Annotated in this window: 101 protein-coding genes, 1 pseudogene and 1 riboswitch (1 of these 103 cut by a window edge); of the genes and pseudogenes, 42 read left to right on the top strand and 60 right to left on the bottom strand. The window is 61.6% G+C overall.

Annotation, left to right across the window (positions count from 1 at the left end; all coding sequences use genetic code 11):
* Together QEP12_RS04780 and QEP12_RS04775 are read left to right on the top strand one after the other, a co-directional pair.
* On the top strand, positions 1-35 hold the final stretch of the coding sequence (locus tag QEP12_RS04780) for an IclR family transcriptional regulator (protein ID WP_284213530.1). Its footprint begins 766 nt before the window's first position; only the last 35 of its 801 coding nucleotides appear in the window; its start codon lies off the left edge, out of view; it ends in the stop codon at positions 33-35.
* A gap of 118 nt (positions 36-153) precedes the next feature.
* The gene (locus QEP12_RS04775; RefSeq protein WP_284213529.1) at positions 154-927 is read left to right on the top strand and encodes an SDR family oxidoreductase; all 774 of its coding nucleotides are present in this window, start codon (positions 154-156) and stop codon (positions 925-927) included.
* 176 nt (positions 928-1103) lie between these two features.
* On the opposite strand, the gene QEP12_RS04770 is transcribed toward QEP12_RS04775, so the two are convergent.
* From QEP12_RS04770 to QEP12_RS04750, 5 genes are read right to left on the bottom strand one after another with little or no spacing between them, the layout of a single operon-like run.
* On the bottom strand, positions 1104-2273 hold the full coding sequence (locus QEP12_RS04770; RefSeq protein WP_284213528.1) for an ABC transporter substrate-binding protein: 1170 nt from the start codon (positions 2271-2273) through the stop codon (positions 1104-1106).
* 45 nt (positions 2274-2318) lie between these two features.
* Positions 2319-3026 carry an ABC transporter ATP-binding protein gene (locus QEP12_RS04765; RefSeq protein ID WP_284213527.1) on the bottom strand — a complete coding sequence of 236 codons (708 nt, stop codon included), beginning with the start codon at positions 3024-3026 and terminating at the stop codon, positions 2319-2321.
* Positions 3013-3777 (bottom strand): ABC transporter ATP-binding protein, encoded by a 765-nt coding sequence (locus QEP12_RS04760; protein WP_284213526.1) that lies wholly within the window; start codon positions 3775-3777, stop codon positions 3013-3015. The genes QEP12_RS04765 and QEP12_RS04760 overlap by 14 nt, the downstream gene beginning before the upstream one ends.
* Positions 3764-4738: a branched-chain amino acid ABC transporter permease gene (locus QEP12_RS04755; protein WP_284213525.1), complete on the bottom strand. Its 975-nt coding sequence runs from the start codon at positions 4736-4738 to the stop codon at positions 3764-3766. Before QEP12_RS04755 ends, QEP12_RS04760 begins: the two co-directional genes overlap by 14 nt.
* 1 nt (position 4739) lies before the next feature.
* On the bottom strand, positions 4740-5603 hold the full coding sequence (locus tag QEP12_RS04750; protein WP_284213524.1) for a branched-chain amino acid ABC transporter permease: 864 nt from the start codon (positions 5601-5603) through the stop codon (positions 4740-4742).
* Between the two features lie 294 nt (positions 5604-5897).
* Between QEP12_RS04750 and QEP12_RS04745 the strand changes: the two genes are divergently transcribed.
* The gene (locus tag QEP12_RS04745; protein ID WP_174862148.1) at positions 5898-6230 is read left to right on the top strand and encodes a YqcC family protein; all 333 of its coding nucleotides are present in this window, start codon (positions 5898-5900) and stop codon (positions 6228-6230) included.
* A 49-nt stretch (positions 6231-6279) separates the two neighbouring features.
* Here QEP12_RS04745 and QEP12_RS04740 read toward each other — a convergent pair whose 3' ends face one another.
* The gene (locus QEP12_RS04740) at positions 6280-7275 is read right to left on the bottom strand and encodes a YihY/virulence factor BrkB family protein (protein ID WP_284213523.1); all 996 of its coding nucleotides are present in this window, start codon (positions 7273-7275) and stop codon (positions 6280-6282) included.
* A gap of 313 nt (positions 7276-7588) precedes the next feature.
* Between QEP12_RS04740 and scpC (QEP12_RS04735) the strand changes: the two genes are divergently transcribed.
* Complete coding sequence (gene scpC / locus QEP12_RS04735) at positions 7589-9151, top strand: succinyl-CoA:acetate CoA-transferase ScpC (RefSeq protein ID WP_284213522.1); 1563 nt, start codon at positions 7589-7591, stop codon at positions 9149-9151.
* A gap of 109 nt (positions 9152-9260) precedes the next feature.
* Here scpC (QEP12_RS04735) and QEP12_RS04730 read toward each other — a convergent pair whose 3' ends face one another.
* Positions 9261-9953: an LrgB family protein gene (locus QEP12_RS04730; protein WP_219163446.1), complete on the bottom strand. Its 693-nt coding sequence runs from the start codon at positions 9951-9953 to the stop codon at positions 9261-9263.
* Positions 9954-9956: 3 nt separating this feature from the next.
* Positions 9957-10400, bottom strand: coding sequence for a CidA/LrgA family protein (locus tag QEP12_RS04725; RefSeq protein WP_174862146.1), 444 nt, complete (start codon positions 10398-10400; stop codon positions 9957-9959).
* Between the two features lie 77 nt (positions 10401-10477).
* Here QEP12_RS04725 and QEP12_RS04720 point away from each other — a divergent pair, with 77 nt between their 5' ends.
* Positions 10478-11401 (top strand): LysR family transcriptional regulator, encoded by a 924-nt coding sequence (locus tag QEP12_RS04720; protein ID WP_174862145.1) that lies wholly within the window; start codon positions 10478-10480, stop codon positions 11399-11401.
* 113 nt (positions 11402-11514) lie between these two features.
* On the opposite strand, the gene QEP12_RS04715 is transcribed toward QEP12_RS04720, so the two are convergent.
* Positions 11515-12465, bottom strand: a complete 951-nt coding sequence (locus QEP12_RS04715; RefSeq protein WP_284213521.1) for a fumarylacetoacetate hydrolase family protein — start codon at positions 12463-12465, stop codon at positions 11515-11517.
* A gap of 339 nt (positions 12466-12804) precedes the next feature.
* On the opposite strand from QEP12_RS04715, the gene QEP12_RS04710 reads away from it, so the two are divergent.
* Positions 12805-14112, top strand: a complete 1308-nt coding sequence (locus QEP12_RS04710) for a Glu/Leu/Phe/Val family dehydrogenase (RefSeq protein WP_284213520.1) — start codon at positions 12805-12807, stop codon at positions 14110-14112.
* 60 nt (positions 14113-14172) lie between these two features.
* On the opposite strand, the gene QEP12_RS04705 is transcribed toward QEP12_RS04710, so the two are convergent.
* From QEP12_RS04705 to QEP12_RS04675, 7 genes are all read right to left on the bottom strand, one after another.
* The gene (locus QEP12_RS04705; protein ID WP_284213519.1) at positions 14173-15033 is read right to left on the bottom strand and encodes an HpcH/HpaI aldolase/citrate lyase family protein; all 861 of its coding nucleotides are present in this window, start codon (positions 15031-15033) and stop codon (positions 14173-14175) included.
* Between the two features lie 23 nt (positions 15034-15056).
* A complete protein-coding gene (locus QEP12_RS04700) occupies positions 15057-15443 on the bottom strand; it encodes a VOC family protein (RefSeq protein ID WP_219164666.1) in 387 nt (128 codons plus the stop codon).
* A gap of 56 nt (positions 15444-15499) precedes the next feature.
* On the bottom strand, positions 15500-16429 hold the full coding sequence (locus QEP12_RS04695; RefSeq protein ID WP_257469266.1) for a tripartite tricarboxylate transporter substrate binding protein BugD: 930 nt from the start codon (positions 16427-16429) through the stop codon (positions 15500-15502).
* Positions 16430-16623: 194 nt separating this feature from the next.
* Positions 16624-17988, bottom strand: a complete 1365-nt coding sequence (locus QEP12_RS04690) for an MmgE/PrpD family protein (RefSeq protein WP_284213518.1) — start codon at positions 17986-17988, stop codon at positions 16624-16626.
* A 44-nt stretch (positions 17989-18032) separates the two neighbouring features.
* A complete protein-coding gene (locus QEP12_RS04685) occupies positions 18033-19214 on the bottom strand; it encodes a CaiB/BaiF CoA transferase family protein (RefSeq protein WP_284213517.1) in 1182 nt (393 codons plus the stop codon).
* Positions 19215-19367: 153 nt separating this feature from the next.
* Positions 19368-20534: an acyl-CoA dehydrogenase family protein gene (locus QEP12_RS04680; RefSeq protein ID WP_284213516.1), complete on the bottom strand. Its 1167-nt coding sequence runs from the start codon at positions 20532-20534 to the stop codon at positions 19368-19370.
* 74 nt (positions 20535-20608) lie between these two features.
* Positions 20609-21502, bottom strand: a complete 894-nt coding sequence (locus tag QEP12_RS04675) for an HTD2 family dehydratase (protein ID WP_284213515.1) — start codon at positions 21500-21502, stop codon at positions 20609-20611.
* 159 nt (positions 21503-21661) lie between these two features.
* On the opposite strand from QEP12_RS04675, the gene QEP12_RS04670 reads away from it, so the two are divergent.
* Entirely contained in the window at positions 21662-22555 is an 894-nt protein-coding gene (locus tag QEP12_RS04670; protein ID WP_284213514.1) for a LysR family transcriptional regulator, read from the top strand.
* A gap of 32 nt (positions 22556-22587) precedes the next feature.
* Here QEP12_RS04670 and QEP12_RS04665 read toward each other — a convergent pair whose 3' ends face one another.
* Together QEP12_RS04665 and QEP12_RS04660 are read right to left on the bottom strand one after the other, a co-directional pair.
* Complete coding sequence (locus tag QEP12_RS04665) at positions 22588-23994, bottom strand: hypothetical protein (protein ID WP_284213513.1); 1407 nt, start codon at positions 23992-23994, stop codon at positions 22588-22590.
* Between the two features lie 130 nt (positions 23995-24124).
* The gene (locus QEP12_RS04660; RefSeq protein WP_174863180.1) at positions 24125-25021 is read right to left on the bottom strand and encodes a LysR family transcriptional regulator; all 897 of its coding nucleotides are present in this window, start codon (positions 25019-25021) and stop codon (positions 24125-24127) included.
* Positions 25022-25097: 76 nt separating this feature from the next.
* On the opposite strand from QEP12_RS04660, the gene QEP12_RS04655 reads away from it, so the two are divergent.
* Together QEP12_RS04655 and metH are read left to right on the top strand one after the other, a co-directional pair.
* The gene (locus tag QEP12_RS04655) at positions 25098-25568 is read left to right on the top strand and encodes a PACE efflux transporter (RefSeq protein ID WP_284213512.1); all 471 of its coding nucleotides are present in this window, start codon (positions 25098-25100) and stop codon (positions 25566-25568) included.
* A gap of 138 nt (positions 25569-25706) precedes the next feature.
* Positions 25707-25814: riboswitch (S-adenosyl-L-homocysteine riboswitch) on the top strand.
* Positions 25815-25852: 38 nt separating this feature from the next.
* Positions 25853-28597, top strand: a complete 2745-nt coding sequence (metH, locus tag QEP12_RS04650) for a methionine synthase (RefSeq protein ID WP_284213511.1) — start codon at positions 25853-25855, stop codon at positions 28595-28597.
* A 54-nt stretch (positions 28598-28651) separates the two neighbouring features.
* Here the strand turns inward: metH and QEP12_RS04645 are convergent, their stop codons facing one another.
* The 4 genes from QEP12_RS04645 to QEP12_RS04630 form a co-directional block, all read right to left on the bottom strand.
* Complete coding sequence (locus QEP12_RS04645; RefSeq protein ID WP_284213510.1) at positions 28652-29527, bottom strand: PD-(D/E)XK nuclease domain-containing protein; 876 nt, start codon at positions 29525-29527, stop codon at positions 28652-28654.
* Positions 29528-29549: 22 nt separating this feature from the next.
* Entirely contained in the window at positions 29550-30215 is a 666-nt protein-coding gene (locus QEP12_RS04640) for a HEPN domain-containing protein (protein ID WP_284213509.1), read from the bottom strand.
* Positions 30216-30547: 332 nt separating this feature from the next.
* A complete protein-coding gene (locus QEP12_RS04635) occupies positions 30548-30940 on the bottom strand; it encodes a hypothetical protein (protein WP_284213508.1) in 393 nt (130 codons plus the stop codon).
* 186 nt (positions 30941-31126) lie between these two features.
* Positions 31127-31642: a copper resistance protein NlpE N-terminal domain-containing protein gene (locus tag QEP12_RS04630; protein ID WP_174863177.1), complete on the bottom strand. Its 516-nt coding sequence runs from the start codon at positions 31640-31642 to the stop codon at positions 31127-31129.
* A 129-nt stretch (positions 31643-31771) separates the two neighbouring features.
* Here QEP12_RS04630 and QEP12_RS04625 point away from each other — a divergent pair, with 129 nt between their 5' ends.
* Positions 31772-32833: an NAD(P)-dependent alcohol dehydrogenase gene (locus QEP12_RS04625; RefSeq protein WP_284213507.1), complete on the top strand. Its 1062-nt coding sequence runs from the start codon at positions 31772-31774 to the stop codon at positions 32831-32833.
* Positions 32834-32929: 96 nt separating this feature from the next.
* On the opposite strand, the gene QEP12_RS04620 is transcribed toward QEP12_RS04625, so the two are convergent.
* Positions 32930-34972 (bottom strand): acetate--CoA ligase family protein, encoded by a 2043-nt coding sequence (locus tag QEP12_RS04620; RefSeq protein WP_284213506.1) that lies wholly within the window; start codon positions 34970-34972, stop codon positions 32930-32932.
* 598 nt (positions 34973-35570) lie between these two features.
* Here QEP12_RS04620 and argE point away from each other — a divergent pair.
* A complete protein-coding gene (argE, locus tag QEP12_RS04615) occupies positions 35571-36737 on the top strand; it encodes an acetylornithine deacetylase (RefSeq protein WP_284213505.1) in 1167 nt (388 codons plus the stop codon).
* A gap of 129 nt (positions 36738-36866) precedes the next feature.
* On the opposite strand, the pseudogene QEP12_RS04610 reads toward argE, so the two are convergent.
* Both QEP12_RS04610 and norR read right to left on the bottom strand, forming a co-directional pair.
* Positions 36867-36992, bottom strand: a pseudogene (locus QEP12_RS04610) (homocysteine S-methyltransferase family protein); the annotation flags it as partial.
* Between the two features lie 283 nt (positions 36993-37275).
* Complete coding sequence (norR, locus tag QEP12_RS04605; protein ID WP_284213504.1) at positions 37276-38817, bottom strand: nitric oxide reductase transcriptional regulator NorR; 1542 nt, start codon at positions 38815-38817, stop codon at positions 37276-37278.
* A 162-nt stretch (positions 38818-38979) separates the two neighbouring features.
* Here norR and nirK point away from each other — a divergent pair, with 162 nt between their 5' ends.
* The 4 genes from nirK to QEP12_RS04585 all read left to right on the top strand — a co-directional run bounded on the left by nirK (position 38980) and on the right by QEP12_RS04585 (position 44004).
* Positions 38980-40419: a copper-containing nitrite reductase gene (nirK, locus tag QEP12_RS04600; protein ID WP_284213503.1), complete on the top strand. Its 1440-nt coding sequence runs from the start codon at positions 38980-38982 to the stop codon at positions 40417-40419.
* Between the two features lie 113 nt (positions 40420-40532).
* The gene (gene ytfE, locus QEP12_RS04595) at positions 40533-41210 is read left to right on the top strand and encodes an iron-sulfur cluster repair protein YtfE (protein ID WP_284213502.1); all 678 of its coding nucleotides are present in this window, start codon (positions 40533-40535) and stop codon (positions 41208-41210) included.
* Positions 41211-41232: 22 nt separating this feature from the next.
* Positions 41233-43521 (top strand): nitric-oxide reductase large subunit, encoded by a 2289-nt coding sequence (locus tag QEP12_RS04590; RefSeq protein ID WP_284213501.1) that lies wholly within the window; start codon positions 41233-41235, stop codon positions 43519-43521.
* 60 nt (positions 43522-43581) lie between these two features.
* Positions 43582-44004 carry a hemerythrin domain-containing protein gene (locus tag QEP12_RS04585; RefSeq protein ID WP_174864274.1) on the top strand — a complete coding sequence of 141 codons (423 nt, stop codon included), beginning with the start codon at positions 43582-43584 and terminating at the stop codon, positions 44002-44004.
* A gap of 244 nt (positions 44005-44248) precedes the next feature.
* Here QEP12_RS04585 and QEP12_RS04580 read toward each other — a convergent pair whose 3' ends face one another.
* The 4 genes from QEP12_RS04580 to QEP12_RS04565 form a co-directional block, all read right to left on the bottom strand.
* Positions 44249-45313, bottom strand: coding sequence for a homocysteine S-methyltransferase family protein (locus QEP12_RS04580; RefSeq protein ID WP_284213500.1), 1065 nt, complete (start codon positions 45311-45313; stop codon positions 44249-44251).
* A gap of 117 nt (positions 45314-45430) precedes the next feature.
* Positions 45431-46090: a DNA oxidative demethylase AlkB gene (gene alkB / locus QEP12_RS04575; RefSeq protein WP_284213499.1), complete on the bottom strand. Its 660-nt coding sequence runs from the start codon at positions 46088-46090 to the stop codon at positions 45431-45433.
* Complete coding sequence (gene hutG / locus QEP12_RS04570) at positions 46087-46893, bottom strand: N-formylglutamate deformylase (protein WP_284213498.1); 807 nt, start codon at positions 46891-46893, stop codon at positions 46087-46089. Before hutG ends, alkB begins: the two co-directional genes overlap by 4 nt.
* Before the next feature lie 98 nt (positions 46894-46991).
* Entirely contained in the window at positions 46992-48374 is a 1383-nt protein-coding gene (locus tag QEP12_RS04565) for an FAD-binding oxidoreductase (protein ID WP_284213497.1), read from the bottom strand.
* Between the two features lie 307 nt (positions 48375-48681).
* Here QEP12_RS04565 and QEP12_RS04560 point away from each other — a divergent pair, with 307 nt between their 5' ends.
* A complete protein-coding gene (locus QEP12_RS04560) occupies positions 48682-50550 on the top strand; it encodes a phosphoenolpyruvate carboxykinase (GTP) (RefSeq protein ID WP_284213496.1) in 1869 nt (622 codons plus the stop codon).
* Between the two features lie 190 nt (positions 50551-50740).
* Here the strand turns inward: QEP12_RS04560 and QEP12_RS04555 are convergent, their stop codons facing one another.
* A complete protein-coding gene (locus QEP12_RS04555; RefSeq protein ID WP_219163416.1) occupies positions 50741-50956 on the bottom strand; it encodes a hypothetical protein in 216 nt (71 codons plus the stop codon).
* Positions 50957-51101: 145 nt separating this feature from the next.
* Between QEP12_RS04555 and QEP12_RS04550 the strand changes: the two genes are divergently transcribed.
* The gene (locus QEP12_RS04550; protein ID WP_174863197.1) at positions 51102-52058 is read left to right on the top strand and encodes a LysR family transcriptional regulator; all 957 of its coding nucleotides are present in this window, start codon (positions 51102-51104) and stop codon (positions 52056-52058) included.
* Here the strand turns inward: QEP12_RS04550 and QEP12_RS04545 are convergent.
* On the bottom strand, positions 52023-52733 hold the full coding sequence (locus QEP12_RS04545; RefSeq protein WP_284213495.1) for a hypothetical protein: 711 nt from the start codon (positions 52731-52733) through the stop codon (positions 52023-52025). The two genes, QEP12_RS04550 and QEP12_RS04545, sit on opposite strands and share 36 nt — an antisense overlap.
* A gap of 127 nt (positions 52734-52860) precedes the next feature.
* On the opposite strand from QEP12_RS04545, the gene QEP12_RS04540 reads away from it, so the two are divergent.
* On the top strand, positions 52861-53715 hold the full coding sequence (locus QEP12_RS04540; RefSeq protein WP_284213494.1) for a metallophosphoesterase: 855 nt from the start codon (positions 52861-52863) through the stop codon (positions 53713-53715).
* A gap of 104 nt (positions 53716-53819) precedes the next feature.
* A complete protein-coding gene (locus QEP12_RS04535) occupies positions 53820-54245 on the top strand; it encodes a universal stress protein (protein WP_219163412.1) in 426 nt (141 codons plus the stop codon).
* A gap of 62 nt (positions 54246-54307) precedes the next feature.
* On the opposite strand, the gene QEP12_RS04530 is transcribed toward QEP12_RS04535, so the two are convergent.
* The 3 genes from QEP12_RS04530 to QEP12_RS04520 all read right to left on the bottom strand — a co-directional run bounded on the left by QEP12_RS04530 (position 54308) and on the right by QEP12_RS04520 (position 57780).
* Complete coding sequence (locus QEP12_RS04530; protein WP_219163411.1) at positions 54308-55555, bottom strand: ATP-binding protein; 1248 nt, start codon at positions 55553-55555, stop codon at positions 54308-54310.
* Between the two features lie 8 nt (positions 55556-55563).
* On the bottom strand, positions 55564-56292 hold the full coding sequence (locus tag QEP12_RS04525; protein WP_174863200.1) for a response regulator: 729 nt from the start codon (positions 56290-56292) through the stop codon (positions 55564-55566).
* 153 nt (positions 56293-56445) lie between these two features.
* A complete protein-coding gene (locus QEP12_RS04520) occupies positions 56446-57780 on the bottom strand; it encodes an AmpG family muropeptide MFS transporter (protein ID WP_246254263.1) in 1335 nt (444 codons plus the stop codon).
* 102 nt (positions 57781-57882) lie between these two features.
* On the opposite strand from QEP12_RS04520, the gene QEP12_RS04515 reads away from it, so the two are divergent.
* From QEP12_RS04515 to QEP12_RS04505, 3 genes are all read left to right on the top strand, one after another.
* Entirely contained in the window at positions 57883-58608 is a 726-nt protein-coding gene (locus QEP12_RS04515; RefSeq protein WP_284213493.1) for an AraC family transcriptional regulator, read from the top strand.
* A gap of 65 nt (positions 58609-58673) precedes the next feature.
* Entirely contained in the window at positions 58674-59573 is a 900-nt protein-coding gene (locus tag QEP12_RS04510) for a DMT family transporter (RefSeq protein WP_284213491.1), read from the top strand.
* 185 nt (positions 59574-59758) lie between these two features.
* Positions 59759-60532 carry a M48 family metallopeptidase gene (locus QEP12_RS04505; protein ID WP_284213595.1) on the top strand — a complete coding sequence of 258 codons (774 nt, stop codon included), beginning with the start codon at positions 59759-59761 and terminating at the stop codon, positions 60530-60532.
* A gap of 31 nt (positions 60533-60563) precedes the next feature.
* Here QEP12_RS04505 and QEP12_RS04500 read toward each other — a convergent pair whose 3' ends face one another.
* The 3 genes from QEP12_RS04500 to azu form a co-directional block, all read right to left on the bottom strand.
* Positions 60564-61511: a lactate/malate family dehydrogenase gene (locus QEP12_RS04500; RefSeq protein ID WP_284213490.1), complete on the bottom strand. Its 948-nt coding sequence runs from the start codon at positions 61509-61511 to the stop codon at positions 60564-60566.
* 199 nt (positions 61512-61710) lie between these two features.
* Positions 61711-62349 (bottom strand): MBL fold metallo-hydrolase, encoded by a 639-nt coding sequence (locus QEP12_RS04495; RefSeq protein ID WP_174863202.1) that lies wholly within the window; start codon positions 62347-62349, stop codon positions 61711-61713.
* Positions 62350-62468: 119 nt separating this feature from the next.
* Positions 62469-62933: an azurin gene (gene azu / locus QEP12_RS04490; RefSeq protein ID WP_174863203.1), complete on the bottom strand. Its 465-nt coding sequence runs from the start codon at positions 62931-62933 to the stop codon at positions 62469-62471.
* Between the two features lie 449 nt (positions 62934-63382).
* Between azu and QEP12_RS04485 the strand changes: the two genes are divergently transcribed.
* Entirely contained in the window at positions 63383-63886 is a 504-nt protein-coding gene (locus tag QEP12_RS04485; protein ID WP_246254267.1) for a flavin reductase family protein, read from the top strand.
* Positions 63887-63971: 85 nt separating this feature from the next.
* Here QEP12_RS04485 and minE read toward each other — a convergent pair whose 3' ends face one another.
* From minE to QEP12_RS04465, 4 genes are all read right to left on the bottom strand, one after another.
* Positions 63972-64235 carry a cell division topological specificity factor MinE gene (gene minE / locus QEP12_RS04480; RefSeq protein ID WP_174863204.1) on the bottom strand — a complete coding sequence of 88 codons (264 nt, stop codon included), beginning with the start codon at positions 64233-64235 and terminating at the stop codon, positions 63972-63974.
* A gap of 6 nt (positions 64236-64241) precedes the next feature.
* Positions 64242-65054 (bottom strand): septum site-determining protein MinD, encoded by an 813-nt coding sequence (gene minD / locus QEP12_RS04475; RefSeq protein WP_174863205.1) that lies wholly within the window; start codon positions 65052-65054, stop codon positions 64242-64244.
* A 67-nt stretch (positions 65055-65121) separates the two neighbouring features.
* Entirely contained in the window at positions 65122-65880 is a 759-nt protein-coding gene (gene minC / locus QEP12_RS04470; RefSeq protein ID WP_284213489.1) for a septum site-determining protein MinC, read from the bottom strand.
* A gap of 130 nt (positions 65881-66010) precedes the next feature.
* Entirely contained in the window at positions 66011-68083 is a 2073-nt protein-coding gene (locus tag QEP12_RS04465) for an acetoacetate--CoA ligase (RefSeq protein ID WP_284213488.1), read from the bottom strand.
* Between the two features lie 232 nt (positions 68084-68315).
* On the opposite strand from QEP12_RS04465, the gene ubiM reads away from it, so the two are divergent.
* The 3 genes from ubiM (at position 68316) to scpC (QEP12_RS04450) (ending at position 73043) form a co-directional block, all read left to right on the top strand.
* Positions 68316-69602: a 5-demethoxyubiquinol-8 5-hydroxylase UbiM gene (gene ubiM / locus QEP12_RS04460; RefSeq protein ID WP_431308061.1), complete on the top strand. Its 1287-nt coding sequence runs from the start codon at positions 68316-68318 to the stop codon at positions 69600-69602.
* A 245-nt stretch (positions 69603-69847) separates the two neighbouring features.
* The gene (locus QEP12_RS04455; RefSeq protein ID WP_284213487.1) at positions 69848-71140 is read left to right on the top strand and encodes a solute carrier family 23 protein; all 1293 of its coding nucleotides are present in this window, start codon (positions 69848-69850) and stop codon (positions 71138-71140) included.
* A gap of 388 nt (positions 71141-71528) precedes the next feature.
* Positions 71529-73043, top strand: a complete 1515-nt coding sequence (scpC, locus tag QEP12_RS04450; protein WP_284213486.1) for a succinyl-CoA:acetate CoA-transferase ScpC — start codon at positions 71529-71531, stop codon at positions 73041-73043.
* Positions 73044-73125: 82 nt separating this feature from the next.
* Here the strand turns inward: scpC (QEP12_RS04450) and QEP12_RS04445 are convergent, their stop codons facing one another.
* The 4 genes from QEP12_RS04445 to recQ form a co-directional block, all read right to left on the bottom strand.
* The gene (locus tag QEP12_RS04445; RefSeq protein ID WP_174863209.1) at positions 73126-73269 is read right to left on the bottom strand and encodes a hypothetical protein; all 144 of its coding nucleotides are present in this window, start codon (positions 73267-73269) and stop codon (positions 73126-73128) included.
* Positions 73270-73407: 138 nt separating this feature from the next.
* Positions 73408-74802, bottom strand: a complete 1395-nt coding sequence (locus QEP12_RS04440) for a threonine ammonia-lyase (RefSeq protein ID WP_281355024.1) — start codon at positions 74800-74802, stop codon at positions 73408-73410.
* Positions 74765-76423 carry an acyl-CoA dehydrogenase family protein gene (locus QEP12_RS04435; RefSeq protein ID WP_284213485.1) on the bottom strand — a complete coding sequence of 553 codons (1659 nt, stop codon included), beginning with the start codon at positions 76421-76423 and terminating at the stop codon, positions 74765-74767. Before QEP12_RS04435 ends, QEP12_RS04440 begins: the two co-directional genes overlap by 38 nt.
* A 65-nt stretch (positions 76424-76488) precedes the next feature.
* A complete protein-coding gene (gene recQ / locus QEP12_RS04430; RefSeq protein WP_284213484.1) occupies positions 76489-78354 on the bottom strand; it encodes a DNA helicase RecQ in 1866 nt (621 codons plus the stop codon).
* Positions 78355-78538: 184 nt separating this feature from the next.
* Here recQ and QEP12_RS04425 point away from each other — a divergent pair, with 184 nt between their 5' ends.
* On the top strand, positions 78539-79093 hold the full coding sequence (locus tag QEP12_RS04425) for an acyloxyacyl hydrolase (RefSeq protein WP_284213483.1): 555 nt from the start codon (positions 78539-78541) through the stop codon (positions 79091-79093).
* 77 nt (positions 79094-79170) lie between these two features.
* Entirely contained in the window at positions 79171-79596 is a 426-nt protein-coding gene (locus QEP12_RS04420; RefSeq protein WP_284213481.1) for a hotdog fold thioesterase, read from the top strand.
* Positions 79597-79808: 212 nt separating this feature from the next.
* Here the strand turns inward: QEP12_RS04420 and QEP12_RS04415 are convergent, their stop codons facing one another.
* Positions 79809-80378 carry a cob(I)yrinic acid a,c-diamide adenosyltransferase gene (locus QEP12_RS04415; protein ID WP_174863212.1) on the bottom strand — a complete coding sequence of 190 codons (570 nt, stop codon included), beginning with the start codon at positions 80376-80378 and terminating at the stop codon, positions 79809-79811.
* Between the two features lie 162 nt (positions 80379-80540).
* On the opposite strand from QEP12_RS04415, the gene QEP12_RS04410 reads away from it, so the two are divergent.
* Together QEP12_RS04410 and QEP12_RS04405 are read left to right on the top strand one after the other, a co-directional pair.
* Positions 80541-80870, top strand: a complete 330-nt coding sequence (locus QEP12_RS04410) for an EF-hand domain-containing protein (protein ID WP_284213480.1) — start codon at positions 80541-80543, stop codon at positions 80868-80870.
* Positions 80871-81116: 246 nt separating this feature from the next.
* On the top strand, positions 81117-82529 hold the full coding sequence (locus QEP12_RS04405; RefSeq protein WP_174863217.1) for an FAD-binding oxidoreductase: 1413 nt from the start codon (positions 81117-81119) through the stop codon (positions 82527-82529).
* Positions 82530-82653: 124 nt separating this feature from the next.
* Here the strand turns inward: QEP12_RS04405 and QEP12_RS04400 are convergent, their stop codons facing one another.
* Both QEP12_RS04400 and QEP12_RS04395 read right to left on the bottom strand, forming a co-directional pair.
* Entirely contained in the window at positions 82654-83436 is a 783-nt protein-coding gene (locus QEP12_RS04400; RefSeq protein WP_284213479.1) for a class II aldolase/adducin family protein, read from the bottom strand.
* Between the two features lie 103 nt (positions 83437-83539).
* A complete protein-coding gene (locus QEP12_RS04395; RefSeq protein ID WP_284213478.1) occupies positions 83540-84439 on the bottom strand; it encodes a LysR family transcriptional regulator in 900 nt (299 codons plus the stop codon).
* A gap of 119 nt (positions 84440-84558) precedes the next feature.
* Here QEP12_RS04395 and QEP12_RS04390 point away from each other — a divergent pair, with 119 nt between their 5' ends.
* Positions 84559-85767 carry a CaiB/BaiF CoA transferase family protein gene (locus QEP12_RS04390; RefSeq protein ID WP_284213477.1) on the top strand — a complete coding sequence of 403 codons (1209 nt, stop codon included), beginning with the start codon at positions 84559-84561 and terminating at the stop codon, positions 85765-85767.
* A 54-nt stretch (positions 85768-85821) separates the two neighbouring features.
* Positions 85822-86841 carry a Bug family tripartite tricarboxylate transporter substrate binding protein gene (locus tag QEP12_RS04385; RefSeq protein ID WP_284213476.1) on the top strand — a complete coding sequence of 340 codons (1020 nt, stop codon included), beginning with the start codon at positions 85822-85824 and terminating at the stop codon, positions 86839-86841.
* Between the two features lie 116 nt (positions 86842-86957).
* Here QEP12_RS04385 and QEP12_RS04380 read toward each other — a convergent pair whose 3' ends face one another.
* The gene (locus QEP12_RS04380; protein ID WP_431308060.1) at positions 86958-88232 is read right to left on the bottom strand and encodes an MFS transporter; all 1275 of its coding nucleotides are present in this window, start codon (positions 88230-88232) and stop codon (positions 86958-86960) included.
* A 73-nt stretch (positions 88233-88305) separates the two neighbouring features.
* On the opposite strand from QEP12_RS04380, the gene QEP12_RS04375 reads away from it, so the two are divergent.
* Positions 88306-89217, top strand: a complete 912-nt coding sequence (locus QEP12_RS04375; RefSeq protein WP_284213474.1) for an AraC family transcriptional regulator — start codon at positions 88306-88308, stop codon at positions 89215-89217.
* On the opposite strand, the gene QEP12_RS04370 is transcribed toward QEP12_RS04375, so the two are convergent.
* A complete protein-coding gene (locus QEP12_RS04370; RefSeq protein WP_246254478.1) occupies positions 89214-90083 on the bottom strand; it encodes a class I SAM-dependent methyltransferase in 870 nt (289 codons plus the stop codon). The genes QEP12_RS04375 and QEP12_RS04370 overlap by 4 nt on opposite strands.
* Positions 90084-90272: 189 nt before the next feature.
* On the opposite strand from QEP12_RS04370, the gene QEP12_RS04365 reads away from it, so the two are divergent.
* Both QEP12_RS04365 and QEP12_RS04360 read left to right on the top strand, forming a co-directional pair.
* Positions 90273-90875 (top strand): tetratricopeptide repeat protein, encoded by a 603-nt coding sequence (locus QEP12_RS04365; RefSeq protein WP_284213473.1) that lies wholly within the window; start codon positions 90273-90275, stop codon positions 90873-90875.
* Positions 90876-90937: 62 nt separating this feature from the next.
* The gene (locus tag QEP12_RS04360) at positions 90938-91765 is read left to right on the top strand and encodes a hypothetical protein (protein ID WP_174863194.1); all 828 of its coding nucleotides are present in this window, start codon (positions 90938-90940) and stop codon (positions 91763-91765) included.
* Between the two features lie 68 nt (positions 91766-91833).
* On the opposite strand, the gene QEP12_RS04355 is transcribed toward QEP12_RS04360, so the two are convergent.
* The 5 genes from QEP12_RS04355 to mnmG form a co-directional block, all read right to left on the bottom strand.
* On the bottom strand, positions 91834-92751 hold the full coding sequence (locus QEP12_RS04355) for a ParB/RepB/Spo0J family partition protein (protein ID WP_284213472.1): 918 nt from the start codon (positions 92749-92751) through the stop codon (positions 91834-91836).
* The gene (locus tag QEP12_RS04350) at positions 92741-93310 is read right to left on the bottom strand and encodes an RBBP9/YdeN family alpha/beta hydrolase (RefSeq protein ID WP_284213471.1); all 570 of its coding nucleotides are present in this window, start codon (positions 93308-93310) and stop codon (positions 92741-92743) included. The genes QEP12_RS04355 and QEP12_RS04350 overlap by 11 nt, the downstream gene beginning before the upstream one ends.
* A gap of 64 nt (positions 93311-93374) precedes the next feature.
* Positions 93375-94145, bottom strand: coding sequence for a ParA family protein (locus QEP12_RS04345; RefSeq protein WP_219163382.1), 771 nt, complete (start codon positions 94143-94145; stop codon positions 93375-93377).
* A gap of 196 nt (positions 94146-94341) precedes the next feature.
* The gene (gene rsmG / locus QEP12_RS04340) at positions 94342-95010 is read right to left on the bottom strand and encodes a 16S rRNA (guanine(527)-N(7))-methyltransferase RsmG (protein ID WP_174863192.1); all 669 of its coding nucleotides are present in this window, start codon (positions 95008-95010) and stop codon (positions 94342-94344) included.
* Complete coding sequence (mnmG, locus tag QEP12_RS04335; protein ID WP_284213470.1) at positions 95007-96971, bottom strand: tRNA uridine-5-carboxymethylaminomethyl(34) synthesis enzyme MnmG; 1965 nt, start codon at positions 96969-96971, stop codon at positions 95007-95009. The genes rsmG and mnmG overlap by 4 nt, the downstream gene beginning before the upstream one ends.
* A 272-nt stretch (positions 96972-97243) precedes the next feature.
* On the opposite strand from mnmG, the gene gstA reads away from it, so the two are divergent.
* Entirely contained in the window at positions 97244-97855 is a 612-nt protein-coding gene (gene gstA / locus QEP12_RS04330) for a glutathione transferase GstA (protein ID WP_284213469.1), read from the top strand.
* Between the two features lie 166 nt (positions 97856-98021).
* On the opposite strand, the gene QEP12_RS04325 is transcribed toward gstA, so the two are convergent.
* Positions 98022-99686, bottom strand: coding sequence for a methyl-accepting chemotaxis protein (locus QEP12_RS04325; protein ID WP_284213468.1), 1665 nt, complete (start codon positions 99684-99686; stop codon positions 98022-98024).
* A 284-nt stretch (positions 99687-99970) separates the two neighbouring features.
* On the opposite strand from QEP12_RS04325, the gene QEP12_RS04320 reads away from it, so the two are divergent.
* From QEP12_RS04320 to QEP12_RS04310, 3 genes are all read left to right on the top strand, one after another.
* Positions 99971-100168 carry a heavy-metal-associated domain-containing protein gene (locus QEP12_RS04320; protein ID WP_174863191.1) on the top strand — a complete coding sequence of 66 codons (198 nt, stop codon included), beginning with the start codon at positions 99971-99973 and terminating at the stop codon, positions 100166-100168.
* 162 nt (positions 100169-100330) lie between these two features.
* Positions 100331-101518: an acetyl-CoA C-acyltransferase family protein gene (locus QEP12_RS04315; protein ID WP_219163377.1), complete on the top strand. Its 1188-nt coding sequence runs from the start codon at positions 100331-100333 to the stop codon at positions 101516-101518.
* A gap of 276 nt (positions 101519-101794) precedes the next feature.
* Entirely contained in the window at positions 101795-102832 is a 1038-nt protein-coding gene (locus QEP12_RS04310; protein WP_284213467.1) for a sensor domain-containing diguanylate cyclase, read from the top strand.
* A gap of 99 nt (positions 102833-102931) precedes the next feature.
* Here QEP12_RS04310 and QEP12_RS04305 read toward each other — a convergent pair whose 3' ends face one another.
* Positions 102932-103942: a recombination-associated protein RdgC gene (locus QEP12_RS04305; RefSeq protein ID WP_284213466.1), complete on the bottom strand. Its 1011-nt coding sequence runs from the start codon at positions 103940-103942 to the stop codon at positions 102932-102934.
* Between the two features lie 279 nt (positions 103943-104221).
* Between QEP12_RS04305 and QEP12_RS04300 the strand changes: the two genes are divergently transcribed.
* Positions 104222-104806: a Spy/CpxP family protein refolding chaperone gene (locus QEP12_RS04300; RefSeq protein WP_284213465.1), complete on the top strand. Its 585-nt coding sequence runs from the start codon at positions 104222-104224 to the stop codon at positions 104804-104806.
* A 1463-nt stretch (positions 104807-106269) separates the two neighbouring features.
* Here QEP12_RS04300 and QEP12_RS04295 read toward each other — a convergent pair.
* The 3 genes from QEP12_RS04295 to dinG all read right to left on the bottom strand — a co-directional run bounded on the left by QEP12_RS04295 (position 106270) and on the right by dinG (position 110869).
* Positions 106270-107238, bottom strand: a complete 969-nt coding sequence (locus QEP12_RS04295) for a TIGR03915 family putative DNA repair protein (RefSeq protein ID WP_284213464.1) — start codon at positions 107236-107238, stop codon at positions 106270-106272.
* A 13-nt stretch (positions 107239-107251) separates the two neighbouring features.
* A complete protein-coding gene (locus QEP12_RS04290; RefSeq protein WP_284213463.1) occupies positions 107252-108541 on the bottom strand; it encodes a putative DNA modification/repair radical SAM protein in 1290 nt (429 codons plus the stop codon).
* A gap of 162 nt (positions 108542-108703) precedes the next feature.
* Positions 108704-110869, bottom strand: coding sequence for an ATP-dependent DNA helicase DinG (gene dinG, locus QEP12_RS04285; protein ID WP_284213462.1), 2166 nt, complete (start codon positions 110867-110869; stop codon positions 108704-108706).
* Positions 110870-111756: 887 nt separating this feature from the next.
* Between dinG and QEP12_RS04280 the strand changes: the two genes are divergently transcribed.
* Together QEP12_RS04280 and QEP12_RS04275 are read left to right on the top strand one after the other, a co-directional pair.
* Positions 111757-112605, top strand: coding sequence for an undecaprenyl-diphosphate phosphatase (locus QEP12_RS04280; protein WP_174863187.1), 849 nt, complete (start codon positions 111757-111759; stop codon positions 112603-112605).
* A 55-nt stretch (positions 112606-112660) separates the two neighbouring features.
* Positions 112661-113977 (top strand): hemolysin family protein, encoded by a 1317-nt coding sequence (locus tag QEP12_RS04275; RefSeq protein ID WP_219163368.1) that lies wholly within the window; start codon positions 112661-112663, stop codon positions 113975-113977.
* Positions 113978-114217: the final 240 nt, after the last annotated feature.

Raw genomic sequence — 114217 nt, 5'->3', positions numbered from 1 at the left:
TGCGCCGCTTGCAGCAAGCCATCTACCAAGCGTAATCCCGGTCTTTTGCAGTAGCCAAGACGACAGCGTTTTTCCCCCTGCAAACCTAGCATGTTCATCAGCGCGTTCCGCTACGCGGATCGACTGTTGCAGCACTTTCTAGGAGACACAAGCATGGGCGTGAAACAACTGTTTGACCTGAGCGGCAAGACCGCCTTGATTACCGGCGGATCGCGTGGATTGGGCCTGCAAATGGCCGAAGCCTTGGGCGAAATGGGCGCCAAGCTGGCCATTACCGCCCGCAAGGCCGACGAGCTGGCCGAGGCCAAGGCGCACCTCGAAGGCTTGGGCATGGAAGTGCACACCTTCGCCAACGATCTGCAAAATTTTGACGCGATGCCTGCCCTGGTCGATGACGTACTGGCCCAGCTGGGCACCATCGACATTCTGGTGAACAACGCCGGGGCCACCTGGGGCGAAAAGGCCGAAGACTATCCCGATGCCGCGTGGCACAAGGTGATGAATCTGAACGTCTCGGCCCCCTTCTTTCTGACGCGCGAAGTGGCCAAGCGCGTGATGATTCCCAAGGGCCAAGGCAACATCATCATCACCGCCTCGGTGGCAGCATTCAAGGGCACACCACCCGGCATGAACACCGTGGCCTACAACACCTCCAAAGCCGCAGCCGTGCACCTGGCGCGCACGCTGGCTTCGGAGTGGGGCCACTACGGCATCCGCGTGAACTCGATCTGCCCGGGCTTTTTCCCCAGCAAGCTGGCCAGCGGTTTGATCGACAAACTGGGCGACCAGCTCATCGCCCGCGCGCCGCTGCGCCGCATTGGCGGCGAAGAAGACCTGAAAGGCGCAGTGGTGTATTTGGCGTCAGACGCTTCACGCCACATGACGGGCCAGGCCCTGGTGCTCGATGGCGGAGCCAGCCTGATCTGATATCAATAAAAGTAGCAGCCAGCGCGCTTCATTCCATGGTTTCAGCTACAAAACGCATGGAAATCCTTTATTTTCAAGCGCTAGCAGCTACTTTTATAGATTAATCAGCCCCCCCCTTTCGGCCACAAAAAAGCGCACCTTGGTGCGCTTTTTTGTTGGCCTACCAAACGGTCGGCTTATTTTTTCTCGGTGCTGATCACGATGATCTTGCCGTCTTTGACCGCGCCGCCACGTTCCTTGGTCAGCGTGCCGCCGCGCTCGTTCACGCCCAGCACACCGCCGGGGTTGACTTGCGAGGACAGCGCTTTGTAGCCCGCGTCCAGCTTGGCATGGATGGCCTTCGCATCGCTGGCCGTGCCCGCCAGTTGCATGGCCTTGGCCGTCGCGTGCACGGCGGTGTAGTTCCACAGGGCTTCGGAGCCCGGCACACGGCCCTCAAACTTCTTGCCAAAGCGCTCCATAAAAGCTTTGTTATCCGGCGATGGGTCGGCCGATACGGGCAGCACGCCAATCGCACCTTCTAGCGGCTCCATGCCGCCCACCACGCGCGCCATTTCATCGAGCTTGGCCTGGTCCATGACCAGGAAGCCGCCCTTGAAACCCAGCTCCCGCGCCTGCTTGACCACCAGCGCCGTGGGCTCGGAGGCACCGCCGACAAACAGCACATCGGGCTTGGCCGCCAGCGCCTTGCTCACGCCGCTGTAAAAGTCGGTAGCGCGGTTGTAGCTCATGGGGTTTTCCGCCACCACGGTGCCACCCAGCTTTTCCCAGCCGGGCTTGAAGGCTGCCGCCCAGGCCTTGCCGTAGTCGTGGTCTGCGCCAATCATCGCCACCTTCTTGCCATAACGCTGCATCAGGTAGTTGGAAAAGGGCTCGATGTAGGTGGTGAACTCGGGCGGAATGCGCAGCGTCAGCTTGTTGCCGCGGTCGGTGATCTGCGGCACCGAGCTGTAGGCCAGCACGATGAAGTTGTTGCGCTCGTTGGTGGTCTGCAACGCAAAAATACCGCCCGAATGGGGCACCAGCACGGCCGGTGTTTTGTACTGCTGCACCAGGCGCTGGGCGTTGATGGCGGTCTCAGACGGGTTGTACTTGTCGTCCAGTGGAACGATCTCAAACTTCACCTTTTTGCCGCCCACATCCAGGTTGGCCGCGTTGAGCTCATCGGCCGCCAGCAGCATGCCATCGAGCGCATTCTTGCCGTACTGGGCCGCCCCCCCCGACAGCGGGCCGGAGTAGCCAATCTTCACCACCTCCTGCGCCATCGCGGGTGCTGCAAAAGTGGCGGCACAGGCCAAGGCCAGCCCGGTCAGCTGGCGGCGATTGAGTCGAGAAAATGCACGCATGGTTGTCTCCTTGTGTAGGTATAGGGTTGCGTGAGAAAGATGGTGTTAAGCACCGATATATGCCTTGCGGATGGAGTCATCGGCCAACAGTTCATCGGGCTTGCCTTCGCGCACGATGTGGCCGTTTTCCAGCACATAGGCGCGGTGTGCAATCTTCAGCGCTGCAAAAGCGTTTTGCTCGGCCAGCAGCACCGTGGTGCCGCTTTGGTTGATGCGCTGAATGATTTCAAACATCTGCTTGATGACCAAGGGTGCCAGGCCCAGCGAAGGCTCATCCAGCAGCAGCACTTTGGGCCGGCCCATCATGGCGCGGCCAATGGCCACCATCTGCTGCTGGCCGCCCGAGAGCGAACCCGCCGGGTCGTCTTTTTTGTCGCGCAAGATGGGGAACAGCGCAAACACCTCTTCCAGAATTTGCTGGCTGGGGCCGGCGTCTCGGCGGTGCACGTACGCCCCGAGTTCCAGGTTCTTTTGCACCGTCATTTGCGGAAACAGCTTGCGCCCTTCGGGGCACTGCACCACGCCCGATTGCACGATGGTGCTGGGCTTGCTGCCCACCAGCTCCTTGCCCTCCCAGGTGATGGAGCCACCGGCGGCTTGGTGAATGCCGCTGGCCGTCAAGAACAGCGAACTCTTGCCCGCGCCATTGGCGCCCAGCAGCACCACCAGCTCGCCCTTGTCGGCGTGCAGGCTGACCTTGTCCAGCGCCAGAAAACTGCCGTACTTCAGCGATACGTTCTCAAACTTCAGCATGCTCGCTCCCCAGGTAGGCATCGATCACCGCCGGGTTGCGGCGGATGGCGTCGGGTGTGCCTTCGGCAATTTTTTCGCCATAGCTCAGCACCAAAATTTTGTCGGCCAGGCTCATGATCATGGCCATCTTGTGCTCGATCAGCGCCACCGTCATGCCGTGCTGCACGAACTTGCGGATCAGTTGCGCCAGGCCCTCGGTTTCTTCGGGGTTGACGCCACCTGCGGGCTCATCGAGCAACAGCAACTTGGGGTCGGTGGCCAGCGCCAAGGCAAAGGCCACGCGCTTGCGCTCTTCCTGCGAGATGTCGCCCGCCAAGCGGTGGGCGATGGGCGAGAGGCCCACAAAGTCCAGCGCATCACGTGCTTTTTCGCGGCACACGCGCTCTTCTTCGCGCAGGCGGCTGGAGCCGCGCAGCACATCCCACAGCCCCGAGTGCGTGCGCAGGCGGTGGCCCACGATGAGGTTGTCCAGCACCGTGGCTTTGTCGAACAGCGAGGTGGATTGGAAGGTGCGCGCAATGCCCAGTTTGGCCACCTGATCGGGGCGCAGCGAGGTCACGTCTTGCCCGTTGAAGGTGATGGTGCCGCTGGTGGGCTTGTGCATGGAGCTGATCAGGTTAAAGAAGGTGGTTTTGCCTGCGCCATTGGGGCCAATGATGGCGTTGATCTTGCCTTCTTCAATCACCGTGCTGACGTCGTTGACGGCCGCCAGCCCGCCAAACTTCTTGGTGAGTTTTTCAATCTTGAGCATGGGGCTTGCCCTCCTTCGCATCGCGGCGTGCGCGCCACGCCAGAAAACTGCCCACAATGCCGTGGGGCAAGAAGATGACCAGCGCCACCAAAATGGGGCCGAACACGATGAAGCGGTACTCCTGCAGGAACTGCAGCGACTGCGTGAGCCACGGCATGCCAATGGCACCCAGCAGCGGCCCCAGCACCGTGCCCAAGCCACCCACGATCATGAAAATCATCATGTCGAAGGTGTGGTGCGCGCCGGCAATATCCGGCCCGATAAAGCGCACAAAACCCGCGTACAGCCCGCCCGCCATACCGGCGTAGAACACGCTGAGCATGAAGGCCAGGGTCTTGTTGCGCATGAGGTTGATGCCCAGCGCCTCCGCCAGCTCATCGCTGTTGCGAATCGCAATGAAAGTGCGGCCCAGCAGCGATTTGACGATGCGGCGCATGGCCCACACCGCCATCACCAAAAAGAACAGTGTGAGGTAGTACAGCGCCAAGGGCGATTCAAACGCCACGGAGCCAATCGGCTCGGGCGCGGGAATGCCCATGATGCCCACCGTGCCGTGCGTGAGGCTCTCCCACTTCTCGATCAGCAAAAACATGATGTAGCCCACGCACAGCGTGAAGATCGAGAAGAAATGCCCCTTCAGGCGCAGCGACACAATGCCCACAAAGTAACCAATGAAGGCGCTGACCACGCCCGCCATGGGGAAGGCGGCCCAGAAGCTCCAGCCGTGGTCCACCGTCAAGATGCCCACGGTATAAGCGCCCACGGCCATAAAGCCCGCGTGCGCCAGATTGAGCTGACCGGTGTAGCCCGTAATCAGGTTCAAGCCCAGCGTGGCAATCGCAAAGATGAATGCGGTGCTCATCACGGTGAGGTGGTAGTCATTGCCCGCCACCCACGGGAACACCAGGCTGGCAGCCAGCAGCAGCCCCCACGCCAATTTGCTATCGATAAAGCCTTTCATCTCAGCGCCCCCTCTTTGCAAACAGGCCCTCGGGGCGCATCGACAAAATCACCACCAGCAGCACAAAGGCGATGATGTCCTTGTAGTCGGTGGAGATGTAGTAAGCACCAAAGCTCTCGGCAAATCCGATGATCAGGCCACCCACAATGGCGCCGGGAATGCTGCCCATGCCGCCCAGAATAATGATCACAAAAGCCTTGGTGATCACCAAGTGCCCCATGGCCGGGTACACCAAGTTGATGGGTGCGTACAGCGTGGCCGCCACGGCCGCCAGCACCCCCGAGATGGCAAACGTCAGCATGGCGACGCGGTTGGCATCAATGCCCACAATGGATGCACCATCGCGGTTTTGCGCCATCGCGATGATGGTGGAGCCCATCACCGTGCGCGTCAGGAACAGGTGCAGCGCCACCATCAACGCAAACGCGGCGGCAATGATCAGCAAGCGCTGCGCAGGTGCGGTGATGCCCCCCAGATCAATGATGCTGGTGTAAGGCGTTTGCATGCGCTGAAAGTCTGCACCCCAGATGGCTTGGGCGGCGGCTTCCAGAAACAGCAGCACGCCAATCGCGGCAATCATGGGGTGAATGCCCGAGGCATTGCGCAGCGGATGAAACACCAAGCGTTCGCTGATCACCGCCATCACCGCCACCACACCGGCGGCGGCCAGCATGGCCAGCCAATAGTTCAAGCCCCAGGCATTCATGGCGTGGAAAGCCACAAACGCACCAATCATGTAGAACGCACCGTGCGCAAAATTGGGCACGTGCAAAATGCCGTACACCAGCGTCAGACCCAGCGCCACCAGTCCATAGATACCGCCCAATGTCAGGCCATTGAGCACTTGCTGCAGGAAAACGTCCATCACGCCCTCCCGCTGTATGAGCGGCTGTGCATGGCTGCAAAGCACGCTCCGTGGTTGTTTGGCATCCCGGTCTCCTTGTCTGTTGACGGTGCAGTTTTTCACTGCGGCGCAACCAGACTAGGGCGAGTTTTTCCAAATAACCAGCCGAGAATTCCGCTGTGCAGAACTTTTCGGGCAAACCCCGAGCAATTTTCCTCGCGCGCTGTAACGCAGTTGACGCGCGCTGCGGGGAAACCTCATCAGGGTAATAACGGTGTGCTGCCAGGGTTTGGCAGAAAGCGCAAAATTGCAGCCATGAGCGATACATCCACCCTTTTGCGTCAACAGCTGCAACAACTGGAAGCCGAACTGCGCGCGGCTTCGCTGTGGAGCGCCCAACCCCCTTCGGCAGAGGCGATGGCGTCTGCCATGCCTTTCATGTACGACACCTTGCAAATCGAAGAATGGCTGCAGTGGGTGTTTGTGCCACGCATGCATGCGCTGCTCGATGCCAATGCCGGACTGCCTGATAGCTGCAGCGTGCACCCGCTGGCCGAGCATGAATGGACCAACCGGCTGCCGCACCGCACCCATGGCGCCGCACTCCAGCTGCTGGCAGACATCGATGCCACGCTGACCAAGGCCTAAACCTCACTTTCACCGCCAGGCAGTACGCCTGCCATCTGGGCGTACCCCCTCAAATCTCAGGCCACCGCTGGCTGCCTTGAGAGCCTACGCTGCATGGCACCATCGCCCGCTCGGGAGGCAAGCCCGCCAGGCTGGCTTCGCTTCGCAACACGTTGCGGCGGTGCTGCATCTCCCACGCTTTGGCACAGCTGGCCCCCAGCAGCAAAATGGCCGAGGTGACATAGATCCATATCAGCACCACCACCAGTGAGCCTGCAGCCCCGTACGCGGACACCACCGCCGCTGTGGACAAATACCAGGCCAGCGCCTGTTTGCTCAACATGAACAAGGTGGACGACACCACTGCGCCCAGCACCAGATAACGCAACTGGGGTTTGCGGCCTGTGCCTATGCGCATGAGGCCCACAAACAGCACCGTCATCACCACCAGGGACACACCTTCGTTGACCAGACTCACCACCAGCCCGGGTGGCTCCATATTGAGCCAATTGCCTGCCAACTGGGTGAACATCTTGATGGCGGTCGACAGCACCATGGTCACCAGCATCAAAAAACCCACCACCAGCACATACGCCAATCCACGCAGTCGCAGCGTGGCCAGCTTCCACCATGCTTTTTGCGGCGGCGGTGGCTCGTCAGCACCAAACCTCCACAGTTTGTTGAGCGAATTTTGCAGTTCAACAAACACCCCCGTCGCGCCGGAAAGCAGCAAGACAAATGCAGCGATGGACGCCAAACGCCCTTGTGCAGGCGCTTGGGCGCTGGCCAATGCCCCTTGCACCACGCTGGCACCACGCTCGCCCATCACGCCCCGCACCTGATCGAGCAAGGTGCTTTCCACCACGCTGCGGTCCATCCACCAGCCCAGCAAGCCGACGATCAGCAGCACCAGCGGTGAAAGACTGAGCAGGCCGTAAAACGTCATGGCTGCGCTCATGCGCAAGCCGTCGGCATCCAGCCACAGCTTGATGGCATCCACCAAAGGTTGAAATGGGCGCAACCATCGCGCGAGGTGCTGGTTCCAGCTGGAGCGTACAAAAGCCATAACCGCCATTGTGGCGGGCACCCCCAACCTGCGGGTGTCAGCGCACGCCGCTGCACGCTATCACCCCTCCCCGTTCGCCTGCAATGCGGCAGCTGCCCAAACGCAACCGACCTTGCTGTACCTTGGTCTATGCGGACTGCTGTCCTGCTGGCACATGATTTTTTGCCTGCTGATACCCGCGTTTTCCCTGATCAAGAACTCTGGTGTGCCAGCCCCCCGCTGTGGTCAACTGCGGGTTGCCACTTAGGGCGAAACCCGCAAAAAGACCAATAAACACTGTTTGAACGACAGTCAAATCAGGGAGACGACATCCATGCAAACCACTTTCACCGCTGCATCGCCCGCGGACCGCGTGCTGTGCCCCGCACTGCTAGAACGCATCATGACGGCCGACCAGGCCGCCAGCCTGATCCAGTCCGGCATGACGCTGGGCATGAGCGGCTTCACGCCGGCCGGCGCCCCCAAAGCCGTGCCCCAGGCGCTGGCGCGTCGCATCGAAGAGCAGAACGCGCAGGGCGGCAACTTCCGCATCAGCCTGTGGACGGGGGCATCGACCTCTCCGGAGCTGGACGGTGCCCTGGCCAAGGTGCACGGCATCGAACGCCGCCTGCCCTACCAGTCCGACCCAACGGTGCGCAAGGAGATCAACGACGGCCGCATGCAGTACGTCGACATCCACCTCTCGCACGTGGCGCAGTACGTGTGGTTCGGCTTTCTGGGCCACCTGGACGTGGCGGTGATCGAGGTGGCGGGCATCCTGCCCGACGGGCGCCTGATTCCCTCGACCTCGGTGGGCAACAACAAGACCTGGCTGGAGCAGGCCGACAAGATCATCCTGGAAGTCAACAGCGCCCAGCCGGCCGAGCTGGAGGGCATGCACGACATCTACTACGGCGCCGCCGTGCCGCCCAAGCGCAAGCCGATTCCCATGGAGCACCCGTTCGACCGCATTGGCGACCCGTACCTGCACTGCGACCTGAGCAAGGTGATGGCCGTGGTGCCCACCCAGCAGCGCGACAAGCTGGCCGGCTTCACGCCGCCCGATGCCGACTCGCAGCGCATTGCCCAGCACATCATCGACTTCCTGCAGCACGAAGTGAAGGTGGGCCGCCTGCCGCCCGAGCTGCTGCCGCTGCAGTCCGGCGTGGGCAACATCGCCAACGCAGTGCTGGCCGGCCTGAACCACGGCCCCTTCGACCACCTGAACGCCTACACCGAGGTGCTGCAGGATGGCATGCTGGACATGCTGGAGTCGGGCAAGCTGGACACCGCCTCGACCACCTCGCTGGCGCTCAGCCCCGCGGCCATGGAGCGCTTTCTGGCCAACATCGATTTCTACCGCCAGCGCATCATGCTGCGCCCGCAGGAGATATCCAACCACCCCGAGCTGATACGCCGCATGGGCCTGATCTCCATGAACGCGCTGATCGAGGCCGATATGTACGGCAACGTCAACAGCACGCACGTCATGGGCTCGTCCATCATGAACGGCATCGGCGGCAGCGGCGACTTTGCGCGCAACGCCTATCTGTCCATCTTCATGACACCGTCCGTGGCCAAGAGCGGCAAGATCAGCTGCATCGTGCCCATGGTGTCCCACGTCGATCACACCGAGCACGACGTGCAGATCATCGTCACCGAACAAGGTCTGGCCGACCTGCGCGGTCTGGCTCCCGTGCAGCGCGCGCGCTTGATCATCGAGAAATGTGTGCACCCGGACTACAAGGCTGCGATGACCGACTACCTGGAACGCGCCCTGCGTGATGCCCCCGGCAAGCACACACCGCATCTGCTGGACGAGGCCTATGCCTGGCACCAGCGCTACCTGAAGACCGGCAACATGCAAGCCGCCCGACAGGTGCTGCGCGCGGCATAAGCCACATAAAAAAGTGGATGCATGCGCTCCAGGATGCATCCACCGCAACAAAAAATAGACATCAAAACAGCTTGCAACGCTTGATATACCAACGCTGCAAGCTATTCTTTTAGAAAAACACCACCCGCACCCAGGGCGCAGCCAGCACGTTCACTGCGCCGGCAATCAGCATCACCAGCGAGGCCACCACGGCCTGCACTTCGCCAAACTGGCGGGCCTTGGCCACCCCTGTGCCGTGGGCGGCACCGCCCAAGATGGCGCCGGTAGCCATCTTGCTGCGCACATGGGGCAGCACACGCAGCAGCACCTCGCCAATCAGCATGCCGGTGATACCGGTCATCACCACAAACAGGGCTGCCAAATCGGTGGGGCCTCCCAGCACGCGTTCGGCCTCGATCGCAAACGGGGTGGTGACGCTGCGTACGGCCAAACCTTTTTGCAGTTCTTCGTTCAAACCAAACCAGTCCGCAAACCACACGGTGGTGGAAATCGACACCAGACTGGCCACCACCACGCCCGTGGTGATCGACAGCCAGTGCTTGCGCAGCAGTTGGCGGTTTTCATGCAGCGGCAGGGCAAAAGCCACGGTGGTGGGGCCCAGCATCCACGCCAGCCAGCGCGTTTGGGCAATGTATTGCGGGTAGGACACGTGGGTAAGCAGCAGCAGTGCAATCAACACCAGCGGCGTAGCCAGAATAGGCATCAACAGCGGTGTCGGAAAGCGGCGGTACAGCTGCTTGTTCACGCCATAGCAAAGCACGGTCACCAACAGCGACAGCACGCCAATCATTTCGTTGGACATGGCTTACTCCTTGCGCGATGAGCGGCGGCGTGCCAGCCACAGTTCCAGCCGGTAAACGCGGTCCACGGCCCAGGCGGTCACCACCATGACGCAGGCGGTGCTGGTCACGATGACGGCCAAAATACGCAGGCCCTGGTGGGCAATCAGCTCGGGGTACTCCGTCACCACCAGCACAGCAGGCACAAAAAACAGCAGCATTTCTGCCAGCAACCAGTTGGTGCCCGCCTTGAACCACTGCGCTTTCACCAGCCCACTGAACAAGCCCACTGCCAGCAGTGCAAAACCAATCAGCCCCGCAGGCATGCTCCAGCCAAAATGCTGACGCGCCACATCCATGCTCAGCCAGATGGCACTGAGCAGCACCACCTGCAGCAAGGCTTTGAGCGATTGCTGGGTGTGGTGCAAGCCGCGCTGCACGGAAGAAGCGGTCAGAGGAAACGATGACATGGATCAAAGTCTAGGGTTTTCACTCAAATTCGTAAAATGAATAATTTCCATAAAAGCAATTCTTAAAAGGAATCCCTATGGATTTGCGTGCCTTGCGCTACTTTGTCGAAGTGGTGCGCGCCAACGGCTTTACACGGGCGGCGGAGCATCTGCATGTCACCCAGCCCACCATCAGCAAAATGGTCAAACAGCTGGAAGACGAGCTGGGCGGCCCGCTGCTGCTGCGTGAAGGGCGCGGCGTGCAACTGACCGATGCCGGGCAGGTGGTGTATGAACGCGGGCTGCAGGTGCTGGCCCAGGCCCAGCTGCTGCGCCAGGAAGTGGCCGAGGTGGATGGGATTGCGCGTGGTGAACTGAGCGTGGGCATCATGCCCACCGCCGGCCATTACATGGCGCCCGTGATTGCGCTGTTTCAGCAGCGCTACCCGGGCGTTACGCTGAATGTGCAAGAGTCTGGCGCACGCGCGCAGCGCCAGCTGATGCTGGAGGGCAAGCTGGACATGGCGCTGGGCCTGTTCAACGCCCCCGACGAGGCCTTGCACACCTACACGATTGCCCACCAGCTCACCCGCGTGGTGATGGCACGCCACCGCGTGGTCGATGAAAACGCGCCCGTACGCTGGCAGGAGCTGGCCGATCTGCCATTTTTGCTCTACACCAGCGACTTTGCGTTGCACGAAGCCGTGCTGCAGCACTGTGCCGAGGCGGGCTTCTCCCCGCGCGTGCAGCTGCAAACCCGCTACTGGGACTTTATTGGCCACCTGGTGGCCGCAGACATCGGCGTGGCCGTGATGTTTGAGCACGTGATTGCCAAATACGACGCACAACGCGTCGCCAGCCGCCCGCTGATTGGCCCCCAGATGGGCTGGGACGTGGTGCTGATGTGGCGCCCCGGCTACCGCTCCCGTGCGGCGCAAGCATGGCTTGATTGCGTGCGCGAGGTCTATCCCCAGCCCTTGTACGGTGCCACACCACCGCCAACAGCTTCTATAGAAAAATAGCCTCTAGTGCTTACCCATCAAGCGCATACAGCTATCAAAAGCATATTCACCTTCACAAAAAAACCCTGCAGTTGTGCGCAGGGGTTTTTTTCTTTGGTCGTGGAGTGCGCCGCTTAGAACTGCCAGCGCACCTCACCCAGACCCTCAAAGCACACCGTCACCAAATCACCGGCCTGCACCTGCGGGCAACCTGTCCAGGTACCAGTGGTCACCACCGTGCCCGCCGCCACGGTGCCGTAATGCTGCGTCACATGCTGCAGCCACGCGGACAACAACCAGGTTGGGTCTTGCAGGCTGTGGGTGCCGGTAAAGCCTTGCACCGCCCCGTCATTGACCTGTAGCGAGCAGCGTTGGGCTGACCAGTTGTGGGTACGCAGCGGGGCAAAGTCTTGCCATGGGCCCAGCGCCAGACCGCCGTGGCATTGGCCGTCGGCCAGCAACGTCAGTGCCGGAGCTTGGGTGCCTTCGCGCCAGCGGCTGTCTACAAACTCTATAGCGACTGCATAGGCATCGATCAAGTCGATGGCGGTTTCTGGCGTCAGTGCTGCCGCTTGGTCTGCCGTCACCGCCTGCCGAATTCGCAGCGCAATTTCACCTTCTACACCACGCAAGCTAAAGACCTGGGCTGGGGCTGCAGCCGTGGTTACATCGGTGTGCACCCCGGGTTCCGGCAGCGGCGCATGAATCAGCGCTGCCGCATCGCGAGCGGTGCCACCTGATTTCCAGTACCGGGGCACACTGCCTGCCGGCCACCATTTGCGCGCCACCGCCAAGGCGTTGTGGACTGCGCGCGCATCCGCAGCACTGGTCAGCATATAGGCCACGTCCTCGCCGCGCGCGGAGCGCTCGCCCAGCTTGTGGCACCACCACAGCGCATCGGCAATGGAATAGGTGTCTTGCGGCAAATCGGGCGCAATTTTGGGCCAGTCGGGCAGCACGTCCTCGGGGTCGTCCTGGGCCAGCAGGCTCAGGCCCAGGGGGGGCTGGTTGGCAAAAGGCGATGGCCCTCCAGTTTGGGGAGCACAAAAGCCTGTGGGGCAATCTTTTTCGGATTCAGTCGACATGGGCGCCATCATGGCAAAACTGTGCAGCTTTGTGCGTCGCAGGGAATTGGTGCCCACCGCCCAGATGCTGGATTCCTGATACCCCTTTGCGGTCTTTGGTATGCCCTCCATGCTGCAAAGACCGGGATTGATTTTTCTGCAATGGATTTATGTGCAGATTTAGCGTTCAATGGGATGCGACTTCTGTGTTTTTCGCGCATTTTGCATGGTTATGCAAAATATTTATAGCAACGCAAGCAAGCGGCCTTGGACAGCACACCACAGCCTGCGTACGCTGAAAAAAGCACGCCAAGCCTTCTGTTTTCCACGGTTTGGTTGCATTACTTTTTCGAGGTATTTATGCCTGCACATGACTCTTCCGCGCATCTGATAACCCATGCTTTGCCGTCTTATCTGAACCCCGACGACGTCGGCCCCTGGGGCACCTACCTGCAGCAGGTGGACCGCGTCACACCCTATCTGGGCTCGCTGGCCCGCTGGGTCGAGACGCTCAAACGCCCAAAGCGCATCCTGATCGTGGATGTGCCCATCGAGATGGATGACGGCTCGATCGCCCACTTTGAGGGCTACCGCGTGCAGCACAACCTCAGCCGTGGCCCCGGCAAAGGCGGCGTGCGTTTTCACCAGGACGTCACGCTGTCAGAAGTGATGGCGCTGTCAGCGTGGATGTCGATCAAGAATGCCGCCGTCAACGTGCCGTACGGCGGCGCCAAGGGCGGCATTCGCGTAGATCCGCGCAAACTCTCCAAGGGTGAGCTGGAACGCCTGACCCGTCGCTACACCAGCGAGATTGGCCTGCTGATTGGCCCCACCAAGGACATCCCCGCACCCGACGTCAACACCAACGGCCAAATCATGGCCTGGATGATGGACACCTACTCCATGAACACGGGCGCCACAGCCACCGGCGTGGTCACCGGCAAGCCCGTGGATCTGGGTGGTTCGCTGGGCCGGGTTGAGGCTACGGGCCGTGGTGTGTTCACCGTGGGCGTAGAAGCGGCCAAGCTGATCGGCCTGCGGCTGGAGGGGGCGCGAATCGCCGTACAAGGCTTTGGCAATGTGGGGGGCACGGCAGGCAAATTGTTTGCCGATGCAGGCGCCAAAGTGGTGGCGGTGCAAGACCATACGGGCAGCATCTACAACGCCCAGGGTCTGGATGCCCTTGCCTTGCAGGAACATGTGCGCACCCAGGGTGGCGTGCAAGGCTTCCCCGGTGCGGAAAGCATGGAAGCGGAGGCTTTCTGGGCCGTCGACTGCGACATCCTGATTCCCGCTGCACTGGAAGGCCAGATCAACAAGGACAACGCCCAACGCATCAAGGCCAAAATGGTGATTGAAGGTGCCAACGGCCCCACCACCCCCGAAGCCGACGACATCCTGCATGACAAGGGCGTACTGGTGCTGCCCGACGTGATCGCGAATGCAGGCGGCGTGACGGTGTCGTACTTCGAATGGGTGCAGGATTTCTCCAGCTTCTTTTGGAGCGAAGATGAAATCAATGCCCGCCTGGTGCGCATCATGCAAGAGGCGTTTGCAGGGGTCTGGAAAGTCGCGCAAGAGAACAAAGTCAGTCTGCGCACCGCAACGTTCATCGTGGCGTGCCAGCGCATCTTGCATGCCCGTGAAATGCGCGGCCTGTACCCCTAAATTCTGCGCGCGGTACCCCGCGCTCCCTGCACCACACAGCGGCCATTGGGCCGCTTTGTTTTAGGTGCGCTGCTGGGCCCAGGCGTGGCGGCGCAAGGTGCGCTGCGCCAGTTGCAACACAGGGGCATCCACCATCTTGCCGCCCACCACGCACACCCCACCTTGCGCCGTTTCAATGGCTTGCACCACGGCCTGGGCATGGGCCACCTCGGCTGCGCTGGGGGCAAAGACACCGTTGGCCAGCGGCACTTGGGCTGGGTGAATGCACAGCTTGCCGCCAAAGCCCATGCGCAGGGCACGTCGGGCATCGCCTTCCATACGCGCGGCATCTTTGGTCTCCACCGTCACGCCATCCACCGGCTGGCCCATGCCTGCCCGGCGCGAAGCCATGACCAGGGCCATGCGAATTGGCAGCAGTTCGGCCTCATCGGCATCGCATTGCATGCCGGCATCCACTTGAAAATCCAGATGGCCAAACGCCAAGCGCTGCACCTGTGGCGCACGCGCCAAGGCATCTAAGGCATCGATGCCGACGACGGTCTCCACCAATGCAACCAACGCACATGCCGCACCGGCTTGCTCCGCGATCACCGCCAACTGCGCAGGCGATTCCGACTTGGGCACGACGGCGCCCGCCATGCCTTGCGCCACCAAGCGCGCCAAGGCCTGCACATCGCCGTCAAACCAAGCGGTGCCTGGCGCGTTGATGCGAACCAGCAAGCGTGCGCGCTGGGCTGCAGACAGCGTCTGTACCGCGGCTACCAGAGCCTCGCGGGCCTGGGCTTTATCGGCAGGGGCAACCGCATCCTCCCAATCCGCAATCACCATGTCCGCCTGACTGGCCAAAGCCTTGTGCAGACGCTCGGGCTGCGTGGCAGGAACAAACAAAAACGTGCAGGCGTTGCGCAACAAATCAGACATGGCAAAAGCATTCAACCCCAAGCTCAGGCTTGCGGCAGGTATTCAGAAATTTCGATCAAATTCAGATCCGGGTCACGCACATACACGGAACGAATCGCGCCCTGTGCGCCGGTACGCAGCACAGGGCCACATTCAATCTCAACGCCATGCTGTGCCAAATGTGCCTGTACCTGCTCCAGCGGCAAGCTGGCAATCAGGCACAGATCCAGTGCACCGGGTGTGGGGTGCTGGGCCTTGGGTTCAAACTCTCGCCCTGCAAGATGCAGGTTGATTTTTTGCGCCCCAAACACGAAGGCCTTGCGGCCTTCCCCAAAGGTTTCCAGGCGCATGCCCAGCACCTGCACATAAAAGCGCACGCAGGCAGCTTCATGGCGGGTGGTCAGCACCAGATGGTCAAGGTGATCAATCATGGAAGTGGTGTTGGCAAGGTGCTGGAAACAGGTCTCCAGCACCTTGGGTAAATCCATTACTCCGCCGTCACACCGGTTTCTTTGATGACCTTGCCCCAGCGTGCCACCTCAGCCTCCAGGTGCTTGCGCAGGCCTTCTGGGGTGGCTTTTTCTGGGGAGACCAAGTCCGAGCTCAGGTCTGCAATGCGGGCCTTCACGGTGTCATCTTTCAGCGCCACATTCAGTGCCTTGTTGATCTTGTCGATCACTTCCTTGGGCGTACCCTTGGGCGCATACATGCCGTGCCAGACCTTCACGTCAAAGCCTTTGAGGCCTTGCTCATTCAGCGTCGGGATATTGGGCAGCGAGGACAGGCGCTCTGGGGTGGTCACGCCGAACACCTTGGCACGCTTGCCGTCCTTGATCACAGGCACGGTTTGCGTGGTCTGGTCGCACAGCAGATCCACCTGACCGCCCATCAAGTCATTCATGGCCGGGCCAGCGCCCTTGTACGGTACGGTGGTCAGGTTCACGCCCAGCTGGTGCATCAGCAACATGCCGCACAGCTGCGATACCGCGCCAATACCCGCGTTGGCCAGCGACACCTTGTCCTGGTTTTTCTTGACGTAGTCCTGCAGCTCCTGGAAGTTGTTCGCAGGGAAGTCCTTGCGCGACAGCAGCGTCATGGGCACATCCAGCACCTGGCCGATGTACTCAAAATCTTTGAGCGGGTCGTAAGGCAGCTTTTTGTACAGCGCTGGCGCAGTGGCCATGCCCATGTGGTGGATCAGGATGGTGTAGCCGTCGTTCTTGGACTTGGCCACGCGGGTCGGTGCAATCGTACCCCCTGCACCCACGGTGTTTTCCACCAGCACGCTCTGGCCCAGGCTTTGGCCCATGGGCACCGCCAGCAGGCGCGCCACCACGTCGGTGGGGCCACCGGCGCTGTAGGGCACCACCAAGGTGATGGGCTTGTCGGGCCAGTTGCTGGCCAGTGCACTGCCCATGCCGCAGGCAAGGACGGCACCGGCTGCGCAAGCTTGCAATGCCCAGCGGCGCGTAGAGCGATGGGATGAATGGGTCATGGTGGTCTCCTAGGTAGACATGGGACGGGCGTTTTCAGGGCGCCTCTACTCCCGGGGGAAACACATACCAATGGCCCCCGCCATCGGCATGCACATAAGGTGGGGGGAACAGCTTGTCAGGCCAGCAATCCGGTCACACGCGGCCACAGGGCCACTTGCCACAGCCGGGCCACGGCATGGCGTGCTTGCTCGGCGGGCACCTGGCTGCCATAGGCCGCCAGGCGCAAGGCCTTGTCGGTGATCTCCTGGCGGCTCAAGGTGTTGCCGGGGTCGCCCTTGGGCTCATCCACCCGGCCATGCAGCGTGCGGCCATCGCTCGTTTGTACGGTGACTTTGCCAATCCAGCGTTGGGGATAAGCCGTATCGACTTCGGTATCCAGCACCATCTGCACCTTTTCGCGCACTGCCACGGTTTCGGGCGACTGAAAGTGCGCGTCAAATTCATGGAGGCCCGCAAACCCAAAGCGGGCGGCCAGCCCCAGCACGGTGCCCATGGAGAATTTGCTCTGGTGCACGGTGCTGGGGTTCACCACGGGGCCCAGCACGTCGATGGCGCCCTGGTGCACATGGCAGGTCACTTGGGCAATGTCTGCGGGCTGCAAATTGTTTTGCTGCATCACTTGCAGCAGCGCATCGGCTGCGGGGTGGGTGTGGCGGCAAGACGCATGCCACTTAAAACTCGTCTCGGCCGTGGCCCAGCGGGTACCCAGACCCTCGGTGAGTTTGGCGGGGTTGGCATCGGTACTCATGCCCGCAGCCAGGCCCTGCGGGCCGGTGAAGATGTCTTGCGCACCGGTAAAACCATCTTTGGCCAGGTACGCGGCCATCAAGCCTGCTGCTGCGGCGTGCGCGGTGTGCAGCTGCTTGCTGTCGGCGGCGGTGCGCAAAAACTCCCACAGGCCTGCAGCCTGCGTACCTGCCGAGCCCAGCGCATGCTGCATTTGCGCGGGCGTCAGGCCCAGCAAATGGCCCACCGCTGCGGCGGCAGCCAGCGTGCCTGCGGTGCCGGTGGTGTGGAAGATGCGGTAGTGGCTGCGGCCCAAGAACTCGCCCACGCGGATGCCGACTTCATAGCCCGCCACGCAGGCGGCCATGAGTTGCGCGCCGGAGGCGCCAATGCTTTGTGCCACGGCCACCGCCGGGGGGAAAACCACCGCCGCCGGGTGGAACACCGAGCCGTTGTGCACATCGTCTTGCTCGGCCACGTGCGAAGCTGCCGCATTGGCCAGGGCCGCCATCATGGGCGAGGTGGTGGTGCGTTGACCGATCACTTCACAAGGGCCGCTGGCTGGGCCTTGCGACAGCGCAAAGCGCGTGATGCTTTGCACCGGGCGGGCACTTTGGCCCGCCAACACGGAACCAAACCAGTCCACCCACAGGTCTTCGGTTTTGCGCTGCACGGCCTCGGGCACATCGCCCCACTTCAGCGTGGCGGCGAACTGTGCCAAGGGGTGCACAGCGACTTGATTTTCTTGCTTCATTTTTGCCTCCAAGGCAGTTAGCACTTGCGCTAGCTGCTATTTATTTATGCGTTCACAGCGGCGATTTGCTCGGTGCTCCAGCCCAGCTCGGCCAGGATGCTGGCGTTGTGCTGGCCCACGGCGGGCACGGCTTCCATGCGGTAGTCAAACGCGCTGTTCACGCCGGGCGGCAGCAGGGCCGGCACCTCGCCCACGGGCGTGCCCACGGTGCGCCAGCGCTGGCGCGCTTGCAGCTGCGGGTGCTGCCACAGATCGGCCATCTCATTAACGCGGGCGTTGGCAATACCGGCGGCTTCCAAGCGCTCCACCACTTGCGCGGCAGTCAGTGCGGCAAAGGTCTGCAGGATCAGCGCCTGCAAGGCCTCGCGGTGGGCGTTGCGCTGGGCGTTGGAACAAAAGCGTGCGTCAGTGGCCACTGCGGGCTGCTGCAGCACGGTGTCGCAAAACGCTTTCCATTCGCGCTCGTTTTGCAGGCCCAGCATCACGGTCTTGCCATCGCCCGCTTGGAAAGGGCCGTAGGGGTAGATGCTGGCGTGGCTGGCACCGGTGCGCGGTGGCGGGGGCGCGCCGTCGTAGGCGTAGTACAGGGGGTAGCCCATCCACTCGCCCATGGCCTCCAGCATCGATACATCAATGTGACTGCCTTCGCCCGTCTTGCCGCGCAGCAGCAGGGCCGAGAGGATGTTGGTGTAGGCGTACATGCCCGCCGCAATATCGGCCACCGAGATGCCGGATTTGCTGGGCGTCTCCGGCGTGCCGGTGACCGACAGGAAGCCGGCCTCGCTCTGGATCAGCAGGTCGTAGGCCTTCTTGTCGCGGTAGGGGCCATCGGCGCCATAGCCGCTGATGTCGCATACGATGAGCTTGGGGTTGTGCGCCTTCAGGGCCGCGTACGACAGGCCCATGCGCGCGGCCGCGCCGGGCGCCAGGTTCTGCACCAGCACGTCGGCGGTCTTCAGCAGCTCCATCAGCGCCTGCTTGGCCTGGGGCTGCTTCACATCCAGCGCCAGGCTTTCCTTGCTGCGGTTGATCCAGGTGAAGTGCGAGGACTGGCCCTGCACCCGCTGGTCATAGCCGCGCGCAAAGTCGCCGCTGCCAGGCCGCTCCACCTTGATGACGCGCGCCCCCAAATCGGCCAGCTGGCGCGTGCAAAACGGTGCGGCCACCGCGTGTTCCAAAGAGACGACGGTGATCCCATCAAGAGGTCGGATGGCTTGCTTGGTCATCTTGTTGATCCATGGCATTGACTGGCGGCACGGCCCAGCTCAGAGACAGCGAGCCAGGGCCGCCCCGCAGCGAGGCTGTCGTCCCCCTGCCCGCAGCGCACGGCGATGCGAGAGCGGGGGGAAGGCGCGCAGCGACTCAGGGGGGTGTTCATGTCAGAAAGAACGGGGCAGGCCCAACAGGTGCTCGGCCACGTAGGAATAGATCAGGTTGGTCGAGATCGGCGCCACCTGGTACAGGCGTGTCTCGCGGAATTTGCGTTCCACGTCGTACTCGCAGGCAAAGCCGAAGCCGCCGTGGAACTGCAGGCAGACGTTGGCCGCTTCCCAGCTGGCCTTGGCCGCCAGGTACTTGGCCATGTTGGCCTGGGCGCCCATGGCTTCGTGCCGGTCGAACAGCTCGCAGGCCTTCCAGCGCATCAGGTTGGCGGCTTCCAGCTCGATGAAGCTCTCGGCAATCGGGAACTGCACGCCCTGGTTCTGGCCGATGGGGCGGCCAAACACGTTGCGGTCCTTGACGTAGTTGGTCACGCGGTCCATGAACCAGTAGCCGTCGCCAATGCATTCGGCGGCAATCAGCGTGCGCTCGGCGTTCAGGCCGTCCAGGATGTACTTGAAGCCCTTGCCTTCTTCGCCAATCAGGTTCTCGGCGGGGATTTCCAGGTCTTCAAAGAACAGCTCGTTGGTCTCGTGGTTGACCATGTTCGGAATCGGGCGCACGGTCATGCCCTTCTTTTCCGCTTCGCGCAAATCGACCATGAAGATCGACATGCCCTCGCTCTTCTTGGTCACCTCGGCCAGCGGCGTGGTCCGGGCCAAGAGAATCATGAAGTCGCTGTGCTGGATGCGGCTGATCCACACCTTTTGGCCGTTGATGACGTACTTGTCACCCTTTTTGACGGCGCTGGTCTTGATCTTGGTGGTGTCGGTGCCCGTGGTGGGCTCGGTCACGCCCATGGACTGCAGGCGCCATTCGCCCGAGGCAATTTTGGGCAGGTACTTGTCTTTTTGCGCCTTGGAGCCGTGGCGCAGCAGCGTGCCCATGTTGTACATCTGGCCGTGGCAAGCGCCCGAGTTGCCGCCGCAGCGGTTGATCTCTTCCATGATGACCGAGGCCTCGGTCAGCCCCAGGCCCGAGCCGCCGTATTCCTGCGGAATCAGCGCCGCCATCCAGCCCGCTTCGGTCAGCGCATTCACAAACTGTTCGGGGTAGGCTCGCGCTTCGTCCACCTTGCGAAAGTACTCATCCGGAAACGCCGCGCACAGGTCACGGATCGCGTCGCGGATTTCGTGGTGGTTGTTCGATTGGGTCAACTCGATCATGGTGTGTCTCTTTATGGCTTTTTGGGCCTCTAGCGCTCATGCAGCAAGCGCTAGCAGCTCTCGTTTTTGGTGGTTTACGCCAGCGTGGCAGTGGCTTGCATAGTCAGCCAACCTTCATGGTCTTGCGCCCACAGCTCGATGGTTTTGCCATCGGCTGAGGGCTTGCCATGCACGCTGAAGCTGTGCAAATCAAACGTAGGGCGTACCGCTTTAAAGGCAAAACTTTGCAACTGTGCGTGTGGCAAGCTGCGGCGCAGCAGATCGACCAGCAGCGTGGCAATCAGTGGGCCGTGCACGATCAGACCCGGGTAGCCTTCGATTTCGGTGACGTACTTGCGGTCGTAATGGATGCGGTGGCCGTTGAAGGTCAGCGCGGAGTAACGGAACAGCAGCACGTCATCCGGCGTAATCACCCGCGACCATTGCTGCTGACCCGCCAGTGGAGGTGTTTGGGGGGCTGGCGCTGCCTCCCCGGGCTGGGCCGCAGCGCGGTAGACGATGTCGTGCTCTTCCGTCAGGCACAGGCCATCGGCATTGCCAAAGCGGTGTTCCACCTGCACAAACAGCAACTCTCCCGTGCGCCCCACCTTGTGCGTGACGGACTGGATGGTGGAGACGCGCTCCACATCCTGGCCGACTTGCAGCGGGTTGTTCCATTCCCAGCGCAGGCGGCCACCGGCCCACATGCGGCGCGGCAGGGGCACGGGCGGCAGAAAACCGCCGCGCTGGGGGTGGCCGTCCGGGCCCAGCTCGCTTTGGCGGGCGTGCGGCAAAAAGTACAGCCAGTGCCACAGCGGCGGCACGGTGCTGCCCGCCGCCACGGGGGCGTCATCGCGGTCTAAGGTGGCAGACAGTGCACGCAGGGGCGCAGCCGTGATGGTGTCGGGCGTGGTCTCGCTGCGGCCTTGCCATGTTTGCAGGTGTGCCAGTTGGGTGGCATCAATTTGGGGAATCGTGCTCTCGGTCATAACCAATCCATGCTTTGCTTTAGGTGTCGCCCGTGGCTTCTGGCGATCAGTTGCAATGCATCTTGGCGCTCGAAAAAGCTTTCTACAATCACAGCTTTTGCAAGCAAGCCTTCGATTTTTCAAAAGGCTTACCCACCTCCGTAGAAACCCGAACGCCCCATGAAACTCGAATTGAAAGACTTTTTGCTCTTTGTCCAGGTCGCCAAAACCGGCAGTTTGACGCGGGCTGCAGAGCAATGCTTTCTGTCGCTGGCAGCCACCAGCGCCCGCATCAAGGCCATGGAAGAGGAAGCGGGCATGCCTTTGCTGATTCGAGAGGCTCGGGGCGTGCGCCTGACGCCACCGGGCGAGGCTTTTTTGTTCCACGCCCGGGCCATGCTGCAGCAGGCGCAGCAGCTAGAGGCCGACTTGCAGGAGTACGGCGCGGGCCTGCGCGGCCACGTGCGCGTGTTTGCCAACACCACGGCGGTGACCGAGTTTTTGCCGGACATTCTGGCGGCCTACCTGATGGAGCACCCGCACATCAGCGTGGATTTGCAAGAGCGTCCGAATGCGGTGATTGCTTCGGACATCCGCGAAGGCCGGGCCGATCTGGGCATCATCGCGGGCGAGGTGGATACGCACAGCCTCACCAGCCTGCACTTCAGCACCGACCGCCTGGTGCTGGTCGCCCCCAACGAGGCGCGCTGGCAGTCCGTGGCCTCCCTGAACTTTGCGCACGTGCTGCACGAGCGCTTTGTCGGCATGCACCGCGACAGCACCTTGCAAACTTTTCTGAGCCAGATTGCCCTGCAACTGGGGCACACGCTGAAGCTGCGCATTCAGGTGTCGAACTACGATGCCATGTGCCGCATGGTGGCCGCAGGCGTGGGCATTGCCGTGGTGCCTGAAAGCGCGGCACAGCGCAGCAGCAGCTTGGCGCAGCTGCGCCAGATTGCGCTCAGCGATGCCTGGGCCGTGCGCCCGCGCTACATGCTGGTGCGCGAAGCGGCGCCCTTGGCCAGCCATGTACAAGCCTTGATGCAGGCAGTGCAGCGCTACCACCAGCGCTGAGGTGCGCGCCGCCGCGTTGCAGGCTCACCAACTCACAAACGGCCAGCGCGCTGGGCGCGGTCTACCGACCACAGGTAGTTCATCTCGGCACAAAACGGCTGGGCACAAATGGCGCGGCCCTGGTACTGGCAGCCTGCGCGGTTGCAGAAGTTCTGGTTGTGCTCGTTGGCATTCTTGGACTGTTTTTTGCCGTTTTCGTCGGCCTGCGCCTGCGCCATCATCAGCCACGGATCGGTGGCCTTGTTGTGCAGCATGGCTTGCACCTCCTGCGGCAGCATGTGCGCGGGCAGGTAGACCGAGGCAGCCTGTGCGCTTTGCACCGCCTGCGCCAGGGGCTGAAACTCCAGCGCCAGCACCGCGCTGGTGCGCATGGCCTGGGCTGCGGCTGCGGCGGGCGAACCCGGCAGCACCTGGGGCTGCATCACCAGCCCGATGCTGCCGTTTTGCAACTGCTGCACGCTGCCTGCAAACGGCAGTTGCAGCATGCCACCGGGGCTGCCGCTGGCAAAGCCCGTGGCAAACGGCCCGGGCGGGGCTGCAAAACCCAGCGGGCTGGCCTGCGCTGCGCCCGCCCCTGCAGGCAGCGCCGCACCCAATGCCGATTGGGCCTGCGCCCAGGCCACCGGCACACGCAAGGTCAAGGTAAAGCTGCGCTCGCCATCACTGCCCTGCACCACGCCCTGCTGCACCAGCCAGTTTTGCAACGTGGGCAAGGTGATGCTGGCCTTGTCTGCCGCTGCGGCCAGGGCAGCTTGCGGGGTGCTGGCCACCAGGGCCGGTGGCAAATCACCGGCGGCGGCCGCTTGGCCTGCCAGCTGCAAGACGGCATTCGTCAAGGCCGTGGGCCACGCTTGGGCGCTGACCAATTGCTGCGGCAGGGGCTGGGCCGCCGTGGCCTGCTGCAGCAATTGGCTTAAAAAAGCTTGCAACTGCGGGCTGACACCCGCCGTGGGCCAGTTGGCAGGCAAGGTGGCATTCCCCGATTGGATGTGGTTGACCAAATTGGCCACCAGCTGGTTGAACGCCTCCATCTTCACCACCTGCTGGGCTTGCGGCGACAAGTTCACGCTGCTAGACAGCGCCGCTTGCGCCGCCGCCACAATCTGGGCCACCTGCGCGGCGCTGGCCGTGCCGCTGGTGGGTGCCACAGACGCAGCCGCGGGCACCGGTGCGGCGGCCTGCGTAGCTGCAGTGCTGGTGCTTGGCGGGGTGGGTTCGCTGGCGGTACGGGCACTGCTGCTGGGTGGCGTGGGCACCAGCGTGGGGGCGGAGGATGCTGCCGGCGTGCCGTTGCCTTGGCTGGCCGTCTGGGCCGCTGCCGCAAAGCTGGGGCTCTGGGCCTGCGGGTTGCTGCCCGCATGCACGGCTGCACCCTCCGGGGCGCTGGGCACGGCGGGCGTAATCGGCAGGGCAGAAGAAGGCGGGATGGCAGAAGTCACGTGCCGACTGTAGAGCAAAAACAGCGCCGCCCGCCAACCTCACCACGGCTTCAGATTACGTATTTTGATAGCTTCCTGCGCTTGTCACACAAGCGTTACAGCGCTATTTCTTACAAATTTCCTTGCGGCTTTATGCGCGAGCCCGCAGTTGCTGCACAAACAAACCAGCCGCCAGCCCCAGCGGCCGCTCCTTGGACCAGACCCAGTCCACAAACAGTTTGCTGCCATTGCTGAGGTTGTTGAACGGAATGCGCAGCAACTCACCGCTGAGGATGTGGGGTTCCACCAGACTGAGCGGCAACCAGCCCCAGCACAGCCCGGCGGCAATCAAAGCCCGCGCTGCGCCGTGGCTGTCTGCGCGCCACAGGTGGTGCGAGAAGACAAAGCGGGTGTCGGTCAAGGCCGGGTCGCGGCTGGCCACCAGCACCTGCCGCACCGCGGCCAGCTGGGCCATATCGATGGTGTGGGCCACGCCCGCCTCCCAGTGCGCGCACAAAGGGTGGCGCGGTGACATGACCGCCACCAGCGTTTCATGGCCTTGCTCCTGAAAGTCCTCGCGGGCGTCGATGCTGGGGCGCTCAAACACCAGCGCCAGCTGGGCACGGCCCGCGTGCAGCAGCTTCAGGGCATCGTCTTGCGGGGCGGCCAGCACCTCCACCACCAAGGCAGGAAATTGCGCCACCACGGGGCGCAAGGCTTCGGCCCAGTCGCTGGCCAGCAGCTCAGGGGCAATCGCCAGCGTCAGGCGTTGCTCCAGCCCGGCGTGCAGTGCCAGCGCCTGCTGGTTGAGCTGCTGCAGCTGCTGCGCCAGCAAGCGGGCTTGCGGCTCCAGCGCCTGGGCCGCCGCCGTCGGCGTGGGCTCGCGCCCGGTGCGGTCGAACAGTTGCAGGCCCAGCTCCGCCTCCAGCTGCCCAATCGCCATGCTGACGGCCGAAGGCACCTTGCCCAGCTTGCGCGCAGCGGCAGAAAAAGAGCCGGTATCGAGCACGGCCAAAAACAGCGGGACTTGTTCCAAAGGAAAGGGCATGGTGCACAATCTATCAAAAAAACTGAAAGAACCTAACTTTCACCGTCAATTTTTCACACATAAACTGCGGCCACTTATGTCAGTAGCAACACCCCAAGCCGTCGGCCTGCAAGGCCCCCTGCGCCGCGTCGTTTTTGTCGGCCTGTATGAATTCATCGCCATCGTCGTCTCCAGCCTGATTTTTATGGCGGTGGGGCAAGAGGCGGGCTCCTCCGGGGTGATGGCCGTGGCGGCCTCCACCATCGCGATTTGCTGGAACATCACTTTCAACTGGCTGTTTGAAAAGTGGGAGCTGCGCCAGACCCGCAAAGGCCGCTCGCTGCTGCGCCGCATCGCGCACGCCATCGGCTTTGAAGGCGGTATTGCCGCCATGCTGATCCCGCTGATGGCCTGGTGGTTCGGCATTTCGCTGTGGGAAGCCACGGTGATGGAGGCAGGCTTGCTGGTGTTTTTCTTTCTCTACACCTTTGTTTTCAACTGGTGTTTTGACCGTTTCTTTGGTCTGCCTGCCTCTGCGCAGGCCCTGCCCGCCACCGCTGCCGCTTAAAACCATAGCTGCCAGCACTTGCCAGATATGCGCTAGCGGCCAATTTGGCAACAATTCCTCGGCCTGCGCCCCTGCCGTGTACCGGCATCACCCATGCAGGCTGCGACGCGGGGGCAGGCGCTTTAGAATTGCGGGTTTCGCCCCAAGGAGCGCTGCAGCAGCGCGCGCGTCGCATGGACCGCGCTGTCAGGCTTGGGGCCAGCGGCTGTTGTGCAGCAGCCGCCCCTGCAACGGCGTTCACCTGTTCCCACGATTGATTGAGTTTTTTCACACAGGTGAGTGCGATGACCGTTGCTGCAGCCCCCCATTCGATTCCCCCCATGCGCCTGTCGGGCCTGGAGCCCGTGTTCATTGGCAAAGACACGCTGTTCGTCAACGTGGGCGAGCGCACCAACGTCACCGGCTCCAAAGCCTTTGCGCGCCTGATCCTGAACGAGCAATACGAAGAAGCCCTGGCCGTGGCGCGCCAGCAGGTGGAAAACGGCGCGCAGATCATTGACGTGAACATGGACGAGGCCATGCTCGACAGCAAGGCCGCGATGGTGAAGTTCCTGAACCTGATGGCGTCGGAGCCCGATATCGCTCGCGTGCCGGTGATGGTGGACAGCTCCAAGTGGGAGGTGATCGAAGCCGGTCTGCGCTGCCTGCAAGGCAAGGGCATCGTGAACTCCATCTCCATGAAAGAAGGCGTGGAAGAGTTCAAGGCCCATGCCAAACTCGTCAAGCGCTACGGCGCAGCCGCCGTGGTGATGGCGTTTGACGAAAAAGGCCAGGCCGACACGTTCGAGCGCAAGATTGAGATCTGCGAGCGCGCCTACCGCATCTTGGTGGATGAAGTGGGCTTTCCCCCCGAGGACATCATCTTCGACCCCAACATCTTCGCCGTGGCCACCGGCATTGAAGAGCACAACAACTACGGAGTCGATTTCATCAACGCCGTGCGCTGGATCAAGCAGAACCTGCCCGGCGCCAAGGTCTCGGGCGGCGTCTCTAACGTGAGCTTCTCCTTCCGTGGCAATGACCCCGTGCGCGAAGCGATTCACACCGTGTTCCTCTACCACGCGATTGCCGCGGGCATGGACATGGGCATCGTCAACGCAGGCATGGTGGGCGTGTACGACGACCTGGAGCCCACGCTGCGCGAGCGCGTGGAAGACGTGGTGCTCAACCGCCGCCCCGACGCCGCCGAGCGCCTGCTGGAAATTGCCGACCAGGCCAAGGGCAACGCCAAAGACGACAGCAAAAAGCTGGAGTGGCGCGGCACGCCCGAGCACCCCAAGACCGTCAACGAGCGCCTGTCACACGCGCTGGTGCATGGCATCACCGACTTCATCACCGAAGACACGGAAGAGGCCTACCAGGCCATCGTGGTCAAGGGTGGCGGCCGCCCGCTGCACGTGATCGAAGGCCCGTTGATGGACGGCATGAACGTGGTGGGCGACCTGTTTGGCGCGGGCAAGATGTTCCTGCCCCAGGTGGTCAAATCCGCCCGCGTGATGAAGCAGGCCGTGGCCCACCTGGTGCCTTACATCGAGGAAGAAAAGCGCCAGCAAGAAGCCGCCGGTCTGGATGTGACCAGCAAGGGCAAGATCGTCATCGCCACCGTCAAGGGCGACGTGCACGACATTGGCAAAAACATCGTCACCGTGGTCTTGCAGTGCAACAACTTTGAAGTCATCAACATGGGCGTGATGGTGCCCTGCCATGAAATTCTGGCGCGCGCCAAGGCCGAAGGGGCCGACATCATCGGCCTGTCGGGCCTGATTACGCCCAGCCTGGAAGAGATGCAGTACGTCGCGGGCGAAATGCACAAGGACGATTACTTCCGCGTCAAAAAGATTCCGCTGCTGATTGGCGGCGCCACCTGCTCGCGCGTGCATACCGCCGTGAAGATTGCGCCCAAGTACGAAGGCCCCGTGGTCTATGTGCCCGATGCCTCGCGCTCGGTCAGCGTGGCGCAAAGCTTGCTGGGTGAAGGCAAAGACCACTACGTGACCGAGTTGAACGCCGACTACGACAAGGTGCGCACCCAGCACGCCAACAAGAAGAAAACCCCGCTGTGGTCCCTGGCCCAGGCGCGCGCCAATGCAGCCGTGGTGCACCATGCCCCGGTCACGCCGCGTGTGCTGGGCCGCCGTGTGTTCAAGAACTTTGACTTGGCCGAAATTGCCCAGTACATCGACTGGGGCCCGTTCTTCCAGACCTGGGACTTGGCCGGCCCTTACCCCGCCATCCTCGACGATGAAATCGTGGGCGTGGAAGCGCGCAAGGTGCTGGCCGATGCGCAGGCCATGCTCAAGAAAATCATTGAAGGCCGCTGGCTGCAAGCCAACGGCGTGATGGGCATCTTCCCCGCCAACCGCGTGGGCGATGACATCGTGTTCTACACCGACGAATCGCGCACCGAAGTGCTGACCACCTGGTACGGCATGCGCCAGCAAACCGAAAAGCAGGCGGTCGATGGCGTGCTGCGCCCCAGCCGTTGCCTGAGCGACTTTGTGGCCCCCAAGGAATCAGGCATCCACGACTACGCCGGTCTGTTTGCCGTGACCGCAGGTATTGGCGCTGAGAAGAAAGACAAGGAATTTGAAGCCGCGCTGGACGACTACAGCGGCATCATGTTCAAGGCCCTGGCCGACCGCCTGGCCGAAGCCTTTGCCGAATGCCTGCACCAGCGCGTGCGCAAAGACCTGTGGGGCTACGCCGCCGATGAGAACCTCAGCAATGAAGAACTCATCAAAGAGCAGTACCAGGGCATTCGCCCCGCGCCCGGCTACCCGGCATGCCCCGATCACACCGCCAAGATCGACCTGTTCAAGGCGCTGGCCGCCGACGAAATCGGCATGACCTTGACAGAAAGCCTGGCGATGAACCCCGCGTCCAGCGTCAGCGGCTACTACATCGGCAACCCCGAGGCCGTGTACTTCAATGTGGGCCAGATTGGTGAAGACCAGCTGGCCGATATGGCCGAGCGCCGTGGCATGGATGTCGAGGAACTGCGCCGCTTCTTGGCACCGAATTTGGGTTGATTTTGCCCAGACGTCAAAAAGGCCGCTAACGCGGCCTTTTTATTGTTCTGGTCCTCATTTGTGAATGATGAAGACACTTACGGCTATTTGCTTTTCGCCTTTTGAATGCGTGCCTTCGAGATCTTTAAGTCCTTCTGGATTAGTGATGTGGTGCTCTGGGTCGTACACAACACACCAAAGCTTTTTCGCTCCAGGATGTACTTGGTAATGACCAATATCAAGAGCTAGCTCATCACCTACATTTTTCGCATGATTTCTGTCTCGAACGCATTTTGTTTCTATCACCAGTTCATGTGCCGGTAGAAAAAAATCCATGCGTGTACTTTTGCCAGCGTAGCTAGGCGTGTATTCCTCAGGACGAATATCTTGAACCCATGGCCTTAGAAGCGCATGCAACAAATCCTGCACATCGTATTCATTAACGAAGTGAAGTGTTTCAGCACCCTTTCTTCGATATGTAAGGGTATGCATTGCCCGTCTCAGGCCCTGAATCGTTACTTGAATTACTTCGTCTACTGTTTGAGGGGTGGCGGGGATTAAACGTGCAGAAATTTGTCCAGAGTCCTCATCTGCTTGGATCTGCCCAATTGGAATCACTCTCCCATGACGGTAATACCGTAACCCGTCTTCCTGAAGAATTGAATTGATTCGCTCTTTGTTGGCGCGCCAACGTTGTTCGTCTTCCAAGACTTGAGGAGGGCTGTCCATAAACTCTTCAAGAACATTGCCAAGAACTTGCAGACTATCAATAGAGGGGTCTTGCCCTGCTCGAAAAAGCCATTCTTTCCATTTCGAATGATGTGCAAGCGCAGGCGGGTCGCCTGGAGCTCCTGAAGCAATAAACAGTGCATTTAATGCATCATGACCATCTGTAGTGGAAAGCACATCTCCAACAACTTTGCACAGTGATCTTGAGAGTCGAAAATTCATCATTGATTTCTGTGTGGTTGTGTTACTGGCTGACCACCGGATAGCAAGCAGCACCCCACAACGCTTCCGGATGGGCCATCATGATCTCCACCACTACAGGCACGATCTGGCCCATGAGGTTAGCGCAGTCCTGCACCTGGGCACGGTTGATCTGGCTGTTCCACGTGGCGCCGCCGTGCATCAGTTGGTTGCGCAAGGTGTAGATGCGCTGAAACACCAGCGCCAGCAGTTCGGGCGTGTGACCTTGTGCCAGCAAGATGGCGGCTTTGCGCTTGCCAGCGGCTTGGCGGGTTTGCCACGTGGCTTCGTCGATCTCGCCGCGCTGGAAGCTCCAGAACGATTCAAAGACGTAGGGGTTGTCGAGCAGCACACGGATGGGGCCGCTAAAAGTGTTCCACACCAAATCATCCAGTTGCTTGGCGCTGTCTAAGCCGTGTAACTTGCGCAAGAACGCGGTGAAGCTCTCTTGTTCACTCAGGCGCAGAGTGGCGGGAATTTCTTGCGCGTAGGCGGCGTTGAACGCAATCCACAAAAAGATAAAGCGCGCGTCCGGATCGTGATCGGGCTCGCACACGCTGGCGCGCTGCAGCCAACTGAGTGCGCGGTGAATGCGCAGGTTCAGCGCATCAGGCATGCCTTCGCGTGTGGCACGGTGGCGTTTTTTGAGTTCAGCGTGAATGGCCTGCATCTGTCTCCCCCAGCTTCTTATGAACTGGCGGGAGCTTAGAGGCAGATGGTGTGGGCGCGCAATGACTTCGCGCACCTTGGATCTTGAGTGCCAGCATTCACCTGCGGAAAGCACCTAGCAGTTACTCCAAGCCACGGGTGCGGCAGCAAGCGGGGAAAGGCGCCGGAGCTTGCCAGGGGATGCGCGGTTGCCCAGGTTTTCAGCACCTGTGCATCGGGCAACCCCAAGCCCCCCCTGTGCAGTCTTGGCGCATCTGCCCACAAGGTGAAGGCGCGCACTCAAAAAAGAGCAACCAGCGCTTGATACATAAGCGCTAGCGGCCATTTTTAACTTTAATTGGACAGCTCGACCGGGCGGATGTCGATATTGCCGTATTCATCGTGGCGCCCGGTGCTGGCCAGCACATGGTCACCGTGCTGGTCTTCAATCAGGTAGTACACCGGGTTTTGCGGGTCTTTGCGCACCTTGAGCTGTACTTCATACATGCGCTTGCCACTGATGATGACGCCGTTGGCCTCGGGCTGGTGCGGCGGAAAAATCAAGCAGGTGTGGCCCGAGAGCTGGCCTTGTGCACATTGCGAGGTGCCATAGAGTTTGGCGGGCTTGCCCAGATAGTTGATATCAATGCCGGGCGGGAACATGAGCGTGTCGTCCAGCGGAGATTCATCAAAACAGCCTGTCAAAACAACTGTGGCGGCCAAAGCCGCCAAGTAGGGAAATCGCATGAGCTTCTTCTCTGGGCAAGCCGGGTACACCTGCGCCAAGGCAGGTGGGCACCCGATGGGGCGTGACAGCGCACGCAGAAGCTCCACAGTTTATCAATTGTTACCAATTGATATTTAATGTACGAAAAAGTTTTTCGCCTCTGCTTTGATGCAGGTCGCCACCTCTTGCCAGACTGGGCACAACCCCTAGTTCACAGGTTCGCTGGTTTTGCGCAAGCGGTACATGTGGCTGGGCTTCAAGGCAGCGCCTGTGGCGCGTTCGCGCATTTCGATCCAGCCTTCGGCGACAAAAAATTTATAGGCCACAGGCTCTTGGGCGGAGCGGCGCAGGCTGATCAAGCTGCCACCGACAGGGTCAAAGCTGAAAGGGCCCGTATAGGAGGGCACCACCGTGCGGCTGAGGTCACCGCCCACGCGGCGCTCGCGCACCACGGCAGTTTTGTCATCGCGCAGTTGCACGCTGATGGCGATTCCTCCGCCATCACAGCCATCGCAGGGCAGCAGCGCCTGGTAGGTGCCGTGCCAGTCCAGCATGGTCTCGGGGGTATCGCCCTGCAGCGCTTGCTGGCCCTGCTCATGCATACGTGGTGGAGGGGCATCCACCGTCACGGGTTTGCTGACACAGCCCAGCAGCCAGAAACTGGCACACAGGGTAAGCAGGCAAGGCCCCAGAGAACGATGGTTGTAGACTGTTTTTTGCATAAATAGCTGGCTGGATAGCGTCAATCAATTCACGATGGATGCTAGAGCGTGTGCCCTGCCTGCCAATCCCACAGGGCAGCGAATGCATGTAAGCCATCTCCCACAAACTGTGTTGAAAGACTTTTGACCATGCCTCAAGCAACACGCGGCTATGCCGCCACTTCACCCACCAGCCCGCTGGGCTTGTTTCACTTTGTGCGCCGCGATCCACGCGACAACGATGTGGTGATTGATGTGCTCTACAGCGGCGTCTGCCACTCCGATCTGCACACCGTGCGCAATGACTGGGGCGGTACCGTTTACCCCACCGTCCCCGGCCATGAAATTGTGGGCCGCGTCACGGCCATCGGCAGTGCGGTCACGCGCTTTCAAGTGGGCGACACCGTGGGCGTGGGCTGCATGGTCGACAGCTGCCAGCACTGCGGAGCGTGCGCCAAAGGCTGGGAGCAATACTGCGAAAAAGGTATGACGGGCACCTACAACAGCACCGACCGCGTGGATGGCAGCGCCACGCAAGGCGGCTACTCCGAGCACATTGTGGTGCGCCAGGAATTTGTCTTAAAAATTCCGCAGACCCTTGATTTGAAGGCCGCAGCCCCGCTGCTGTGCGCAGGCATTACCACCTGGTCGCCGCTGCGCCACTGGAAGGTTGGCCCGGGCAGCAAAGTGGCCGTCGTAGGGCTGGGCGGCCTGGGGCATATGGCACTCAAACTGGCCAAGGCGCTGGGCGCGCAAGTGACCTTGTTCAGCCGCTCAGCGGGCAAAGAGGCAGATGCCCAGCGCTTGGGCGCAGACCGTGTGGTCATCAGCACCGACAAGGCCCAGATGAAAGCGGTGAGGGGCCAGTTTGACCTGATCATCGACACCGTGCCCTACGCCCATGATCTGAACCCCTACACCGCCACCTTGGCCACAGGCGGCACGCTGGTGCTGGTCGGTTTTCTGGGTATGCAAGAGCCAGCGGTCAACACCACGTCCTTGGTGCTGGGACGCAAGTCGGTGGCAGGCTCGGTCATTGGCGGCATTGCCGAGACCCAAGAGATGCTGGACTTTTGCGGCCAGCATGGCATTACCGCCGATGTCGAAATGCTGGCCATGCAAGACATCAACACCGCGTACGAGCGCATGCTGCGCAGCGATGTGAAGTACCGCTTTGTGATCGATATGCAAAGCCTCAAGAGCGCCACCTGAAAAAGGCTTTGCGAGCCGCGCTTGCCTTCAAGGCTTTTTAGGCCTCTAAGGCAGGTGCAGCAAGCGCTACAAGCTCACAAAGTTGAAAAGCGCTTTTCAGTCTTTGCGGTTGGGCGTCACGATTTGCTGGGCCATGACATCCAGCACGGACAGCGGCCACTGCATGGCCCAGCCCGCCGCTGCCACGGCCAACCACTCGTGCACCGCCCATTCGCCCATGCGCTGGGGCAGGGGCAAATAGGTTTCTTGCGCGCCTTGCGCGCACACCACCCGGCCATCGCGCACAAAGGCCACGCGGCCATTCACGCGCCGGTGCGATTGCAGCAAGGGGTGGTTTTCATCGGCATCCACCCAGGTGATCTGGCCTAGACAGGTCAGCGCCAGGCTCTCCAGCTGGTGGCAGCCAGTGCCCAGCACCGCCATGCCACCGGGGCGCACCGCACGCAGCTGCGCGGCCAACACCCGCTGCTGCATGGAGCTGTCCAAGTCCGTGTCGTCGGGGCAAATGATGGCCACATCACAGTGTGCATAGGCCCACCCTACCTGCACCGCCGTGGCCATGTTTTGGGCAATCACCGCTGCGGTAACTGCACGGTGCATCAGCACGCGCTGGCCCGCCGAAGGCGCTTGGCTCACCGGCTGGGGCATGTGGGTGCCTTGCAAATACATGTCCGCGCCACTGGCCACCCCTGTGTAAAAAGCCTGCGACTGCAGCCACAGCCCCAAGGTTTGCGCCATGCGCTGCCCGGAGGCTTGGTCGGCCAGCACGCCCACCAAGGGGATCTGTCCATTGTCCGGATGCGGAAAGAGGTGGGAGCAAATCGCCTCACCCACCGCACGGGGCTTGCCATGCACGGGGTACAGGTGCATCAGCAAGCTGGGGCCCGCATTGACTTCCACAATCGCCCCGCCCTGCTCCAGCAAAGGGCGGCGAATGTCTTGTACCACCATGTCGATGCCCGCGATATCCAGCCCGATGGTGCGCGCCGCCATGACCGCGTTGCGCGCAATGTCGGGGTGTACTTCATCGGTGCAATCGACCGTCAAATTACCGGTGCGCAGCAGCACCACTTGCTGACCTTGGGCAGGAATGGACTGCGCATCCAGCTGCTGGCGCAGCAACTCACCTTGCACCTTGGCGTCGGTAGACAGCTCAATCCGCTCCAGCGTGTTGTCAATCAGGCAGCGGGGGTGCTGGTTGATCTGTGCTTCCACCAGCTGTGCCACGGTGGATTGGCCATCACCCACCACGCCCAGGGTTTCACCACGGGTGGCTGCCACCACAAAATCGCCCACCACCAGCACCCGGTGTTCATAGCCGCGAATACAGCGCTCTACCAGCACCTGGGTGCCTTCACGCTTGGCCAGCTGCCAGGCGGTCTCTACCGAAGCCTGGTCCATCAAGTCCAGACTCACGCCACGGGCGCGGTTGCCGTCCAGCGGCTTGACCACCACGGGCAGGCCAAGGCCTTGCGCGATATGCCACGCCTGCGCCGGCGAGGTCGCGAAATCTCCCTGCGGGGTGGGAATGCCTGCATTGGCCAGCAAGCGCTTGGTCAACGCTTTGTTGGACGCAATGTCTTGGGCAATTGCGCCCGTCATATCGCTTTCCGCCGTCCAGATACGCTGCTGGGCGGCGCCCATGCCCAGCTGCACCAGATTGCCCTTGGGGAATAGGCGGTAGGCGGGCAGATGGCGCTGCAAAGCCGCATTGGCAATGCACGCGGTGCTGGGGCCCAAGCATTCTTCGTCGATCACGTGGCGAATGCGCCCCAAAGCACCCGCCCATTGCTTGGCACGCTCAATCGGCTCCAGCACCAGCAGCTCCAGCGCCTGTTGCAGCAGGCTGCGGCCCAAAGCGGCTTCACTGGCTTCCACCACCACCGTGCCGCGGCCATTAATAGCGGGCAAACACTGGCAAAAGCGATCCGGCAAAGCCACGGCCTTGAGCAAGGCATGCAGCAGCTCTTCCAGCTGCGGCCACTGCCGCGCATCCATGTCCAGCAGTTGCGCTTCCAGCACAGGATGGGGGCTCCACAGGTTGTTGCCTATCCAGTGGCGGGTACGCAGGACGTGGGCTTGCTGGCAGTTCAACGTTTTGTCAGTGCAATCAGATTCGGGGGTGCTGAGGACGCGCATACGCGAGCCTCCTTGGATTCAGGGTGGTGGTGACAGCACCAAACAGCAGGCGACAAACCGCAAGCTGCCACAGCGCAACACACCGCCGCACGGCGGTGTAGGAACGGGTGCAATGAAAGTGGGTGTTCAGAGGGGTGGGCGAGAGAAATCGCTGACCCGCAGGCTTAGGTGCGCAGCCGAAGCAGCGGCCCATCCACGCAGTGCAGCATGTGAATGTTGGTCATGGGTGACTTTCCAAACCGAGCCCACGTGCGCGGACTGCTGGCTTGTTATCTAGGGCCTGTAAAAAATGTGGAGTCATGCTGCTGGGCAATGCTTGGCACGAAGCAATTGCACCGCCTGATGCTCGCCGCCATCACTCCATGGGCAGCAAGCGGGCCAAAGAATAGCAGGCTCGCTACAACTGTGAAAGAGGTCTCTGGCCGAAAGCACAGGCGGCAACGCGGGATTGCGGCCATACGGTCACCGCCACGAAGGGTTTGGCGCTGTGGGGATATGCACTGCCACCCCGTGGCCCGGCCCCTTGCCTGCGCCGTACACTGCGATCAAGCCTTGGTTTTGTTCACCAAGCGCCCTCCAAGCCCCAAGAGCACATCCCATGTCTACTCCCAATACCCGCAGCTGGCTGCAAACCCTGGTGGGGTTTGACACCACCAGCCGTCACTCCAACCTGCATTTGATCGAACACGTGCGCGACGCGCTGGCGGCGCAAGGCGTGCCGGTGCAGTTGATCCGCTCGCCCGATGGCGCCAAATCCAATCTGTTCGCCACCCTGCCCGCCAGCGATGGCAGCACCCAGGACGGGATTGCGCTGTCTGGCCACACCGATGTGGTGCCCGTCGATGGCCAGCAGTGGGACACCGACCCGTTTGCGCTGACCGAAATCGACGGCAAGCTGTATGGCCGTGGCACCTGCGACATGAAAGGCTTTATTGCTGCCGGCTTGGCCCTGGTGCCGGAGTTTTTGGCGATGCCGCGCAGCAAGCCGCTGCACTTTGCGCTGTCGTATGACGAAGAAGTGGGCTGTTTGGGTGCCCCCGTCATGCTTCAGCAACTGCAGCTGCAAGGCCAGCGCCTGGATGGCTGCATCGTGGGCGAGCCCACCAGCATGCAGCCCGTGGTGGCACACAAGGGCATCAATGTGTGGCGCTGCACCTTGCACGGCAAGGCGGCGCACTCCTCGCTGACGCCACGCGGCAGCAACGCGATTGAATACGCAGCGCGCCTGATCTGCCGCATCCGCGATATGGCCGACAGCTACCGGGCCAACGGGCCTTACGACCAGTTCTTTGATGTGCCCTACACCACCATGACCACCAACCAGATCAGCGGTGGCATTGCGGTGAACACGATTCCCGAGCGCTGCGAATTTGCCTATGAATTTCGCAACCTGCCCGGCATGGATCCGGCAGGCATACAGGCGCAGGTCGAGACCTATGTGCAGCAAGAGCTGCTGCCGCGCATGCGCCAAGAGTTTGCCGAGGCGCGCATTGAGTTTGATTCGCTGGCAGGCGCCCCCGCTTTTGACAGCGCCGAGACCGAGGCCATCAACCAACTGGTGCAGGCCCTTACGGGCGACCGCGAAAAGCGCAAAGTGGCCTACGCCACCGAGGCAGGCTTGTTCCAGCAGGCCGGCATTCCCACGGTGGTCTGCGGCCCCGGCGCGATTGCCGATGCGCACAAGGCCAACGAGTATGTAGAGATCGCGCAGCTGCAGCGCTGCGAAGACTTTTTGCGCAAGCTGGCACAGTCTTTGTGCCAATAAAAACAGAGCTACTTGCGCTGATTAATCAAGCACTTCAGATAGTTTTATCTCTGAAATGCTTTATGCACCTGCGCAAGAAGCTCTCTTTTCAATATCCCTTTAGCGGGGCTCAGCGCTCTCAGGCGGCGATCAAGCCTCTGCGGGGTAAAACAGCTTGCGGCCCTTGTCCGCCGACACGGCCTGGGCAATTGCGCCAATGTGGTCCGGCGTGGTGCCGCAGCAGCCGCCCACAATGTTGACCAGGCCTTCGGCGGATGGCTGCAACACGTCACCCAGCACTACGGCACTGTGGGACTACCGGTAACTGGACGGTCTGCCCTGAAGTACAAGCCGGTGAGTTGCTCGCCGTCAGCTTTGATGGTTTAGGCGCGGTACGCTGGCCGTTCTGAACGTAGCGCAAGGTGAACTCAGACGCCTAAAAACAAGAGCTACTAACGACTATGCAGCCTATGTTTCAGAATCTTTTGTATCTGAAACACAAGCCAGTCAAGCGCAAGTAGCTCCTTTTAGACATAGGATCCGGTCAATATGCCAAGCGCTAGGCCGTCTTAAGACCCAGCCGCTTGGCCAGCTTGTGCAGATTGCTGGGGTCGACATCCAAAGAACGGGCCGCCTGCGCCCACTGCCCCCGATGCGCATCCAGCGCCCAGCGAATGGCCTCGCGCTGCGCGCTGTCCACCACGGCACGCATGGAAGGTGCGGGCGCCAGCATGGGTGCGTGCAACACCGTGGCTACGGAGGGCTGGGGCTGAACATCCAGCCCCAGCCAGTCTGCCTCCAGCGTCACAATGTCACTACGCTGTGCGCCATGGCTCAGGGCCTTGAGCGCTGCACGGCTGACTACGTGCTCCAGCTCGCGCACATTGCCCGGCCATGCGTAGCGGTGCAGCGCATCTTCAGCCGCCACTGACAGGCGCAAACTGCGCAGCCCTAGCCGCGCACGGTTGAGCTCCAGAAAGAAACCGGCCAGCAACAGCACATCGTTGCCACGCTCACGCAGTGGCGGAATGGGCACGGGATAGACGGAAAGACGGTGGTACAGATCTGCACGGAAACTGCCCTCCTGCACGCGCTCTTTCAGGTTGCGGTTGGTGGCCGCAATGATGCGCACATTCACCTTGCGCGGGCGGTCTGCGCCCAGTCGCTGAATCTCTCCGTTTTGCAAGGCCCGCAGCAGCTTGGCCTGAATGGACAAGGGCAGCTCGCCCACCTCATCCAGAAACAGCGTGCCCCCTTCTGCGGCCTCAAAACGGCCAGCACGCTCGGCAATGGCCCCTGAAAATGCGCCACGCACATGGCCAAACAATTCGCTTTCAGCCAGCGCCTCAGGCAACGCCGCGCAATTGACGTGCACCAGCGGTTTGCCACTGCGGCGCGACATCTGGTGCAGCCGCCGCGCAAACAGCTCTTTGCCCACGCCGGTTTCACCCAGCAGCAGCACGGGCAATTCGGTGTCGGCCACCACTTGCAGCTCTTGCAGCAAGTGCAGCAAGGGCTTGCTTTGCCCGATGATTTCACCATCTGAGCGCGAAGCCACGCCTTCTTCCACCGCCCCCGCCGATTGGCGCACGCCACGCAGCGCGGTCTCCAAGCGCGTTACGCGCACGGCGGCTTCAATCACCAGCACCAACTGCTCCAATTCACGGATGGCCTTGCCCTCAAAGGTGCCCACCGTCAGCGCGTCCAGCGTCAGCACGCCCCAGCACTGGCCCTCCACCTCCAGCGCTACGCCCATGCAGTCGTGCACATCCAGTGGCTGACCCGGTTGCTCAATCACCAGACCGTCGTAGGGGTCAGGCAGCTTGCTGTCATGCGGGAAGCGCACCACCTCGCCAGCCCGCTTGAGCAAGGTGGCTAGGCGGGGGTGCTCTGCAATCGGAAAGCGCCGCCCAACCGCATCACTGGACAAACCGTCCACCGCCACAGGGCGCAGGCTGCTGGTCTCACTGTCCAGGCTCAAAAGTGCCACAGCACCGCAGCCAAACTGCATGCGCAGCAGCTCGACCAAACGCTGCAGGCGCACGGCCATGGGCAGCTCCATGGCCAGATCGGTCAGCAGTAATGCGTGCAAGGGATTCATGGTGAAAATTACCTTTCTAGGGTTGTTTTCACCCTAACCAGCTCGGGTAGTTATGACCTTGATCTGGGTAAATACTTGTTTTTATTTTGATTTTTTCTGGCCTGTTCTGTGCGTATTGGGAAGTGACGGCAAACCCGCCCTCACTCACCGGAGCCCACAACCATGAAACAGCCCACATTGCGCACCCTCACTCTGGCCATCTGCGCGCTGACCCTGTCTGGTATTGCCCCCACCCTGCACGCAGCCCCCCAAAAGGCGGGCACCTCTGCCAGCGCTCAACAAGGCGTCAAGCGCTTTGTGCTGCACACCAACGTGGTGGACGGCAAGATGGTCTACGTGGATGACAAAGGCGTTGCCAACCCCACGCTGACTGTGGCGGTGGGCGACACCGTTGAAATTGAACTGGCCAGCGGAGAAGGTGCCGAGCACGATTTGCGGATTGACGAGCTGGGCGTGGCATCGCCCAAGTTCAGCGGCAAGGGCACGCAGCGCGTACGTTTCACGGCCTCACAGGCGGGTGAGTTTCAGTACTACTGCTCCATCCCCGGGCACCGCCAGGTGGGCATGTTTGGCACCATCCAGGTCACGGGCACATCACAGCCTGCCAAATCTGCCAGCAGCACCTCCAGCGATGCAGCTTTAGCGCTGTACACGCCCATTACCGTGCCGCAAAAGGGCGCTGACCCCACGGCGGTGGATATCTCGGCCAGCCCCACCCAGTTGCCCCCACCCATTGCTGCGCATGCCCCACAGGTACAGAAGGTGCGCCTGGAGACGGTTGAGCTGTCCGGCAAGCTCGATGACGACACCAGCTTTACCTACTGGACCTTCAACCGCCAGGTACCCGGCCCCATGCTGCGCGCGCGGGTGGGCGACACCATTGAGCTGACACTGGCCAACGCCAAGGACAGCAAGGCCATCCACTCCATCGACCTGCATGCCGTCACAGGCGGGCACGGAGGGGGCGAGCACACCCAGGTTGCACCCGGCCAGGAGAAAACCATCACCTTCAAGGCCCTACACGCAGGCCTGTTTGTGTACCACTGCGCCACCCCGCTGGTGCCACAGCACATTGCGGCTGGCATGTACGGAATGATTCTGGTCGAGCCCGAGCAAGGCCTGCCCAAGGTAGACCGCGAGTTCTATGTGATGCAAGGCGATATGTACACGCAGCGCCCGATTGGTGCCAAGGTGCACCAGGACGTAGACCTGCAAAGAATGTCCGATGAGCTGCCCACCTACTACGTCTTCAACGGCGCGGTCGGGGCCCTGAGCAAGACCCACAAGATGCAAGCCAAGGTGGGCGAGACCGTACGCATCTACTTTGGTGTGGGTGGGCCCAACAAGATTGCCTCCTTCCACATCATTGGCGAAGTGTTTGACAAGGTCTACAGCGAGGCCGCGCTCAACACCATCAAACACAGCGTGCAAACCACCGTGGTTGCCCCCGGCGGCGCCACGATTGTGGAGTTGAAGATGGACCACCCCGGCAGCTACCTGCTGGTCGATCACGCGCTGTCGCGCACCGGCAAGGGTGCCGTCGGCGTACTGGAAGTGACGGGCGAAGGCGTGCCGGGCGTCTACAAGCCCAGCGCCCTGTAACGCACCCAGCGCAACATCACCCACCTTGCCAGACACCCGCTCTGGCAAGGTGCCGCCCCCACACACAGCACGCCCTCGCGGCCGCTTTTTCACGACTTTCAAGGAGATTCACCATGCCTTACATGGAGCAATCATTGGGGCAGCTCGCCCGCCGTATTCCCGGGGCCACCGGCCTGTTTGATGACTACCAGCTGGACTTTTGCTGCGCCGGCAACCGCAGCCTGCGCACCGCCACCGAAAGCCTGGGCATTGACCCCCAGCCGCTGGTGGATGCGCTGAAAAATCTGGAGCAACGCGCCGCCACAGAACCCGAACAGGACTGGAGCGATGCCAGCGACACGCAACTGGTGGAGCACCTGCTGGTGCGCTATCACGCCGTACACCGCGAGCAACTGCCCGAGCTGATTCGGCTGGCACGCCGCGTGGAGCATGTACACGGCGACCGCGAAGACTGCCCGCATGGCCTGGCCGACCATCTGGAAGCCATGGCGCAAGAGCTGGACAGCCACATGCGCAAAGAAGAGATGGTGCTGTTCCCCATGATTACGCGGGGGCAGGGCGGCATGGCCAGCATGCCTATTTCAGCCATGCGCTCTGAGCACGATGACCACGGCACCGAGCTGCGCCGTCTGGCCGAGCTGACCCACAACATCACATCCCCCCGCGATGCCTGCACCACCTGGCGCGCGCTCTACACCGGGTTGCGCAGCTTTCGCGATGACCTGATTGCCCACATTCATACCGAGAACAACATCCTGTTCGAGCGCTTTGCGCCCGCGCAGGTGCTGTAACTGCACAGAGGGAGACCACACCATGGGTCCGTATAAAAAACACTGGTTCACGCTGATTGGCCTGTGCATCGTGATGTTCGCGCTGCTGGGTTATTTGGGCGTCGACATCTACCGCGCAGCCCCGCCCATTCCTGACCACGTGGTCACCGCACAGGGCGAAAAACTGTTCACCGAAGAAGACATTCTGGACGGCCAGACCGCTTGGCAATCGGTGGGCGGCATGCAGCTGGGCTCCATCTGGGGCCACGGTGCTTACCAAGCACCCGACTGGACTGCGGACTGGCTGCACCGCGAGCTGACCGCGTGGCTGGAGCTGGGCGCACAAGAGCGCCACAAGCAGGCATATGCCGATCTGGGTGTGGGCGAGCAAGCAGCCTTGCGTGCAGAGCTGCAGGCCGAATACCGCCACAACCGCGTGGATGACACAGACACGCTGACCGTGAGCGCACGCCGTGCCCAGGCCATGGCGCAAACAGCCACCTACTACGAGCAACTGTTCTCGGACGAGCCCGCACTGCGCGGCAGCCGCGAGAGCTTTGCCATGAAGGAAAACACCCTGCCCAGCGCAGAGCGCCGCGCGCAGATGACCAAGTTTTTCTTCTGGACCGCATGGGCCGCCGCCACCGAGCGCCCCAACAGCAAAGTCACCTACACCAACAACTGGCCGCACGAACCACTGATCAGCAACGTGCCCAGCAGCGAAAACGTGATCTGGTCGATTGCCAGCGTGGTGATCTTGCTGGCAGGAGTGGGTTTTCTGGTGTGGGGCTGGTCATTCCTGCGCCACCAAGACACCGAAGAAGTCCCCGCACCTGCGCAAGACCCGCTGACGCGCTTTGCCCTGACCCCGTCGCAACGCGCTTTGGCCAAGTATTTGCTGCTGGTCGTCGGGCTGTTTGTCTTTCAGGTGATGCTGGGCGGCTTTACCGCGCACTACACCGTGGAAGGGCAGGAGTTCTATGGCGTCGACGTATCGCAATGGTTCCCCTACTCGCTCACCCGCACCTGGCACATTCAAAGTGCGCTGTTCTGGATTGCCACGGGCTTTCTGGCGCTGGGCCTGTTTCTGGCTCCCGTTATCAACGGCGGCAAAGACCCGAAATTCCAGAAACTGGGCGTGGACGTGCTGTTCTGGGCATTGGTGTTTGTCTGCGTCGGCTCTTTCGTCGGCAACTATCTGGCGATTGCCCAGGTCATGCCCGCAGAGTGGAACTTCTGGCTGGGCCACCAGGGCTACGAATTCGTGGATCTGGGCCGCTTCTGGCAAATCCTCAAATGGGTGGGCATGTTGCTGTGGCTGGTACTGATGCTGCGCGGTGTGCTGCCCGCATTGCTGGCCCGCAATGGTGAAGACAAAAACCTGCTGGCCCTGCTGACCTGCTCGTGCGGTGCCATTGGCCTGTTCTACGGCGCAGGTCTGTTCTATGGCGAGCGCACCAGTTTGACCGTGATGGAGTACTGGCGCTGGTGGGTGGTGCACCTGTGGGTAGAGGGCTTCTTTGAAGTCTTTGCCACCACCGGACTGGCCTTTGTCTTCTCCAGCATGGGGCTGGTCTCGCGCCGCATGGCCACCACAGCCAGCCTGGCCTCCGCCTCGCTGTTCTTGCTGGGGGGCATTCCCGGCACCTTCCACCACCTGTACTTTGCGGGCACCACCACCCCGGTAATGGCGGTGGGTGCAGCCTTCAGTGCGCTGGAAGTGGTGCCGCTGATCGTGCTAGGCTACGAAGCCTGGGAAAACTGGCGCCTCAAAGACCGTGCGCCGTGGATGCAGCAACTCAAGTGGCCGCTGATGTGCTTTGTCGCAGTAGCCTTCTGGAACATGCTGGGCGCAGGCGTCTTTGGTTTCATGATCAACCCACCCATCTCTCTGTACTACGTGCAAGGACTGAACACCACGCCACTGCACGCCCATGCGGCCCTGTTTGGTGTGTATGGCTTCCTGGCGCTGGGTTTTAGCCTGATGGTGCTGCGCTATGTGCGCCCCCAGATGGCCTTCAGCGAAGGCTTGATGAAAACCGCCTTCTGGTGCCTCAACGGTGGTCTGGTGCTGATGATTGCCACCAGCTTGCTGCCCATTGGCATCCTGCAGTTCCACGCCAGCGTGAGCGAAGGCCTGTGGTGGGCACGCAGCGAAGCCTTCATGCAGCAGCCGCTGCTGGAAACCCTGCGCTGGGTGCGCACCTTTGGTGATGTGGTCTTCATTGTGGGCGCACTGGCCATGGCATGGCAGGTGGTGAAGGGGGTGCTGGGCCAATCTGCCCCGGCACGCACCACCCCGGCCTCCAGCCACGTCATTGCAGCCAAATAACCCCCCTGCAGCGTGCACCGTGCTTGATCGGCGGGTGCACGCCACACAAGGAAAAGCTTTATGCAGATCGACAAACTCAAGCACCAGCACATCGACATCCTGCGCCGCGTAGCCGCCCTGCGCACGCTCACCCATGCCGGTGTGGCGGACAACGCGCAAGCCATTGCCGAAGGCATTGTCGGCATGAGCGCGGTGATCAAGCTGCATCTGGCCGTGGAAGACCAGGCGCTGTATCCATCACTGCAGCGCGGTGACGATGCAGACTTGGCCCGCCTGGGGCGCATGTACCAGGCCGAGATGGCACCGCTGGCCCAGGCCTATGACGCGTTTGTGCGCCGCTGGAATACAGCGCAGCACCTGCGCGAAGATGCCGAAGGTTTTCGGGCCGATGTCAATAACGTGCTGCGCCGCCTGCACGAACGCATGCAGCGCGAAAACCTGGAGTTTTACCCGCGCATTGAAGCGCAGGCGGAGCTGGCGTAATAGCGCAGCCCCCTCCCTCACACCATGACCTGAGCGTGAATCACGCGCAGGCCCAGGCCCTGTGTTTTCCTGAGTGGCACTTTACAACCCTGCTTTGCAGGGCTTTTTTTGTGGCATTCAGACAAAGGGGTTCAGGCGCCGCGCAAGCCGCCATGCAAAAAGCGCCTTGTACCGATGCACAAGGCGCTTTAAAGAGAGCTGTCAACGCCGGCTCAGCAGGCGGTCGATGCCAGTTTTACTGCCATCAAGCTTCTGCGGGATAGAACAGCTTGCGGCCCTTGTCGCCAGATACGGCCTTGGCAATCGCGCCAATGTGATCGGGCGTCGTGCCGCAGCAGCCGCCCACAATGTTGACCAGGCCTTCGGCTGCAAACTCATGCACCAGGCGGCTGGTGACATCGGGTGTTTCGTCAAAGCCGGTGTCACTCATGGGATTGGGTAGACCGGCATTCGGGTAGCAGCTGATGAAGGTGTCTGGCGCGGCCTTGGCCAGCTCTTGAATATAGGGGCGCATCAAGGTGGCACCCAGCGCGCAGTTCAGGCCCACCGACAGCGGGTTGCTGTGGCGCACACTGTGCCAAAACGCCGTCACGGTCTGGCCCGACAGAATGCGGCCCGAGGCATCGGTCACCGTGCCGCTGATCATGATGGGCAGCACCTCGCCCGTGGCCTCAAACGCTTCTTCCACGGCAAACAGCGCGGCCTTGGCGTTGAGCGTGTCAAAGATGGTCTCGACCAGGATCACGTCGGCGCCGCCTTCGATCAGCGCCACGGTCTGCTCGAAGTAGGCCTTGCGCAGGGTTTCAAAGTCCACATTGCGCGCCCCGGGGTCGTTCACATCGGGGCTGATGGACGCCGTTTTGGGTGTGGGGCCCAGGGCGCCCGCCACATAGCACTTGCGGCCGTTCACGCTGTATTTGTCGCAGGCAGCGCGCGCCAGCTGGGCACTCTTGAGGTTCATCTCGCGCGCCAGATCGGCCATGTGGTAGTCGTCTTGCGCCACGGTGGTCGCGCCGAAGGTGTTGGTTTCGATCAAATCGGCCCCGGCGGCCAGGTATTTCTCGTGAATGTCGCGGATCACGTCAGGCCGGGTGATGGACAGCAACTCGTTGTTGCCTTTGACATCACGGGCGAAATCTTTGAAGCGGTCGCCAGCGCCATCCGCGCCGGTATAGCCTTCGCCGCGGTACTGGGCCTCGCCCAGCTTGAAGCGTTGGATCATGGTGCCCATCGCGCCATCCAGGATGGCAATACGCTGTTGCAGCAGGGCGGGCAGTTCTTGGGCGCGGGTGTAATTGGGCAGACTCATAGCCTCCGATTGTAGGAAGCTGTGCATGCCCTGTGGCAGCACATGCTGTTGTCCGCCTGCGTGTGTGGCGCATGCCACCCCCGCCAGCAGCGAGCAGCGCTTGCTGTGCGTAAGGCCCTAGGCCGCGTAGTAGCGCTTGGCCATGCGGAAGGTCAGGTTCCAGCGCTGCGCACCCAGCAGATGGTGCTGCCCGGCCTTGAGCGGATTGACTCCGTGGTAGGCCATGCGCGTGGGGCCGCCCCACACCAGCACATCGCCATGCGTCAGCGGCACGCGGCGCACCGGGTCTTGGCGCGTGGGCCCTCCCCACAAAAACGTGCACGGCAGGCCCAGCGAGACCGAGACGATGGGCGCGCTCCAGTCCATCTCATCTTCGTCGCGGTGCAAAGTCATCTTGGCGCCAGGCTGGTAGCGGTTCATCAAACACGCATCGGGGGCATAGCCGGGGTAGCCCGCCGCTGCAGCGGCCGCCACGGCTTGCGCTTGCATGAAAGCAGGCATCGCAGGCCAGGGCAATCCGGTTGCGGGATCTGTGCTGCTATAGCGATAGCGCTGCGCATCGGACACCCAGCCCCAGTCACCGCAATTGGTCATGGCCACCGACAGCGGCGCCCCACCCGGGCGTGTCATGACCCGAAATGGCGCCTGCGCCGTCACGCTGCCCACCGCTTGCAGCCATTCCTGCTCCCGCGCTGCGGCAAAGCCGCGCAGCAGCACCGCCCCCGCATCCAGCGGCTGCGGCGGCAAGGCTTCGGTGGCGAACAGCGGTAGGCTCATGTGCGGGCAAAGTCCAGGGCCGATTGCAACAACTGCTGCACGGTGGGCTGAATGCGGGCCGCACGCTCGGGCAGATAGTCAAACGGCAAGGCCTCTTGCATGTAGCTGCACTGCGTCATCTCCAGCTGCACGGCATGAATGCCGCGTGCAGGCTCGCCGTAGTGGCGGGTGATGTAGCCGCCTTTGAAGCGGCCATTGAGCACTGCCGTGTGACAGGGCGCTTGCTGGGCAAGCTGCAGCAATTGCTGCGCCCAGGCGGGATCGCAGCTGGCACCATCTGCCGTACCCAGGTTCAGGTCTGGCAGCTTGCCTGCAAAAAAGCGGGGCAGCACCGAGCGGATGGAATGCGCATCCCACAGCACCACCTTGCCATGCAGGGCCAGCAGCCGCTCCAGCTCGGCACGCAGCTGTGCATGGTAGGGCTGCCAGTAGGCGCTGCGGCGGCGCTCCACCTCGGCAGGCTTGATCGCCGTGCGGCCATCGCGGTACAGCGGCGTGTCGGCAAAGCTGTCCACCGGGCACAGCCCGGTCACGCTCTGGCCGGGGTACAGGCTCTCGCCATTGGGGGGCCGGTTCAAGTCGACCACATAGCGGGAATAGGTGGCCACCAGCACCGAAGCCCCCAGCGACTGCGCACCCTCATACAAGCGCGGCAGGTGCCAGTCGGTGTCGGGCACCTGGCGAGCTTCATCCGTCAGGGCCTGTGCCATCTCTGCAGGCAATGCGGTGCCCGCATGCGGCATGGAGATCAGCAGCGGCGCCGTACCTTGGTGAAAAACAAACGGGGAGTTGGCTTGTGTCATACGCGAGCAGCTATCAAAAATACATCCCTGCGCAAAGGTGCGCCCAGGCCTTGCACCACCGCGGCCAGCCAGCGCTGGGCGGCGCAGGCTGGCCGGTGTTAGAACACCTTGCCGGGATTCATCAGACCCAAGGGGTCGAGCGCGGCCTTGATGGCGCGCATGGCAGCCAGCTCGGCAGGGGTGCGGCTCATCGCCAAGAAGGGCTTTTTGTGCAGCCCGATGCCGTGTTCCGCAGACACGGAGCCGTGGAACGCCCCCACCACGCGGTACAGCTCGGCTTCTACGGCCTCACATTCCCCGCGAACCGATGCGCCATCGGTGGAGACGTGCAAATTGCCATCGCCCACATGGCCAAAAAACAGCGTGAAATGACCGGGCCAGCGCGCATCAAATGCTGCCTGAATGGCGTCGGCAAACTTGCCAATCTCGGACTGGGGCAAGCTCACGTCAAAGTTGATGGGCGGGTGCATATGGGTGTTCAGCTCGGCCGGTGCTTCGCGCAGCTTCCACAGCGTTTTAGCCTGGGCGTGCGACTGCGCGATCACCGCATCGACCACGTCACCCGCCTCCATGGCTTCCCCCAAGGCCTCTTCCACGGCTTCGCGCAGGCTGGCTTCGTCTTTGCCATCCACATCGATCAGCGCCAGGAAAGGGTGGCGCTCAGCAAACGGCGCCTGCAAGTGCTGCCATTGCACAGAGGCTTGCACAAAGTTGTCCCACATCAGCTCAAACGCGGCCACGCTGTTGCCAAAGCGGCGCTGCATGCGCTGCAGCACCGCCAAGGCCTGGTCAAAACTGGGCATGGCCACCAAAGCCGTCGCCTTGGCCTGGGGCATAGGGCGCAGGCGCAGCAACACGCGCGTGATGACGCCCAGCGTGCCTTCTGCACCGATAAAGAATTGCTTGAGGTCGTAGCCCGTGTTGTTCTTGATCATCGGGCGCAGCATGGGCAGCACCGTGCCGTCGGCCAGCACCACTTCCAGCCCCAGCACCTGCTCGCGCATCATGCCGTGCTGCAGCACGCCGTTGCCGCCCGCGTTGGTGGCCACATTGCCACCAATCTGGCAGCTGCCGCGCGCGCCCAAGTCCACGCCAAACACCAAGCCTGCCTCGACGGCGGCCTCCTGCACAGCTTGCAGGGTGGCCCCGGCTTGCACCTGCATCACGGCGGAGCGGGCGTTGATGTCTTCGATCGCGTGCATGCGCTCCAGCGAAATGGCTACGCCGCCTTCCACCGGTACGGCACCACCGGCCAAGCCGGTCAGGCCGCCCTGGGGCACCACGGGCACGCGGTGCGCGTGGCACAAGCGCAGCGCAGTGCTGACTTCTTCGGTACTGCGCGGGCGCACCAGGGCCCAAGGCGCCACGGGGGGCGTGCCGCTCCAGTCGGTGTGGTAGCGGGCCTCGACCGCATCACCTACCAACACCACCTCAGCACCCAGTGCTTGCTGCAAATCTTTGACAAATTGTTCTTGGGACATGACTCAACCTTTCACGGCCTCCATTGTCATCCCGGCGCGCGGGCGCTGGGTTGGGACTTGCCACATCTCTGTGCCCCATAGGTACAGCGAGCGCAGTTATTAATTTGCATAAAGCCATGCCTCAAACACATAGTTTTCGATGTAACACGGATGGCTTTTTTATGACAGCTCCCTAGAATGGCCGCCTGCTGCCCGCAAAACAGGCAGCCAAGGCGAACCATCAACACCAGAAAACGGTAATGCCAGCCCTCTTCGACAGCAGGGATGTGGGCTGACATGACCGCTTTTAACTATCTCGGAGATCTCGATGAACGCAGCCGCGCCCCAGGCTCTGCAAGTGCAGGCCCCTGACTATGTGAAGAACCCCCAGCTGATCGCCTGGGTCAGCGAAATGGTGGCGCTGTGCAAGCCCGCCAAGGTACATTGGTGCGATGGCTCGCAAGCTGAGTACGACGCGCTGTGCCAACAGCTGGTCGATGCCGGTACGTTCAAACGCCTGAACCCCGCCAAGCGCGCCAACAGCTATTTGGCCTGGTCCGACCCATCGGACGTGGCCCGCGTGGAAGACCGCACCTACATCTGCTCTGAGAAAAAAGAAGATGCTGGCCCGACCAACAACTGGATGGCTCCCGCAGATATGCGTGCCACGCTGAACCCGTTGTTCGACGGTTGCATGGCTGGCCGCACCATGTATGTGGTGCCGTTCAGCATGGGTCCACTGGGTTCGCCCATTGCGCACATCGGCATTGAGCTGTCGGACAGCGCCTATGTGGCCGTGAACATGAAGATCATGACCCGCATGGGCAAGGCCGTATACGACGTGATTGGCACCGATGGTGACTTTGTGCCCTGCGTGCACACCGTGGGCGCGCCGTTGAAAGACGGTGAAAAAGACACCACCAGCTGGCCGTGCAACCCCAAGACCAAGTACATCGTGCACTACCCCGAAACGCGCGAAATCTGGTCCTACGGCTCGGGCTACGGCGGCAACGCGCTGCTGGGCAAGAAGTGCTTTGCGCTGCGCATTGCCTCTACCATGGGCCGCGACCAAGGCTGGCTGGCAGAGCACATGTTGATCCTGGGCGTGACCAACCCCCAAGGCAAGAAGTACCACGTGGCAGCGGCCTTCCCCTCGGCCTGCGGCAAGACCAACTTCTCCATGCTGGTGCCCCCCGCAGCCTTTGAAGGCTGGAAGGTCACGACGATTGGTGATGACATCGCTTGGATCAAGCCCCAAGCGGACGGCAGCTTGCGCGCCATCAACCCCGAAGCGGGTTACTTTGGTGTGGCCCCCGGCACCAATATGCTGACCAACCCGAACTGCATGAAGAGCCTGGACAAGGACGTGATCTTCACCAACGTTGCGCTGACCGACGATGGCGATGTGTGGTGGGAAGGCATGGAAAAAGACACCGGCTTTATCCCTGACCACCTGATCGACTGGAAGGGCAACGACTGGACACCCGCCATTGCCAAGGAAACCGGCGCCAAGGCTGCCCACCCCAACGCCCGCTTTACTGTTGCCGCTATCCACAACCCAGCACTGGATGATGCTTGGGACGATCCTAAGGGCGTGAAGATCGACGCCTTCATCTTTGGCGGCCGCCGCTCCACCACCGTGCCTTTGGTGACCGAAGCACGCAACTGGACCGAAGGCGTCTACATGGCGGCCACCATGGGTTCGGAAACCACCGCCGCCGCCTTTGGTGCACAGGGCGTGGTGCGCCGCGATCCGTTCGCCATGCTGCCATTCGCGGGCTACAACATGAGCCACTACTTCCAGCACTGGCTGGATCTGGGCCAGAAGATCGAAACCACTGGCGCCGCACTGCCCAAGATTTACACCACCAACTGGTTCCGCAAGGATGCCGAAGGCAAGTTCGTCTGGCCGGGCTACGGCGAAAACATGCGCGTGCTCAAGTGGATGATTGACCGCATCGAAGGCCAAACGGCAGGTCAGGAAACCGCGCTGGGCACCGCCCCGCAGTACGGCGAAATCAACTGGAGTGGCCTGAACTTCAGCGCCGAGCAGTTCGCCACCGTGACCCACATCGACCAGGCTGCCTGGGCCGAAGAGATGCAGCTGCACACTGCCCACTTTGACCAACTGGCCTACGGCATGCCCCAGGCCCTGCTGGACACCAAGAAGGCATTGGAAGACCGTTTGGCTGCTTAATTTTTAGTAGCTGCCAGCGCTGGTATTTGAAGCACTTCAACTACAAAGCACTGTGAAAATCAAAAGGAGCTTGCGCTGCAAGCTCCTTTTTTTATTGCATCTCTGGATGCAACCCACAAAAAAGCCACTGCAGGCGCAGTGGCTTGGGGCAACGGGTCAACCCAGGGCCGACGCAGGCCCCGCCCAGGTTTTAGCGCTTGGCCGCAGCGGCCGACATGGCGCGCGAGAGGTCGGCCATCATGCGCGCATCTTGCAGCGCCATGTTCCAGGTCAGCTCATCGGCACGCACGGCGCGGCGTGCTGCCTGCCATGCCTTCCATTGCTGGGCGGACATCGCAAACAGCCAAGGCAACAGGGCTTTGGATTGGGGGCGCACAGCAGAATACGTAGCGGTCGAGGTGGTCATGGGGTAAGGCCTTTCAAGCCATCCAGCAGCGGGCTTGTGGCTGTCCGTGGAGGCAATACCGCAATATTAGGGTTATCCCTAAAACCTTTCAAATTTATATTTTGAATCTAGATCATTCACATTGGTGATGTTTAAATCCTGACGCATGACGCCCCACGACTTTCGCTCCCTCGACCTGAACCTGTTGCGCGTGTTTGACACCGTGATGGCAGAGGGCAGTTTGACGCGCGCTGCAGATAAGTTAGCCATCACTCAACCTGCAGTCAGCAACGCTATGCGCAGGCTGCGCGACGCCCTGGGCGATGAGTTGCTGGTGCGCCAAGGGCATGGGGTACAGCCCACGCCCCGCGCCCTCACCCTGTGGCCAGTGGTGCGCGAGGCCCTGGGCAACCTGCAGCAAAGTCTGGCCCCCGAAAAGTTTGACCCCGCCACCGCCACCCTCACGGTGGTGCTGGCAATGGCCGATGCCACGGCCAGCACGCTGGTGCCCAATCTGGTGCCGCTGGTGGAGCGCGAAGCGCCGCACCTGTCCATCCGCATCGTGCCGCTGACCACCCGCGACCCACGTGGTCTGCTGGATGCTGAAGCCGCCGACATGGCCGTGGGCCACTTTCCCGCCGTGCTGGCCGATCTCACGGCCCGCGCCCAGGCAGGCACGCTGGTGCCCCACGAGCACCGCCGCCTGTACGACGGAGAGTACGTGGCCGTCATGCGCAAAGACCACCCCTTGGCCTGGATGCCACTGACGCTGGAGCATTACTGCGCCGCCAAACATTTGCTGGTGAGTTTTTCGGGCCGCGCCTATGGATTTATTGATGAGGCGCTGGCGGCGCTGGGGCGTGAGCGCCGCATTGTGCTGACCGTCAACCAGTACACCACCGCCGCCCGGGTGGTCAGCCAGTCCGATCTGGTGACGGTATTGCCGCGCCACTTTGTGCCCATCACCGGCATTCAGCACCAGTTGCAAGTGCACCCCCTGCCCCTGGAGGTGCAAGCCGTGCACGTCGATGCGCTGTGGCACAAGCGCGGCCCCAATCGGGCCGCCTATGAGTGGCTGCTGCAGGCCTTAAATCGAGCGACGCTCAAAGCGTTCTCCCAGTGAGCTGCGGGAGAAATGCATGGTCTGCAAATAGCTGGACAAGCGCCAGTCCTGCATGTGGTGCAGCAGCAGCCACTGTGCCCACCACAGTGCGGCATAGACCCAGCACTCGGTCATCGCCACCATCACCGAACGGGTGGTGTCGGGCATCTGGGGCATGGGCAGGCCCACCTGGCCTTGGGCCACTGCGGCCAGCAACAGCGCCAGTGTGCCCACCAGCACACAGCCCCAGGGCGTGGCCGATTCATGCCACCAGCGCACCACCACACGGCTGAGCAAACGGTAGCGCAACACCCAGTACACCCCGGCCAGCAGCAGGGCCGCATAGGCCCCCGCTGCAGCCAGCGCTGGCCACGGCAACCAGCCGCTGGGCAGGCGCTGCCCCGCATCCAGCCAGACCTGGGCCTGCGGCAGCACCAGCCCGGCGTGCCCAGCCAGCTCATGGCTGAGCAGACCCAGCCAGCCCATCGCGGCCACCCACCAGATCTTGCCCACCGCCATGCCGCGTTGCTGGTAGGCGGCCAGCACCCCCACCAGCCCGCCCGCCAGCAGCGTCACCGCTTGTACGCCCTCCAGCACCCCATCGGGCTTACCCCAGGACGCCGGCACCCCGGCAGCCAGGATATAACCCAGACACAAGCCCAACAGCAAAATCCAGCTGCTGGCTCGTACATGCATATGTGTTCTCATCATTGAAGACCTGCCCCGCCAGGGCAAGCAAAATCGCCAAGGGGAGCGATTCTAGAAAGACTGCACCAAATGCGTGCATGCAAGAGAATTCGTTTTGTGCCAATCCTGCGCTGCTATGAAAATTCAACTGCTGTCTGACCTTCACCTGGAAGTTCACCCTCACTACCAAGCCACGCCCGCAGCGGATGCCGAGGTGCTGGTGCTGGCCGGAGATATCGGCTCCTACCAAGAGGGCAGCTTGCTGCAGGGCGAATACTTTGGGCTGGAGCGTTTTTCCCCCCTGCCGCAATTTGCGGCCTGGCCCTGCCCGGTCATCTTTGTGCCGGGCAACCATGAGTACGACCTGCAGGACTGGGACGCCGCCCACGCCCGCCTGCGCCGCGTGTGCGACACGCTGGGCATCATCTGGCTGGAGCGCGAAAGCGTGGTGCTGAATGCGGTGCGCTTTGTCGGCACCACGCTGTGGACCGACTATGACGCCATCGCGCTGCTGGATGACAAGGTACAAGCGGGCGATATGGGCCGCCTGCTCAAGCTGCGCGAAAAATCGTTCCGCGCCGCCAACTTTTACCTGCGCAAAACCGGCGGCACGCGCCACGGGCAGCCGTTTCTGGCCGAACCCATGCGCGAGCAAGCCTTGGTGTGCCAAGCTTGGTTGCGCGAGGCCCTGGCGCAGCCTTTTGTCGGCAAGACCGTGGCCGTCACCCACTTTGCGCCCAGCTTGCACAGCTGCGACCCGCGCTACGGCCTGGTGCCCGGCAGTGCAGGCTTTTGCAATGCACTGGACGACTTGCTGCCCCATGCCCACCTTTGGCTGCACGGCCATCTGCACGCCCCCAGTGACTACACCGCTTCAGGCCTACACGCTGATGGCAGTGCGTGGAATTGCCGTGTCGTCGCCAATCCCTTAGGCTATGCCCGCAAAGGAGAACAGCTGCACTTCCAGCCTGCGGCGTGCATCACCTTATGATTTCTTTGCTTTCACTTGGTTGCGCTCCCAGAAACATGACTTACGTCAAGACAACATGAGCCCCAGTGATTACCCTTGGTTCTATCAATTTGGAGATATGTCTCATGAAAATCTTGCTCGCTGTCGACGGTAGCCCCTTCACCAAAAAAATGCTGGCGTACTTGGCCGCGCACGAAGAACTGGTGGCCGCAGGCCGCCACGACTACACCGCGCTGACGGTACAAGCCGCCCTGCCTCCCCGTGCACGTGCCGCCCTGAGCAAAGACATGGTGGATGAGTACTACGCCGAAGAATCCGCCAAGGTGCTCGAGCCCGTGTCCAAGTTCTTGGCACAAAGCGGCATCACCGTGCATGCCCGCGCCGAAGTTGGCCCCGCCGGTGAAGTCATCGCCAAGATGGCCGAAGAAGGCAAGTTTGACCTGATCATCATGGGCACCCACGGCCACGGCTCGCTGGGCAAGCTGGTGATGGGCTCGGTCTCCACCCAAGTGCTGGCCAACTGCTCCGTGCCTGTGATGCTGATTCGCTGATTCAGCGCTTCTCGCACAAAAAAAGGCTGCATCTGCAGCCCTTTTTTTGTACCCCCTCCCGCTCAATGCGCGGCACCCGGTTGCACAGGCAAACGCAGCACAAAGCTGGCGCCCGGCTGGCCGTCCAGACGGCCCTCGCAGGCCACGCTGCCGCCATGGTGCAGTGCAATGCTGCGCACCAGCGACAGCCCCAACCCCACGCCGCCCGAGCGCTCGCTGGCCCCAGGCAGGCGGTAGAACTTTTCAAAAATGCGCTCACGCTGATCGGGTGGCACGCCGGGGCCAATGTCTTGCACACGGATCACTGCCATATCGCCCTCGCGCGACAGCAGCAAACTGACTTCTCCGTGGCTGTAGCGGCGCGCGTTTTCCAGCAGATTGCGCACGGCGCGGCGCACCAGCTTGGCAATCGCGGGCACCTCCACGCCTTCGGTGGCCTGCACCTCCAGATCCGCGTCCACACGGGCACACTCTTCGGCCGCCAGGCCAATCAGGTCCACACTCTCCACCGTGCCCACATCCACGCCGGGCTGCTCCAGGCGGCTGGCCAGCAAGATTTCATCGACCAGCTGGTCCAGCTCGTTGATGTTGCGCTGAATCTCGCGCTTGGCTTTGGCCACCGAGGCATCGCCGCCCATCAACTCCAGCCCCATGCGAATGCGCGCCAAGGGCGAGCGCAACTCGTGCGAGGCATTGGCCAGCAGCGATTTGTGCGACTGCACCAGCTCTTCAATGCGGCTGGCAGCGGCATTAAACTGGCGCGCCAGATCGGCCACTTCGTCCGTGCCTTCGGTGGCCACACGCACCGTCAAATCGCCTTCGCCAAAGCGTTGCACCCCGCGCTGCAGGTTCTCCAGGCGCTTGAGCAAGCGGCGAATAATGGGGAACACGCCCACCACCACGACCAGGCCAATCAAGCCCAGCAGCCACAAAAAGCCAAACGGCGGGCGCAGCCAAAACGCCCAGTCATGGCCGGGCGGCCCATGGCGGCCGTTGCTGGCCCCTGCGCCCCCGACGCGCGGCGTCATTTCCAGAAAATAAGTCTGCCCGTCGGCGCCGTCGATGCGAAAGCGCGGGGCATCGCCCTCGCCACGGCGGATGCGCTCAAACGGCCCTTGCACCAGCACGCGGCCCGTGGCATCGGTCACGGTCATCTCGCGCGCCAGTGAGGTGGGGGATGCGTTGTTGCGTGCGTTGTGCGCTTCGGCCTGCTGCCAGGCCCACCCCACCACCAAGGTGAGCACCGCCACACCGCCCACCACAGCCAGCCAGATGCGCAGATACAGCCGCTGCGAGAAAACTTTGAACATGCGCCGCCTCAGTCTTGCTGCTTGGCAAACACATAGCCCACGCCCCGCACCGTCAAGATGCGCTTGGGCGCTTTGGGGTCGACCTCAATGGCGGCGCGAATGCGGCCCATGTGCACGTCGATGGAGCGGTCAAACGCCTCCAGCTCACGGCCCCGCACGGCTTCCATGATCTGGTCGCGCGTGAGCACGCGGCCCGCACGTTCGGCCAGCGCCACCAGCAAATCAAACTGGTAGCTGGTCAGTTCAGCGGCTTGGCCGGCAACCTGCACGGTGCGGGCATCGCGGTCAATTTCTAGCGAGCCAAAACGCAGCACATGGGTGGCCGCCTGGGGCGCAGTGCTCAGGCCATCGTCGCCCCGGCGGCGCAAGATGGCACGAATGCGTGCCAGCAACTCGCGCGGCTCAAAGGGTTTGGGCAGATAGTCGTCGGCCCCCAGCTCCAGCCCAATCACGCGGTCCATGGGGTCACCCTTGGCGGTGAGCATGAGCACCGGCACCTTGGCCACCGGGCCGGGCATGGCGCGCAGGCGGCGGCACACTTCCAGCCCGTCCATGTCGGGCAGCATCAAGTCCAGGATGAGCAAATCGGGCAATTTGCCGCTGCCCTGCAGATGGGCCAGCCCACTGGTTGCATCCGCGCAATGCACAACGGCCAAACTGTTTTGCCCGAGATAGTCGCTGACCATATCGGCCAAACGCACATCGTCTTCAATCATCAACAGGGTATGGGTGCTCATAACGCCCCAGTGTAGAGAAGCTGTTTGTCTGTTGCGTAAAGCACAGGTAAAAAGTTAAAAACGGAGCTATCAGCGCTGGTTAAACCTGGGTTTCAGCAGCTTTTCCATGTGAAAGCCTTATTTCACAAACGCTGGCAGCTCCTTTTTTACCACTTAGCGCAGCCGCACCCGCGCCGCCAGCGCCACCAGCAGCAGCACCGGCACGCCCAAACAGGCCGTGCCCACAAAAAAAGTTTCGTAGCCATAGGCATCCACAAACTGGCCAGAAAAGCCTGCCAGCCACTTGGGGGCCAGCAGCATCATGGAGCTGAACAGCGCGTACTGCGTGGCCGAGTACTGGACATTCGTCAGGCTGGAGAGGTAGGCAATAAAGGCCGCCGAGGCAATGCCACCAGCCAAATTGTCGGCACTGACCACCAGCGTCAGCCCGGTCAGGTCATGGCCGCGCGTGGACAGCCAGGCAAACAGCAAATTGCTGGCGGCCGACAACACGGCGCCCAGCATCAGCACCCGCATCACACCCCAGCGCATGGACATCACGCCCCCAATAAAGGCACCCAGCAGCGTCATGACCACACCAAACACCTTGGTGACGGCGGCCACCTCATCTTTGCTAAAGCCCATGTCCACATAAAACGGGTTGGCCATGATGCCCATCACCACATCGCTGATGCGGTAGACCGCAATCAGTGCCAGCACCAGGGCCGCTTGCCAGCGGTAGCGCTGGATAAAGTCGGCAAACGGTGCCACCAGCGCGCCCTGCAGCCATTGCGCGATATTTTTGGACGCTGGCAGCGGCTGGGGGTTGGGCTCTTGCGAGCACAGCACCGTCACCACCCCCACCAGCATGCTGGCGGCCATGACCAGATACGCCACCTGCCAGGCGCCGTGCACATAGCCCGTCACATCGCCCTGCGCACGCGCCGCCAGCCACAGGGCGCCCGCGCCCGCCCAGATCATGGCCAGCCGATAGCCCGTCTGGTAAGTGGCGGCCAGGGCGGCCTGGTGGTCGGTGTCGGCCGACTCAATGCGGAAGGCATCCAGCGCAATGTCTTGCGTGGCCGAGCCGAAGGCCACCGCCAGCGCGCACCAGACAATCGGGTCCAGGGCCTGGATCGGATCGCTGAACGCCATGCCCACCAAGCCCGCCACAATCATCGCCTGCGACAGCAGCAGCCAGCTGCGCCGCCGCCCCAGTGCCCGCGTGAGCCACGGGATCGGCATGCGGTCGACCAACGGCGACCACACCCATTTGAAGGCATAGGCCAGCGCCACCCAGCTCAGATAGCCAATCGTGGTGCGGTTGATGCCCGCTTCGCGCAACCAAAATGAGAGCGTCCCCAGCACCAGCAGCAAGGGCAGACCGGCAGAAAAGCCCAGCGCCAGCATGCGCAGGCTGGCTGGCTCTGCGTACACCTTCAACGTGGCACGCCAAGAGCGGCGCAACGGGCTGGCGGTAGCGGGGGTAGGTGGGGAAGCGTCGGACATGGTGCGGTGCAAAAAGCGTTGCTCCATTATCACTAGGGTCTGGGACGGAGGAGACGGAAATCGCGATCCTGTATCTACCGCCCCAGACCCTCTACCGCTACCATGACAGCCCACATGACCTGCGCCACACCCCCTGTTACCGTTGATTGCAGCATTCGCCATTACTGCGGCGAGCATGCGGCGCATGTGCACGACGGTCACGCCCAGCTGCTGTATGCGCTGGCGGGGCGCATGGAGCTGGAAGTCGATGGCCGCAGCAGCTTTGTCGACACCGCCTGCGGGCTGCTGATACCCGCAGGCAGCCGCCACGGCTATCTGGCCCCGCCGGGCGCGCAAATGCTGGTGCTGGATGTGGCGGGCATCGCCCACGCCGCGCTGGACAAGGTACGCCGGTTTCAAGTGCCCGCCGCTGCACGCTGCACACCGCAGCTCATGCCCGCAGCGCAGCGCTTGCAACTGCTGCTGCAATCCCCGGTGCTGCTGCCACGACGTGCGGTGGATGTGGCGGCCATCGAAGCACAGGTGCGCGCCCGCTTGCACAGCGACTGGCCCACGGCCCGTCTGGCGGCCTTGGCCCATCTCAGCCCCCAGCGCTTTCATGCACGCTGGCAGGAGCTGACGGGGCAGACCCCGCAGCAATGGCTGCGCCAGATACGGCTGGATGAGGCCGAGCGCCTGCTGGCGCGTGGCCGCAGCCTAGAGGCCTGTGCCCGCAGCTGCGGCTATGCCACAGCCAGCGCTTTGGCCTATGCGCTGCGGCGCGACCGCCAGACCGGTGCGCGGCACGTGCGCAGCCAAGTGCCAGGCTGCACCCGCACGGCGGGCTGACAGCAGGCCGCGCACTATGCGCGTTGCTCGACATTCGCGGCGGCCTTTGGTGACAGCATCGCTGCATGCCGCAATTTTCTTCCTCCCTGCACGGTGTCGTGCTTGTACTTCTGGCTGCTGTACTGTGGGGCACCACGGGCACTGCCAACAGTTTTGCCCCCGAGGGCATGCCGCCGTTCTGGGTGGGCGCGCTGCGGCTGGTCATGGCTGGTGCATTCTTTGTGCTGCTGGGCAGTGTGCTCAAGGGCAGCGCCACCACCCGCCAAGCGCCGCTGCACTGGGGGCGCATGCTGCTGTGTGCGCTGTGCATGGTCACCTACAACCTGGCCTTTTTTGCGGGCCTGCAATCCACCGGTATTGGCCTGGGCACCGCGGTGGCGATTGGCTCCAGCCCCGTGTGGGCCGGCCTGCTGCAAGCGCTCATGCTGCGCCGCTGGCCCGGCGGGCTGTGGTGGCTGGGCACCACGGTGGGCGTGATCGGCGGCTTTGTGATGACCCAAGGCAAAGGGGGCGACATGGGCGCTTCAGCCACCGGCTTGCTGCTGTGCCTGCTGGCGGGCTTGGCCTATGGCGCCTATGCCGTCATCAGCCAGCCGCTGATCGTGCAGTCGGGCGTGACCCGCGTGAATGCCTGGGTATTTTTCAGCGCCGCGCTGATTGCGGTGTCCATCGCTGCGCTGCTGGGCGGCATGCCCCACACCAACGCACAGGGCTGGGCCGTGGTGGTGTATCTGGGGGTGGTGGCCACAGGGGTGGCGTATTTGCTGTTTTCCATCGGCCTGCGCAGCATTTCTGCGGCCACCAGCGTGGCCTTGAGCAAGTTCGAGCCCATCACCGCCTTTGTGTTGGCGATGGTGGTGGTGGGCGAGCGCCCCGGCTGGCTGGCCTGGTGTGGCTTGGCACTGGTGTTGCTGGGCTTGTGGCTGGTGGTGCACAGCGAAATGCGACAAAACCGACAGACCTAGCCGCGCCCCCGCTTTTACACTGGAGGCGTTTGAAGATGGAGCCACGCATGTCCCCTGTTGAATCCCTGCCCCTACCTATGTCCGACTCTTGCGCCACCACCTGCTGGTGCGGCAGCGCGCATGCGGGTGCAAGGCACAGCCTGTGGCAGGCACGGCGCGCTTTTTTGCAACTGGGGGGCAGCGCCATGGCTGCGGCAGCCGTGCCCGCTTGGGCCCAGGTGCAAGTGGGCGAAGCCTCGCGCCTGCGCCATCTGGTGCCCGCCGAAGAGTTGGAACAAGCCGCCAGCCAGCAATATGCGCAGCTGATTCAGCAAGCCCAGTCCAAAGGCGCCCTGGTGGCGCCCAACGACCCGCAAACCCAGCGCCTGCACCGGATTGCCAAGGCCTTGATTCCCCACACCTATGCGTGGAACGAGCGGGCCCGCAACTGGCAGTGGGCCGTGGCCTTGATTCGCAGCGACGATGTGAATGCGTTTTGCATGCCCGGGGGCAAGATTGCGTTTTTCACCGGCATCATCCAAAAGCTGCAGCTCACGGACGATGAGATCGCCATGGTCATGGGCCACGAAATGGCCCACGCCCTGCGCGAGCATTCGCGCGAGCAGCTGGCCAAAAACTCGGCCACCAGCCTCGGCATCTCGCTGGGCGCCCAGTTGCTGGGCCTGGGCGATGTGGGCAACTACGCCGCACGGCTGGGCGGCCAGCTGCTGAGCCTGCGCTTTAGCCGCAACGACGAAAGCGATGCCGATCTGGTGGGGCTGGAGATTGCCGCACGCGCAGGCTACAACCCACAGGCTGCTGTGGCGCTGTGGGAGAAAATGGGCAACGCCACCGGCAACAATGCCAATGGTCTGTCTTTCCTCTCCACACACCCCAGCGGGCCCGAGCGCATTCGTGAACTGCAGCGCAACGTGCCCAGCGTGCAGGGCCTGTACCAAGCGGCGCGCCGTTCGCGCTAGACCATGCGGGCGAGCGCGCAGTACACCGGTCTTAGCCCAGCGCTTTCAATCCATCATCAATAGCGGCTGCAAGCGTTGCAGCACTTGCGCGAAGCGCTACCGTTTCAGCAGCATCCAGCTGCGGCATCAACGGCGCAGAAGCCCCGCGGCTGCTGATCACATGCGGCAGCGACACGCAGGTGTTGGTCACCCCCAGCAGATGGGGCATGAAGGTGGAGACCGGGTGGATGCTGCTTTCATCTTCGACCATCGCCTTGACCAGGCGCGCAATGCAGCCACCAATCCCGAAGTTCGACACCCCCTTGCCCGCCTTGATGCGGTAAGCCGCCGTGCGCACATCGTGCTCCATCTGCTGCTGCAAGGCGGCATCAATGGGGCGGCCCCGCTGCACGGCAAACTCCAGCACCGGCATGCCGGCGATCAGGGCGTTGGACCAATGCACCACGGACGAGTCGCCGTGCTCACCCAGCACATAGGCGTGGATGGAAGCGGGCGCCACATCCAGGTGCTGCGCCAGACGATCACGGAAACGGATGGAGTCAAGCGTGCAGCCCGTACCAATCGCACGGCCCGGCGCCACGCCAAAGCGCTGCACCGCTATGGCGGGCATGACATCCACCGGGTTGGTGGCAAACAGCAACACGGTGTCGGGTGCGGCCTTGAGCACCTGGGCCAAGATGCCATCCATGATGTGCAGATTCTGGTGCAGCAGCTGCAGCCGGGTTTGGCCAGGCTGCAGGCTGGCCCCCGCCGTAATCACCACCACGGCCGCGCCCGCCAAATCGGCATAGCTGCCTTCCACCACACGCGCGGAGGTGCCAAATGCGGCGGCATGGGCAATGTCTGCGGCCTCGCCCGCAGCGCGTGCGGGGTTGGTGTCCACCAGCACGATGTCGCTGATGCCCGGCATGGCCGAGAGCAAATACCCCGCTGCAGCGCCCACCTGACCGGCCCCAATAATTCCAATTCGCGCACCCATCTCTGTCCTTTGTTTGCTGGCAATGCCCGCATGCTAGGAGATCAAGGGTTTACCCGAGAGATTTAGCGCCCGATTGATTGACGCGCATCAATATTGCAAAGGGCTTTGCGCTTTTTTGTGCCGCAGCGGCCGGGCACTGCAGTACCGCCCACTCGCGGCTGGGCAGGTGAAAAGTGCTTTTCAGTTGCTGCATGCAGCTTCAGGTATTGCCCACATAGGGATTCGTCTTGCGCTCGCGACCAAAGCTGCTCTCTGGCCCGTGGCCGGGAATAAACACCGTCTGATCGCCCATGGGCCACAGGCGCTGCACGATGGAATCAATCAGCTGCTGGTGGTTACCCTGGGGAAAATCGGTGCGGCCAATGCTGCCGGCAAACAGCACATCGCCCACAAAGCAGCGGTCAATTTGCGGTGCATGAAACACCACATGCCCCGGCGTGTGGCCGGGCGTGTGGCGCACGTTCAGCGTCTCGAACCCGATGCGCACGGTATCGCCATCTTGCAGCCAGCGTGTGGGCTCAAACGGCTCTGCCGGGGGAAAGCCAAACATCGCCCCTTGCTGCGGCAGCCCGGCAATCCAGAAACGGTCGCCCTCATGCGGCCCCACGATGTCCAGCTTGAACTTGTCGGCCAGCTCGGCCACACCGCCTGCGTGGTCGATGTGGGCGTGCGTCAGCCAAATGGCTTTGGGCTGCAGCCCCAGGCGCTCCAGCTCCCATTCAATCGTCTCTAGATCCCCTCCGGGGTCCACCACGGCCGCCTCTTTGGTCTGGTCGCACCACACCAAAGAGCAGTTTTGTTGAAAGGCGGTGACGGGGATGGTGTGGTAGTGCAGCATGGGCGATGGTGAAAGCAAAGGGGTGGGGGAATGCGCGCATTGTGGCCGAAGGCATGCACAAGAAAAAAGCCTTGTGGGCCCACGGCGCACAAGGCTTTGCAGCAGTGCCGCCGGCGAACTTAGCTGCCCAGCTTGAGCACTCCGCGCATGATGAAGGAGTGCCCAGGGAAGGAGCACAGGTAGGTGTACTCGGTGCCGGGCTTAAGCTTGGCCACCTCAAAGTCAAAGGTGGTGGTTTCACCGCCGCCAATCATCTTGGAGTAGCCAATCACGCGGCTATCGCCGGGCTTGACGTAGTCCGCCGCCATGCCGGCTTTCATGCCATCGGCCGCGGCCGCGTTGGCGTCTGCCGTGGTGGTCAGCACGATGTTGTGGCCCATCGACGACTTGGGCATCTTGCCGGTGTGCTTCAAGGTCATGGTGTATGTGGTGCAAGACTTGGGCACTTCGACCTGCTTGATGTTGAACTGCATCTGGTCATTGCCTTCAATGGTGATGGCGCAATCTGCAGCCATCGCGGGGGCAGCCATTCCACCTGCAGCCATCACGGCCAGCATTATCCAGGTCTTCTTCACGGTCAACATCCTTTGCAAGGGTTAAAAGAGCAAGCTGCAGCGCCAACACACTGCAATCCGCAGACATTCTGAAACAAATCTCTACAAAAGGTCGGCTTTTCACTGCTACGTGGTACAGAAGTTTTTATTTCGCTATGATTTTTTTGACTCGCATCAAACGCCGTAGAGCACGAATGCGACAACCGCTTCGCTTTAAATAGCTGCTTGCGCTTGATTTCATTGAATTTCCAATAGTTTTTTATCTGAAAGCTAAGAAAAACCAGCGCTAAGCGCTCTTAAAAAAACTTCCTGCCCCTACCGCTGTGCCTCCGGCGACGATCACAACCGATGACACACGCAGCGGCAGGCCCGCCGCCCTCCCCTTGATCGCGCATCGCATGCGTGCCGGTATTAGCCCCATCCACACATGGCCCGACGGCGCTTTGCATAATCTGCGATCTACTTTGACTTGCGCTGTTGTGAATACTTCTGCTGTTGCTGCACCTGTGTGCCAAGCTTCTTTCTCTGAACGCGACTTCCGCAATGCGCTGGGGCAATTCGCCACCGGTGTGACGGTAGTCACCACGGCCGATGCGCAAGGCAATCCCGTGGGCATGACGGTGAGCTCGTTCAACTCCGTCTCGCTCGATCCTGCACTGGTGCTGTGGAGCATTGCGCGCAGCTCGGGCAGCTTTGCGGCTTTTGCCCAAAGCAGCCACTACGCCATCCATGTGCTGGCCAGCCACCACAAGGCACTGGCCTTCCAGTTCGCGCAGCGCGGTATTGACCGCTTTGCCGGCGTGGAGTGGTCGGCCAACGCGCAAGGCGTGCCGCTGCTGGCCGATGCGCTGGCCACCTTTGAGTGCCGCGCACGCAGCCAGTACCCGGAAGGCGACCACCTGATCATGGTGGGCGAAGTGCTGGCCTGCCACCATAGCGCCAACGCGGCCCCTTTGCTCTACCACGCAGGCCAGATGCGCTAGAGCGGCGTGCCGTAGCGCACGGCACCCATAAAAAAAACCGCAGCACCCTATCGGGCCTGCGGTTTTTTTGCGTCTGACTCCAGGCTTAGCGCGAAGACTCTGGCAGCTCGATCTTCACTTCCAGCACTTCCAGGTTGTCTTGGCGCTCCAGCTGCACCTTGATGTCTTCGGGGTTGATCGACACGTACTTGGAGATCACCGCCATCAGCTCGCGCTGCAGCGCGGGCAGGTAGTCGGGCTGGCCCGAAGCGCCCCCCACGCGTTCACGCGCAAGGATGATTTGCAACCGCTCTTTGGCCACCGAAGCCGATTTTTTCTTCTCACCCAACAGCATAGAAATAATGGACATGGCTGCTTACCTCCCGCCAAACATGCGCTTGAAGAAACCGGGCTTGCTTGCCTCGGTAAAACGCATCGGCTTTTCTTCGCCCAGAAAACGGGCAATCACGTCCTTGTAAGCCTCGGAAACGTCCGAGCCTTCCATGTGCACCGCGGGCACGCCCTGGTTCGAGGCTTGCAGCACGGTCTCCGACTCGGGGATCACGCCAATCAGGGGAATGCGCAGAATGTCTTCAATGTCCTGAATGGACAGCATCTGGCCGTCTTCCACGCGGTTGGGGTTGTAGCGTGTGATCAGCAAGTGCTCTTTCACGCTCTGGCCCTTGGCCGCCTTGTCGGTCTTGGAGCCCAGCATGCCCAAGATGCGGTCCGAGTCGCGCACCGAAGAGACTTCGGGGTTGGTGGTCACCAGCGCCTCATCGGCGAAGTGCATGGCCATCAGCGCGCCGCTTTCAATGCCCGCAGGGGAGTCGCAGATGATGAAATCAAACCCCATCGCAGACAGGTCGTCCAGCACCTTTTTGACGCCTTCTTGCGTCAAGGCTTCCTTGTCGCGGGTTTGCGAGGCGGCCAGCACAAACAGGTTGTCGCACTGCTTGTCTTTGATCAGCGCCTGATTGAGGTTGGCTTCACCTTGGATCACATTGATCAGGTCATACACCACGCGGCGCTCGCAGCCCATGATCAGATCCAGATTGCGCAGGCCGACGTCAAAGTCGATCACCGCGGTTTTGTGGCCGCGCAGGGCCAAGCCAGATGCAAAACTTGCGCTGGTGGTGGTCTTACCCACGCCACCTTTACCAGAGGTCACTACGACAATTTTGGCCATGTTTGCTGGGTTCCTTAGCGAAGAATCTTGTAGAAAATGGGTGTGTGGAGAGTGCGGTTGCAGGTGCTCATGCTAAACGCATGGGCTCAATCACCAGTTTTTCACCCTCTAGACGGGCTTGGGCAGGCTTGCCTGCGATGTCTTGGGGCAGGTCCGCTTCCAGCGCCCGGTAGTTGCCCGCAATCGACAGCAGCTGCGGCTCCATGCAGGTGCTGAAAATGCGCGCTTCGGTATTGCCGCGCGCCCCGGCCACGGCACGACCCCGCAAGGGTGCGTAGACATGGACGTTGCCATCGGCGATCACTTCCGCACCATAGCTGACCACGGCCAGCACCACCAGATCACAGCCCTTGGCATAAACCTGCTGGCCGGAGCGCAAGGGCTTGTCAATGATCATGGCGTTGGCAGCAGGCGCAGGCACTTCGCGCACCACCTCCACGGGCACTTCACGGATGATTTCCACCTCGCGCACCACTTCTTTGGTGCGCACGGGGTGGGCATCCGGGGCGGGCATCAGCCCCGCGTCATGCGCTGCGGCCATCTGCTGCGCCGAGCCATTGCACACGGCCACCGGCAAGGTGCGGTGTTTTTTCAACAGCTTGATGAGCTTGGGAAAGTCAATCGCCTCGGTGCTGTCACGTACATGCTGCAAGTCCACCAGCACCGGGTCGTTATCAAAAAAATCGGGGTCGTCCGCCAGGCGCTGGGCCAAGTCTTTGGCCAGGACAGCGACCTGGGTGTCGCGCAATGCCACCGCCATCACCGGCAACTGGGCGCTTTTAAGGTCAAAGCTGGATCGGGCGGTGCCCTGCGAGTCAACGGCCATGGTGTGGAGTGCGAAAAAAGAAAGGGACGCGAACTCAAAACGCGCTAAGTGTACCCCGCAAGCCTGCGCCGCCCATGCAGCGCTGGGGGCTCGGCGCAACACCCTGTATACAGCGCAGGCATCCCAGCGTCTATGCAACCAGCGCTTGCTTGCGCTGCGCATAGCCTACAAACCAGTCCAGACTGGCGGGGTTGGCCATGGTGTCTGGGTTGACCACCTTCTGCAAAGGCTGGCCCAGCAACAGCTTTTTGATGGGCAGCTCCTGCTTTTTGCCCGTCAGGGTGCGGGGAATCTCTGCGACCTGCACGATTTCATCGGGCACAAAGCGCGGGGAAAGCGCCTGACGGATGGCCGCTGCCAGCTTGGCCTGCAGCGCAGCATCCAACTGCAGCCCATCGCGCAGCACCACAAACATGGGCATAAAGCTCTCGCGGCCCAGGTATTCCAAATCCACCACCATGCTGTCCAGCACCTCGGGCAACGCTTCCACGGCGCTGTAGATTTCGCTGGTGCCCATGCGCAGGCCATGGCGGTTGATAGTGGCGTCGCTGCGGCCATAGATGGTGCAGCCGCCATGCGGCGATACTTTGAGCCAGTCACCGTGGCGCCACACACCACCCATGGCGGCCGCCCCATCGCCGCCACCGGGCTGGCGCCCATGGCCGGCGGGGTACATGTCAAAGTAGCTGCCCAGATAGCGCTGGTTGCCCGCATCACCCCAGAAATACAGCGGCATGGACGGAATAGGCTGGGTGCACACCAACTCCCCTACGGCGTCGGTCACGGGTTCGCCCGCCTCGTTCCAGGCCTCCACGGCCGCGCCCAGCATGCGGCACTGCATTTCGCCCGGTTGCTGGGGCAGCTCGCGATTGCCGCCAATAAAGGCGCCACAAAAGTCTGTGCCGCCCGACAAATTGTTCCACCAGATATGGGGCGTGCCCATCTGCGCAAATTGCTGCGTGCCCCAGGCTTGCACATCGGGCGACAGGGGCGAGCCGGTGCTGCCCAGCGAAGTGATGCGCGACAAATCCCCGCATTGCGCCAAATCCAGGCCCGCCTTCATGCAGTTGGCATAAAACGCCGCACCCGCGCCAAAGCTGGAGACCTGGTGGCGTGCCGCAAAGCGCCACAGCACACCCCAGTCGGGCTGATCCTTGCTGCCACCGGGGCTGCCGTCGAAGATGACGCAGGTGGTGCCGCCCAGCAGGCCTGCAACCTGCGAGTTCCACATCACCCAGCCGGTGGAGCTGTACCAGTGAAAGCGCTCGCCCCAGCTCTCGGGGTCGTAGCTGCAGCCCACATCGTTGTGCAAAGCTTTCATGGCCAGCGCCACAATCACGATGCCGCCATGCCCGTGCACGATGGGCTTGGGCAAGCCCGTGGTGCCACTGGAATACACAATCCACAGCGGGTGGTCAAACGGCAGCCACTGCGGCGCAAACGCGGCCACCGCCGCATCGTCGCGCGCCACGGCATCGCTCCAGCTGGCGCTGTCCGGCACCTGCTGCGTGGCAAACGGGGTGTGCAGCACCAGCATGTGCTGCACGCTGGGCAGTTGCGCGCGCAGTTCGCTGGCGATCTGCCCCCGGTCCATGGCCTTGCCGGCGTAATACACGCCATCCACGGCAATCAATACTTTAGGTTCGATCTGCTTGAAGCGGTCCAGCACCGCTGCCGTTCCCATGTCGGGCGAGCACACACTCCACACACCGCCCACGCTGGCCACGGCCAGAAAAGCGACGATCGCCTGCGGAATGTTGGGCAGGTATGCCGCCACGCGGTCACCGGGCTGCACGCCATGCGCCTGCAAATGCAGGGCCAAGGAGGCAACTTGGCGGCGCAATTCGGGCCAGCTCAACTCGGTCACTTCACCGCGCTCGTTCTCTGCAATCACGGCAGGCATGCCCGCCGCGTGGGCGGCATCCACATGGCGCAGCACCTGCTGGGCGTAATTGACCTGTGCGCCCGGGAACCACTGGGCGCCCGGCATCACGTTGCGGCCCAGCGCTGCGCTGTGCGGTGTGGGGGACTGCATCTCAAAATAATCCCAGATGCTTTGCCAAAAGCCATCCAGATCAGTGACCGACCAGCGCCACAGTGCGTCGTAGCTCTCAAAATGCAGCCCTCGGGTTTGCGCCAGCCAGTTTTGGTAGCGGCGCATCAAAGGGGTACGGCGGGTGTGGGGCATGGTAGTTGCAGGCATGGGCACCACCCTAGCGCTGACCGGTGCCCGCCGCCATGCCAGCGTCCCGAATTGACAAGCCCCAAGTTTTCAACCGTTGGTCGGCGGCGATAGAAGGCGCACCCACACCGTGCCCTTGATACAGTGCAAGCCATCCAGCGCGCAAACCGACGCACAATGCGCCTTCAGCACTGACAAAGACCGCCTACAGACCGGGCCACAATAGGGGCCCACTTTCACAGTGATTGCACACATGTCCATGAACACCGATGTCCTTATCGTGGGCGCAGGTCCTGCCGGCCTGTCGCTCGCCATCTCTTTGGCCCACGCGGGCTTGCAAGCCACGGTGCTGGAGCTGCAGGACGAATCCCAACTGGCCAGCCCCGCGCCCGATGGCCGCGAGATTGCGCTGACCCACCCCAGCGTGCAGACCTTGCAGCGCCTGGGCACCTGGGCGCGCCTGCAGGATCACGAGATCGGCATGATTCGGGACGCCATCGTGCACGATGGCCCGGTGGGTGTGCGCTCCACGCTCGACATCGTCGCGGAGGGCAGCGGTGCAGACTATCTGGGCCGTATCGTGCCCAACTTTGCGCTGCGCCGCACCGCCTGGGAAGTGGCCAGCACCACCCAGGGCGTGCACATCATCACCGGCGCACGGGTGACGCAAGTCACCACCAGCGACAGCCACGCCGAAGTGCATTACACGCAGGACGACAACGGGGTGCGCGTGGATGCGGCCCCGCTCAAAGCCCCGCTGGTCGTGGCCGCAGACAGCCGTTTTTCTGCGGTGCGGCGCATGCTGGGCGTGGGCACGCAAATGACCGACTTTGGCCGCAGCGTGATCGTCTGCCGCATGCGCACCAGCATCTCGCACGAAGACAAGGCCCATGAGTGCTTTGGCTATGACCGCACCCTGGCTATCTTGCCCGTGCAGCCCGACCCGGACACCGGCGAGCTGCTGTGCTCGGCCGTGGTCACCACCGATTCGGCCGATGCGCAGCAACTGATGCAGCTGTCGCCCGAAGACTTTGCCGCCCATGTGCAAAACCACTTCCAAAGCCGTCTGGGCGATATGCAACTGGTGGGCGAGCGCCACATTTACCCCCTGGTGGCCACCTATGCCCACCGTTTCAGTGGTGAGCGTTTTGCCCTGCTGGGCGACGCCGCGGTCGGCATGCACCCGGTCACGGCCCATGGCTACAACCTGGGCCTGTCCGGCGTGGAACGCCTGACCGCCTGCATCGTCTCTGCCCGCGCTGCCGGTCAAGACTGGGGCAAGGCCGCCGTGCTGGCCCCCTACGCACAGGGCCACCACCGCCATGCCTGGCCCATCTTCCAGGGCACCAACACGGTGGTGAAGCTGTTTACCGATGCGCGCCCCGTGCCCCGCTTGGTGCGCACAGCCATCATTGAGGCCTCGCGCCGCATTCCGCCCCTCAAGGCCGCCATCGTGGCCCAGCTCACCGGTCGCAGCGCCTGGACGCTGATAGGCCGCCAATTGCCGCGCCCACCGTTTTTTCCGCGCAACAGCCGCTGACCCCAGCGCACGCAAAAACAGGAGTGCCTAGCGCTGGTGTTTGCTTGCTTTTGAAGCCTTAAGCGCCTCAATGCAAGCAAACACTTGCGCTACATGCTCCTAAAAACAAAGCCCAGCAAAAACCACGCTGGCACGCTCTCTGCTTCCTCTTATCTGACATGGCAGCACGTGTGCGCTGCCCGGCGGTGTCGCGTGCGCGCGAAAGCCTCTAACATCGCGCCAGCAATTTTTACGGAGCCATACAAATGGGAATGTTTTCCTGGACTGAAAAGTCCCCAGCCGTGCTGCAAGGCGGCGGCGTCATTGGGCCTGATGAGCGCCTGCCCTGGACACAAACCGGCCTGATGGGCATTCAGCACGTGATCGCCATGTTTGGCTCGACCGTGCTGGCTCCCATCCTCATGGGCTTTGACCCCAACGTGGCCGTGCTGATGAGCGGTATCGGCACCCTGATCTTCTTTCTCATCACCGGCGGCAAAGTGCCCAGTTACCTGGGCTCGTCGTTTGCCTTCATCGGCGTGGTGATTGCCGCCACCGGCTTTGCAGGCCAGGGCGCCAACGGCAACATTGGCGTGGCGCTGGGCGGCATCATCATGTGCGGCTTGGTCTACACCTTGATTGGTGTCGTGGTGCACCTGGTGGGTACGGGCTGGATCGAGCGCTTCATGCCCCCGGTTGTGACCGGTGCCGTGGTGGCGGTGATTGGCCTGAATCTGGCGGCCATTCCCGTCAAGAACATGGCGGCCAACAACTTTGAAGCCTGGATGCAGGCGGTGACCTTTGTGTCCGTGGCCCTGGTGGCCGTGTTCACCAAGGGCATGCTGCAGCGCCTGCTGATTTTGATTGGCCTGATTGTGGCCAGCATCATCTACGCCGTGCTGACCAACGGCATGGGCCTGGGCAAGCCGGTGGACCTGAGCGGCGTGGCGAATGCGGCATGGTTTGGCCTGCCCACCTTCCACTCGCCCGTGTTTGACGCCAACGCCATGCTGCTGATCGTGCCCGTGGTCATCATCTTGGTGGCCGAGAACCTGGGCCACATCAAGGCCGTGACCGCCATGACCGGCAAGAACCTGGACCAGTACATGGGCCGGGCCTTCATCGGTGACGGCGTGGCCACCATGGTCTCCGGCGCAGCCGGCGGCACGGGCGTGACCACCTACGCCGAAAACATCGGCGTCATGGCCGCTACCCGCATCTACTCGACCGCCGTGTTCATGGTGGCCGCCATCTTGGCGGTGCTCCTAGGCTTTAGCCCCAAGTTTGGCGCACTGATTCAGGCGATTCCGCTGCCCGTCATGGGTGGCGTGTCCATCGTGGTGTTCGGCCTGATCGCGATTGCGGGGGCCAAGATCTGGGTGGACAACAAGGTGGACTTCTCGGACACCAAGAACCTGATCGTGGCGGCCATCACCCTGATTTTGGGCACTGGCGAATTCACGCTGAAGTTTGGCGACTTCGCCCTGGGCGGCATTGGTTGCGCCACGTTTGGCGCCATCTTGCTGTACGCACTGCTGAGCCGCGCCAAGACGCACTAAGCACACTCGACGCACCGCATGCCGCGCTCTGCGGCGGATGCGCACCACCGACCTGCATGCAGGTCGGTTTTTTTCGCCCAATCATGCTGCACCGCAGCATTTCCAAGAGCAAGCCATTGCGCCATGAAGTAAGCGATCGCTGCCTGGTATCGCACGTAATAACAATAGGTTAGATACACACCAAGCCATACCCGCTATTCTGTGGCAGAGGGTTAACACTGATACCATCACCCCCGGAGATTGGAGCCTGTAGAACTGCAGCACGCAAGACCCTGCGCAGCGCACCGCGTGGTGCCTGCGCTGAAAAAAACCTTGCTACTGCAGTTGCACAGCCCCTACAAAGCCGCCGCCACAGGCGGCTTGTTTTTGCAAAGTTGGAGAAACCTCGATGAGCCTGGCAGAGCGCGTGCGCTACCCACAATTTAATAACCTCCTCATGTCGGCCGAAGCGGCCGCAGCCCTGATTCCACACGGCGTGAACGTGGGCATGAGCGGCTTTACCGGTGCGGGCTACCCCAAGGCGCTGCCCCAGGCGATTGCTGCCCGCGCCAAGGCCGAGCATGCCGCAGGCAAGCCCTACAAGATCAATGTATGGACCGGCGCTTCCACCGCTGCCGAATGCGATGGCGTGATGGCCGAAGCCCACGCCCTGGGCCAGCGCCTGCCCTTCAACACCGACCCGATCGCGCGCAAGGCCATCAACAGCGGCGAGATCGACTTCATCGACATGCACCTGTCGCACGTGGCCCAGCACGCCTGGTTTGGCTTCCTCGGCCACATGCACATTGCGGTGGTGGAAGTGCTGGGCGTAACCGCCGATGGCCTGCTGATTCCGTCGACCGCCGTGGGCAACAACAAGACCTGGCTGGAAATTGCGGACAAGGTGATCCTGGAAGTGAACACCAAGCCGCCCGCCAAGATGGAAGGCATGCACGACATCTACTACGGCACCGCCATTCCACCGCGCCGCATGCCCATCAGCATGACGCATGCCGATGACCGCATTGGTGAGCAGTACCTGCGTGTCGACCCCGCCAAGGTGATTGCCGTGGTGGAAACCCACAAGGGTGACCGCGACAACGTGTTTGCAGCGCCCGATGCGCAGTCCAACACCATCGCGGCCTCCATCATCGATTTCCTCTCGCACGAGATGAAGATGGGCCGCCTGCCCAAGGAAATGCTGCCCATCCAGTCGGGCGTGGGCAATGTGGCCAACGCCGTGCTGGCCGGTTTGCTGACCGGCCCGTTCGAGAACCTGCTGGGCTTCACCGAAGTGCTGCAAGACGGCATGCTGGACCTGCTGCGCGCAGGCAAGATGACCAAGGCCTCGGCCACGTCCATTTCGCTGTCTGCAGCGGCCTACAAGGACTTTGAGGACAACATCGACTTCTACCGCGAGCGCATCATCTTGCGCCCGCAGGAAATCTCGAACCACCCGGAGCTGGTGCGCCGTCTGGGCATCATCGCCATGAACTCAATGATCGAGGCCGACATCTACGGCAACATCAACTCCACCCACGTGATGGGCACGGGCATGATGAACGGCATCGGCGGCTCGGGCGACTTTGCGCGCAACGGCTACCTGTCGTTCTTCGTCACGCCCTCGGTGGCCAAGGACGGCAAGATCAGCTGCATCGTGCCCATGTGCTCGCACGTGGATCACACCGAGCACGACACGCAGATCATCGTCACCGAACAAGGTCTGGCCGATCTGCGCGGCCTGTCACCCAAGCAGCGCGCCAAAGTCATCATTGAAAAGTGTGCGCACCCGGACTACCGCGACCAGTTGCAGGACTACTTTGACCGCGCCCGCCACCAAGGCGCACAGCACACGCCGCACATCCTGACCGAGGCACTGAGCTGGCACCAGCGCTTCATGGACACCGGCGACATGCGCATCTAAGCCACGCTGCGCCCACAAAAAAACCAGCTGCAAAGCAGCTGGTTTTTTTATGAATGTGCGCCGCTGAAAAGCGCTTTTCAGCCTAGGCCATGGTGACCGCAATAAAGGCCAGCAGAAACATCATGGCCGCGCCCACCAGGGGCAGGACCACAGGGATCAGGGGCACGACCGCTTCGACCGCATCTTCGGGCGGCTGGGGTGTGGCAGGATCATGGGAATCATTCATGGGCGCAACCTCCTCACTGCAAAGCGTTGAACAAGAACCGGCGCCGGGCCGACGGCCAGTTGCGGTTCATTCTAGGCAGGCAGCCCGGCCCGCGCGCACTGGCTAACCCTGAGGCCGGGGCCCGGGCTGCAAAAGGCTTTACAGCCGCGCGGTCTCCATGCCGCCGGCGCGCAGTGCCTGCAACACGTCTTCAATGTGCTGCACATTGCGCGTTTGCAGCACCAGATCAATATCAACGTTTTGCGCCGCCAGCAAGGTGAAGGCGCGCTGGTGGTGCACCTCTTCGATGTTGGCGCCAGCCTCGGCCACCGTGGCGGTAATTTTGGCCAGCACGCCGGGCACATCGCGTGCGCTCACGCGGATGCGCGCCAGCCGCCCCGAGCGTGCCATCCCGCGCTCAATGATGGCTGCCAGCAGCAGCGGGTCGATATTCCCCCCTGACAGCACCAAGCCCACTTTCTGACCCTGGAACTTCTCGCGGTGGCGAATCAGCGCCGCCAGCCCTGCCGCGCCTGCGCCTTCGACCAGGGTTTTCTCAATCTCCAGCAGCATGAGCACCGCCTGCTCAATATCGCCTTCGTCCACCAGCAGCAACTCGTCCACGCGCTCACGCACTACCGCCTGGGTGATAGTGCCGGCCGTGGCCACCGCAATGCCTTCGGCAATGGTGGATGTGCCCATGGGCAAGTGGCTGCCTTGCACCGCGTTGAGCATGGAGGGAAAGCGCTCCGTCTGCACCCCCACCACCCGTATCTCGGGCTTGAGGGCTTTGGCTGCGGTGGCAACGCCTGCAATCAGGCCGCCTCCGCCAATCGCCACCACCAGCGTATCCAGGTCCGGCTGATCGGCCAGCATCTCCAGCGCTAGCGTGCCCTGGCCGGCGGCCACCGCTTCGTCATCGAAGGGGTGCACAAAGGTCAGCTGGCGCTGTGCTGCCAGCTGGTAGGCATGCTGGCGTGCGGCTTCCAGCGTATCGCCATGCAACACCACTTCTGCGCCAAAGCCGCGCGTGCGCTCCACCTTCACGCCGGGCGTAAAGCGCGGCATCACGATGACGGCATGCACCCCCGTGCGCTGGGCGTGGTAGGCCAGGCCCTGGGCGTGGTTGCCCGCACTCATGGCGATCACACCGCGCGCTTTTTCTTCCGCGCTCAGCAGCTGCAGGCGGTTGCACGCGCCACGCTCTTTGAACGAGGCGGTGAACTGCAGGTTTTCAAATTTCAAAAACACCTGCGCACCGACGATGTGCGAGAGGGTTTTTGACTCCACACAGGGCGTGCGCAAGATGTGGTCGCGCAAGCGAACGGCGGCGGCTTGGATATCGGAATAACTCAGCATGGTCTGCACATTCTGGCGCAATGTGTGCGCTGGTGAAGCCCGTGTGGTTGCAAAATTCTTTTCAAATATTGAAGCGGCCAGCGCATGGATTTCCTTGCTTTCAGCATGAAAGCAATCGCAAATTGGCTTTAGATATGCGCAAGCTGCTACGTTCTTTTCATTGCGGCAATGCGCGCTGCAAAATGGCCTCGACATCACCGCCCTGCACATCCAGAGCCCCCACCACCCAGCCACAGCTGCTGGAGCCCAGCCTGGAGCGCACAAAGGCCTGCGCCACGGCCTGGGGCGCGTGCCGCAGCAACAAGCCCGCTTGTGCCGCCAGCACCAGTTGCTGCACCCAGTGGCGCGCCTGGGCCTCTAGCTGTGCGGCGGGCTGGCGCAGCGCCGCTGCCAGCGCCTGCAAAGTGTTGTGCAGCACCGGCACACCCTCGCAGTGCTGCTGCAGATCGTGCAACAAGCAGGCAGCGCCTTCAGGGTCACGCGCCAGCGCGCGCAGCACATCCAGGCACATGATGTTGCCCGAGCCTTCCCAGATGGAATTGACCGGCGCCTCGCGCAGCAGGCGCGCCATGACGCTGCGCTCCACATAACCGTTGCCACCCATGACTTCCATGGCCTCGGCCACCAGCGCCGTTGCGCGCTTGCAGATCCAGAATTTCGCGGCGGGGGTGAGCATGCGCTTCCAGGCCTGCTCCAGCGGGGAGGCCGCGTGCTCAAAGGCCTGTGCCAGGCGCATGCCCAGCGTCATGGCAGCTTCGCTTTCCAGCGCCAGGTCCGCCAGCACATTGCGCATCAACGGTTGCTGCACCAGCACCTTGCCAAAGGCCCGACGCTGGCGCGCATAGGCCAGTGCCTGCACGGTGGCCGTGCGCAAGATGGCGGCACTGCCGAGCACGCAGTTCAGGCGCGTCATGGCCGCCATCTCGATGATGGTGGGAATGCCCCGCCCTTCCTCACCCACCAGCACGCCCCAGGCGTCTTGAAACTCCACCTCGCTGCTAGCATTGCTGCGGTTGCCCAGCTTGTCTTTCAACTGCTGAATGCGAATGCTGTTGCGCGTGCCATCCGGGCGCCAGCGCGGCACCCACAAACAAGCGGGGCCGCTGCCATCGGCCAGCTGCGCCACGACCAGATGCGCATCGCTGGTGGGGGCCGAGAAAAACCATTTGTGACCGCGCAGCAGGTATGCGCCACCGCGCCCACCCGCTGCCACAGGCGTGGCCGTGGTGGTGTTGGCACGCACATCCGAGCCGCCTTGCTTTTCCGTCATGCCCATCCCGATCCACAGCGATGTTTTCTGGCTGCAAGGCAGGTCGCGGCTGTCATAACTGGGGCTGAACAACCCTGGCTTGAGCTGCGCCCACAACGCAGGCTCTTGGCGCAGCAGCCCAATCGCCGCTGTGGTCATGGTGGCGGGGCACAGCGTGCCCTGCTCCACCTGCCCGTGCAGGTAAAAGCCTGCAGCCCAGGCACTGAAGCGGCCCGGCTGCGCATTGTCAAACGGCAGGCTGACCAAGCCCTGCGCGCGGTACATGCCCAGCAAGGCATGCCATGCGGGATGAAACTCCACCGTTTCGCGCAAGCGCCCGCGTGCATCAAAGCGCTGCAATTGCGGGCCCGCGGTATTGGCCCAATGTGCCAGCTCCCACGCGGCTGAAGACCCGAGATCGTGGGCATACCGGTGCAACTGCGGCACCCAGGCCTGCGCCCCCGCGCGGGCCAATGCCTCCTGCAAGGCTGGGTCAGCGCCCAGCAAGTTCACGTCCCTCAGCTCATCAAACTGGTTGTGGACTTCGTGCGTTTCCCAAGGGTTCATGGCACACCTCCCAGACGGAACACGCAGTCTAAAAGCGTGGGGGAGGCGCAGCTACAGGGTCAACGCTAGCCGCTGATGCTCACCACGCGCAGCACCTCAGCGCCATAGGCTTCGAGCTTTTTGGCACCAATGCCGCTGATGCCTTGCAAGTCTGCCAAGGTCTGCGGATTGCGCTCGGCAATGCCCACCAGAGTGGCATCGTTGAAGATGACATAGGCCGGCAAATCGTGCGCCTTGGCCACCTCGGCGCGCCAGGCTTTGAGGTTGATGAAGCGCACCTGCGCATCAGGCCCCAGGTTGATGGCCGCTGCACTCGTTGGTGTGCTGCGCTTGTTGCTGCGCGTGCGCTGGGCCGCCACCGATTCGCGCAGCAAAACCTTCACCTCGCCGCGCAGCACGGCGCGCGACTGCGGCGTGAGCGTGAGCGTGTCAAACACATGGCCACTGTTCTCGCTGGTGACCTTGTGCAAGCCCAGCGCGCCCGTGGCCAGCAACTGGCGCATCACGCCGCGCAGCTGCTGCTCCGAATACTCTTTGCCCACGCCAAAAGCCGAGACTTTGTCGTGCAGATACTGCGTGACTTTGTCCGTGGTTTTGCCGCGCACCACGTCCATGATGTGGCCCGCACCAAAGGTCAGCTGGCTCATCTCGTGCACACGGTAAATGGTGGACAGCAGCTTGCGCGCGGCATCGGTGCCGTCCCAGATGGCGGGGGGGTGCAGGCAGTTGTCGCAGTTGCCACAGGGCTCGGACTGCTCGCCAAAGTACTGCAGCAGGCGCACCCGGCGGCAGTCGGTGGCTTCGGCCAGCGTCAGCAAGGCATCAAGCTTGCCGCGCAGCACATCTTTGAACACCTCTTCGGCATTGCCCTCGTCAATCATGCGGCGCTGGTTCACCACATCGGAGATGCCATAGGCCATCCATGCCTGCGCAGGCAGGCCATCGCGGCCCGCGCGGCCGGTTTCCTGGTAGTAGCCTTCGATGTTGCGCGGCATGTCCACGTGCGCCACAAAGCGCACATCGGGCTTGTCGATGCCCATGCCAAACGCAATCGTGGCCACCACCACAATCCCGTCTTCGCGCAAGAAGCGGTTCTGGTGCAGCTGGCGCATATCGCCGGGCAAGCCTGCGTGGTAGGGCAGCGCGTGGATACCGTGGTCCTGCAGCGTTTGCGCCAGCTCTTCCACGCGGCGGCGCGAGAGGCAGTACACCACGCCGGCTTCGCCCTCGTGCTCGTGCTTGATCCAGCGCACCAGCTGGTTGGTGACGTCTTTTTTCTCGACGATGGTGTAGCGGATATTGGGGCGGTCAAAGCTGCTGACAAACTGCTGCGCCTGCTCCAGGTGCAGGCGCTCGACGATATCGGCGCGGGTCAGTGCATCGGCCGTGGCCGTGAGCGCAATGCGCGGCACACCGGCATAGCGCTCATGCAGCACGGAAAGCGCTCGGTATTCGGGGCGAAAGTCATGCCCCCACTGGCTCACGCAATGCGCTTCGTCGATCGCAAACAGGCCCAGCTGGCCGTTGGCGTACAGGTCATCCAGCAACCCCAGAAAACGCGGTGTGACCAGGCGCTCCGGCGCCACATACAGCAGCGTGAGCTGGCCGCTTTGCATCTGCCATTCCACATCCTGCGCCTGCTGCCAGTCCAGCGAAGAATTGAGAAATGCGGCCTTCACGCCCGCTTCATGCAGCGCCCCGACCTGGTCGTGCATCAGCGCAATCAAAGGTGAAACCACAATCGCCACGCCCTGCCCTTGCTGCTGGCGCACGATGGCGGGAATTTGGTAGCACAGGCTTTTGCCACCGCCCGTGGGCATGAGCACCAGCGCGTCACCGCCTGCCACCACATGCTCGACGATGGCTTGCTGCGGGCCGCGAAAGGCTTCGTAGCCAAAGACATCTTGCAAAACGGTGTGGGCGGGGGACAAGGCAAATTCCTCTATCAGACGCGGGGAAACCGCGTATTGTGCGCTGCGCCAGTGCCTGCTGGCTCACACCACGACAAGCCCCCTGCGGACAAGTCTGTTTTACAGGGGTGCGCACAATTTTTGCCATACAACACACAAGTCAACTGGGCACTGAGGGTGCTCCCTGTCGGTTTTCGGAGACTTTATGCAACCCAAGATATATGTCGGCTTGGCACTGGCCATCTGCATCACATCCCACACGGTGTACGCACAGGATCTGGACGCACGCCCCACGTGGTATCTGCAAATCGCCCAAGGCGAGGAAAGCAGCCATGCCGCCGTCCTCGGTACGACGCTGCCATGGAAAAACGGGCCATGGTCTTTAGGCAGCGGCCAAGTACGCGGCCACTGGGACATCTGGCTTGGTGGCTGGTCCAACAAAGACCTCAACAACCACCGCTTCACCACCCCTGCGCTGGGTATCGGCCCCAGCCTGCGCTGGCGTGGGGCACAAGGTACATCGCCTTGGTTTGTGGAGGCTGGCACCGGCATCATGGCCACAGGCAAGCGGCTGTATAACGACGGCCAGCGCATGGGCACCCGCTTTAACTTCGCCAGCCATGTGGGGGTGGGTATGAACTTTGGGCACCAGCGTGCGCACGAGCTGTCGCTGCGGCTGCAGCATGCCTCCAACGCGGGCATCCAAAACCCCAACCCCGGCATCAATTTTGTGCAGCTGCGCTACGCGCACGCTTTCTGAAACGCTGTCACCAAGTACACACGCCGACCCCGCACAAGGCCACATCATGTGGCCTTATTGCTTTGGAGAACACCTACATGTCGATCTGGCTCAAACCCACGCAATTGGCCGACATCAACGCTCGCAACGCCCACACAGCGGTCGAGCATTTGGGCATTGAAATCACCGAGGTGGGCGATGACTCCTTGGTAGGCCGCGTGCCGGTGGACCACCGCACCAAGCAGCCGTTTGGCTTGCTGCATGGCGGTGTCAGCGTGGTGCTGGCTGAAACCCTGGGCTCCATCGCGGCCTACCACGCGGCACCCGAAGGTCACTTGGCCGTGGGCCTGGATATCAACGCCAACCACCTGCGCTCCGCGCGCAGCGGCTGGGTTACAGGCACCGCCAAAGCCGTGCACATTGGCAAGACCACGCAAGTCTGGCAAATCGACATGGTGGGCGATGACGGCAAGCCCACCTGCGTCTCCCGCATCACCATGGCCATCCTGCCGCCCAAGGCTTAAATACGTAGCGCGCCGCCTGCCGCGCTACCACCACGGGCTGCACGCGGAGACAGCAATCGCCGGCTACCAAGGCCAGCGGATAAGCCCGGCACTTGAAAAAAAATAGCTGCCTGCGCTCATCTGGCTTGGTTTTAAGGCTTAAATGCCCTGAAAAACCAGCTTGCAAGCGCGCAGGCAGCTCCTTTTTTTACATATGTCGCAGAGTGTCTGCCTCAGTCAGCGCTTTGCATCTGCGCCAGGCGCTCGCTCTTCCAGTACACATCGTCGCCGCCATCCATGCGGTTGAGCACGCGGGCCAGCACAAACAGCAAATCCGACAAGCGATTCAAATACTGGCGCGGGGCGGGGCGCATCGCCTCCTGCTCTTGCAGCGCCACCACGCTGCGCTCGGCGCGGCGCGCCACGGTGCGGCAGACATGGGCCTGCGACGCAGCGCGCGTGCCCGCAGGCAGGATGAATTCCAGCAAGCGCGGCAGCTGGGCGTTGTAGTGCGCCAAGGCTTCATCCAGCTGCAGCAGCGCATCGTCTTTGAGCAACTCATAGCCGGGCATCGCAATCTCACCGCCCAGGTTGAACAGCTGGTGCTGCACCTGCACCAGCACCTCGCGCACCTCCGCAGGCAAGGGCTCGCACAGCAACAGACCGATGTGGCTGTTCAGCTCGTCCACATCGCCCATGGCATGCGGGCGGCCGCTGTTTTTGGAAACACGGGTGTTGTCGCCCAGGCCCGTGGTGCCGTCGTCCCCGGTGCGTGTGGCAATTTGTGTAAGGCGATTGCCCATCAAAAACTCCTCATTGAATGCCCGCCAGCGGGCCGTAGCGGCCATTGTGCGTTACATGGTGCAGGCGAATGTTGGTGCAGGAAACAGCCCGCAAAAATCATGGACATAGTGGGCCGTGTTCGGTGCAATGGCCGCATGTTGAACTTGCCAAGGAGCACACAGATGCCAAGCAATCACCGCCACCTCCATGCTTTTGACCTGCGCAGCGTGGTGCTGTTTACCAGCCTGACCTTGGGCGGCACCACCGCAGTCTTCGCGCAGGCGGCAGCGCCTTCCACCCCCGACGCCAGCGCGCAGCCCACCCTCACCGCCAAGGCACTGACGCCTTCGGAAGTGTTCATGCGCAGCGATGTGAACCGCGATGGACAGCTCTCCCGCGCGGAAGCCAAAAACCTGCCCAGTGTGTCGGAACAGTTTGAGCAGTGGGACCGCGATGGCAACGGCCAGATTTCGCTGGAAGAGTTCTTGCTCAACGCCCAACGCCACGAATAAGCGCCTGGCACTTCACCCCGCCCATCCAGGTTGGGTGCCCAAGACGGGGCGTGAAGCCGCAGGCAGCACGTATGAAAGGCATACGTAGCAGGATCTTTTGAACACCTCTCAGCGCGCCCGCTCAACGCACCAAGGTCACACGCCTTGGCAGCCGCATCCCCGCTTGACGAATGCCGCAGCGCCCTTTTACGGGCGCTGCGCCGCAACTGCCGGTGGTATTCTTTTTGGGTGTTTTTGGAGTCCATGATGAACGCCCCCACCTCTTCCCTGCACTTGCAGCCCCGTGCTATTTCCCCGGCTTTTTTGCAGGCGCTGCAGTCCCGTTTTGGCAAGCAGTGCTCCACCGCCCAGGCCGTGTGCGAACAGCACGGCCGTGACGAAGGCTCCATCCAGGCCCCGCCGCCCGTGGCCGTGGTCTACGCCGAAAGCACGCAGGACGTGGCCGATGCCGTGCAACTGGCCGACCAGTACACCGTGCCCGTGATCGCCTACGGCGCCGGCTCCTCGCTGGAGGGCCATCTGCTGGCAGTGCAGGGCGGCATCAGCATCGACGTCAGCCGCATGCACCGCGTGCTGCGCGTCAACGCCGAGGACATGACCGTTACCGTGCAGCCCGGCATCCTGCGCAAGCAGCTCAACGACGCCATCAAGGACCAGGGCCTGTTCTTCCCCATCGACCCCGGGGCCGACGCCTCCATCGGCGGCATGACCGCCACGCGCGCCAGCGGCACGAATGCCGTGCGCTACGGCACCATGCGCGAGAACGTGCTGGCACTGGAGGTGGTGACCGCCAGCGGCGAGGTGATCCGCACCGGCAACCGCGCCAAGAAAAGTGCAGCCGGCTACGACCTGACGCGCCTGATGGTGGGCAGCGAAGGCACACTGGGCATCTTCACCGAGATCACGCTGCGCCTGTTCCCGCTGCCCGAAGCGGTGAGCGCCGCCGTGTGCTCCTTCCCCAGCATTGCCGACGCCGTGCACACCGTGATCCAGACCATCCAGATGGGTGTGCCCATCGCCCGCGTGGAGCTGGTGGACGCCGCCACCGTGGCCATGGTCAACAAGCACAGCAACCTCACGCTGCGCGAAGAACCCATGCTGCTGATGGAATTCCACGGCAGCCCCAACGGCGTGAAGGAACAGGCCGAGATGGTGCAAGACATTGCGGCCGAGTTCGACGCCAAGGGCTTTGAATGGGCCGACACGCCCGAAGAGCGCACCCGCCTGTTCACCGCCCGCCACAACGCCTACTTTGCCGGCATCCAAAGCCGCCCGGGCTGCCGCAGCATCACCACCGACACCTGCGTGCCCATCAGCCGCCTGGCCGACTGCCTGCTGGAGTCCATCGACGAAGTCAACGCCAGCGGCATCCCCTACTTCCTGGTGGGCCACGTGGGTGATGGCAACTTCCACTTCGGCTATTTGATCGACCCCGACAACCATGAAGAACGCGAGCGCGCCGAAGCCCTGAACCATGCCCTGGTGCGCCGCGCCATCGCCATGGAAGGCACCTGCACCGGCGAGCACGGCATCGGCATCCACAAGCAGGACTTTCTGCGCGAGGAATGCGGCGACGGCGCCATCGCCATGATGGCCGCCATCAAGCAGGCGCTGGACCCCAAGAACATCCTGAACCCGGGCAAGATCTTCACGCTGTAAGAAACTACACGATCGAAGCGGTTTGCTCCCAAAAAAAGAGCTTGTCACGCGCTCTGCAAGCGCACGACAAGCTCTTTTTGTTTGAATTCGTCACCCCGTGGGGTGACGAATTTTTTTGCGCTTTTTAGAAGCGGTAGCCCGGCGATTCGCGGTCCAGCTTGCGCAGCAGCGACGGCCAGACAAACGCCCCGCCCATGCCCCCGGTCTGCACCTTGGAGGCGTGGGCCACACCCTGCACGATGGCGGGGTTCACCTGCGTCAGCTCGGTGCCACCGGCCAGTGCATCGACCTGGATCTTGCAGGCCGCCTCAAACGTGTACATCGACAAAAACGCATCGGCAATGCTGCGCCCGCAGGTCAGCAGCCCATGGTTGCGCAGCATCAGAAAATTGGCGCGGCCCATATCGGCCTGCAGGCGCGGCTTCTCGTCGTCGCGAAAGGCCACGCCTTCGTAGTCGTGATAGGCCAGCGAGGCCAGCACAAACGTGCTTTGCTGGCTGATGGGCAGCACGCCGTGCTTTTGCGCACTCACCGCCACACCGGCGCGCGTGTGGGTGTGCAGCACGCACTGCACGTCCTCGCGCGCGGCATGCACGGCGCTGTGGATCACAAAGCCGGCCGGGTTCACCGGGTACGGTGAATCCATCAGCTTGTTGCACTGCATGTCCACCTTCACCAGCGAGGATGCCGTGATCTCGTCGAACATCAGCCCGTAGGGGTTGATCAGAAAGTGGTGCTCCGGCCCCGGCAGGCGCGCGCTGATGTGGGTGAAGACCAGATCGCTCCAGCCATACAGCGCCACCAGCCGGTAGCAGGCGGCCAGATCGACGCGCAACTGCCACTCTTCGGGGCTGACCAGGTGCTGCACGCTGGGAATGTCCGGGGATGCGGGAAGGGGTTGGCTCATGGGATGTCTCCTGGTGGTCGTGCGCACCACTCTAGGCAGCGCCCTGGGCGCTGTCTGTGCCGCAGCGGACACCTGCGGGCATGTCCCGATACGCCCGCACCACTCACACTGCCTCAGCCAGCGCACGTTGGTGCACAAACTCGGTCAGGGTCTGGATGGCCCGGGTCTGAAACCGCGTGGGCATGTACAGCAGGTATTTGTGCGTGCGCAAAAAGTCGAGGCTGCCCGCGGGCAGGGGCAGCTCCTGCAGCGCCCCTTGGGCCACCGATTCGCGCACCATGTAGTCGGGCACGATGCCCACACCCAGCCCTTGCAGCAAGGCTTCGCGCAAAAAGTAAAAGTTGGGCGAGACCAACCGCATGCGCAGCGCTGCATCGCCCTGGCCCAAGGTCTGCAGCCCGGCCATGCGCAAGGTGCGCTCGGTCAGGGCCGAGGTAATCAGCGGCAGGTGCAGCAACTCTTGCAGGGTTTGCGGCTGGCCCCACTCGGCCAGGCAGGCCGGGGTGGCGCAGGCCACGTAGGCCACGGGCCCCAGATGGCGGGCCACCAGGTGCTCGGGCGGGTCGTTCATCACGCGCACCGCGCAGTCCACGCGGCCATCCATCAGGTCTTCGATGGCGTTGTCAAAAATCACCTCCAGCGCAATGCCGGGGTAGCTGCGCATGAAGTCCGTCAGCCAACCCGCCATGGCGAGCTGGCCATAGCCGCTGGGCACGCTCAGGCGCACCCGGCCTTGCAGCGCTTGGCCCAGCGCAGCCACCGATTCATCGGCGGCGGCCAGCTCATGGCGAATGCTGCGGCCATGCTCATACAGACGGCGCCCCAGCTCGGTAGGCTCGATCTGGCGCGTGGTGCGGCGCAGCAGTTGCTGGCCCAAATCACGTTCAAACTGCGCCAGCCGGTGGCTCACATTCGCACGGCTCATGCCCAGGCGGGCCGCAGCGCGGCTCAGATTGCCCGCGTCAATGATCTCCACCAGCAGGCCCAAAGCATTCACATCCATTGTCAACTTTCATTCAACATATATTTCAATTATCAGCACAATTGTCAAAATAATTAAACATATCCAGAATCCATGCCTTACCCCAGCCGCCTGCCCCGCAGGTGATGAGAACCACAGGCATGACATCTTCTTCCTCTCTCCACCCCCTGGCTGGCATTCGCGTGCTGGATCTTTCGCGCGTGCTGGCGGGCCCGATGTGCGCCATGGCACTGGCTGACTTTGGCGCCGATGTGATCAAGGTCGAGCACCCGGCACGCGGCGACGACACCCGCGACTGGGGCGTGCGCGTGGGCACGCGCAACACCTCCTACTTCAACAGCGCCAACCGCAACAAGCGCTCGATCACGCTGGATCTGCAGTCCGAAGCGGGCCTGCAGGTGGCGCGCGCGCTGGCCGCACAGTGCGACGTGGTGGTGCAGAACTTCAAAGTGGGCGGCGCCGAGAAGCTGGGCCTGGGCTACGAACAGCTCTCGGCCCTGAACCCGCGCCTGGTCTACTGCTCCATCTCGGGCTACAGCCGCAGCGGCAGCGAGGCCCAGCGCCCCGGCTACGACCTGGTGGTGCAAGGCGAGAGCGGCATCATGGCCATGAACGGCGAGGCGGGCCAGGGCCCGCTCAAGTTTGGCGTGGCCGCCGTGGACATGTTCACTGGCATGTATGCCACCCAGGCCATTTTGGCTGCGCTGCTGGAGCGTGAGCGCACCGGCACTGGCCGCCACGTGCAGATGGCGCTGTACGACTGCGGGCTGATGATTACCAGCTACTACGGCATGGAAGCGCTGCTGCAGGCGGGTGACCCGCCCAAGTTCGGCAACGCCCACCCCTCCATCGTGCCCTATGGCGTGTTTGAAGCGGCCGATGGCCCGCTGGTGATCACCGTGGGCAACAACGGCCAGTTTGTGCGCTTTTGCACCGAGGTGATCGACCAGCCCGATTGGGCCACGGACGAGCGCTTTGCCACGAATGTGGCCCGCTCCGCGCACCGCGCCACGCTGATGCCGATGATTGAAGCCGCACTGCGGCGCTTTACCCGCGCCGAGTTGCTGCACAAGCTGCGCGCCGCTCACATCCCCTGCGGTGAAGTGTGTGGTCTGCTGGAAGCGCTGCAGTCCGAGCGCACGCACGAAGCCGGCCTGCTGCACCACTTTGACGACAGCGAGGCCGGCCCCCAAGCGGTGCTGGCCCCGCCCTACGCCATGGACGGCCAGCGCCTGCCTGTGCGCCGCCCGCCGCCCCATCTGGGGCAGCACACCCACGAGGTGCTGCACGAGCTGCTGGGCATGGCGCCCGAGGCCGTGGCGGCACTGCGTCAGCAGCAGGTCATCTGACCTGACCTTTCCCCCTCACAACAACAACATTTTTTGCACCACGGAGACAAAACCATGCAACGCAACCCCGCTCGCACCACCACCCCATCCACCCTCAGCCGCCGCAGCGCTTTGCTGGCATGTGGCGCCGCCCTGGCCAGCGGCCTGCTGGCACCGGCCCAGGCTGCCGGCCAGTGGCCCGAAAAAATGATCAAGATGGTGGTGGCCTTCCCGCCCGGCGGCCCCACCGACACTGCCGCCCGCCTGGTGGCGCAAAGCTTGTCCGAGCGTTTGGGCCAGAACGTGATCATTGAAAACCGCGCCGGGGCCTCGGGCTCGGTGGGCACCTCCATCTTCATCAAGTCGCCCGCCGACGGCTACAACCTGTCCATGTTTGGCATGCCTGCGCTGCTGGCGCCGGTGCTCTACAAGAACAACCTGTACGACGTGCGCAAGGACTTTCTGCCCATTGCCACGGTGTATGACCTGCCCATGGCCATCATCATCAACCCGCGCGTTTTGCCGGACGTGAAGGACCTGCCCAGCCTGATCGCCCACGCCAAGAAGGCCGAGCCCCCGCTGAACTTCACCAGCTCGGGCACCGGCAGCTTTGGCCATCTGTCGATGGAGCAACTCAAAGATCTGGGCGGCTTTGACATGCAGCACGTGGCCTACCGCGGCAGCGCCCCGGCCGTGACCGATTTGATCGGTGGCCAGATTCCCGTGATGTTCGCCGACGTGGTGGCCGCCCTGCCCCACATCCAGGCAGGCAAGCTGCGTGCGATTGCCGTCAGCTCCGAGCAGGCCAAGCTGCTGCTGCCCGGCGTGAAGTCGGTGGCCGAGCAGGGCTTCCCCGGTTTTGATGCCGACACCTGGGGCGGCCTGATCGCGCCGCTGGGCACCCCGCAAGCCGTGGTGGACCGCCTGAACCAGGAGCTGAAAGTGGCCTTGGCCGACCCCGCGCTGCAAAAGAAAATGCTGGCAGCTGGGGCGATTGTTCGCTACCAGGACGGCGCCACCATGAAAGCACGGCTGGCCCATGACTATGCCCGCTGGAGCAAGATTGCCAGCGACAAAGGCATCAGCGCGCAATAACGCAGCGGCCGTAAGTGCGACGGATTGCAGGGGCATATCCGCACCGTCGCAGCAATAAAAAAGGGAGCACCTCGCGTGCTCCCTTTTTGGTTTTCAAAGCCAAATATATTGAAAACTTAAGCAGGACGAGCGGCAGCCGCTCCTGTTTTATTTTTATGGTGCAGCTGCACCCCCACCGCGCTAGCAGCCAGCACGCTCACCGCCAACGCAATGCCCGCGCCAAAAAAGACTTGGCTGTGCATCTGGTGATCCATCATCCAGCCAAACATGGGCGCTGCCACGGCAAAGCCGCTGTCCAGCCCCGAATACACCGTGCCGTAGACGCGCCCGGTAGCACCAGCAGGGGTGGCGCGCTTGATCAGCATGTCGCGTGAAGGGCCGGCCAGCCCGTGGCCAAAACCTGCGGCCGAAGCCACCACCAGCGCTGCCATGCCGGGCAGCCAGCCCGTGGCCACCAGCGCCAGGCAGCCCGCCGCCAGCAGCAAGAAGGTGGCAATGATTTTCTCCAGCCGCTGCACGCGCTGCGCCAAAAAGCCGCCGCCCACCATGCCCACAGCACCGCACAACATAAAACCGGTGACGACCAGGGCCGTCTGCGTCAGCGGCAGGCCATACATCAGGTGCAGGGCCGTGCTGGCGTAGTTCTGGATAGCGCTCAAGCCCACGGTGCTGAAGAAAAAGAAGGCAAAGCACATCCACACGGCAGGCAGCTTCAGATAGGCGAACGGGCTGGCATCGGCCGCACCGGCTGCCGCCTGGGTTTTGGGCGCGGCAGCGCTGTCAAAGGCCTTGTCATCCAGCCAGCGGCGGTTGCACCACATGGTGACGAGCACCAGCGCCGCAAACAGTGCGCCACACGCACACGCCATGCGCCAGGAGCCCGTGGCGGTGGTGATGCCCAGCATGAACACAGGCGCGGAGGCCCAGCCGATATTGCCGGAGATACCATGCACGGAAAACGCATGGCCGATGTTTTTGGCCGTCACGCGTTTGTTCAAAATGGTGAAATCCACAGGGTGAAACGGCGCATTGCCCAACCCGGCAAAAAATGAAGCCGCCAGCAGCATGGCGTAGTTCTGCGCCACGGCAGCCATCAGCCCCGCCACTACAAAGCTGCTGAGCGCGGCAAACATCACACGCTGCGCACCCACCTTGTCCACCAAGAAGCCCGAGAGCATTTGCCCGGTGCCCGAGACAATGAAAAACAGCGACACCATGACGCCCAGCTGCGAGTAGCTGGTGTCAAAGTCTGCAATCAGCCACGGAAACAGCGGCGGCAACAGCAGGTGGAAAAAGTGCGAAGAGCCATGGGCCAGACCCACCAGGCCAATGGTGCGCGCGTCACGGCGCTCGGGAGCGGGAACATTCACAGAAGCAGTCATGGATGGCATCTTAGGCAGCAAGCCTGCGGCAGGTATGCGATAGTCTGCCAAAAGCTATCGCAAATCTGCCAACCCATGCACCATGCCCACTTCTGCCACCTTGCCGGTTGCGGCCCCCGGGGTCAATCAACACCGTAACGCCCGCACCCTGGCGCATATTCCGATACTTGACCCGCAGCTGTACCAGCCCCATCCGGGGCGCCCTGTGCGCTCCAAAATGCGCGAGCTGGACAAAGACACGCTAATCATGCCCCACACCCATCCGTGGGCGCAGCTGGCCATCTCCACCGGCGGGGTGATCAAGCTCTCACTGGTCAACGCCACCTACATCGTGCCGCCGCACCGCGCCGTTTGGGTACCTCCAGGCGTGCAACATGCGGTGACCATGGTGGAAACCGCCTGCCTGTACACGCTGTACTTTCTGCCACAAGCGCATGGCGGCGGCGCGCAGGCCCGCTGGATGGACGATGCGGAATGGCAGGAGTGCCGCGTGATGGAAGCCTCCCCGCTGCTGCGGGCGCTGGTGGTGGAAATGGATATTGGCAGCGACCATGCCGGGCCACTGTCACCCGCCCAGCAAACGCGTGAAAGCCATCTGAGCGCACTGGTGTGCGATGAAATCCGCCGTGCTGCCGTGATTCATCTGGGCGTGCGCCTGCCGCAGGACAAGCGCCTCAAACACCTGTGCGAGGCGGTGCTGGAAGATCCGACGCGCCACGACACGCTCGAAGCCTGGGCCTTGGACACCGGGGCCAGTCTGCGCACCGTGGCACGCTTGTTTCGTACCGAACTGGGCTGCACCTTCACCCAGTGGCGCCAGCAGGTCGTACTGGCCAAAGCCGTCGCACTGGCGGCACGCCAGTTGCCAATTGCGCACATTGCGGCAGAGCTGGGCTACACCCCCAGCGCCTTCAGCGCCTTGGTGCGACGCACCGTGGGCATGACGGCTGCCACCTTCCTGGGCCAGCAGCACGCCCCACCGCCTACGGTTTAGGGCCCACGACGCCGTCCGCCTGGACGGCCTTTGCGCGGGTACAGGCTCTGGCCGTTAACCACAACGCCTTGCGGGCGCAAAGGCAACATGCCCGCGATTTCGTCGCTCTCCACGCTGTCATGGTCCACCTCCGCCAAAGGCGTTTGGTAGGCATAGACCTCACGCCCGTCGTCCAGCTCTGCCACGTAGGTGGGGGTGACGTCTGGAATCGGAAAATTCAAACTCACCAGCCAGCAGCCTGGGCGCATTTCCCCCAGGGATTTCACGGCCGCGCGGCTCATGGTTTCTGGCCGCTGAAACAGATACACCAACTCAAACTGCGACCAGTCGCTCTGCCATAAATCACCTTGGCGCACAGTGGCCCAGGGGCAGCGCAGCGCGCACAAGCCGCGTAGGGGCCAGCTCCATTCCACCCCATGAACAGCAGCGCTGGGCCACGCACGGCGCAGCGCCTTCAGCCCATCGCCCACGCCACAGCCCGCATCCAGTACCTTGCTGCCTTCGGGCAGCGCAATGTGGCCAGCGAGGCCATCCAGTGCACCTGCAGGCGTGGGAAAGACCGGAGCATCCCGCCAGGCGTTCAGGGGATAGACCAGCAGCAAAACACCCAGTGGCAGCAACCACAGCCAGGCGGGCAGATCACCGGTCGCCAGCACCATCCACGACAGCGGAAAACCCAGCGCCAGCATGCTGCGCCGCCACCATGTCTGCCCCCAAAGACTACTGAGCAGCACCACGCCAGAAACCACCAGCGCAGCAGCCCACTGCGCAAGACCTGCTTGCTGCAGCAGCGAAAAACACGCCCATGCCAAGACCCACACCAGCAGCGCAGGCAAGGGCCAGATCCAATTGTTCAAAAAACGCATGGGGCGATGTTGCACCAAAGCACCTGCGCGCGCACCTTCATGCCCAAGGCCTGCATCTGCGCCCCATGGCTATGACTTTCGACAACAAATCGTCAAATGTCATCAAAACGTATCAAAACGAAACGATGTGTGCACTAACAAAAGAAAACCACAAGAATGTCGCCATTAAAAAATAGCGGAGGAGACTTCATGCTTTCCAAAAAATTTGTCTGGCTCTCCCTGTGCACCGCCTTCTTATCGGCATGTGCGTCACAGTCCCCGTCCGCCCAACTGTCGCGGCCTGAAACCGTTCGCGTGTGCACGGGCAATAGCTGCGTAGACCAGCACCGCGACACCATCACGCGCCAGCAAGCACCCTCAGACCCTGAGGCCGAGCGCCGTTTGGCTGCGCTGGAACAGTTGGGCGAAAAAGACCCCAAGGCAGCCTATGACTTGGGGCTGCGCCTGCTGCGCGGGGATGGTGTGGCACGCGATGGCTACCAGGCCATTGAGTGGATGCGCAAGGCTGGTGACCAAGGCTTGGTGGATGCGCAGTTTGCTTTGGGACGCATCTATTTGATGGGCTTTGAAGAAATGGGCGCAGACCCTGCTGAAGCAGAGGCGTGGCTCACCCGTGCCGCCGCACACGGCCATAAAGAAGCCCAGCGCCTGCTGCCCCAAGCACAGGCAGCCAAACAGAACGAGCACAACAACTACCAAATCCGCGAAGCAGATCGCAAGTCCTGGGGGTACTGGTACAGCACAGCCCCGTATTACTGGCACTGGAGAGGCTCCCGCTGGTACCTACCTTGATCGCCTGCAACACCTGTTGCACCCTTCACTATCTCTATTTTCTAAGAAAGAGAACGATTGCCATGTCCAAAAAAACTTTGTCTCTGCTCAGCGCCGCATCGGCTTTGCTGCTGTCCGCCTGTGTCACCCCCGGTGGTGGTGGCTTGCTGAGCACCGGCAACGCTGGCACAGCTGCCACGGGAGCTGCTGGTGGCTCCAGCAGCGTCAATGCCAATGAGTCTCTGGAGCGCTGTGATGCCCCACTGGGCACGCTGGCCGTAGACGATGGCCGTGGCAAGGATTGGTATGCCAGCTTTGGTGCAGCCACCCAAGTGACCACCATTGAGCCGCTGATTCGCCTGGCAGTGCAGCAATCCAACTGCTTTGTGATTACCTCCATCGGCAACAACCGCACCGAAAGCAAACTGAGCGCCATCACGGACAAACAGCGCAACTCGGGCGAGTTCCGCGCCGGATCGCGCCAGCAAAAAGGCCAACGCGTAGCAGCAGACTACTATTTGGAGCCCGCCATCATCATCAACAACGAATCCGTAGGCGGCTTGGCAGCCGGTCTCGGAGGTTTATTTGGCGGCGTGGCCGGTCAGCTGGCAGGCAATCTGCAAAGCAAGCAGTCGGTCGTGACCATGACCATGTATGACATCCGCTCTGGCGTGCAACTGTCCATATCGGAAGGCAATGCCACTGCCACCAACTATGGCGCGGCGCTGGGTGCCTTTGGCGGTGGTGCGGCCGGCGGCCTGAGCGGTTTCTCGCGCACGCCCGAAGGCAAAGCCTCGGTCGCGGCATTTATGGATGCGTACAACAAGATGGTGGTTTCGCTGCGCAACTACAAGGCCCAGGAAGTCAAGGGCGGCCTGGGCAAGGGCGGTCAGCTCAAAGTGGGCAAGTAAACCAGCTTCCTTATCAAAAAAGGCCTTCACATGAAGGCCTTTTTTGATGGGAACGAGAAACGCTGCACTTAACCGCGCAGCTTTTCAATCAAGCCATTGAGCTCTTCCAGCGAGCCAAACTGGATTGCCAGCTCCCCCATGTCTTGCAGCTTGCCGTGGCGTTTGACACGTTTTTTCACGCGCACTTCCACCTGTGCCATCAGCAAGTCCGACAGCTCCTCTTCCACGCGCTGCACGTCGCGCGATTTGGCCACTTTCTTGGCTTTGACGGCTGCCGTGCCATCGCCTGCTTCCGCCATCTTTTTGACCAGCCCTTCGGCCTGGCGCACCGACAGTTTTTTGGCCGCGATCTGGTTGGCGGCGGTGATTTGCTCGGCCTTGTCCAGTGCCAGCAACGCACGGGCATGGCCCATGTCCACATCGCCGGCCATGAGCATGGTTTGCACCGGCTCAGCCAAGTTCAGCAAGCGCAGCAAGTTGGACGCCGCCGAGCGCGAGCGCCCCACCGATTGCGCCGCTTGCTCATGCGTGTAGTTGAACTCCCTGACCAGGCGCGCCAAGCCCTGGGCCTCTTCCAGCGGGTTGAGGTCTTCACGCTGAATGTTCTCAATCAGCGTCATGGCCGCGGCAGCCTCATCGGGTACATCGCGCACCAGCACGGGCACGGTGTCCAGCCCTGCCAGCTTGGAAGCACGGTAGCGGCGTTCCCCCGCAATGATTTCGTACTTGCCTGCGTGTTCGCCCTGGGTCAGTTTGCGCACCAAAATCGGCTGCATGATGCCCTGGGCCTTGATGCTCTCGGCCAGCTCATACAGCGCGCCTTCATCCATGCGCGTGCGCGGCTGGTACTGGCCAGCCACCATCTCCGTCACCGGCAAGGTGCTGGGCATATCCGATGCGGCCGCTGCTGCAGGCGCCTCTTGCACTTTGGGGCCTAACAAGGCTTCCAGGCCACGACCCAGGCCCTTGGGTTTCTTAGTCACCATGGCGTTCATCTTTCATCAGTTGTTGCAGCAAGGCATGGCCGGCATCCCAGTCCCCCAGCCCGCTGTCGGTATTGATATGGCCTGCAGCCCCCGCATCGACCAGGCGAGCCCCCCATGCATGGGCCATCTGCTGCGCACGCGACCAGCTGCAATACGGGTCGTTGTGGCTGCCCACCAGCACACTCGCAAACGGCAAACGCTGCAGCAGCACCGGTGACCAACCCGGCAGCACATTGCGCAAATCCGCCTGCTCCACATCACCGGGCGCCACCAGCAGCGCCGCCTTCACCCGGGTCTTGGCCAACGGCGAATGCACGGCCCACCAGGCCGTCAGAATGCAGCCCAGACTGTGTGCCACCAGCACCACTTCGCGCTCGCTCTCCAGCACCGCTTCTTGCAGCTGGATCGACCAGTCCCCCCGCAGCGGACGTTGCCAGTCGTGCTGCTGCACGCGGGTGTAGCCATAGCGCTGCTCCCAGCGGCTTTGCCAGTGGGCTGCGTCGGAGTTCTGCCAGCCTGGTAGCAGCAGTACCTGCGGGGAAAGGTTGGAATCAGTCACAAGTGATTTCTATAGCTGCCAGCGCTTGCTGCACCTACGTTAGAGGGTTGTTTTATTTATAAATTCACATGGTTTTGATGCGCTGGACCATCTCTTTGGCAAAGTCCACAAACGCCTTGCTGCCCTTGGCGGAGGCATCAAACACCACGCCGGGCAAGCCGTAGCTGGGTGCTTCCGCCAAACGCACATTGCGCGGGATTACCGAGTCAAACACCTTGTCGCCAAAGTGTGACTTGAGTTGGTCACTCACCTGCTGCTGCAGCGTCGTGCGGGGATCGAACATCACGCGCAGCAGGCCAATGATCTTGAGCTCTTTGTTCATATTCGCGTGCACCTGCTTGATGGTGTTGACCAGGTCGGTCAGACCTTCCAGCGCAAAGTATTCGCACTGCATGGGCACGATCACGCCATGGGCCGCGCACAGGCCATTGAGCGTCAACATGGACAGGCTGGGGGGGCAATCGATCAGCACAAAATCAAAGTCTGCATCGGCGGCCTGCAAGGCGGCTTTCAGGCGCTCATTGCGGCGCTCCAGTGCGACCAGTTCAATCTCCGCACCACTGAGTTCACGGTTGGCGCCCAGCACGTGGTAGCCGCACTTTTCGGCCAGCACCGCCGCTTCCTGGATGGAGGCCGATTCCAGCAACACGTCATACACCGTCAACTCCAGTGCGCGCTTGTCAATGCCGGAGCCCATGGTGGCATTGCCCTGCGGGTCCAGATCCACCAGCAACACCCTTTGGCCCACCTTGGCCAAACCTGCCGCCAAGTTCACTGCTGTTGTTGTTTTACCGACGCCACCTTTTTGGTTGGCAATACAGAAAATTTTGGCCATGAGAAAAAACTGGTGAAAGCGCTGGAGACGCGAAAGAAAAACACCCTGAGCACAGCAACTGCTTGCCGCACAAAGGAAAAAGGCCAAGCACCATGGCTTTGGCCTTTCAATGCAGCACAAAGTTCCTGCGGTTGCTTACCCACCCTTGCATTGAAACTACTGCCCGAGTTTATGCGAGGAGTGCGCAGCGCGCATGTCAATGTGTGTCGGCGGCAGGTTGGGCCCACACAATGCAGCGCTCGGCATCCAACCCAGGCACCTGCAACTGTTCCACGTGAAACACATGCACATCTTTGCCCAAAGCATCGATTTCTTCCTGGGGGTGCTTGCCCTTCATAGCAAACCAGATACCGTGGTCGGCAATCGCCGCGCGCGACCAGGTGGTGAAGTCAAGCAACGAAGCAAAAGCCCGGCAGCTGACGATTTCATAAGGCCCCTTCAAGGTTTCCACGCGGGCGTGAATCCCTTTGAGGTTGGGCAACTTCAAAGCCACGGCAGCCTGCTGCAAAAACGCGGCCTTTTTGCCCACCGTGTCGACACAGTGAACATCTACCTGCGGGCAGCACACGGCAAACACCACGCCCGGCAAACCACCGCCCGAGCCCACATCCAGCTGCGCCGTACGCTCACCCGGCACTTTGCCCAACGATGCCACGTAGCGTTGCAAGGCAGGCACCGCGGCCAAGCTGTCCAGCATGTGCAGCGACATCATTTCCTGCGGATCACGCACCGAGGTCAAGTTGTAGACCTTGTTCCACTTTTGCAGCAGATCGAGGAAACCCATGAGCTTGTCGAACTGCTCTGCCGACAACGTCAAGCCGAGCTTGGCCGCACCCTGCTCCAGCTGCTCACGCAAAGTGCTCATTCCGCAGTCTCCTTGGCCGTGTGAGTCAGCCCTTTAAAGCCGCCTTTTTTCAGGTGAATCATCAGCAGCGAAATGGCAGCGGGTGTCACCCCAGAAATCCGTGAGGCCTGCCCCAGGGTTTCGGGGCGGTGCTTTTGCAGCTTCTGGCGCACTTCGATGGACAACGCCGAAACCTGCATGTAATCCATGTCGACTGGCAGCTTCAAGGTTTCGTAGTGCGCGGCGCGCTCTACTTCGTCTTTTTGGCGGTCGATGTAGCCCGAATACTTGGCGGCAATTTCCACCTGTTCCACCACATCGGCATGCAGCTCGCCCAATGTTTCACGTGAAACGATGTCAGAGCTGTACTTGCCTTCGTTCATTTTTACCAGCGCGTCGTACTGGACACCGGGGCGGCGCAACAGGTCAAACAGGTTGTACTCATGCTCAATGTTTTTACCCAGCACACGCTCGGCTTCTGCGGCAGGCAAGCTGCGCGGGTTCACCCAGGTTGCCTTCAAACGCTCTGTTTCACGTGAAACAGCATCGCGCTTGCGGTTGAACATGTCCCATTGCTCGTTGCCTACCACACCCAGCTTGCGGCCGATTTCGGTCAGGCGCATATCGGCGTTGTCTTCACGCAGCTGCAGGCGGAACTCTGCACGGCTGGTGAACATGCGGTAAGGCTCAGTCACGCCTTGGGTGGTCAGGTCATCCACCAACACACCCAGATAAGCTTCGTCGCGGCGCGGTGTCCAAGCTTCCATGCCGCGCGCTTGCAAACCGGCGTTGATACCCGCAAACATGCCCTGCGCGGCAGCTTCTTCGTAGCCGGTGGTGCCATTGATCTGGCCCGCAAAGAACAGACCCTGGATCTGGCGTGTTTCAAAGCTGGACTTCAACGCGCGTGGATCAAAGTAGTCGTACTCAATCGCGTAGCCGGGGCGCAAGATGTGGGCGTTCTCCAGTCCCTTCATGGAGCGCACCAGCGCGTACTGAATGTCAAACGGCAGCGAGGTCGAGATACCGTTGGGGTAGAACTCGTGCGTAGTCAGACCTTCGGGTTCCAAGAAAATCTGGTGGCTGTCTTTGTCGGCAAAGCGGTTGATCTTGTCTTCCACGCTGGGGCAATAGCGCGGACCCACACCTTCAATCTTGCCGGTGAACATGGGACTGCGGTCAAAGCCGCTGCGAATGATGGCGTGCGTGCGCTCGTTGGTATGGGTGATCCAGCATGGCATTTGACGCGGGTGCATGGCGGCATTGCCACGGTAGCTGAACACCGGAATCTGGCCTTCATTGGGCGTGCCGGGCATGCCATCACCGGGCTGCTCCGACAGTTGACTGAAGTCGATTGAGCGGCCATCGATGCGCGGCGGCGTGCCGGTCTTCAAACGGCCTTGGGGTAGCTTCAACTCTTTCAGGCGCGCGGACAAACTCACGGCAGGCGCATCGCCCGCGCGGCCACCGGCATGGTTGTTCAAGCCTACGTGGATCTTGCCGTCCAGGAACGTTCCCGCCGTCAGCACCACCGTTTTGGATTTGAACTGGATACCGACTTGCGTGACAGCACCCACTACGCGGTCGCCCTCGACCATCAGGTCGTCCACCGCCTGCTGAAACAGCCACAGATTGGGCTGGTTCTCCAGCATCTCACGGATGGCGGCCTTGTACAGAATGCGGTCCGCCTGCGCGCGCGTGGCACGCACCGCTGGGCCTTTGGAGCTGTTCAAGATGCGGAACTGGATGCCGCCCATGTCGGTCGCCAGCGCCATGGCGCCGCCCATGGCGTCCACTTCCTTGACCAAATGGCCTTTGCCAATACCGCCGATGGACGGGTTGCACGACATCTGGCCCAGCGTTTCAATATTGTGGGTCAACAGCAAAGTTTTGCAGCCCATACGGGCTGCTGCCAGCGCCGCTTCGGTGCCAGCGTGACCGCCGCCGACGACGATCACATCAAATTCTTGGGGGTACAGCATGGTTCTTACTCCGTCGCAGGCGGCGTATGCCCTCCGCCCTGACCACCGTCACTCCTGCGCACGGTGGGTGTGTGTGGCCCGCGCAGCTTCCTTGTTGGAAGGCACAGGCAAACCCTGAATTTTCCCACCCTTTGCCCAACTTGTCTTGGCGGCTGCAGCCACCGCGTCTGAGGTACGGACTCTTGCCCGCCGAGGCTGCGCACCGGGGCACACTACGCTCTGGCGTGGCGCCCCCGACAGCCACGCACTCCCCAAAGAAAGGTTGCACCGATATGAAGCTTTATTTCAGCCCCGGCGCTTGCTCGCTGTCCCCCCACATCGTGGCCGAAGAGACAGGTTTGGCCTGCGAATACATCTTGGCCAGCACCAAGAGCCACAAGCTGCAAGACGGCACGGATTTCTACAGCATCAATCCATTGGGCTATGTGCCCTTTCTGGTGCTGGACGATGGCCAAACCCTGCGTGAAGGCCCGGTGATCGTGCAGTACCTGGCCGACCAAGTGCCCGAGAAACAACTGATTCCCGCCCCCGGCACCATGGAGCGCTATCGCGTGCTGGAATGGCTGAATTTCATTGGCACAGAGCTGCACAAGACGTTTGGCCCGCTGTTTGTGCCCAGCACGCCCGAAGCGTTCAAGGCCACCTCGCTGGGCAACCTGCGCCGCCGCTTTGAATGGCTGGAGCCGCAGCTGGCGGGTAAAGACTACCTGATGGGCAGCCAGTTCACCGTGGCCGATGCGTACCTATTCACCGTCAGCAACTGGGGCAAATTTGTGGGCTTGGATCTGTCTGATCTGCCCCATTTGCAAGCGTATCTGGCCCGCGTTGCCAGCCGCCCTGCCGTGCAAGCTGCACTGCGTGCAGAAGGCTTGCTCAAAGACTAAGCAGCGCCCAGGCTGCAAAACCGCCACAAAAAAGGGCTTCCATCAGGAAGCCCTTTTTTGATCTCTCAACGCTTATAAAACATGAGCGGCTTGCGCCTGTATTTGCTTGCTTTCCAATACTTAGCGCACTGAAAGCCTGTAAATACAAGCGCTACTCGCTCCTTTTTTATTCCCCCAACAAAGCGGGAGCCGTTGATGAGCGCAACGCTGCCGAACCACCCGTGCGGCCCCAGGCAGGTGCGACTTGCGCATAGGTCTGGCTGCCGTGCTGCTCCAGCTTGAACTGCTGCACCACCTCGGCCAAACGTGCCGCCTGGTCTTTCAGCGACTCGGCGGCGGCGGCCGATTGCTCCACCAGCGCCGCGTTTTGCTGCGTCATGCGGTCAATATCTCCCACGGCCTGGTTCACCTGCGAGATACCACCGGACTGCTCGTTCGCAGCGGCCGAAATCTCGCCAATGATGTCGCCCACGCGCTGGATGCTGCCCACCACCTCCTGCATGGTTTTGCCTGCAGTTTCCACGTGTTTCACGCCGCCATCAACGGCCGTCACACTGCTTTGAATGAGGCGCTTGATATCGCTGGCCGCTTCGGCACTGCGACGTGCCAGCAGGCGCACCTCACCGGCTACGACCGCAAAACCACGGCCCTGCTCACCGGCGCGCGCGGCTTCCACCGCCGCATTCAGCGCCAGGATATTGGTCTGGAAAGCAATCGAATCAATCAAGCCGATGATGTCGCCAATCTTGCGGCTGGACGCAGAAATCTCATGCATGCTTTGCACCGCCTGCTCCACAACCGAGCCCCCTTGCGTTGCGGTTTGCGATGCCGAGGCCGACAGCTGGTTGGCCATTTGCGCCGATGAAGCCGTTTGCTGCACCGTACCGGTCAGCTGCAGCAGCGAAGCTACGGTCTGCTGCAAATTGCTGGCGGTCTGCTCGGTGCGGGCCGACAAATCGCCATTGCCCGTGGCAATTTCTTGGCTGGCCAGCGCAATATTGCCACTGGCATCGCGCACACGCCCCACCATGCCATTGAGATTGCTTTGCATAGTCTTCAAGGCGTTTTGCAGGTCGGAGACTTCGTCCTTGCCCACCACATTCAACTGCTCGGTCAGATCCCCCTTGGCAATCGAGTCCGCCAAGCGCTTGGCATCTTGCAAAGGCCGGCAAATGGACACCATGTTCAACAGCGTCAGCGGCGCCACCACCAACGTTGTGATCACCAGCGCCAAGATGAACAGCCATTGCGTTTCAGTCGCTACCTGGCTGCCCCGCGCTTCTGCGGCCTGGGCTTGCTCTTGCAACAGTTGCATGAGCGATTGCAACTGCTTTTCGGCCCCGTCAAACTCCGCGCTGGCACGGCGACTCACACGCTGCGCCACCGTGGCACTGTCATAGCCATTGGCCAGCAATTGGCGTGCGACGGGGGTAAAAAACTGCTCGTACTGCTCCAAATGTTGCAACAGCTTTTGCAAGGCCTGGACATCTTGCTCAGGGGCCCCCGCAACAAATGCCTCGCCCACAGCACGCACCTGCTTCAAGCCAGCCTGCCAGTTGGCATGGGTTTTCTCCAACTGATCCGGTTGCTCATACTGAATGATCATGTCCTTTTCCAGGCCACGCACCTGCGCCAGGCTGTTTTGCAGCTGCGCCATTTGCTGCAACTGCTGGAAAGGGCCCTTCAAAAAACTTTGGTTCAGATCGTAGACACGGAACATGCCGAACATGCCTGCGCCCCCCAATATGCCCAGCAGCACCAACACCACGGCAATGGCACCCAACATGCGCACCTTGATCGTGAACATTCGCATCAATCCAAACAGATCCATGATCTGGATTCCTCTCTATCGCTCCGCAGAGCAGGGAAAGCTTTGGCACCAAGCCAAGGCCGTGTGCAGGCATCAAAATGCCCTTATGCACAGCTGGTAACAATCTTGGAAGTTTGCCAGACATCATTGCGAGCGATATCTAAAGAAAACCCCTTCTTAGGGCCTTTTACATACGCCCCCAAACTATTTACCGGCGAGGCAGGATTTGCTCTTGCCGTTCCACGTGAAACATCTTCAGGGGCAAGCTACAGTTCCACTATCTATGACAGATTGAAGGAGTTGGTATGGAACACGTATTTCAAGTGAGCGGTATGACTTGTGGCCACTGCGAGCGGGCAGTGCAAAACGCCATTGCTGAAGTGGACGCACAGGCCCAAACCAGCATCGACCGAGCCAGTGGCAAGGTGGTGGTGCAAAGCAGCGCCCCGCGCGAAGCATTGGCGCAGGCCATCCAGGAAGAAGGCTACAGCGTCGCTGCCTGATTGCGCAAAGCCGCAGGCCGCTGCCAACGTGTGGTGCGGCCTGCGGTGCGTTGTGAAAGCACTGCAGGCAGCGCAGCACTGTCGCCCGCAGGCTTGGCAGCCGATTGCTGCAACCGCACAATTGTTTGTCAGCTTTGCAGCAACAACGATTGGAGACAACGCATGAGCACCCGTGAGATTTTTGTCGTCAGCGCCGCCCGTACCGCCATTGGCACTTTCGGAGGCAGCCTCAAAGACGTTCCCAACACCCAACTGGCCACCACCGCCGTCAAGGCCGCCATTGAGCGCGCTGGCATTGCCCCCGATGCCGTCGGCCATGTGGTCATGGGCAATGTGATTCCCACCGACACCAAAGACGCCTACCTCTCGCGCGTGGCCGCGATCGATGCAGGCTGCCCCATCGAAACCCCGGCCTTCAACGTCAACCGCCTGTGCGGCTCGGGCCTGCAAGCGATTGTCTCGGCCGCCCAGGCCATCGCCCTGGGGGACTGCGATGTTGCGATTGGCGGCGGTTCTGAATCGATGAGCCGTGGCCCCTACTTTGACCAAGCTGCACGCTGGGGCGCACGCATGGGCGACGCCAAGAGCATTGACTACATGCTGGGCATCTTGCACGACCCTTGGCAAAAAATGCACATGGGCATCACTGCGGAAAACGTGGCAGAGCGCTACCGCATCAGCCGCCAGATGCAAGACGAGCTGGCCGTGCTCAGCCAACAGCGCGCTGCGGCTGCGATCGCGGCAGGCTACTTCAAAGACCAAATCGTGCCTGTCGAAATTGCCACGCGCAAAGGCACCACCGTGTTTGACACGGATGAGCACGTGCGCGCAGCCACCACACTGGAAACCTTGGCCAGCATGAAGCCCGCCTTCAAAAAAGAAGGCGGCAGCGTCACCGCGGGCAATGCCTCGGGCATCAACGATGGCGCCGCCGCTGTGACCTTGGTCGCAGGCGATCGCGTGCAAGCCTTGGGCGTGAAGCCGCTGGCACGGTTGGTGGGCTACGCCCACGCCGGTGTAGACCCCGCCTACATGGGGATTGGCCCCGTGCCAGCCACCCAGAAGGTCCTGGCGCGTACGGGATTGAAGATTCAGGACATGGACGTCATTGAGGCCAACGAAGCCTTTGCGGCCCAAGCCTGCGCCGTCATCCAGGAGCTGGGCTTGGACCCTGCCAAGGTCAACCCCAACGGCTCTGGCATCTCGCTGGGCCACCCCGTGGGTGCCACGGGTGCCATCATCACCACCAAAGCCATTTACGAGTTGCACCGCACCGGTGGGCGCTATGCGCTGGTGACCATGTGCATTGGCGGAGGCCAAGGTATTGCGGCCATTTTTGAACGCGTCTAAGCACCGGCGCGATGGCGTTGGTATGTGAGCGCCATGTGCCGTAGGCCCGCCTGCAACCCTCGGGCTGCAGGCTTTTTTCATGGTGGGCGCTTGCGGCCAAACTGATTGCATCCCCGTTTGAGGTTGTTACATCCTCCATTTCTGGTGCGCTAATCAGAACGCCGACAATGATTTGCATGCCAAGTTGCACTTGGCAGCGCACGTCTTTTTCCTTAGCTGTGCAGCCTTTGCACCCACCTGCACCACGAATTGCCTTCACAAGGCGAGTTCTCTCTTATGGATCACTTGCTCAAACACCTGTCCGAATCCCTCCACCAGGCCCGCAGCCAAGAAGAACTGGTGCGGCCGCTGCTGGAAATGCTGGGCCAGGTCACGCAATTGGAGTCCACCTACCTCACCACCATCGACTTTGCCCAGGACCTGCAGCACGTGCTGTATGCACGCAATACGCAGCAGATGCAGATTCCCGAAGGGCTGAGCGTGCCGTGGAATGACACGCTGTGCCAGCGTGCCCTGGCGGAAGGTCGTACCTGCACCAGCAATGTGCAGGAATGCTGGGGCGACTCCCAGGCAGCCCGGGCGCTGGGTATTCGCACCTATGTCAGTGCCGCTGTGCGCATGTCCGATGGCAGCATTTACGGCACGCTGTGTGCGGCCAGCGCACGTGCAGCCACACTGCCCGACAGCACCGAAATCGTGCTGCAGCTGTTTGCCAAGCTGATTGCCCAGCATGTCGAGCGCGAAAAGCTGATGCAGGCACTGCAGCAGCGCAATGAGCAGCTCACGCGGCTGGCGCTGACCGATGCCCTCACCCAGCTGCCCAACCGCGCAGCGGTGCGCGACGCACTACACCGCTTGCTGGCGCGGGCCCAGCGCAGCGGCGACAGTGTGCTGGTGGCCTTCATTGATCTAGACGGTTTCAAGTGTGTGAATGACAAACACGGCCATGCTGCAGGAGACCGTTTGCTGTGTGCGGTCGCGCAAGGCCTGCAAGCGGTGCTGCGCGCCGGTGATGTGGTGGGCCGCATCGGGGGCGATGAATTTGTCATGGTGACGCCCTGCGCGGCGCCTGCACCCGGCCTATCAACCATGCACGAGGACCTGAAAGCGCGGCTGCGCGCGGCATCCGAATGCACGGTGCATCTGCAAAATGGCAGCTGCCTGCACTATCCCGGTGCCAGCATCGGTATTGCGCAAGTGCCTGGTCGGATGACGGTGGACGAAGCGCTGCAGCAGGCAGACCAGGCCATGTATGCCGACAAAAAACAGCGGCGCGCACTGGGCATTGCCCCACAGCGTGGCCTGCACATGTAAAGCAGGCTGTGGCATGTTGGGCATGGCCTAGCAGCGCCCTAAGGCTTCAAACGCAGCCAGCCCACCTGCACAAACTGGGCTGCTCTCTGTGGCTGCCGCTTAGAACGGTGCCTCGTCGGGGTTGCTGTCTTGCGGGGCACTCGCTGGCCCCGTAACCACCCCTTTTCCAGCCACACGCACGGCCAAGGTCTCTGCGCCCGGCTGCGCTGCAGGCTGGCCCAGCTCTGTGCGCCCTTCCCCGCCCAGCGCTTCAATCAGGTCGGGGATGAGTTTGGACAACTCCCCCGTAGCAATCGCCACATCGGTGTCAAAGCCGCCTTCATCACCGGCCTGGTCCAGCACCGTGTCCGTGAAGGCAATCTTTTTGATCTGCAGGCTGTCGGCCAGCACGAAACTCACGCGGTCATCCCAGGTCATGGCCAGCTTGGTGGGCAGCTTGCCGTGCTCCACGTGCTGTTTGACCTCGTCAATGTCCAGCGGGTGGCGCGCATAACGCACCACGGCCTTGGATTCGTCGGCGGCCTTGAGTTCGCACTCACGGTCAATGCTGAAGCCTGCGGGTGCTTCTTGCGTCAGCAACCAATGTGCCATGGCAGCCTGGGCGCTGGTTTGGGTGTCCAGCAGCGCCACACCAAAGCCCTTGAGGCCCTCCACCAGCAGCGTCACCACCTCGTCGGCCTTGCCTTGCGCGCCCGTGTCCAGCACCAGAAGCTTGGCTTGCGGGTCGATCCACACCCACATGCTCGATTGCTTGGTAAAGGCCATGGGCAGCAAGTCCAGCTTGGCCTCGTCCTTGAGGTCACGCTTTTCTTTTTTACCCGGCTTGCGGCCAAACTCCTTTTCAATCGCATCGGCTTTTTCCTGCACTTTGCGATTGAGCACGCTGGCGGGCAGCATTTTGGACTCCGACATAAAACGCAAGATCCACTGGCCACCCACGCTTTCGGCCAGCAGGCCATGCGCCTCACCACGTGGGGGCACCCAGCCCGCCGACTTCTCTTGCGTCGCACCACAGGGCATGAAAGGCGTTTTTTGCAGCGCCTCTTCCACTTGCTCCAGCGAGCCCGCCCATTGCGCCGCCATGCGGTACACGATCATGTTCTTAAACACGCAGCCACCTTCTTCCTGATCTATCGAATGCGATGCTGGCAGCGCAAAGGCACCACCAGAATTTTTAAAATTATGAGCTGCTAGCGCTTGCTATATAAGCGCTGGAGGCCAAAAACATGCACCAAACTCTGGCCCCGGCAACACACAGCTTTGTAGTACTTTACACAGCAGCAGCAAAGCGAAACCGGCGCCTTACATACACCCAGCACACTGGCTGGCATGGACACAGCACAGCACTGCGCTGTACTCCACCCTACCACTGCTTGAAAGGAGCTTGTTATGGCCATCTTCCAACGTACTTTGACTGCCGCTGTCGCTGCCGCCGCTTTGACTGGCGTTTTCACTGCCTCCGCTTGGGCCCAGGCAGAACCCCAACTGCCCGCTACCCCCGTGACCGCAACTGCGGGGCACCCTGGCCATGCAGGCCACCCTGCCCACCGGGGTCAACCGGCTGACTTTGCCCAATTCCATGCAGAACGCAACGAGCGCCTGAAAACCATTTTGCAGCTGCAGCCCCAACAAGAAGCGGCGTGGGAGCAGTATGTCAAAGCCACCACACCTGCACCACGGGCTGAGCGCCAAGCACCTCGCGCAGACTTGCGCACGCTGACCACCCCCGAACGTTTGGATCTGGCGCAAAAAATGCGCGCAGAGCGCACGGCAAAAGCCGAGCAGCGTGACAAAGCCACACGCACTTTCTACCGCAGCCTCAATCCCAGCCAGCAAAAGGCGTTTGATGCATTGAACGTACATGCGGTGGGCAAGCACCATGCCGGCCACGGCCAGCGCATGGGGCACCCAGGCCATCGCCATGGGCCACACCACCCCGCAGCACCAGCGGCTCCACAGGCACCCGCAGCCTGATCAGCCGCCATCCCCCAGCACCAGCAGGCTTCGGCCTGCTTTTTTTATGCCTGCAGCGCTGTCGATTTTTGGCGCCTTGGGCGCCCAGCACTGAAAAAGGCTTTTCGTTGTGCACAGCTGCGCAGGGCTTTTACCGCGCTGTGTATCCACGGCTTGCTTCAGCGCTTGGGGCTTGCCGGGCAGCGCATGCAAAGGCCTGACCCAACGAGGCACCTTAGCGGCAGTCCTCAGCTTCAAGTGGGCACAAACTCACTTCGGTTACATCAAAAAATAACAATAAAAACAATTACTTAATCAACAAAAACCGACAACCGTGTAACTCAGGGTTTACCCTGTAACCAAATTACATGGAGCATTTTTCCAGCTTTCTCGTAACGCAGTTACCAAAGCGACATACCGGCGGCGGAAGGCTAAAAACGCCTGTGCATAACCTTGGGTAGAAAAAAAGGGTAAGTTGTAGTTTATCCACAGGCACTGGCGGTTTCTTGAACTTGTACCCAAAAGCGTGACTAACCATCCCTGTCTTCAGACACATACTTTAAGAATTTATAAGCCATTGATTTGAAAATAACTTTTCAACTTATCCACAACAGCCTGCCAACCTTACTATTACTACTAATTAAAAATAGAAAACATAAAGAATAACAACCGCGCGAAAAAATTCGCGCAAAAGGTGCTTCCACTTTTCGTTTTTGCCTGTTTTTCCAGCTGTCTCTAGGCCTGCTCCTGGGTTTTTCTGTTCACAAATCGGATGGCGGTATGGAAAAAATACAGTTTTTTAGTTATTCACAGCAAATTTAATAGCTTGAATGCTTTGTTTTCAAACAGTTTTTTATAGATAACTAAGTTACATCACAGACAGGATGCACTTGTGGATAGGTTGCTGAAGAAAATTGAGTTATCCACAAAAATTCAAATTTTTTGGAAGTTATCCCTGTTCACGCGACAGCAGCAACAGGGTTTCGCCCACATGATTCAGAGCCTACCAAGTGCTTGATAACAGCCCTGAAAGTGAACTTATCCACAGAGATAGTGGCGACTTACTATTACCTACTATCTTTATAAAAAATAAAAAAGAACAACACCCCGCAAAACCAGACAGCCAAGCCCTGAATCCGAAGCACGGCGTTAAATGGCTGTCAGACATTGAAAAGTTCTTCTCAGCAGCCCATGCGCAGCGACGCATCCTGCTGGTAAATCCGTGTAGGGTCAGAGAAGCATGAGGGTAATCAGCCGGTGATGACCATCAGAGTTGTTCTTGCTCCCAAGCTTGTCCACAGGAAGTTATGCACAGCTGTGGAGGAGCAGAAAACGGTGTGCTGGCTTAGAATGCTCAGTCATTCAAAAAAATTCAATGCTCAAGCAAGTGCCTGTGAATGCATAGAAAAACCATGCATTCAAACCTGCGAAAAACATTTTTCAGTCTTTTGAGGCGCTAGCTATTGCAGGGCCTACGCTGAAAGCTATGAATTTTTTGACTGCTTGGCAGCCGCAGTGCCAGGCAGTGTGCGAGCCGGTGTACTGGGGGCACTGGCCAGCATGGCAGCGCTGCGGGCTTGTGCTGCCTGAATCAACGGTGAAATCAGCCGTGCTTCCGGCAGGTTGGGCCAGTACTTGCGCGGCATTTCCTTGCGCATCGCGTTCACCTTCAGCCGTGCCGGATTGAAGATGTGGGCGTAATAGGTGAGCCACAGTGCCTCGCCCGCGTCTGGCGCAGGCGCATCACAGGCGTGTGCACCCGGTCCCCAGCTCAGCACGCCAGGGCGATTTTTCAAGGGCTGTAAAGCATTTTTCAGCACCACGCCGTGCTCCGCCAAGGCCGCGGCATTCGGTGCCTGGGGCCACCAGCGCAGGCAGCACTGCGGCGTCAGAATAGCCCAGCGCATATTGGCAAAGCGCTGCACGAAGAAGGGGGCTGCCGCGTGCACGATGTGGTGGCTGGGCTCAAACCAGGCCACATGCAAGGGACCGCAGCCGTCCAGCGGGTCATCGGGCTGCGCTAGAGGGCGAAAGCGTACAAAGGCGTGCATTTTGTGCACTTCGTGGCGTACGGCTTTGACCCAGTGCTGCATCTGTACCCGGTCGGGATCCAGCGGGTCGTGGCGCAGGCCGGGCTCCCACTGCATGCGCCACAGCAGACGGTACAGCACTGCAAAGCGCTCAGGCGCTGCGTTGAGCAAGGCTTGCTCCGCCAGGTGCAGCCAGGCACGTGGCACGGTCAGCGCAGGCGCTGCAGGCCCGCTGTGGTGATCGGGCACTGCCGTGGGTTGGGCGGCAGGGGCAAACAAGTCGGGGCTGTGCTGCTGCCTGTCTTGCGTCAGCCACTGCAAGTTCTGCGGCGCAATCTGCTGGGCCCACAGCCAGCGGGCGACGTGGCGCCAGTGGGCAAAGTCACTGCCGTCGCCGGGCAAGATCAGGGTGTGGCGGGCCATGGCTGCGGTGCCCCTAAAACAAGCTGGCCTGCTGGGGCTGCGGGGCCATGGGTTGCACCAGCTTGGCCGCCAGCATGGGGTCGTCCAGGCTGCGCCCCGGGCTCCACCCCACGCATTCGACAAAGGGCAAGATTTTGCGCAGCGGCAGCTTGAGCTGGTTCAGGTCACTGCGGTGCAGCATGCGCCAGTGGCGGGCAGCCAGCAGTTTCTGGACGGACTGCACGCCCAGCCCCGGCACGCGCAGCAGCAGCTCGCGTGCAGCGGTGTTGAGGTTGACGGGGAAGCATTCCCGGTGCGCCAAGGCCCAAGCCAGCTTGGGGTCGTGTTCCAGTGACAGCATGCGCTGGCCTTGCGGGCCCACGGGCACAATTTCTTGCGCTGCAAAACCGTAAAAGCGCATCAGCCAGTCGGCCTGGTACAGGCGGTGTTCCCGCACCAGCGGCGGGGCGATGAGCGGCAGGTCGCGGCTGCTGTCGGGAATGGGACTGAAGGCCGAGTAGTAGACGCGGCGCAGTCCATAGCCCGTATAGAGCTTGGCACTGGTGAGGATGATGTCGCCATCGTCTGCCCCATCGGCGCCCACAATCATTTGCGTGCTTTGGCCACCGGGCGCAAACGCGGGGGGCTTGGCAGCCCGTGTGCTGCGCGACTGCGGCATGGAGATGACCGAGGTTTTGGCCGCCGCCCGGCGCTCGGCTTGCGAGGTGCTGATGTGCTGGTGCAACTGCCCCATGGCGTGGTGGATGGTGGCGCTGTCTTTCTCGGGCGCCAGCTGGTGCAGGCCTTGCACGGTGGGCAGTTCGATATTGATGCTCAGGCGGTCGGCGTACAGCCCCGCCTGGGCCAGCAGCGCAGGGTCGGCATCGGGAATGGTTTTGAGATGGATATAGCCTTTGAAGCCATGCTCCAGCCGCAGGCTGCGGGCCACGCCCACGAGTTGCTCCATGGTGTAGTTGGGGCTGCGGATGATGCCGCTGGACAGAAACAGCCCCTCGATGCAGTTGCGCCGGTAAAAGTCGAGCGTGAGGGTGACCACCTCGGCCACCGTGAAACGGGCGCGGGGGATGTTGGAGGTGACGCGGTTGACGCAGTATTTGCAGTCGTAGACGCAAAAATTGGTCAGCAGGATTTTGAGCAGCGAGACACAGCGGCCATCGGGTGTCCAGCTGTGGCAAATGCCATTGCCGGTGGTCGAACCGATGCCGCCCGCTGCGGCATGGCGCTTGGCGCTGCCGCTAGAGGCACAGGAGGCGTCGTATTTGGCGGCATCCGCCAAGATGGCAAGTTTGGTTTGCAGTTCCACTGTTTATTTATACAGTATTTGGGCAATCCGCAATGTCATCGATGGCAAATGGGCACTGTGCGTTCCTGCGCAGCCAGCGGCCGTGCGCCGTGCACAACGCTAGGTCTATAGAGCCAAAATGGCCGCTAGCGCCGATGCATCAAGCGCTGGTAGCTCCTGTTTTTAAGCAGCACGCTTTTCCAGCGTAAAAGGTGGCAGGCCTTTCAGCAACTGCGCTCCGTAACTGGTGGCCACCAGGCGCCGGTCGTAACAGTAGACGTGGGCTTGGTCTTCTTCGGTGCGGATGGCGCGGCCCACCCATTGCGCCAGGCGGATGGCGGTGGCAGGCACCACCAAGTCGTTGAACGGGTTGCGCCCGCTGCTGCGCAGCCACTCGGCACGCGACTCGCCCACGGGGTCATCCGGCGGGGCAAAAGGCAGCTTGGTGATGAACAGCGACTCGCACAGTGCACCGGGCAGATCCAGCCCTTCGCCAAACGACTGCATGCCAAAGATGATGCTGGGCAAGCCCTGCTCCACGCGGTTGCGGTGCTCGGCCAGCAGCATGGCGCGCGGCATGGCGGTTTGCACCAGCACCTGGGCGCGCATGGCAGTGGGCAGCGCGTCGACCGCTTGGCGCATTTGCTCGCGCGAGGTAAACAGCACCAGCGCCCCGGCCTCGACCCGGCTGATGTCCAGCATCAACTGGTGCACCATCTCTTGCGTGAAGGCGGCGGCCTCGCGCGGGTCGGCACGGGTTTGGTGGGCAATCAGCGTGCCCTGGGCAGCGTAGTCAAAGGGGCTGGCCACTTCCAGCGTTTGCACGGCGGCATCGTTGGCCAGACCGGCTTCACGCAGAAAAAAGTCAAAGCTGCCACAGCTGGTGAGGGTGGCGCTGGTCAGCACCGCGCCGCGCACCTGGCTCCACAGATGGTGGCGCAGCGTGGCACCGGGCAAGATGGGGCTGGCGTGGCCTTTGACGACGATGTAGTCACCATCCACCTCCAGCGTGAACCACTTGGCGTTGGGCACGCTTTCCGAGCCGTCTTCGCGGGTTTCGGGCTGCTGGCTCAGCAACTGGGCCGTGTCGTGCACGGCCTCCAGGCGCGGGGCCAGCGTGCCCACTTGGGCGTACAACTGCGACAGTCGCTGCGCTTCGTCGGGTTTGTCTTTGATCTCGGCCTTGAGGGCCTTGGCAATGGCCCGCAGCACGTCCAGAAAGCCGCTGGCGTGGTGCATGACCTGCGCCAAGGGGTCGAGCAAGGCATGGGGCACATCGCCGCGTGGCACGCGTGCACGGGCCGGGCCAAAGCGCTCATCTTTGCCTTTGAGCTGGTCGCCGTAATGCTCCATCACCAAGCGGGCCAGCTCGGTCAGGTGCTCGCGCAGGCCGCTGCTGTAGCCCGCAATGTCGGCAATCTCGTCCACTTCCATCAACTGGCCCACACGCAAGGCGCGGCTGGCCAGTTTGTCGATCCACTGCAGGCGGCTCATGTCCATCTCACACGCAAATTGCGAGAGGGCCGTTTGCGGCAAATGGTGGGCTTCGTCCAGCACCAGCAGGCTGTCATTCAGGTCCGGCAGCAGCCGCGCCCCCAAGCTGGAAAGCAGTAAATCATGGTTGGCGACAATGACTTGCGCGGCCACCATCTCTTTGCGGCGCTCGTAATACGTGCAGCTGTCAAACGTGGGGCAGTGGCGGCCGGTGCAAGAGCTGCCTTCGGCGGCCACCGGGCTCCAGGCTTCGGCCTCGGGCGGGTTGGGCAGGCTGTCGCGGTCGCCATTCCACTCGCCGCTGGCCAGCGCATCCCCCATGGATGCGTAGAACTGCATGCGCGCTTCGGTCTCTGCTTGCGGGCGTTTTTTGCGCTGCTCGGCCGCTTCTTCGGCAAACAGATCGTCCACTTCTTCGCTGTTTTCGCCGGAACTGGCCAAGCGCTCTAGCTTGAGCTTGCAGACAAAACGTCCCCGCCCTTTGGCCAACGCAAATTTGAAGGGCGTGGGCAGTTGCTGCGCCAGCGCAGGCAAATCTTTGTTCACCAATTGCTCTTGCAGCGCCACCGTGGCCGTGGAGATCACCACACGTGTGCCGCGCGCCAGTGCCATGGCAATGGCTGGCGCTGCGTACGCCAATGACTTACCCACGCCCGTTCCGGCCTGCACCACGGCGATGGCTTTTTGGGGATCGGGAGCGCCCTCTTCCACCTTGCCGAGTTGGGCGAGCGACAGCGTGTGCGCGATTTGCGCAGCCATTTTTCGCTGCCCCTCGCGGAGGCGAAAGCCCGGGATGGAGGCAACGACGGCGTCAAAGGATTCCAGGGCCTCCGTGGCCCATTTTTTTTGGCTCATTGTGGGATGGTTTGGCTTGCGCAGCGGTAAAAGATGTGTGAAAAATTCTTTTCAATACATATCCACCGCAAAGACTGCATGCTTTTATTTATGTTGCGGTGCAAGTCTTGAGAGAAAGTGCTGAAAAAACAGACAAAGTGCATGGTGTCAAGCGGCGTGGATACGCCAAGGCGTTGAGCCCACTACTTTGTGGAAAATTGATTATAGGCTGTGGATGATTTCGAGGAAGTGGTGCGGCGAGATGACGGCATTCAGGCCAAGAACATGTACACAACGCTGTGGAAAAGATAGATTTGACGTTGGCGAAGGTATTGAAAAAATCTTTTCTTTCAATGCACTCTTGTTCACAAGTCACTGGTTGTCGTTGGGTTGTGTATAACTTGATTTTTGGGTGTATCGCCGCTGAAAAGATGTGCACAAAAAATCTTCAGAAAGTTATCAATAGCTTGTGAGTAAATGCGGTAGTCCAGCAGTTGGGCGCATCGTTAAAAAATAGCGTGATGTGTCAACACCTGTTTGCTACTGCCTAAGGCATTGCATAGTTTTTGAAATTTTTCATTCTGCTACGGAATGTTTACCTCACCAATACAAACAAAAAATACCAAATACTGTGTGAATTTTTATATTTATTGAAGTTGAAAACTATAATTTGTTTGAAAAATAACAGATACATCAACCGCTGATCGTGTGTTTGATGAAAAAATAGGCAAAGTGCATCGCCAAGCGCAGCAAGGGTGTCTGGCGCTGTCTGGATGAAGAAGCCGCAAGGCTTGGTCTGCCCATGGGGTGGTTTGCGTGACGCAGCGGGTGAAGCCATGTCAGCGGGGATGGCGGTGTCAGCGCTACACTGGCCGACTGCTTTTTTGATGCCTTTTCACTTTCTTGTTATGCACGCAGCTTTTGGCTGGCTGGATGCGGTCATCCTTGGTTTGGTTCAAGGGTTGACGGAATTCCTGCCCATTTCTTCCAGCGCACACTTGCGCATCCTCGGTCCTCTTTTGCCGGGTGGTGCAGATCCGGGGGCAGCCTTCACGGCCATTACCCAGTTGGGTACGGAACTGGCTGTACTGATTTACTTTCGCCAAGACGTGATGCGCATGCTGCTGGCCTGGTGTGCCAGCCTGCCGGTGATTGGCAGCCGCCAGCGCGGAGCGCCACTTTCCCAAGATGCCAAATTGGCCTGGCTGGTGGTGCTGGGCACGATCCCCATCTGTGTGCTGGGCTTGCTTTTGCGCGACTGGATTGAAACCACCTTTCGCACCCTGGCTGTCACGGCCACCATGCTGATCGTGTTTGGTCTGTTGCTGGGCTGGGCGGAAAGGCGCGGCATGCAAAACCGCCAAATCGGTGATCTGAGCTGGAGGGATGGCATCTTGCTGGGCTTGGCCCAGGCCATGGCACTGATTCCTGGGGTATCGCGCTCCGGTGGCACGATCACTGCAGCCCTGTTGCTGGGCATGACCCGCGATGCGGCCGCACGGTTTTCGTTCCTGCTGGCCATACCCGCGGTTCTGATGTCGGGCTTTTATATGTTGCTGTTCAAGCGCGAGCCCATGACCAGTGAGCAATGGGGCATGACCTTGACGGCGACGGTGGTGGCCTTTGTGGTCGGCTACGCCGTCATTGTGTGGTTCATGCGGCTGATCTCCAGCAAGGGCTTTGGTTTCTTTGTGATCTACCGCGTGGTTTTAGGGCTTGCGATCTTGCTAGGCCTGTACTTTGGATTTATCCATTAATCTTCGACCTGTTATTGTTTGCTAGAGCGAGTTTGAAAGGACGCTCAACACCATCATGGAAATTCCTATACTTATCGCCCTCATTGTTCTCAATGGCTTGTTTGCCATGTCTGAAATTGCGCTGGTTACAGCGCGCAAGGCACGGCTTCAAAAATTGATCGATGAGGGCGATACCGCCGCAGCTGCTGCGCTCAAGCTCGGCGAAGACCCTACGCGCTTTCTCTCCACCATCCAAATTGGTATCACCTCGATTGGTGTGCTCAACGGTATCTTTGGTGAGGCTGCGCTGGCGCAACCTATGTCTGTGTGGTTGATTGAAATGGGGATGGCAGCCAACTACGCCAGCACTGTTTCGACCGCTGTCGTGGTGGTGGTGATCACCTATGTCTCTATCGTGGTGGGCGAGTTGGTGCCCAAGCGCCTGGGACAGACCAACCCCGAATCGATTGCCCGTCTGGTGGCCCGCCCCATTAACCTGCTGGCCAAGCTGACCAAACCGTTTGTGCTGTTGCTGACATCGTCCACCCGAGGTTTGCTGAGGATTTTGGGCGTGAAAGAGAGCAACGAATCGTCGGTGACAGAAGACGAAATTCATGCGGTGCTGGCAGAGGGCACCACTTCGGGTGCCATCGAGCAAAACGAGCACACCATGATTCGCAATCTGTTCCGTCTGGACGATCGCCAGATCTCCTCGCTCATGGTGCCGCGCTCGGATGTGGTGTGCTTGGACGTGAGCCTGCCGTTTGAAGCCAACATGGCCATCCTTGAATCGCAGGATCACGCCCGTTATCCCGTGATTGATGGCAATTTTGAGAATCTGCTGGGTGTCATCAACTCCCGCCAGTGGCTGGCCAATGCCCTCAAGGGCAAGCGTGACCTGCGGGAATCTTCAGAGCTGATTCAAAAACCCATCTACATTCCTGAAACCATCACGGGCATGGAGCTGCTGGAGAACTTCAAGATCTCAGGCTCGGCCATGACTTTTGTGATCGACGAGTACGGTGAAGTGCAAGGCATTGTCACCGTGCGCGATGTGACCGAGGCCATTACCGGCGAGTTTGTCACCGAAGACCCCAGCGATGCATGGGCGGTGCAGCGTGATGATGGCAGCTGGTTGCTGGACGGTCATATTCCGATCATGGAACTCAAAGATCGCTTGGGCCTGAAGACGGTGCCCGAGGAGGAAAAAGGCCGCTACCAAACCCTCAGTGGCATGCTGATGCTGTTGACGGGCAAGCTGCCTTCGGAGACCGATAAAGTGATCTGGGAAAGCTGGGAGTTCGAGGTGGTGGACATGGATGGCAAGATCATCGATAAGATCCAGGCCACCAAAATTGAAGAGCCTCCTATCGATATGGCGCAAGAGCCATAAGCAGTGTGTGCGACACAAAAAAAGCAGCCCTTGGGCTGCTTTTTTTATGGTCAATATGCATGCGCTGTAAAGGTGGGGTGCCAATGCTGTGGCCTCCCATCGGCCCCCACGGTGGCACTGGGCTACTTCCCCATTCGCTGCCGTGTTTGCGCACCGCCAGCCATCGGTGTTGTGCAGTGTCTCAACAGGCGGTGAATCGCACCGGGTTTGGTGGAGGCTAGTTTGTTGAAGTGCAGGCGT

Source organism: Comamonas jiangduensis, assembly GCF_030162955.1.
Lineage (GTDB): Bacteria > Pseudomonadota > Gammaproteobacteria > Burkholderiales > Burkholderiaceae_C > Comamonas > Comamonas jiangduensis.
The sequence above is the reverse complement of the archived record's forward strand: the minus strand, read 5'-3'. Positions and strand labels throughout refer to the sequence as shown.

Coding starts and splice junctions, on each gene's coding strand:
- gstA (WP_284213469.1), top strand. CDS start 97,244: ATGAAGCTTTATTTCAGCCCCGGCGCTTGCTCGCTGTCCCCCCACATC.
- nirK (WP_284213503.1), top strand. CDS start 38,980: ATGAAACAGCCCACATTGCGCACCCTCACTCTGGCCATCTGCGCGCTG.
- rsmG (WP_174863192.1), bottom strand. CDS start 95,010: ATGAGCACTTTGCGTGAGCAGCTGGAGCAGGGTGCGGCCAAGCTCGGC.
- scpC (WP_284213522.1), top strand. CDS start 7,589: ATGCAAACCACTTTCACCGCTGCATCGCCCGCGGACCGCGTGCTGTGC.
- QEP12_RS04400 (WP_284213479.1), bottom strand. CDS start 83,436: ATGAGCCAACCCCTTCCCGCATCCCCGGACATTCCCAGCGTGCAGCAC.
- dinG (WP_284213462.1), bottom strand. CDS start 110,869: ATGAGCCAAAAAAAATGGGCCACGGAGGCCCTGGAATCCTTTGACGCC.
- QEP12_RS04300 (WP_284213465.1), top strand. CDS start 104,222: ATGGCCATCTTCCAACGTACTTTGACTGCCGCTGTCGCTGCCGCCGCT.
- QEP12_RS04500 (WP_284213490.1), bottom strand. CDS start 61,511: ATGGGTGCGCGAATTGGAATTATTGGGGCCGGTCAGGTGGGCGCTGCA.
- QEP12_RS04640 (WP_284213509.1), bottom strand. CDS start 30,215: ATGCAGGCCATTCACGCTGAACTCAAAAAACGCCACCGTGCCACACGC.
- QEP12_RS04445 (WP_174863209.1), bottom strand. CDS start 73,269: ATGAATGATTCCCATGATCCTGCCACACCCCAGCCGCCCGAAGATGCG.
- QEP12_RS04380 (WP_431308060.1), bottom strand. CDS start 88,232: ATGCCATCCATGACTGCTTCTGTGAATGTTCCCGCTCCCGAGCGCCGT.
- QEP12_RS04495 (WP_174863202.1), bottom strand. CDS start 62,349: ATGCTGCACTACCACACCATCCCCGTCACCGCCTTTCAACAAAACTGC.
- QEP12_RS04590 (WP_284213501.1), top strand. CDS start 41,233: ATGGGTCCGTATAAAAAACACTGGTTCACGCTGATTGGCCTGTGCATC.
- metH (WP_284213511.1), top strand. CDS start 25,853: ATGACCGTTGCTGCAGCCCCCCATTCGATTCCCCCCATGCGCCTGTCG.
- minC (WP_284213489.1), bottom strand. CDS start 65,880: ATGGCCGTTGACTCGCAGGGCACCGCCCGATCCAGCTTTGACCTTAAA.
- QEP12_RS04280 (WP_174863187.1), top strand. CDS start 111,757: ATGCACGCAGCTTTTGGCTGGCTGGATGCGGTCATCCTTGGTTTGGTT.
- QEP12_RS04390 (WP_284213477.1), top strand. CDS start 84,559: ATGACATCTTCTTCCTCTCTCCACCCCCTGGCTGGCATTCGCGTGCTG.
- QEP12_RS04435 (WP_284213485.1), bottom strand. CDS start 76,423: ATGAACCCTTGGGAAACGCACGAAGTCCACAACCAGTTTGATGAGCTG.
- QEP12_RS04565 (WP_284213497.1), bottom strand. CDS start 48,374: ATGTCCCAAGAACAATTTGTCAAAGATTTGCAGCAAGCACTGGGTGCT.
- QEP12_RS04660 (WP_174863180.1), bottom strand. CDS start 25,021: ATGCCCTTTCCTTTGGAACAAGTCCCGCTGTTTTTGGCCGTGCTCGAT.
- QEP12_RS04315 (WP_219163377.1), top strand. CDS start 100,331: ATGAGCACCCGTGAGATTTTTGTCGTCAGCGCCGCCCGTACCGCCATT.
- QEP12_RS04365 (WP_284213473.1), top strand. CDS start 90,273: ATGCTTTCCAAAAAATTTGTCTGGCTCTCCCTGTGCACCGCCTTCTTA.
- QEP12_RS04545 (WP_284213495.1), bottom strand. CDS start 52,733: ATGCATGTACGAGCCAGCAGCTGGATTTTGCTGTTGGGCTTGTGTCTG.
- QEP12_RS04645 (WP_284213510.1), bottom strand. CDS start 29,527: ATGAATTTTCGACTCTCAAGATCACTGTGCAAAGTTGTTGGAGATGTG.
- QEP12_RS04740 (WP_284213523.1), bottom strand. CDS start 7,275: ATGGCTTTTGTACGCTCCAGCTGGAACCAGCACCTCGCGCGATGGTTG.
- QEP12_RS04685 (WP_284213517.1), bottom strand. CDS start 19,214: ATGACCAAGCAAGCCATCCGACCTCTTGATGGGATCACCGTCGTCTCT.
- QEP12_RS04520 (WP_246254263.1), bottom strand. CDS start 57,780: ATGTCCGACGCTTCCCCACCTACCCCCGCTACCGCCAGCCCGTTGCGC.
- argE (WP_284213505.1), top strand. CDS start 35,571: ATGTCTACTCCCAATACCCGCAGCTGGCTGCAAACCCTGGTGGGGTTT.
- QEP12_RS04325 (WP_284213468.1), bottom strand. CDS start 99,686: ATGGATCTGTTTGGATTGATGCGAATGTTCACGATCAAGGTGCGCATG.
- QEP12_RS04655 (WP_284213512.1), top strand. CDS start 25,098: ATGTCAGTAGCAACACCCCAAGCCGTCGGCCTGCAAGGCCCCCTGCGC.
- QEP12_RS04760 (WP_284213526.1), bottom strand. CDS start 3,777: ATGCTCAAGATTGAAAAACTCACCAAGAAGTTTGGCGGGCTGGCGGCC.
- QEP12_RS04765 (WP_284213527.1), bottom strand. CDS start 3,026: ATGCTGAAGTTTGAGAACGTATCGCTGAAGTACGGCAGTTTTCTGGCG.
- QEP12_RS04355 (WP_284213472.1), bottom strand. CDS start 92,751: ATGGTGACTAAGAAACCCAAGGGCCTGGGTCGTGGCCTGGAAGCCTTG.
- QEP12_RS04555 (WP_219163416.1), bottom strand. CDS start 50,956: ATGACCACCTCGACCGCTACGTATTCTGCTGTGCGCCCCCAATCCAAA.
- QEP12_RS04625 (WP_284213507.1), top strand. CDS start 31,772: ATGCCTCAAGCAACACGCGGCTATGCCGCCACTTCACCCACCAGCCCG.
- QEP12_RS04745 (WP_174862148.1), top strand. CDS start 5,898: ATGAGCGATACATCCACCCTTTTGCGTCAACAGCTGCAACAACTGGAA.
- QEP12_RS04505 (WP_284213595.1), top strand. CDS start 59,759: ATGGCTGCGGCAGCCGTGCCCGCTTGGGCCCAGGTGCAAGTGGGCGAA.
- QEP12_RS04560 (WP_284213496.1), top strand. CDS start 48,682: ATGAACGCAGCCGCGCCCCAGGCTCTGCAAGTGCAGGCCCCTGACTAT.
- QEP12_RS04395 (WP_284213478.1), bottom strand. CDS start 84,439: ATGGATGTGAATGCTTTGGGCCTGCTGGTGGAGATCATTGACGCGGGC.
- QEP12_RS04635 (WP_284213508.1), bottom strand. CDS start 30,940: ATGCGATTTCCCTACTTGGCGGCTTTGGCCGCCACAGTTGTTTTGACA.
- QEP12_RS04715 (WP_284213521.1), bottom strand. CDS start 12,465: ATGTCGACTGAATCCGAAAAAGATTGCCCCACAGGCTTTTGTGCTCCC.
- QEP12_RS04725 (WP_174862146.1), bottom strand. CDS start 10,400: ATGTCATCGTTTCCTCTGACCGCTTCTTCCGTGCAGCGCGGCTTGCAC.
- QEP12_RS04700 (WP_219164666.1), bottom strand. CDS start 15,443: ATGATTGATCACCTTGACCATCTGGTGCTGACCACCCGCCATGAAGCT.
- QEP12_RS04410 (WP_284213480.1), top strand. CDS start 80,541: ATGCCAAGCAATCACCGCCACCTCCATGCTTTTGACCTGCGCAGCGTG.
- QEP12_RS04775 (WP_284213529.1), top strand. CDS start 154: ATGGGCGTGAAACAACTGTTTGACCTGAGCGGCAAGACCGCCTTGATT.
- alkB (WP_284213499.1), bottom strand. CDS start 46,090: ATGAGCCTACCGCTGTTCGCCACCGAAGCCTTGCCGCCGCAGCCGCTG.
- QEP12_RS04705 (WP_284213519.1), bottom strand. CDS start 15,033: ATGTCTGATTTGTTGCGCAACGCCTGCACGTTTTTGTTTGTTCCTGCC.
- ubiM (WP_431308061.1), top strand. CDS start 68,316: ATGTCCATGAACACCGATGTCCTTATCGTGGGCGCAGGTCCTGCCGGC.
- QEP12_RS04630 (WP_174863177.1), bottom strand. CDS start 31,642: ATGCAAAAAACAGTCTACAACCATCGTTCTCTGGGGCCTTGCCTGCTT.
- QEP12_RS04755 (WP_284213525.1), bottom strand. CDS start 4,738: ATGAAAGGCTTTATCGATAGCAAATTGGCGTGGGGGCTGCTGCTGGCT.
- QEP12_RS04405 (WP_174863217.1), top strand. CDS start 81,117: ATGAACGCCCCCACCTCTTCCCTGCACTTGCAGCCCCGTGCTATTTCC.
- QEP12_RS04710 (WP_284213520.1), top strand. CDS start 12,805: ATGCCTGCACATGACTCTTCCGCGCATCTGATAACCCATGCTTTGCCG.
- QEP12_RS04515 (WP_284213493.1), top strand. CDS start 57,883: ATGACAGCCCACATGACCTGCGCCACACCCCCTGTTACCGTTGATTGC.
- QEP12_RS04385 (WP_284213476.1), top strand. CDS start 85,822: ATGCAACGCAACCCCGCTCGCACCACCACCCCATCCACCCTCAGCCGC.
- QEP12_RS04525 (WP_174863200.1), bottom strand. CDS start 56,292: ATGAGCACCCATACCCTGTTGATGATTGAAGACGATGTGCGTTTGGCC.
- QEP12_RS04585 (WP_174864274.1), top strand. CDS start 43,582: ATGCAGATCGACAAACTCAAGCACCAGCACATCGACATCCTGCGCCGC.
- QEP12_RS04375 (WP_284213474.1), top strand. CDS start 88,306: ATGCCCACTTCTGCCACCTTGCCGGTTGCGGCCCCCGGGGTCAATCAA.
- QEP12_RS04750 (WP_284213524.1), bottom strand. CDS start 5,603: ATGGACGTTTTCCTGCAGCAAGTGCTCAATGGCCTGACATTGGGCGGT.
- scpC (WP_284213486.1), top strand. CDS start 71,529: ATGAGCCTGGCAGAGCGCGTGCGCTACCCACAATTTAATAACCTCCTC.
- QEP12_RS04620 (WP_284213506.1), bottom strand. CDS start 34,972: ATGCGCGTCCTCAGCACCCCCGAATCTGATTGCACTGACAAAACGTTG.
- QEP12_RS04580 (WP_284213500.1), bottom strand. CDS start 45,313: ATGAGTCTGCCCAATTACACCCGCGCCCAAGAACTGCCCGCCCTGCTG.
- minE (WP_174863204.1), bottom strand. CDS start 64,235: ATGTCCATTATTTCTATGCTGTTGGGTGAGAAGAAAAAATCGGCTTCG.
- QEP12_RS04465 (WP_284213488.1), bottom strand. CDS start 68,083: ATGCCTGCAACTACCATGCCCCACACCCGCCGTACCCCTTTGATGCGC.
- QEP12_RS04295 (WP_284213464.1), bottom strand. CDS start 107,238: ATGGCCCGCCACACCCTGATCTTGCCCGGCGACGGCAGTGACTTTGCC.
- QEP12_RS04440 (WP_281355024.1), bottom strand. CDS start 74,802: ATGTCGAGGCCATTTTGCAGCGCGCATTGCCGCAATGAAAAGAACGTA.
- QEP12_RS04675 (WP_284213515.1), bottom strand. CDS start 21,502: ATGACCGAGAGCACGATTCCCCAAATTGATGCCACCCAACTGGCACAC.
- mnmG (WP_284213470.1), bottom strand. CDS start 96,971: ATGCTGTACCCCCAAGAATTTGATGTGATCGTCGTCGGCGGCGGTCAC.
- QEP12_RS04690 (WP_284213518.1), bottom strand. CDS start 17,988: ATGAAGCAAGAAAATCAAGTCGCTGTGCACCCCTTGGCACAGTTCGCC.
- QEP12_RS04535 (WP_219163412.1), top strand. CDS start 53,820: ATGAAAATCTTGCTCGCTGTCGACGGTAGCCCCTTCACCAAAAAAATG.
- QEP12_RS04455 (WP_284213487.1), top strand. CDS start 69,848: ATGGGAATGTTTTCCTGGACTGAAAAGTCCCCAGCCGTGCTGCAAGGC.
- QEP12_RS04345 (WP_219163382.1), bottom strand. CDS start 94,145: ATGGCCAAAATTTTCTGTATTGCCAACCAAAAAGGTGGCGTCGGTAAA.
- QEP12_RS04415 (WP_174863212.1), bottom strand. CDS start 80,378: ATGGGCAATCGCCTTACACAAATTGCCACACGCACCGGGGACGACGGC.
- QEP12_RS04370 (WP_246254478.1), bottom strand. CDS start 90,083: ATGCGTTTTTTGAACAATTGGATCTGGCCCTTGCCTGCGCTGCTGGTG.
- QEP12_RS04680 (WP_284213516.1), bottom strand. CDS start 20,534: ATGATCGAGTTGACCCAATCGAACAACCACCACGAAATCCGCGACGCG.
- QEP12_RS04320 (WP_174863191.1), top strand. CDS start 99,971: ATGGAACACGTATTTCAAGTGAGCGGTATGACTTGTGGCCACTGCGAG.
- ytfE (WP_284213502.1), top strand. CDS start 40,533: ATGCCTTACATGGAGCAATCATTGGGGCAGCTCGCCCGCCGTATTCCC.
- QEP12_RS04550 (WP_174863197.1), top strand. CDS start 51,102: ATGACGCCCCACGACTTTCGCTCCCTCGACCTGAACCTGTTGCGCGTG.
- QEP12_RS04510 (WP_284213491.1), top strand. CDS start 58,674: ATGCCGCAATTTTCTTCCTCCCTGCACGGTGTCGTGCTTGTACTTCTG.
- hutG (WP_284213498.1), bottom strand. CDS start 46,893: ATGACACAAGCCAACTCCCCGTTTGTTTTTCACCAAGGTACGGCGCCG.
- QEP12_RS04420 (WP_284213481.1), top strand. CDS start 79,171: ATGTCGATCTGGCTCAAACCCACGCAATTGGCCGACATCAACGCTCGC.
- minD (WP_174863205.1), bottom strand. CDS start 65,054: ATGGCCAAAATTGTCGTAGTGACCTCTGGTAAAGGTGGCGTGGGTAAG.
- azu (WP_174863203.1), bottom strand. CDS start 62,933: ATGTTGACCGTGAAGAAGACCTGGATAATGCTGGCCGTGATGGCTGCA.
- QEP12_RS04770 (WP_284213528.1), bottom strand. CDS start 2,273: ATGCGTGCATTTTCTCGACTCAATCGCCGCCAGCTGACCGGGCTGGCC.
- QEP12_RS04425 (WP_284213483.1), top strand. CDS start 78,539: ATGCAACCCAAGATATATGTCGGCTTGGCACTGGCCATCTGCATCACA.
- QEP12_RS04695 (WP_257469266.1), bottom strand. CDS start 16,429: ATGGGCAGTGCACTGGCCAGCAACTGGCCCGACAAGCCCATCACCTTG.
- QEP12_RS04530 (WP_219163411.1), bottom strand. CDS start 55,555: ATGTTCAAAGTTTTCTCGCAGCGGCTGTATCTGCGCATCTGGCTGGCT.
- QEP12_RS04275 (WP_219163368.1), top strand. CDS start 112,661: ATGGAAATTCCTATACTTATCGCCCTCATTGTTCTCAATGGCTTGTTT.
- QEP12_RS04730 (WP_219163446.1), bottom strand. CDS start 9,953: ATGTCCAACGAAATGATTGGCGTGCTGTCGCTGTTGGTGACCGTGCTT.
- QEP12_RS04310 (WP_284213467.1), top strand. CDS start 101,795: ATGGATCACTTGCTCAAACACCTGTCCGAATCCCTCCACCAGGCCCGC.
- QEP12_RS04540 (WP_284213494.1), top strand. CDS start 52,861: ATGAAAATTCAACTGCTGTCTGACCTTCACCTGGAAGTTCACCCTCAC.
- QEP12_RS04360 (WP_174863194.1), top strand. CDS start 90,938: ATGTCCAAAAAAACTTTGTCTCTGCTCAGCGCCGCATCGGCTTTGCTG.
- QEP12_RS04720 (WP_174862145.1), top strand. CDS start 10,478: ATGGATTTGCGTGCCTTGCGCTACTTTGTCGAAGTGGTGCGCGCCAAC.
- norR (WP_284213504.1), bottom strand. CDS start 38,817: ATGAATCCCTTGCACGCATTACTGCTGACCGATCTGGCCATGGAGCTG.
- QEP12_RS04670 (WP_284213514.1), top strand. CDS start 21,662: ATGAAACTCGAATTGAAAGACTTTTTGCTCTTTGTCCAGGTCGCCAAA.